Origin of the sequence: Paenibacillus thiaminolyticus (assembly GCF_007066085.1) — a bacterium.
Taxonomy (GTDB): Bacteria; Bacillota; Bacilli; order Paenibacillales; family Paenibacillaceae; genus Paenibacillus_B; species Paenibacillus_B thiaminolyticus.
Genome location: NZ_CP041405.1, coordinates 4158015 through 4273357 on the forward strand (window position 1 = coordinate 4158015; position 115343 = coordinate 4273357).

Annotated in this window: 97 protein-coding genes, 1 tRNA gene, 1 pseudogene and 2 riboswitches; of the genes and pseudogenes, 59 read left to right on the plus strand and 40 right to left on the minus strand. The window is 53.7% G+C overall.

Translation table 11 applies throughout. The features are described from left to right. Window positions 1-83 precede the first annotated feature (83 nt). The 3 genes from FLT43_RS18605 to FLT43_RS18615 are packed head-to-tail and all read left to right on the plus strand — an operon-like array spanning window position 84 to window position 2037. Complete coding sequence (locus tag FLT43_RS18605; protein WP_087444165.1) at window positions 84-455, plus strand: GntR family transcriptional regulator; 372 nt, start codon at window positions 84-86, stop codon at window positions 453-455. Further along, window positions 452-1351, plus strand: a complete 900-nt coding sequence (locus tag FLT43_RS18610; RefSeq protein WP_087444164.1) for an ABC transporter ATP-binding protein — start codon at window positions 452-454, stop codon at window positions 1349-1351. The genes FLT43_RS18605 and FLT43_RS18610 overlap by 4 nt, the downstream gene beginning before the upstream one ends. Beyond that, window positions 1348-2037 (plus strand): hypothetical protein, encoded by a 690-nt coding sequence (locus tag FLT43_RS18615; protein WP_087444163.1) that lies wholly within the window; start codon window positions 1348-1350, stop codon window positions 2035-2037. Before FLT43_RS18610 ends, FLT43_RS18615 begins: the two co-directional genes overlap by 4 nt. A 114-nt stretch (window positions 2038-2151) precedes the next feature. Here the strand turns inward: FLT43_RS18615 and FLT43_RS18620 are convergent, their stop codons facing one another. Both FLT43_RS18620 and FLT43_RS30550 read right to left on the minus strand, forming a co-directional pair. Beyond that, the gene (locus FLT43_RS18620; RefSeq protein ID WP_087444162.1) at window positions 2152-2937 is read right to left on the minus strand and encodes an ABC transporter ATP-binding protein; all 786 of its coding nucleotides are present in this window, start codon (window positions 2935-2937) and stop codon (window positions 2152-2154) included. A gap of 31 nt (window positions 2938-2968) precedes the next feature. Next, window positions 2969-3094: a hypothetical protein gene (locus FLT43_RS30550; protein ID WP_255321640.1), complete on the minus strand. Its 126-nt coding sequence runs from the start codon at window positions 3092-3094 to the stop codon at window positions 2969-2971. 238 nt (window positions 3095-3332) lie between these two features. On the opposite strand from FLT43_RS30550, the gene FLT43_RS18630 reads away from it, so the two are divergent. Together FLT43_RS18630 and FLT43_RS18635 are read left to right on the plus strand one after the other, a co-directional pair. Next, window positions 3333-4325: a WXG100 family type VII secretion target gene (locus tag FLT43_RS18630; protein ID WP_087444161.1), complete on the plus strand. Its 993-nt coding sequence runs from the start codon at window positions 3333-3335 to the stop codon at window positions 4323-4325. Continuing rightward, window positions 4325-4558, plus strand: a complete 234-nt coding sequence (locus FLT43_RS18635; RefSeq protein WP_087444160.1) for a hypothetical protein — start codon at window positions 4325-4327, stop codon at window positions 4556-4558. The genes FLT43_RS18630 and FLT43_RS18635 overlap by 1 nt, the downstream gene beginning before the upstream one ends. Before the next feature lies 1 nt (window position 4559). On the opposite strand, the gene FLT43_RS18640 is transcribed toward FLT43_RS18635, so the two are convergent. The 3 genes from FLT43_RS18640 to FLT43_RS18650 form a co-directional block, all read right to left on the minus strand. Then, window positions 4560-5717: a phosphotransferase family protein gene (locus FLT43_RS18640; protein WP_307719730.1), complete on the minus strand. Its 1158-nt coding sequence runs from the start codon at window positions 5715-5717 to the stop codon at window positions 4560-4562. Between the two features lie 235 nt (window positions 5718-5952). Beyond that, window positions 5953-7239 (minus strand): 2-oxoglutarate dehydrogenase complex dihydrolipoyllysine-residue succinyltransferase, encoded by a 1287-nt coding sequence (gene odhB, locus FLT43_RS18645; RefSeq protein WP_087444159.1) that lies wholly within the window; start codon window positions 7237-7239, stop codon window positions 5953-5955. 17 nt (window positions 7240-7256) lie between these two features. Continuing rightward, complete coding sequence (locus FLT43_RS18650) at window positions 7257-10103, minus strand: 2-oxoglutarate dehydrogenase E1 component (RefSeq protein ID WP_087444158.1); 2847 nt, start codon at window positions 10101-10103, stop codon at window positions 7257-7259. A gap of 701 nt (window positions 10104-10804) precedes the next feature. Here FLT43_RS18650 and FLT43_RS18655 point away from each other — a divergent pair. Continuing rightward, on the plus strand, window positions 10805-10984 hold the full coding sequence (locus tag FLT43_RS18655; protein WP_115057750.1) for a hypothetical protein: 180 nt from the start codon (window positions 10805-10807) through the stop codon (window positions 10982-10984). 527 nt (window positions 10985-11511) lie between these two features. Beyond that, window positions 11512-12417, plus strand: a complete 906-nt coding sequence (gene hprK, locus FLT43_RS18660; protein ID WP_087444157.1) for an HPr(Ser) kinase/phosphatase — start codon at window positions 11512-11514, stop codon at window positions 12415-12417. A 1193-nt stretch (window positions 12418-13610) separates the two neighbouring features. Here hprK and FLT43_RS18665 read toward each other — a convergent pair. The 4 genes from FLT43_RS18665 to FLT43_RS18675 form a co-directional block, all read right to left on the minus strand. Then, a complete protein-coding gene (locus tag FLT43_RS18665) occupies window positions 13611-14294 on the minus strand; it encodes a M50 family metallopeptidase (RefSeq protein ID WP_087444155.1) in 684 nt (227 codons plus the stop codon). A 210-nt stretch (window positions 14295-14504) separates the two neighbouring features. Continuing rightward, window positions 14505-14909 carry a C40 family peptidase gene (locus FLT43_RS30225; RefSeq protein ID WP_244194325.1) on the minus strand — a complete coding sequence of 135 codons (405 nt, stop codon included), beginning with the start codon at window positions 14907-14909 and terminating at the stop codon, window positions 14505-14507. Further along, entirely contained in the window at window positions 14906-15385 is a 480-nt protein-coding gene (locus FLT43_RS30230) for a copper amine oxidase N-terminal domain-containing protein (RefSeq protein WP_244194324.1), read from the minus strand. The genes FLT43_RS30225 and FLT43_RS30230 overlap by 4 nt, the downstream gene beginning before the upstream one ends. A gap of 169 nt (window positions 15386-15554) precedes the next feature. Beyond that, a complete protein-coding gene (locus FLT43_RS18675; protein ID WP_087444154.1) occupies window positions 15555-16403 on the minus strand; it encodes an alpha/beta hydrolase family protein in 849 nt (282 codons plus the stop codon). Between the two features lie 237 nt (window positions 16404-16640). Between FLT43_RS18675 and FLT43_RS18680 the strand changes: the two genes are divergently transcribed. From FLT43_RS18680 to FLT43_RS18685, 3 genes are all read left to right on the plus strand, one after another. Beyond that, a complete protein-coding gene (locus FLT43_RS18680; RefSeq protein ID WP_087444153.1) occupies window positions 16641-17150 on the plus strand; it encodes a mismatch-specific DNA-glycosylase in 510 nt (169 codons plus the stop codon). 223 nt (window positions 17151-17373) lie between these two features. After that, window positions 17374-17553: a hypothetical protein gene (locus FLT43_RS29410; protein ID WP_390942480.1), complete on the plus strand. Its 180-nt coding sequence runs from the start codon at window positions 17374-17376 to the stop codon at window positions 17551-17553. Window positions 17554-17708: 155 nt separating this feature from the next. Then, window positions 17709-19940 (plus strand): ATP-dependent helicase, encoded by a 2232-nt coding sequence (locus FLT43_RS18685; protein ID WP_087444152.1) that lies wholly within the window; start codon window positions 17709-17711, stop codon window positions 19938-19940. Window positions 19941-20065: 125 nt separating this feature from the next. On the opposite strand, the gene FLT43_RS18690 is transcribed toward FLT43_RS18685, so the two are convergent. From FLT43_RS18690 to FLT43_RS18700, 3 genes are all read right to left on the minus strand, one after another. Beyond that, window positions 20066-20833: an ABC transporter permease gene (locus FLT43_RS18690; protein WP_087444151.1), complete on the minus strand. Its 768-nt coding sequence runs from the start codon at window positions 20831-20833 to the stop codon at window positions 20066-20068. Between the two features lie 41 nt (window positions 20834-20874). Continuing rightward, window positions 20875-21585, minus strand: a complete 711-nt coding sequence (locus FLT43_RS18695; protein ID WP_087444150.1) for an ABC transporter ATP-binding protein — start codon at window positions 21583-21585, stop codon at window positions 20875-20877. A 129-nt stretch (window positions 21586-21714) separates the two neighbouring features. Continuing rightward, window positions 21715-22239, minus strand: a complete 525-nt coding sequence (locus FLT43_RS18700; RefSeq protein WP_087444149.1) for a PadR family transcriptional regulator — start codon at window positions 22237-22239, stop codon at window positions 21715-21717. 693 nt (window positions 22240-22932) lie between these two features. On the opposite strand from FLT43_RS18700, the gene FLT43_RS18705 reads away from it, so the two are divergent. From FLT43_RS18705 to FLT43_RS18715, 3 genes are all read left to right on the plus strand, one after another. Continuing rightward, window positions 22933-24375: an aldehyde dehydrogenase family protein gene (locus tag FLT43_RS18705; protein ID WP_087444198.1), complete on the plus strand. Its 1443-nt coding sequence runs from the start codon at window positions 22933-22935 to the stop codon at window positions 24373-24375. Between the two features lie 88 nt (window positions 24376-24463). Then, window positions 24464-26104, plus strand: coding sequence for a formate--tetrahydrofolate ligase (locus FLT43_RS18710; protein WP_174818159.1), 1641 nt, complete (start codon window positions 24464-24466; stop codon window positions 26102-26104). Between the two features lie 63 nt (window positions 26105-26167). Beyond that, window positions 26168-26473: an MTH1187 family thiamine-binding protein gene (locus FLT43_RS18715; RefSeq protein ID WP_087444147.1), complete on the plus strand. Its 306-nt coding sequence runs from the start codon at window positions 26168-26170 to the stop codon at window positions 26471-26473. A gap of 98 nt (window positions 26474-26571) precedes the next feature. On the opposite strand, the gene FLT43_RS18720 is transcribed toward FLT43_RS18715, so the two are convergent. Together FLT43_RS18720 and FLT43_RS18725 are read right to left on the minus strand one after the other, a co-directional pair. Continuing rightward, complete coding sequence (locus tag FLT43_RS18720; RefSeq protein WP_087444146.1) at window positions 26572-28383, minus strand: glycerophosphodiester phosphodiesterase; 1812 nt, start codon at window positions 28381-28383, stop codon at window positions 26572-26574. 260 nt (window positions 28384-28643) lie between these two features. Further along, complete coding sequence (locus tag FLT43_RS18725; RefSeq protein WP_087444145.1) at window positions 28644-29903, minus strand: Glu/Leu/Phe/Val family dehydrogenase; 1260 nt, start codon at window positions 29901-29903, stop codon at window positions 28644-28646. Between the two features lie 800 nt (window positions 29904-30703). Between FLT43_RS18725 and FLT43_RS18730 the strand changes: the two genes are divergently transcribed. From FLT43_RS18730 to FLT43_RS18745, 4 genes are all read left to right on the plus strand, one after another. After that, entirely contained in the window at window positions 30704-30979 is a 276-nt protein-coding gene (locus tag FLT43_RS18730; RefSeq protein WP_087444143.1) for a hypothetical protein, read from the plus strand. Then, entirely contained in the window at window positions 30976-31629 is a 654-nt protein-coding gene (locus FLT43_RS18735) for an SGNH/GDSL hydrolase family protein (RefSeq protein ID WP_087444142.1), read from the plus strand. The genes FLT43_RS18730 and FLT43_RS18735 overlap by 4 nt, the downstream gene beginning before the upstream one ends. Window positions 31630-31853: 224 nt before the next feature. Beyond that, a complete protein-coding gene (locus FLT43_RS18740; RefSeq protein ID WP_087444141.1) occupies window positions 31854-32555 on the plus strand; it encodes a response regulator transcription factor in 702 nt (233 codons plus the stop codon). 73 nt (window positions 32556-32628) lie between these two features. Further along, on the plus strand, window positions 32629-33699 hold the full coding sequence (locus FLT43_RS18745) for a sensor histidine kinase (RefSeq protein ID WP_244194323.1): 1071 nt from the start codon (window positions 32629-32631) through the stop codon (window positions 33697-33699). Window positions 33700-34250: 551 nt separating this feature from the next. Here the strand turns inward: FLT43_RS18745 and FLT43_RS18750 are convergent. Further along, the gene (locus FLT43_RS18750) at window positions 34251-35171 is read right to left on the minus strand and encodes a transposase (protein ID WP_087444139.1); all 921 of its coding nucleotides are present in this window, start codon (window positions 35169-35171) and stop codon (window positions 34251-34253) included. A gap of 879 nt (window positions 35172-36050) precedes the next feature. On the opposite strand from FLT43_RS18750, the gene FLT43_RS18755 reads away from it, so the two are divergent. Continuing rightward, window positions 36051-37013 carry a D-alanyl-D-alanine carboxypeptidase family protein gene (locus FLT43_RS18755; protein WP_244194322.1) on the plus strand — a complete coding sequence of 321 codons (963 nt, stop codon included), beginning with the start codon at window positions 36051-36053 and terminating at the stop codon, window positions 37011-37013. A gap of 131 nt (window positions 37014-37144) precedes the next feature. On the opposite strand, the gene FLT43_RS18760 is transcribed toward FLT43_RS18755, so the two are convergent. Together FLT43_RS18760 and FLT43_RS18765 are read right to left on the minus strand one after the other, a co-directional pair. Further along, window positions 37145-38134, minus strand: coding sequence for a glycoside hydrolase family 130 protein (locus tag FLT43_RS18760; protein WP_087444137.1), 990 nt, complete (start codon window positions 38132-38134; stop codon window positions 37145-37147). Between the two features lie 358 nt (window positions 38135-38492). Beyond that, on the minus strand, window positions 38493-39542 hold the full coding sequence (locus FLT43_RS18765; RefSeq protein WP_087444136.1) for a LacI family DNA-binding transcriptional regulator: 1050 nt from the start codon (window positions 39540-39542) through the stop codon (window positions 38493-38495). 290 nt (window positions 39543-39832) lie between these two features. Between FLT43_RS18765 and FLT43_RS18770 the strand changes: the two genes are divergently transcribed. The 6 genes from FLT43_RS18770 to FLT43_RS18795 all read left to right on the plus strand — a co-directional run bounded on the left by FLT43_RS18770 (window position 39833) and on the right by FLT43_RS18795 (window position 48731). Continuing rightward, window positions 39833-41488: an extracellular solute-binding protein gene (locus FLT43_RS18770; protein WP_087444135.1), complete on the plus strand. Its 1656-nt coding sequence runs from the start codon at window positions 39833-39835 to the stop codon at window positions 41486-41488. Next, window positions 41433-43286 (plus strand): cache domain-containing sensor histidine kinase, encoded by a 1854-nt coding sequence (locus FLT43_RS18775; protein ID WP_244194321.1) that lies wholly within the window; start codon window positions 41433-41435, stop codon window positions 43284-43286. The genes FLT43_RS18770 and FLT43_RS18775 overlap by 56 nt, the downstream gene beginning before the upstream one ends. A gap of 83 nt (window positions 43287-43369) precedes the next feature. Next, on the plus strand, window positions 43370-44995 hold the full coding sequence (locus FLT43_RS18780; RefSeq protein WP_087444133.1) for a response regulator: 1626 nt from the start codon (window positions 43370-43372) through the stop codon (window positions 44993-44995). Window positions 44996-45210: 215 nt separating this feature from the next. Beyond that, on the plus strand, window positions 45211-46173 hold the full coding sequence (locus FLT43_RS18785) for an ABC transporter permease (protein WP_087444132.1): 963 nt from the start codon (window positions 45211-45213) through the stop codon (window positions 46171-46173). Window positions 46174-46266: 93 nt separating this feature from the next. After that, complete coding sequence (locus FLT43_RS18790; RefSeq protein WP_087444131.1) at window positions 46267-47187, plus strand: carbohydrate ABC transporter permease; 921 nt, start codon at window positions 46267-46269, stop codon at window positions 47185-47187. Between the two features lie 65 nt (window positions 47188-47252). Then, window positions 47253-48731, plus strand: coding sequence for an extracellular solute-binding protein (locus FLT43_RS18795; protein WP_087444197.1), 1479 nt, complete (start codon window positions 47253-47255; stop codon window positions 48729-48731). A 654-nt stretch (window positions 48732-49385) separates the two neighbouring features. On the opposite strand, the gene FLT43_RS18800 is transcribed toward FLT43_RS18795, so the two are convergent. After that, a complete protein-coding gene (locus FLT43_RS18800; RefSeq protein WP_087444130.1) occupies window positions 49386-50972 on the minus strand; it encodes an FAD-dependent oxidoreductase in 1587 nt (528 codons plus the stop codon). A gap of 256 nt (window positions 50973-51228) precedes the next feature. Here FLT43_RS18800 and FLT43_RS18805 point away from each other — a divergent pair, with 256 nt between their 5' ends. The 12 genes from FLT43_RS18805 (at window position 51229) to FLT43_RS18860 (ending at window position 64536) form a co-directional block, all read left to right on the plus strand. Further along, window positions 51229-53361, plus strand: a complete 2133-nt coding sequence (locus tag FLT43_RS18805) for a right-handed parallel beta-helix repeat-containing protein (protein WP_087444129.1) — start codon at window positions 51229-51231, stop codon at window positions 53359-53361. A 166-nt stretch (window positions 53362-53527) separates the two neighbouring features. Then, window positions 53528-54268, plus strand: a complete 741-nt coding sequence (locus FLT43_RS18810) for a YveK family protein (RefSeq protein WP_115057749.1) — start codon at window positions 53528-53530, stop codon at window positions 54266-54268. After that, window positions 54258-54911, plus strand: coding sequence for a CpsD/CapB family tyrosine-protein kinase (locus FLT43_RS18815; RefSeq protein WP_164776290.1), 654 nt, complete (start codon window positions 54258-54260; stop codon window positions 54909-54911). Before FLT43_RS18810 ends, FLT43_RS18815 begins: the two co-directional genes overlap by 11 nt. 97 nt (window positions 54912-55008) lie before the next feature. Beyond that, the gene (locus FLT43_RS18820) at window positions 55009-56841 is read left to right on the plus strand and encodes a polysaccharide biosynthesis protein (RefSeq protein WP_087444126.1); all 1833 of its coding nucleotides are present in this window, start codon (window positions 55009-55011) and stop codon (window positions 56839-56841) included. A gap of 20 nt (window positions 56842-56861) precedes the next feature. Beyond that, window positions 56862-57749 carry a UTP--glucose-1-phosphate uridylyltransferase GalU gene (galU, locus tag FLT43_RS18825; protein WP_087444125.1) on the plus strand — a complete coding sequence of 296 codons (888 nt, stop codon included), beginning with the start codon at window positions 56862-56864 and terminating at the stop codon, window positions 57747-57749. Next, complete coding sequence (locus FLT43_RS18830; RefSeq protein ID WP_087444124.1) at window positions 57739-58899, plus strand: glycosyltransferase family 4 protein; 1161 nt, start codon at window positions 57739-57741, stop codon at window positions 58897-58899. Before galU ends, FLT43_RS18830 begins: the two co-directional genes overlap by 11 nt. After that, window positions 58884-59993, plus strand: coding sequence for a glycosyltransferase family 1 protein (locus tag FLT43_RS18835; protein WP_087444123.1), 1110 nt, complete (start codon window positions 58884-58886; stop codon window positions 59991-59993). The genes FLT43_RS18830 and FLT43_RS18835 overlap by 16 nt, the downstream gene beginning before the upstream one ends. Window position 59994: 1 nt before the next feature. Further along, a complete protein-coding gene (locus tag FLT43_RS18840) occupies window positions 59995-60870 on the plus strand; it encodes a glycosyltransferase family 2 protein (RefSeq protein WP_087444122.1) in 876 nt (291 codons plus the stop codon). A 30-nt stretch (window positions 60871-60900) separates the two neighbouring features. Next, the gene (locus FLT43_RS18845; RefSeq protein ID WP_087444121.1) at window positions 60901-61974 is read left to right on the plus strand and encodes an EpsG family protein; all 1074 of its coding nucleotides are present in this window, start codon (window positions 60901-60903) and stop codon (window positions 61972-61974) included. A gap of 13 nt (window positions 61975-61987) precedes the next feature. Beyond that, a complete protein-coding gene (locus tag FLT43_RS18850; RefSeq protein ID WP_087444120.1) occupies window positions 61988-62743 on the plus strand; it encodes a glycosyltransferase family 32 protein in 756 nt (251 codons plus the stop codon). After that, entirely contained in the window at window positions 62740-63348 is a 609-nt protein-coding gene (locus FLT43_RS18855; RefSeq protein WP_087444119.1) for a sugar transferase, read from the plus strand. The genes FLT43_RS18850 and FLT43_RS18855 overlap by 4 nt, the downstream gene beginning before the upstream one ends. Window positions 63349-63360: 12 nt before the next feature. Next, on the plus strand, window positions 63361-64536 hold the full coding sequence (locus FLT43_RS18860; protein WP_087444118.1) for an aminotransferase class I/II-fold pyridoxal phosphate-dependent enzyme: 1176 nt from the start codon (window positions 63361-63363) through the stop codon (window positions 64534-64536). Here the strand turns inward: FLT43_RS18860 and FLT43_RS18865 are convergent. Next, window positions 64527-65183, minus strand: a complete 657-nt coding sequence (locus FLT43_RS18865) for an acetyltransferase (protein ID WP_087444117.1) — start codon at window positions 65181-65183, stop codon at window positions 64527-64529. The genes FLT43_RS18860 and FLT43_RS18865 overlap by 10 nt on opposite strands. Before the next feature lie 130 nt (window positions 65184-65313). On the opposite strand from FLT43_RS18865, the gene FLT43_RS18870 reads away from it, so the two are divergent. From FLT43_RS18870 to FLT43_RS18900, 7 genes are all read left to right on the plus strand, one after another. Next, on the plus strand, window positions 65314-66498 hold the full coding sequence (locus FLT43_RS18870; RefSeq protein WP_087444116.1) for a nucleotidyltransferase domain-containing protein: 1185 nt from the start codon (window positions 65314-65316) through the stop codon (window positions 66496-66498). Further along, window positions 66495-67697: a glycosyltransferase gene (locus FLT43_RS18875; RefSeq protein WP_087444115.1), complete on the plus strand. Its 1203-nt coding sequence runs from the start codon at window positions 66495-66497 to the stop codon at window positions 67695-67697. Before FLT43_RS18870 ends, FLT43_RS18875 begins: the two co-directional genes overlap by 4 nt. Before the next feature lie 11 nt (window positions 67698-67708). Continuing rightward, on the plus strand, window positions 67709-68680 hold the full coding sequence (locus tag FLT43_RS18880) for a polysaccharide pyruvyl transferase family protein (RefSeq protein ID WP_087444114.1): 972 nt from the start codon (window positions 67709-67711) through the stop codon (window positions 68678-68680). 24 nt (window positions 68681-68704) lie between these two features. Further along, the gene (locus FLT43_RS18885; protein WP_087444113.1) at window positions 68705-69970 is read left to right on the plus strand and encodes a peptidase; all 1266 of its coding nucleotides are present in this window, start codon (window positions 68705-68707) and stop codon (window positions 69968-69970) included. 16 nt (window positions 69971-69986) lie between these two features. Next, window positions 69987-71549 (plus strand): lipopolysaccharide biosynthesis protein, encoded by a 1563-nt coding sequence (locus tag FLT43_RS18890; RefSeq protein ID WP_115057748.1) that lies wholly within the window; start codon window positions 69987-69989, stop codon window positions 71547-71549. Beyond that, a complete protein-coding gene (gene galE / locus FLT43_RS18895; protein WP_087444112.1) occupies window positions 71549-72577 on the plus strand; it encodes a UDP-glucose 4-epimerase GalE in 1029 nt (342 codons plus the stop codon). Before FLT43_RS18890 ends, galE begins: the two co-directional genes overlap by 1 nt. Before the next feature lie 89 nt (window positions 72578-72666). Beyond that, window positions 72667-72752: riboswitch (cyclic di-GMP riboswitch) on the plus strand. A gap of 17 nt (window positions 72753-72769) precedes the next feature. Beyond that, window positions 72770-72940 (plus strand): anti-repressor SinI family protein, encoded by a 171-nt coding sequence (locus FLT43_RS18900; protein ID WP_115057747.1) that lies wholly within the window; start codon window positions 72770-72772, stop codon window positions 72938-72940. A 122-nt stretch (window positions 72941-73062) separates the two neighbouring features. Here the strand turns inward: FLT43_RS18900 and FLT43_RS18905 are convergent, their stop codons facing one another. The 12 genes and pseudogenes from FLT43_RS18905 to FLT43_RS18960 form a co-directional block, all read right to left on the minus strand. Beyond that, on the minus strand, window positions 73063-73398 hold the full coding sequence (locus FLT43_RS18905) for a helix-turn-helix domain-containing protein (RefSeq protein ID WP_087444111.1): 336 nt from the start codon (window positions 73396-73398) through the stop codon (window positions 73063-73065). 67 nt (window positions 73399-73465) lie between these two features. Continuing rightward, window positions 73466-75289, minus strand: a complete 1824-nt coding sequence (locus tag FLT43_RS18910; RefSeq protein ID WP_087444110.1) for an ABC transporter ATP-binding protein — start codon at window positions 75287-75289, stop codon at window positions 73466-73468. Further along, window positions 75286-75747, minus strand: coding sequence for a lasso peptide biosynthesis B2 protein (locus FLT43_RS18915; protein WP_087444109.1), 462 nt, complete (start codon window positions 75745-75747; stop codon window positions 75286-75288). The genes FLT43_RS18910 and FLT43_RS18915 overlap by 4 nt, the downstream gene beginning before the upstream one ends. Continuing rightward, a complete protein-coding gene (locus tag FLT43_RS18920) occupies window positions 75744-76043 on the minus strand; it encodes a lasso peptide biosynthesis PqqD family chaperone (RefSeq protein WP_087444108.1) in 300 nt (99 codons plus the stop codon). The genes FLT43_RS18915 and FLT43_RS18920 overlap by 4 nt, the downstream gene beginning before the upstream one ends. Continuing rightward, entirely contained in the window at window positions 76040-77074 is a 1035-nt protein-coding gene (locus tag FLT43_RS18925; RefSeq protein WP_181823464.1) for an aldolase, read from the minus strand. The genes FLT43_RS18920 and FLT43_RS18925 overlap by 4 nt, the downstream gene beginning before the upstream one ends. A 12-nt stretch (window positions 77075-77086) precedes the next feature. Beyond that, window positions 77087-77224: a paeninodin family lasso peptide gene (locus FLT43_RS18930; RefSeq protein WP_115057746.1), complete on the minus strand. Its 138-nt coding sequence runs from the start codon at window positions 77222-77224 to the stop codon at window positions 77087-77089. 14 nt (window positions 77225-77238) lie between these two features. Beyond that, a complete protein-coding gene (locus FLT43_RS18935) occupies window positions 77239-79176 on the minus strand; it encodes an asparagine synthase-related protein (protein WP_087444106.1) in 1938 nt (645 codons plus the stop codon). A 404-nt stretch (window positions 79177-79580) separates the two neighbouring features. After that, window positions 79581-80040 (minus strand): annotated as a pseudogene (locus tag FLT43_RS18940) (5'-nucleotidase C-terminal domain-containing protein); the annotation flags it as partial. 72 nt (window positions 80041-80112) lie between these two features. After that, window positions 80113-81144, minus strand: a complete 1032-nt coding sequence (locus FLT43_RS18945; RefSeq protein ID WP_174818158.1) for a ribonucleotide-diphosphate reductase subunit beta — start codon at window positions 81142-81144, stop codon at window positions 80113-80115. Window positions 81145-81244: 100 nt separating this feature from the next. After that, the gene (locus FLT43_RS18950; RefSeq protein ID WP_087444105.1) at window positions 81245-83590 is read right to left on the minus strand and encodes a ribonucleoside-diphosphate reductase subunit alpha; all 2346 of its coding nucleotides are present in this window, start codon (window positions 83588-83590) and stop codon (window positions 81245-81247) included. 229 nt (window positions 83591-83819) lie between these two features. Further along, window positions 83820-84093, minus strand: a riboswitch (cobalamin riboswitch). A gap of 260 nt (window positions 84094-84353) precedes the next feature. Beyond that, window positions 84354-85364, minus strand: a complete 1011-nt coding sequence (gene namA, locus FLT43_RS18955; RefSeq protein WP_087444104.1) for an NADPH dehydrogenase NamA — start codon at window positions 85362-85364, stop codon at window positions 84354-84356. A 119-nt stretch (window positions 85365-85483) separates the two neighbouring features. Then, a complete protein-coding gene (locus tag FLT43_RS18960; RefSeq protein WP_087444103.1) occupies window positions 85484-86413 on the minus strand; it encodes an alpha/beta hydrolase in 930 nt (309 codons plus the stop codon). A gap of 845 nt (window positions 86414-87258) precedes the next feature. Here FLT43_RS18960 and FLT43_RS18965 point away from each other — a divergent pair. The 4 genes from FLT43_RS18965 to FLT43_RS18980 all read left to right on the plus strand — a co-directional run bounded on the left by FLT43_RS18965 (window position 87259) and on the right by FLT43_RS18980 (window position 91401). After that, entirely contained in the window at window positions 87259-87750 is a 492-nt protein-coding gene (locus FLT43_RS18965; RefSeq protein WP_087444102.1) for a GAF domain-containing protein, read from the plus strand. 193 nt (window positions 87751-87943) lie between these two features. Then, on the plus strand, window positions 87944-89236 hold the full coding sequence (gene hcp / locus FLT43_RS18970; RefSeq protein ID WP_087444101.1) for a hydroxylamine reductase: 1293 nt from the start codon (window positions 87944-87946) through the stop codon (window positions 89234-89236). A 242-nt stretch (window positions 89237-89478) separates the two neighbouring features. Further along, window positions 89479-91272, plus strand: a complete 1794-nt coding sequence (locus FLT43_RS18975) for a B12-binding domain-containing radical SAM protein (RefSeq protein WP_087444100.1) — start codon at window positions 89479-89481, stop codon at window positions 91270-91272. A 54-nt stretch (window positions 91273-91326) separates the two neighbouring features. After that, a tRNA-Thr gene (locus FLT43_RS18980) sits at window positions 91327-91401 on the plus strand. An 882-nt stretch (window positions 91402-92283) separates the two neighbouring features. On the opposite strand, the gene FLT43_RS18985 is transcribed toward FLT43_RS18980, so the two are convergent. From FLT43_RS18985 to FLT43_RS19005, 5 genes are all read right to left on the minus strand, one after another. After that, the gene (locus FLT43_RS18985; RefSeq protein ID WP_127510903.1) at window positions 92284-92601 is read right to left on the minus strand and encodes a BLB8/JUQZ-1 family protein; all 318 of its coding nucleotides are present in this window, start codon (window positions 92599-92601) and stop codon (window positions 92284-92286) included. Window positions 92602-92871: 270 nt separating this feature from the next. Beyond that, a complete protein-coding gene (locus FLT43_RS18990; protein ID WP_164776288.1) occupies window positions 92872-93744 on the minus strand; it encodes a barstar family protein in 873 nt (290 codons plus the stop codon). Between the two features lie 677 nt (window positions 93745-94421). After that, window positions 94422-94751: a BLB8/JUQZ-1 family protein gene (locus tag FLT43_RS18995; RefSeq protein ID WP_087444098.1), complete on the minus strand. Its 330-nt coding sequence runs from the start codon at window positions 94749-94751 to the stop codon at window positions 94422-94424. Between the two features lie 132 nt (window positions 94752-94883). Beyond that, window positions 94884-95099, minus strand: a complete 216-nt coding sequence (locus FLT43_RS19000) for a DUF3006 domain-containing protein (protein ID WP_087444097.1) — start codon at window positions 95097-95099, stop codon at window positions 94884-94886. Between the two features lie 5 nt (window positions 95100-95104). Then, window positions 95105-96121 (minus strand): MBL fold metallo-hydrolase, encoded by a 1017-nt coding sequence (locus tag FLT43_RS19005; protein WP_087444096.1) that lies wholly within the window; start codon window positions 96119-96121, stop codon window positions 95105-95107. A 349-nt stretch (window positions 96122-96470) separates the two neighbouring features. Between FLT43_RS19005 and FLT43_RS19010 the strand changes: the two genes are divergently transcribed. The 9 genes from FLT43_RS19010 (at window position 96471) to araD (ending at window position 106483) form a co-directional block, all read left to right on the plus strand. After that, on the plus strand, window positions 96471-97229 hold the full coding sequence (locus FLT43_RS19010; RefSeq protein WP_164776286.1) for a DeoR/GlpR family DNA-binding transcription regulator: 759 nt from the start codon (window positions 96471-96473) through the stop codon (window positions 97227-97229). Window positions 97230-97397: 168 nt separating this feature from the next. Beyond that, window positions 97398-98339, plus strand: coding sequence for a ribokinase (locus FLT43_RS19015; protein WP_087444094.1), 942 nt, complete (start codon window positions 97398-97400; stop codon window positions 98337-98339). Between the two features lie 45 nt (window positions 98340-98384). Further along, window positions 98385-99938, plus strand: coding sequence for a sugar ABC transporter ATP-binding protein (locus FLT43_RS19020; RefSeq protein ID WP_174818157.1), 1554 nt, complete (start codon window positions 98385-98387; stop codon window positions 99936-99938). Beyond that, window positions 99935-100918 carry an ABC transporter permease gene (locus FLT43_RS19025; RefSeq protein ID WP_087444092.1) on the plus strand — a complete coding sequence of 328 codons (984 nt, stop codon included), beginning with the start codon at window positions 99935-99937 and terminating at the stop codon, window positions 100916-100918. Before FLT43_RS19020 ends, FLT43_RS19025 begins: the two co-directional genes overlap by 4 nt. A gap of 17 nt (window positions 100919-100935) precedes the next feature. Beyond that, window positions 100936-101883 (plus strand): ABC transporter permease, encoded by a 948-nt coding sequence (locus FLT43_RS19030; RefSeq protein WP_087444091.1) that lies wholly within the window; start codon window positions 100936-100938, stop codon window positions 101881-101883. 105 nt (window positions 101884-101988) lie between these two features. Then, the gene (locus FLT43_RS19035; RefSeq protein WP_087444090.1) at window positions 101989-103038 is read left to right on the plus strand and encodes an autoinducer 2 ABC transporter substrate-binding protein; all 1050 of its coding nucleotides are present in this window, start codon (window positions 101989-101991) and stop codon (window positions 103036-103038) included. 47 nt (window positions 103039-103085) lie between these two features. Then, the gene (locus tag FLT43_RS19040) at window positions 103086-104045 is read left to right on the plus strand and encodes a sugar phosphate isomerase/epimerase family protein (protein ID WP_087444194.1); all 960 of its coding nucleotides are present in this window, start codon (window positions 103086-103088) and stop codon (window positions 104043-104045) included. Between the two features lie 23 nt (window positions 104046-104068). Beyond that, window positions 104069-105751, plus strand: a complete 1683-nt coding sequence (gene araB, locus FLT43_RS19045; RefSeq protein WP_087444089.1) for a ribulokinase — start codon at window positions 104069-104071, stop codon at window positions 105749-105751. A 42-nt stretch (window positions 105752-105793) separates the two neighbouring features. Next, complete coding sequence (gene araD / locus FLT43_RS19050) at window positions 105794-106483, plus strand: L-ribulose-5-phosphate 4-epimerase (protein WP_087444088.1); 690 nt, start codon at window positions 105794-105796, stop codon at window positions 106481-106483. An 84-nt stretch (window positions 106484-106567) separates the two neighbouring features. Here araD and FLT43_RS19055 read toward each other — a convergent pair whose 3' ends face one another. Continuing rightward, window positions 106568-107203 carry a GyrI-like domain-containing protein gene (locus tag FLT43_RS19055; protein ID WP_244194319.1) on the minus strand — a complete coding sequence of 212 codons (636 nt, stop codon included), beginning with the start codon at window positions 107201-107203 and terminating at the stop codon, window positions 106568-106570. 506 nt (window positions 107204-107709) lie between these two features. Between FLT43_RS19055 and FLT43_RS19060 the strand changes: the two genes are divergently transcribed. Genes FLT43_RS19060 through FLT43_RS19070 form a run of 3 tightly spaced genes read left to right on the plus strand, consistent with a single transcriptional unit; the run spans window position 107710 to window position 111721 of the window. Continuing rightward, window positions 107710-108234: a sigma-70 family RNA polymerase sigma factor gene (locus FLT43_RS19060; protein WP_087444087.1), complete on the plus strand. Its 525-nt coding sequence runs from the start codon at window positions 107710-107712 to the stop codon at window positions 108232-108234. Further along, window positions 108231-110627, plus strand: a complete 2397-nt coding sequence (locus tag FLT43_RS19065; protein WP_087444086.1) for a DUF4179 domain-containing protein — start codon at window positions 108231-108233, stop codon at window positions 110625-110627. Before FLT43_RS19060 ends, FLT43_RS19065 begins: the two co-directional genes overlap by 4 nt. Window positions 110628-110659: 32 nt before the next feature. Continuing rightward, window positions 110660-111721, plus strand: a complete 1062-nt coding sequence (locus FLT43_RS19070) for a hypothetical protein (RefSeq protein ID WP_087444085.1) — start codon at window positions 110660-110662, stop codon at window positions 111719-111721. A 296-nt stretch (window positions 111722-112017) separates the two neighbouring features. Here the strand turns inward: FLT43_RS19070 and FLT43_RS19080 are convergent, their stop codons facing one another. From FLT43_RS19080 to FLT43_RS19090, 3 genes are all read right to left on the minus strand, one after another. Next, window positions 112018-113217: a hypothetical protein gene (locus FLT43_RS19080; protein WP_087444084.1), complete on the minus strand. Its 1200-nt coding sequence runs from the start codon at window positions 113215-113217 to the stop codon at window positions 112018-112020. Window positions 113218-113233: 16 nt separating this feature from the next. Then, window positions 113234-113950 (minus strand): YiiX/YebB-like N1pC/P60 family cysteine hydrolase, encoded by a 717-nt coding sequence (locus FLT43_RS19085; RefSeq protein WP_087444083.1) that lies wholly within the window; start codon window positions 113948-113950, stop codon window positions 113234-113236. A gap of 102 nt (window positions 113951-114052) precedes the next feature. Beyond that, window positions 114053-115321 (minus strand): esterase/lipase family protein, encoded by a 1269-nt coding sequence (locus tag FLT43_RS19090; protein WP_087444193.1) that lies wholly within the window; start codon window positions 115319-115321, stop codon window positions 114053-114055. Between the last annotated feature and the right edge of the window lie 22 nt (window positions 115322-115343).

Genomic DNA, 115343 nt, shown 5'->3' on the forward strand with positions numbered 1-115343 from the left:
TGATAAATGCCATTATTGACAGAGAGGAAATTAAGATGTATAGTTGGTTACGCGAGTAATTAACCAGTTAGGTGGTGGGAAGGATGAGTTCGCTCATTGATGACGAGCGTCCGATATTCGTCCAGATTGCGGAGCGAATTGAGGACGATATCATCGAGGGAAGGCTGCCGGAAGAATCGCCGGTCCCTTCCAAAAATCAGTTTGCTTCCTTCTACCAGATCAATCCGGCGACAGCGGCTAAGGGTGTGAATCTGTTAGTGGATGAAGGAATTTTATACAAGAAGAGAGGGATTGGGATGTTCGTGGCGGCGGGAGCACGCGCCCTATTGTTGGCGAAGCGCAAGGAGAAGTTCTACGAACAATATGTTGTCACGATGATCCGGGAGGCAGAGAAGCTTGGCATGACGACAGACCAATTGATCGAGATGATTCGCAGAGGGGAGGGTACGCGATGAGTCATGTAGCAGAAGTGCGGGAGTTGACCAAATCGTACGGAGATGTAAATGCGGTTCAAAATGTCAGCTTTGTGATGGAGGAAGATAAAATATATGGGCTGCTGGGCAGAAATGGGGCCGGGAAGACAACGATTATGCATTTGATGACGGCCCAGCTGTTCCCGACGAGCGGTTCCGTCCGTTTGTTCGGGGAGGCACCCTTTGAGAATAACCGGGTGCTTAGCCAAGTATGCTTCATCAAGGAGAGCCAGAAGTACCCGGATACGTTCCGCATCCACGATGTGCTGTCAGTATCGGCTTCCTTCTTCCCTCGATGGGACTCGGAGCTGGCCGCAAGATTGATTGAAGATTTCCGGCTTCCGCCGCGGCGGATCGTGAAGAAGCTCTCCAGAGGAATGCTGTCTGCGCTTGGCGTGGTTGTTGGCTTGGCGAGCCGCGCTCCGCTTACGCTGTTCGACGAGCCTTATCTGGGCCTGGATGCGGTCGCGAGAAGCATTTTCTATGATCGCTTAATTGAGGATTACACGAAGCACCCGCGCACGATTGTTCTCTCGACCCATCTGATTGACGAGGTGAGCCGGTTATTGGAGCATATTATCGTCATCGATAATGGGAAATTGCTGATCGATGAGGATGCCGATTCGCTGCGCGAACGCGCCTTCACGGCAGTCGGCACCGGATCCAAAGTCGAGCGCTTCATCGAGGGACGGAAGGTGATCCACCGCGATACGTTCGGCGCCCTGGCCACGGTAACGATAATGGGGCCGTTGAGCCCCGAGGGGCGAAAGCAGGCGGCTGCTCTTGATATCGAGCTTGCTTCGGTGTCGCTGCAGCAGCTGATTGTTCATTTGACGGGCAACCGCCCATCCGGCAGAGAAGGGGGAGATGAACGATGAACCGCACAGCTGGCGTATTGAAGATGCATCTCCGGGATAAATGGACCTGGATATGCATACCGTGGGGCATTATGCTTTTCAGCTTTATCATCAATCTTGTGATCGGTCTTAGCATTGAACAAGGGAACAAGCCTTTTTATACCGCGGGAATTGCAAGCATTTATGTCTTTATGTTCATCGCCGGCACCTTCACCTTGGCCCACACCTTTCCCTATGCGCTCGGCATGAATATTAGAAGGCAAGATTATATGCTCGGCACGATCGCGATGTCCGCGATCATCAGTGCAGGGACGTCCCTGCTGCTAGCCATGCTGACGTTCATGGAAAGCCTGTCTGGGGGATGGGGCGTTCGGCTTCACTTCTTCCAATTGCCCTATTGGAGTGACGGGCCTGTCATTCAGCAGATAGGAATGGCATTCCTGCTGCTGATGCATCTGTATTACTTCGGCTTCGCAATCTCCAGCGTACACCGGCGGTACCGAGCCGCAGGAATGTATGTGTTGATCATCGTATCCTTCGCCGTCCTGAGTGTCTTGTCCCTGGCTCTGTCCTACTATGAGGGCTGGAAGGCGCTATGGGACTTCTTCCTCCGCTACTCCGCTTGGGAACTGGTGTTGATGACTGTCCCCTTTACTGTGGTATACGCCTTGATATCGTTCGTTCTTGTTCGAAGATCGACCATCTGACCAAGCCGGAATTGCCTTCGGCGGCAATGAGAGGGTGGAAGCAGCAAAAGCCGACGCAGGTCGGCTTTTGTACATGAAAGCAATGTCGTAGTGATGTGAAGAGGCAGGACAGTATCATTCCGTGTCCAGCAGCTGAAGGGAGTAGCGCTGCCCCAACTCTTGCCGCACTTCGATGCGCGCATGGAAAAATTCGCTTAAATGGGCCGAAGTCAGCTGATCGGCTGTATTGCCGGATGAGAACACGATTCCTTGCTTAATGAGCAGGGCTTTGTTGAAGCAGGGCATAATCTCTTCGACATGATGCGTCACATAGATAAGAGTCGGGGCATCCGGCTCGCGTGCGATCGATTGGATCATATGGAGCAGCTGATCGCGGGCGAAAATATCGAGTCCTGTACATGGCTCGTCCAGGATGAGAAGCTTCGGCGACGCCATCAGCGCCCGGCCGATAAGCACTCGCTGCCGCTCGCCCTGCGATAAAGTATCGTAGGTTCGGTTGAGCAGCCGTTCGCAGCCGAGCAGCCGGATCAAGGACAGTGCCTTCTCCTCGTCAGTCTCCTCGATGTCATCGTACAAGCCGATCGTGGCGAATTTCCCGCTGAGTACGATCTTCTCCACCGTCTCGTGTCCGTATAGCTTCTGCTGCAGGGAGGTACTTACCCAGCCGATGTGCTTGCGCAGCTCGCGCAGGTCGAAGGTGCCGAACCGCTTGCCCAGGACAGAGACGCTTCCTGAGGTTGGCCAGATATAGCCGTTGATCATATTCAATAAGGTCGTTTTCCCCGAGCCGTTCAGCCCGAGCAGGCACCAATGCTCCCCCGGCTTAACTTCCCAGGATACTCGATCCAGAATCGTCTTGTTATCTCTCTTCCAGGTTACCTCCCGAACATCAATGACCATGACGTCTCTCCTCTCCTCTGTGTTGGCAACGTTATTCGCTGCCCCGGCGGCATTGCGGCGCCAGATTGGCCAGCGACAAGCGCGCGGCGGTATCGGCATCCCGCGCCGCAATCGCCTGATACAGCTGAACATGCAATTCCGGTGTATTCAAATTCATATTATTGAGAAGTATATTCCTTTTTTTTCAATTGTCAAACCCAAAATGTCTCGAACTGATAAGCCGTAAGTCCCGATTCACAGGTCCGGGCTGCAGAGAGACTGAATGGTCCATTATGAGGAGGAGTCCCGGGAGCCGCTTCGGAATGGCAGTAAAAAATTAGGAAATTCCTCGCTGGGAATGAGGGCGGTGATTCGCTATAATCATATCAAATTCAAGATAAGGGAATGGATGCACGATGCGCATTACGATCAAACCAGAGCAAATCGATAATGTGGCAAATATGTTCCATTTGGCGTACGGACTATCCAAAACGCAAATGGAGGGACTTCAGAAGGCCATCAAGTCGCTGGAATCGCAGTGGATGGGCATGGAGAAGAACCGCTTCTACAGCGAGTTCCAGTCATCTCAGCAGGTATTTTCTTCCTTCTTGGCTAAGCTTCAGGAGATAGAGCTGGAATTGAAGGATATCGCGCGCCGGTTCCGGGAAGCGGACGGGACGCCTGCCGGGGGGATCCCGGCCATCATCAACGCGGTTGTCCAGGCGGCCGCCGGAGCGGCGTTCGTAGGCAGCGTGCTGGGGGCCGGAGCCGAGCCTGGCGCCGATTCCGCGGCAGACCAATTCAAGGATTGGGACGATGACGACGTGGAGGAATACCGGAAATATGAGGACATCCTGAAGCAGGCGAAGGAGCTGGGCGATAAAAACCTGATGCAGGAAGCTCATGACAAGATGAATATTATTAGCCTGAAATATTCTGATGAGGTGGAGAGAACAGATTACCTCGGGGGAGGAGGGACGACGAAGATGACGCGCGATTCCGTCGTCGTGAATTACCCGCTGCAGGAGGGCAAGGACAAGACGATGATCTCGGTGGACCGCAAGGGCAATGTGGTCAGCTATGAACAGGACGAATCGAAATATACCTATTGGGAGCAAAAACATACAACAGGCGCATTCGAGAATTTTATGGGATCCGCGGCGAAAACGGCGACCAGCTATGGCGTCGGCCTTTTACTGACCCGGGGAAGCAAGCCGTGGGTTCAGCATGCCTCGGGCGTAGGGGGTGCTTTCTTCCTGGACAAATATATTCCGCCGGTTCCTGATGCCGGAGAGACGAGGACGATGATCTACCGCACTAATATCGAGACAGGCAAAATCGAAAACATGGTCATCGTTACGAACGGGCAGAAGGATATTCAGTACCGGTATTGGAAGGAGTACAACTAGTGCGGATCAAATGGATGTTCTATGCCGCGGTCGCCGCTTTTGTCGGATTTTTTCTGCTGGCCACGCCGAAGTACGATGCCGTTCGCTGGATGATTCTCGTTTTTTTTGCCGGTTACTTCGCTATTAAGAAATGGTGCTCCGCCAAATATCAGGGACCGTCGATTCTCGTTCTGATGGCGGCGGTCATCATCATCACGGAAGTGCTGGTGGCTTATTCGGGCGGGACGCCGTAAATCAATTCATGGGCTGACTCGGGCGGGCCTCCCGATCCTGGTTCACTCTAAGCAATCTTGCCGCCGCTTCGGTATACGGCTCGGCCCACGCGGAGAAGGAGAGCGCCGGATCCCAGGGGATCTGCTTCATCGCATGAGCGCAGCCCCAGCGCAGCAGCCGCTGATGCAGCATATGGATGCGGAACCGTTCCACAAAGTCGTCCAAGCCATGTTCCTGCAGCAGACCGCGATCCCCGGCAAAGGAGCTCCCCTGAACATAGGCGGACAGGAAGCTGGCGGCTTCCTCTTCTTCTCCCCGTTCCAGATACAGTGCCGTCAACTTCGGCAAGTCTGCGGCGGCATCTCCGAAATAAGACGTAGTAAAATCGATTACGCCGCTGACTTCCCAGCCTCGATCGGTTTGCTGCACGAGCACGTTTTCCGGCTTGAAGTCGCCCATGACGAAGCTGGGGGAGTCCAACCTGTCCATCGTCGCCTGCGCGTTCTCCAATAGCTGTTCGACCCAATTCTTGTCCTGGTCCGTCATAACGGAGTAGTTCGCGGCGTCGTCGAGCCAATAGCGAATCGTTCCGTACAGCCACGTTGTGTAGGAACCGGCGAACGGGCGAATATGGCCGCTGTCCGGGTCGAATTCCCCGGGATGCTCCGCCTTCCAGCCGTGCAGCGCGAGCAGGGCGCGCCCGAGCGCTGCTGCGATGGCGCATGCATCTTCATGATGAAGCAGCTCAGGATCGTGAATATGCCGTCCGGGCAGCCGGGGCATCAGCGCATAGCTCCAGCCGAAAATATCATCCGACTCGTCAATCAGATAAGGATAAGGCACCTTGAGTCCGGTATTTGCATGCAAATGACGGATAAAATACGCTTCCTCCTCCCACTGTCCGGGATAGAGTGGATTGCCCTTCAGCACGAACTCCCCGGCTGTGGACGTGATGAACAGCGTCTGCTTCATGACTCCGTGCTCCGTAGGCGCGGAGCGAAGCAATCGGCCCAGCCCGAACCGGTCCAGCATCCGCTGCAGTTGGCTGTCTGTCAGGGCGCCTAGCGATTTTGAAGCGAAAAATACGGTTGTCGTCAACCGCTGCACCTCCGTTACACCATGCTGATTCAGGTCGGCCGCATAATACAGAAAAAGCGGCCTGCCTGCAGGCAGCCGCATAGTGGCCAATATCGATGCGTTACTCTACAATACGCTATCTCCAAAATTATCCTATCACGTCGATTCCGGGAAGTCAAAGCAATTCCCCGCAAGGGTTAAGCATGGCCGACAGGCCGTATGAGCACGGCTGCGGAACATGGGCTTCGCGCATCCAACCGGGCCGCGCCGGCGCGCAGAGAACGCAGCACAGCCGGCTCTGCAGAGCCGGCTGACTGTAACGTCTTTTAAAGCCGTATTATCCTTCGAGGAGCAGCGTCTCCGGATCTTCCAGCATCTCCTTGACCTTAACCAGGAATCCGACCGCTTCCGCTCCATCGACGATGCGGTGATCATAGGAAAGGGCGATGTACATCATCGGACGGTTCTCCGAACGCTCTTCATCGATAGCGACCGGACGCAGTTGAATCTTGTGCATGCCGAGGATGCCGACCTGCGGCGCGTTCAAGATTGGCGTCGACAGCAGGGAACCGAAGACGCCGCCGTTCGTAATCGTGAAGGAGCCGCCTTGCAGATCGGACAGCGCCAACGAGTTGGAGCGTGCCTTCGACGCCAGTTCGCCGATAGAACGCTCAATCTCCGCGAAGCCGAGGCGATCCGCGTCGCGAACGACCGGCACGACAAGGCCTTCCTTCGCCGCGACGGCGATGCCGATATCGTAGAACTTCTTCACGAGAATATCTTGTCCGTCGATCTCGGCGTTCAGCAGCGGGTAAGCCTTCAATGCGCCGACGACCGCCTTGGTGAAGAACGACATGAAGCCGAGGCCCACATCATGCTTTTCCTTGAAGGCGTCTTTGCGCCGCTTGCGGATATCGAGAATCGCGGTCATGTCGACTTCGTTGAACGTCGTCAGCATGGCTGCCGTCTGCTGCGCCTCCACCAGGCGGGTCGCGATCGTCTGGCGGCGGCGGGACATGCGCTGGCGCTCGATCGGCTTGGCCGGGTCGGCCGCCGCACCGGAGGCCGGTGCCGCAGGCTTCGCCGGCGCTGTTGAAGCCTCTGCTGGCGCTGCCGCCGGACGGGCTGCGTTCGCCTGCACATCATCATGCTGGATGCGGCCGATCGGGTCGCGCGCAGAGACGCCGTTCAGGTCGATGCCCTTCTCTCTCGCCAGCTTGCGCGCCGCCGGAGAGGCGTAGTATGCGCCGCTGTCCGCAGCAGGCGCAGGCACTGAGGCGGGCGCTGGCGGCGCTGCCGGAGCTGCTGTCGGAGCGCTCTCCTTCTCGGCGGCAATCGCTTCCGCTGCAGCTGCCGGAGCCGCTGGAGCCGCTGGAGCGCTTGCTCCCGCCCCGGAGCCGATGACGGCGATCACTTCGCCGACAGCGACATTCTCGCCTTCCCCTCTCAGGATCGATTCAATGACTCCGCTCTCTTCGGCACTGATTTCCAGATTGACTTTATCGGTTTCCAACTCGGCGAGCAGATCCCCTTGACCTACTGTATCGCCTACTTTGACAAGCCATTTATGCAAGGTTCCTTCCGATATCGATTCTCCAAGATCAGGCACTTTGATTTCAGCCACGACCGTAACCTCCCAGGTTAATTAGTTTTTGTCGAGCGATGCAATGATTCCGTAATGATTTGCCGTTGTTCGAAGCTATGGACATCCGCATACCCGCTCGCCGGGCTGGAATGCTCCGGACGTCCGATATAATGGACAGGCACCTTCTTCGGAGCCACTTCGCGAATCCGCGGCTCCATGTACGTCCAGGCGCCCATATTTTTCGGTTCTTCCTGTACCCAGACGATCTCCTTCAGAGCCGGATAGCGTCCGATAATCGCCGCAATCTCTTCCTGCGGGAATGGATAGAGCTGTTCGACCCGGATCATATGCAGCCAGGAGTGATCCCGATCCGATGTCTCCAGTTCGGTCTGCAGATCGATCGCCATCTTGCCGGTAGCGAGAAGGAGGCGCTCGACCTTCTTCGGCTGCTCGCCTTCCACGGCTTCATCCCATACCGGGTGGAAGTGCCCTTCGCTGAGCTCGCGGCCCGGCGAGGCGCTCCGCTGGTTGCGCAGCAGGCTCTTCGGCGCCATGACGATGAGCGGACGCGCTTCATCGGTTCCGCCGATTGCGGCCTGACGGCGCAGCAGATGGAAGTATTGCGCCGCGCTGGTCAGATTGGCAACCGTCCAGTTATGCTCTGCGGACGATTGCAGGAACCGCTCCAGACGGGCGCTGGAATGCTCCGGCCCTTGGCCTTCGAAGCCATGCGGCAGCAGGACGACGAGATTGGACTTCTGGTTCCATTTCGCCCGGCCGGCAGCGATGAACTGGTCGAAAATGACTTGCGCCGCATTGGCGAAGTCGCCGTATTGCGCTTCCCAGATAACGAGCGTCTCTGGCGCGAATACGTTATACCCGTATTCATATCCGAGTACAGATGCCTCGGACAGCGGGCTGTTATAGATAGCGAAGGAGGCCTTCGCCTGCGGTATCCGGTGGAGCGGCGAGAACGTGTCGCCCGTCTTATAGTCATGCAGCACGAGGTGGCGCTGCGAGAAGGTGCCCCGCTCAGAATCTTGCCCGGTGATGCGGATGGGCTGCCCTTCCGCCAGGATCGTCGCGAACGCCAGCGTCTCGGCGAGCGCCCAGTCGACCTTCTCGCCCTCATCGAGCGCATTGGCCCGGCGCTGCAAAATGCGCTGCAGCTTCGGATAGACCTGGAAGCCCTCCGGGACCTCGAGCAGCTCGCGGTTGATCTCCCGCAGCTGCTCGATCGGCACGGCCGTGCCGTTGCCGGACAAGCGGCTTGGCGGCTCGCCCGTGTTGTGGCGGTACGCCCGGTCGGTCGTCTCCTTCATCTTGTCATACGCTTGCTGCAGGACAGCTTCGGCATCCTTCTTCATCTGGCCGATCTGCGAGTCGTCCACCAAGCCTTCCTGCTTCAACCGCTCGCCGTAAATGACATACGCGGTCGGATGCTGGTTGACCTTGCTGTACACGAACGGCGACGTGCCTTCCGGATCGTCCATCTCGTTGTGGCCGTGGCGGCGGTAGCCGATCAGATCGATCAGGAAATCCTTCTTGAACACGCTCCGGTATTCGACCGCCATGCGAACGGCCGCGATGCAAGCATCCGGATCGTCTGCATTCACGTGCACGATCGGAATCTCGAAGCCTTTGGCCAGGTCGCTCGCATAATGTGTCGAGCGGGAGTCTTCGCTCTTCGTCGTGAACCCGATGCGGTTATTGACGATAATGTGCAGCGTGCCTCCGTTCTGGAAGCCGCGCAGCTTGTTGAAGTTCAGCGTCTCGGAGACGATGCCTTCCCCGGGGAAGGCGGCGTCGCCGTGCATGAGCACCGCCGCGGCATTTCCGGTATCCTGGAGCGGATAGCCCGGCTGGCTGCGGTCATCCTGAGCGGCGCGGGAGAAGCCCTCCACGACCGGATTGACGTATTCCAGATGGCTCGGGTTGTTCGCGAGCGTAACCTTGGTCCGCACGGAATTGCCTTCGGTTACGGAGCGGTCGGCGCCCAGATGATACTTCACGTCGCCGGTCCAGCCGTAGTTGATGCCCATCGAGCCTTCCGACGGGAACAGATCCTTGTTCGGAGAGTGATGGAACTCCGAGAAAATCTTGCCGTACGGCTTCCCAAGCACGTGTGCGAGCACGTTTAACCGGCCTCTATGGGCCATGCCCATGAGGATATGCTGAGTGCCGTTGGCCGCGGAGGTGCGGACGAGTTCGTCTAGCATCGGCACGAGAACATCAGTGCCTTCAATCGAGAAGCGCTTCTGCCCGACGAAAGTGCGGTGCAGGAACGTCTCGAACTGTTCCACCTCGATCAGTCGTTTTAAGAGAGCGACGCGTTCGGCTGAAGTAAGCGGCTCTGGTGAGTTGAGGCATTCCGTATGTCTGCGCAGCCACTTCAATTCTTCCTCGTCATGCACATGTCTGAATTCGTACGCGATGGATCGGGTGTACACCGCCCGCAAATGCTCAATCGCATCCCAGCAGGTATGGACGCCGGCAGGCGCCTCCTTCAACACGATCGAGGCAGGCAGAACTTCCAGATCCGCACGGGTCAGGCCGTAGGCCTCCGGCTCGAAGCGGCGGGTATCCACGGGCGGATTAATGCCCAATGGATCGATATCGGCCGCCAGATGGCCGAAGGTGCGGATAATGCCGGCCAGCTTGACGGCGGAGACGACTTTATTTAACCCGTCTCCGTCCAGCGAGACCGGAGCAGCTGCTCCATCTGCTAGGGAACCGATTGAAGCAGGCGGCGGCCCGAAGCGGGCGAACAGGTCCCGGTAATTCGCTTCGACGGATTCGGGATCGTTAACGTATTGCTCGTACTGTTCCTGGATGTACCCGAGATTGGGTCCATAGTAATCCTTCCATACCCTTTCCTTCTCAGTAACTTCTGCAGCCGACATGAATGCTAGACCTCCTTACGGATTATGCCAAATCTATGAGTATATCCAAAATGACATACCCAATGTTTGCGTTTACACTTAGTGTACCACTTGTTCGCCAGAAATTAAAATAAAATGGACGTTTTTAAGAGAAGAAAATGTGGAATTTATCATGGTAAATGTTCGTAACCTGTTTTCTCAGTCCATTCTCATAGAAACGATTGTTCGTCGTACATTATTATACAATTTCATGCAGAAAATAGAAATCTAAAAGAGAGATTCAATTCCCTCTGCCGATCTCTTCGACTATAATAGTGATATCGGTAATATCACAACAGATTTCCAGACAACCTGGCATGCGGCGGGAATGGTTTCCCGGTATCCGAAGCATCACCCAATCTATGAGAAGACAGGGGACGAAGAGGATGAAGCTGGAGGCGGGAAGTTAGGTACGGAAGATGGAAGGTGCAGGTGAGATCCTGCGTTAATGAGGCGGTTAGAAAACCCCTGTTTTTTACGAATGGGTGGAGATTGTCCATTCCCCTACTCAAAACTTGGCACTCAGAATATTTTCTACTGAGAGACGAGCTCCACAAAATGAAGTGGTGAAAATTCCCATAGGCTTTTCAACGGCCTGATTTTACGGGATCCAAGAGTCCGCGTCGGATCCGGGGGGCATCATCGCCTTCAGGAGGCATCATTGCCTCCTGGGGCTAGAACGTGTGGAGGGAATTGCTGCTATTTTACAGGAATTTCGGCTCAATGAGTCACATCCCGAGGAATTGCTGCAAATCTACATCATTTTAGGCCCTTTTGCTTCAAGCCGAAGCGGAACGGGTGAAATTCCTGCAGTTTTGCAGGATTCCCCTTCTGGGAAAGTTGTCCATATCGAATTGCTGTAATTGCGCAGGATTTTGCTTACCGAATAGGCGTGTCTGTAGAAATCGTGCAGTTTTGCAAATTTTGCTTACCGAATAGGTGTGTCCAGGGAAATGGTACAGTTTTCAGGCCGTTGGAAATCCCCTGTTTTTACGAATGGGTGGAGATTTTCCATTCTCCTACTCAAAACTTGGCACCCATAGCGTTTTAAATCGATTTTTTCTACGGAGAGACGAGATCCACCACACAAAAAATGAAGTGCCACAAAATCCCTCGGACTTTCTCAACAGCCTATTTATGCAGGAATTCCTGTATCGAAGTAAGCGTCATAAGGGAATACTGCATTCCTGCAGTTTTTCGGCCACTGAAGCTTTAAGAATAAGGGGGTCCTCGTTGTAGCGAAAAACTACGGTTGGGTCTCCTTTTTTCCTTCTTGGTCCAACGAGTCATTTTTTTCTAAATAAATTAGTGAAAAATTTCACGATGGATGGGTTTTTCGCTCTCCTTTTTGTTAGAATATAAGGAACATTGGATCCGATGAGGTGATGAGATGAAAACGGTCATGATTCAACAGCTTGTGGAGAAGTTCAAGCTTGAAGTGCTGACGGGCGAGAACCGCCTGAACCGCACCATTTCCAATACACGCGTGCACCGTCCGGGACTTGAATTCGCCGGGTACTATGAATTTTTCCCGCAGGAACGCATTCAAGTGCTTGGACTGAAGGAGATCGGGTACCTTCATACATTGACCGAGGAAGAGCGCGACGCCCGGATCAAAAACGTCGTGAAATACCATCCCCCTTGCTTTGTCGTTACTCGGGATCAGGAAGGGCTCACGTACTTGATCGATCATTGCCGGCGGGAAGACATTCCGCTGCTGCGCACCTCCATGACGACATCGAAGTTCATCGGACTGGTTGATTCTTATGTGACGAAAATGCTGGCGCCCGAGATTCAGGTGCACGGCGTATGCATGAACGTGGCGGGCATCGGCATCCTGCTGCGCGGCAAGTCGGGCATCGGCAAGAGCGAGACGGCGCTGACGCTTATCCGCCGGGGGCATCGCCTCGTCTCGGATGACGCGGTCGTCCTGCGCAAGATGAACCCGGAGACGCTGATCGGCTCCCATGACGGCAAGACGCGTGAATTTCTCGCTTTGCGCAGCATCGGACTTATTAACGTGGCCCGCATCTACGGACGCAGCGCCTTTCAGGAAGAGACCCGCATCGTGCTTGATATCGAGCTGACGAAATGGAAGGACAACGAGCTGAACAACGAACTGGAGCTGGAGCCCCGGTTCACGGAATATATGGACGTCAAGGTTCCGACGGTCCAGATTCAGCTTCAGCCCGGACGGGATGTCGCCAGCCTCGTCGAGGCGGCGGCCAACAACTATTATTTGCAGCAGCAGGGATATAGCGCCGCGGAGGAATTCATCTCGAGGCTGAATATGTAAGTGGGATACGAAGAGGGGGCTGTCCCATAAGTAGTTTTTACCTACATTGAGACGGCCCCCATGACCCTACCCTGCTTCTCATAACTCGACTTGCCGACAAAACTGCGAAAATACAGTTTTCCCTTGTGACGTATACTCCGTTAACGAAATTCCTGCAAAACAACATGAATTTCAGTCCTGTCATTGGAGTGGAAGCGAAAATCGGCAAAAAGGATGCACTTTTCAGGCCGTTGGAAAACCCCTGTTTTTTACGAATGGGCGGAGATGTCCATTTACACAATCAAAACTTGGTACTCAGAATATTTTCTACTGAGAGACGATCTCCACTATATAAAAAATGAAGTGGCGAAAACTCCCATATACTTCTCAACGGCCTGATTTTACGGGATCCAAGAGACCGCGTCGGAGCCTTGGGGGGCATCATCGCCTTCAAGATGCATCATCGCCTTCTGGAGGCATCGTTGCCTCCTGGGGCTTGAACGTGTGGTGGGAATTACTGCTATTTTACAGGAATTTCGGCTCAATGAGTTCCACATCCCGAGGAATTGCTGCAAATCTACATCATTTTAGGCCCTTTTGCTTCAAGCCGAAGCGAAACGGCTGAAATTCCTGCCGTTTTGCAGGATTCCCTTTCTGGTCAAGTCGTCCATATCGAATTGCTGTATTGACGCAGGATTTTGCTTACCGAATAGGCGCGTCTGGAGAAATCGTGCAGTTTTTGCGGATTTCGCCTACCGGATAGAAGTGTCTAGGGAAATGGTGCAGTTTCCAGGCCGTTGGAAAACCCCTGTTTTTTACGAATGGGTGGAGATTGTCCATTTTCCTACTCACAACTTGGACCCATAGCGTTTTAAATCGATTTTTTCTACTGAGAAACGAGATCCACCACATAAAAAATGAAGTGTCACAAAATCCCTTGGGCTTTCTCAACAGCCTGGCTTTTGCAGGAACTGCCTTAGGTAGCGGCTGAAATAGCATAAATTCCTGTACAAATGCAGGATTCGCCGCTAGTCCCGCCACCGCCATTCCCCCTCTACATGCTCTGTTGTCCATTCTTGCCCGGCATCATGCTTCAATCCCTATGGGACAGTCCCTTCCTTCTATGCAGTTCACGGCAGCAATGCGCTTCACCCGCAACGCTTAGCCGTTCATATGCGGCGAATCTAGGCAGAGCTGCATCGGCCCGGACGCCGTTAGCGGGAGCGGGGGCTCTTCCTCGGATGAAGGAAGAGCCGCAGGCATTCCCTCGCTCCGAGGAGGGCGACCGCCGTGAACAGGAGCGCCCACAAGGCGGCCGGAACCGGGGTCAGCCGCGCCAGATTGGCGGCATCCCCGGCCTGGCCCGGATTCTGCACGGCCAGGATGAGCAAGAATACGGGGCCCAGGACCGATTCCACCAGGGCGATGAAGGCGACCAGCAAGTAATAGCCTTGCCGCAGCCATGGCCATGGGCAGAAGCAGATCGCGGCGGTCAAGAGCAGGAAGCCGATGCACCACATGACGCCGTAGCCGTTACGCACGAAGAAGAGCAGGCTAATGGCCGTGAGGATAAGAACAGCCATTAATCCGGTCTGCTGCTTCCCGCGGGAATGTCCGTAGAACAGCAGGACAGCGAACACCGTAGAGACGATATAGCCGGCGAGCGCGATAAGAATGAAGCGCCACGAATGGGCTGCCGCGGAAGAGTACGTGACTCCGCTATGATCGGCGAATAAATGAATATACAATACTTTGCCGGACACGAGCAGGGTGACGATCGCGTGACCGAACTCATGCACGAGCGTATCTACATTGCGAAAGAAAGAAGAAAACGGAATGACCCGCGTCAAGACGGCGGCCACCACCAGAAATACGACGGTTTTTCCCCAATGCTTCATCGTCGCTCCCCCATTTGGCTTCAGGTCAACCCGGGGTGCGGGAAGCGCGGCGGTTGTAGTGCCGCTTCTCCTCCATATCACCGGATTATCTTATCCATTATATCGTGATCCGGCCGGAGATTCCCATCCTATTCTTCACTCGCTTCCTGCAATCTTGAATTCCTAGCGACTGCCCCTTGTCCGGCCAGACCGTGCGAACAGGCCCTCCGGTTAGATGACCCGGCGCATCGACAGGCGCACGGAGCCCCAATGTCCACCGTCCATATCACTGATTTGGACGCCCGGGTCGCCCCATGTATGAATGAACTTTCCATCGCCGATATAGATGCCGACATGTCCCGGAATCCGGTCATTCTCGAACCGTCCGGGAACGGTGAAGAAGACCAGATCTCCCGGCATGAGCTTATCCCGGGTGACGGCGGAGCCCTGCTTGGCCTGATCCTGAGCCACGCGCGGAAGCTTGATTCCGTAATGCCCGAACACATGCTGGGTGAAGGAGGAGCAGTCGAACTTCTTCGATTCTTCATAAGGAGCGGTACCGAATTGGTACGGGACCCCCAGGAACGATTTCGCGTATTGAATCAAGGCCTGGGCATCCACCCCCGTGCCGGTCATGCGGAGCCCGCGCGCCGAGATGCCGCCGTCGGGCGGCGTCTGCCCTGCATCCGGATCGCCCCGATATCAATGGTCTGCCGTTCCGGATTCCATTGCACCGGAGCCTGGAGCAGCAGGGACAGGGATTCGACGGTGGCGAACGGCGCTCCCTTGAGCCGGACGGGGGCTTGCGGCAGCGTGATCGGCTGGCCGGAAGCAAGCGCTTCGGGGCGTCCCGGATACAGCTCATAGATCACGTCGGTATAGCCGATGCGCACGACCTGGTCGCGATCCTCCATTCGCAATCCGAGCGCATGCGCGGCTTCGCGCAGCGGAATCAGCCGGCTGCCTCTCGCATCGATATGCGATCCGTCCAGCAGCGCCGTGCTTGTCGGACTGGGCGGTTCAATCGGATTCGGCTTGGCGCAGGATGCCGTGATCCCTAGCAATGATGCGGCGCAGCACAGCAGCCAAAAACGAACGCCGGAGTAACCCATGGCGAATTCACCTCATTCGTTTTGATAAAATATAAGAAGCACCCGATTCGGTCTATACTTGGCTTATATTTCTCGCAGCAGCGCTTGCCCCTCTTCGAAAGAGGCGAAGACGCTTCTACTTGCAGTGTGCGCCGGGAGCGGGCTGGTTATGTATGACAGCGCGCCGAAGTCAGCGTCCCGTCGCTTCGATCCAGCGGAACATTCGCTGCACGGCTGCGCAGTGCTTCTCGGGCGGGAATAAATGACCTTCCCCGGCATAAGTATGCAGTTCCGTCTCCTTGCCGAGCGATGCCAGCCTGTCCCGCATCCGGACAGCATGGGCATAAGGAACCTGCTCATCCTCCGTCCCGTGGATAAGCAGGACGGGACAGCTGATCTGCTCCGCCAGATGGATCGGAGAGCGAAGGCGGAACGCCGCTTCCTGCCGGGCAGGCGTTCCTCCGATAACGCGCTTGAGCATGCGCCGCAGGTCGATGCGTTCCTCGTACGTCTGGGCCAGATCCGATACGCCGCTCCAGAGGATGAGGCGATGGATGCCGGGGGCGCCTGCCGCCGTTCTAGCCGCGTTGATGGCCCCGCGGGAGAAGCCCATGACGGAGATTCGCCGCGCATCGACGAACGGCAGTTGGACGAGCATGCGCCAGGCGGCGCGTACATCCTCCGTGTCGGAGCCGCCGAATTCATCCCGGCCTTCGCCCCCTTCATTGCCGCGGTAGCACGGGGCGAAGACGATATATCCATGGCTGGAGAACTGCTCCAGCCAATGCGTCCGCACGCGGCCGAACTTGCCCATTCCGCCGCGGCAATAGAGAAGGACTGGCCAACTGCCCGCCGACATGTCCCGGCGTTCCGGCGGCCAGCCGCAGGCCGCTTCCGCCGGGCGCGGAAGCTCCGGGCACGCATAGTGGCCGCGAAGCCAGAGCCCCAGCCGCTCCGGATCCAAGCGGTATCCGGGCGGCAGGCTCAAATATCCGGTGACCTTGTGCTCCCCGGAGAGGTAGGTAAGATGGAGCAGCATGGGCGAATCCTCCGGTTCTTGTCCTTGGACATGTATTTTCTATATAGTGTGTCTATCGTCTCATATATTTCTTGCATCATGCAGCCGGATTGGCCGCGTTTTATTTAATGCCATTCATAGGTATTATAATCATAGGATTGACCTGGGAACCAGCAATCGGTCGTTGCTGTCATTTACTATTAATCCCATTAATTTTTTTAATTTCCATATTCGGATCAAGAACAGGAGGCGGTATTTATGAATCCGATACCCGATCATCTCGCCTGGGGGCTGGATGTGCTGTTCGTCGGCTTCAATCCAAGCCCGCGCTCGGGGGAGACGGGCCATCATTACGCCAATCCGCGCAACCGCTTCTGGACGATCCTGCACCGGGCCGGCTTGACCCCGAGGTTGTACCGGGCCGAGGAGGACGGAGAACTGCTTAAGCTGGGCTACGGCTTCACCAACATTGTCGCCCGGCCGACTCCGACGGCAGCGGACATCACGGCGGCCGAATATGCAGAGGGGCGCAACCTGCTTCGCCGCAAAATCGAGACGTACCGTCCGCAGACCGTATGCTTCGTCGGCAAGGGCGTCTATGAAGCTTACAGCGGACGGAGAGGCGTGGAATGGGGATTCCAGGACGAGCCGGTCGTAGAAGGCGTGCGCGATTTCGTGGCGCCGTCATCCAGCGGTCTTGTGCGGATGAAGCTGGAGGAGATCGTTAGCATCTATGCGCAGTTGGCCCGGCAGCAAGATGGGGAGTGAATCGCCGCAGGAGCTCTGGGCGGAATGCCCAGAGGGCTGAATTTTCGAGCATGACGGAGGATAACTGTAAGCGGAAGCGCTCAGGCTCCAAGCAGCGCACTCCGGTCGTGAGAGGCGTGCTGAGGCGTTTTCAGGACGTTTTCAACGACAGGCCCTTATCCGTTATACTTACAGAAGCTGTTTACGCATCGATTAGGAATGCGTAAATCCATTCAAGCAGGGAGTGACGATTTTGAGTAACGAGCATATGTTGGAACGCAAAAATGAATTGCTGCGCCGCAATATTCAACAGTATCTTCTTCTAGAGAATCAGCACGGATTAAGCCAGCAGGAGCAGCATTTTTTGCAGCATCTCATTAAGGAAATGCACCAGAACAATTATGAGATGAACCGTCAATCGTAACCCCCTCCCGCTTATTTGCGGCCCTCGGGCGTGCCATATAGCGAAGAGTCCGGATGCCCGGGCTCTTTTTTTCATGGGAGGATAACATGTACAATAGAGAACATCGGGCTTGAACCGAGTGCAGCAACAGGCAACAACGAAAGGATAGTATGGTCATGCAGGAGAAGGAAGGGTTCTTGGCAAGCAAGCGGCGGGAGGGCATCGTTCTCAATACGGTACAGACAGAGGCGGTCCTTCATACCGACGGGCCAATGCTGCTGCTGGCCTCTCCCGGATCGGGGAAGACGACGACAATCGTGATGAAGATCGGGTACCTGATCGTGGAAAAAAAGGCGGATCCGTCACGCATTAAGGCGATCACCTTCAGCAGAGCGTCTGCGGCAGACATGAGGGAACGGTTCGCGCGGCTCTGTCCTGAGCTGCCGGTCCGCAGGGTCGATTTCTCGACGATTCACAGTCTGGCGTTCGCGGTCACCCGCGAGCATCTCCGGAATGCGCGCACTGATTTCCAGATCATCGAAGGGGATGTCGATCTGGGGAGCCGGGAAGAAGCCCCGATGGGAATGCCGGCTCTTCACAAAAAGCTCATCCTGCGCGAGCTATACAAGTCGATTGCAGGAGAACATATCGCCGATGATCAGATGGATGAATTAACGACCTATATCAGCTTTGTCAAAAATAAATTGCTTCCTTCGGATCAATGGGAGCGCGTCCCTTGCAGCGTGCCGAAGGCGGCGCATATCGCCCGGCAGTACGAGCAATTCAAGCGAACGGGAACGGACAAGCTTCTGCTTGATTACGACGATATGCTGACGGTAGCCTATAAGGCGTTCAGCCGTGACCGGAAGCTGCTGCAGCGGTACCAGTCCCGCTATGATTATATTTTGACCGATGAGAGCCAGGATACGTCGCTCGTGCAGCATGAGATTATCGGCCAGCTTGCCCAGCCGCACCGGAATCTGTGCGTTGTGGCTGACGATGATCAGAGCATTTATACGTGGCGGGCTGCGGAGCCGGATTATTTGCTTCAATTCAAGCAAGTATACCCTGATGCGAAGCTGCTGAAAATGGAGCAGAATTACCGCTCTTCCCGTAATATCGTCGAAGTCGCCAACCGCTTCATCATGCAGAACAAGCAGCGCTATGACAAGCAGATGTTCACGGCCAACCCGCCGCAGCGGCCGATTGCCCTCACGGAGGTCGCCGAATACGAGGATCAGGCCAAAAAAGTGGCGGAGCGCGTGTCCGCCATAGCCAATTTGCGCGATACGGCTGTCCTGTACCGGAACAATTCTTCTTCGATTGCGCTGATGAATGAGTTCGATCGCGCCGGCATCCCGTTTTTTATCCGTGACGGGGACAGCCGATTCTTCTCGCATTGGGTGGTCGAGGATGTGCTGAACTTCATGCGGATGGCGTTTACCGACCGGCGGCCTGATCTTTTGGAAAAAATCCATCTCAAGTTCAATGGCTACATCTCGAAGCAGCAAATGGCGGCATTGAAGGACATTCACAACGGCGAATCGGTCTTCGACAATTTGCTTCGCCATGTGCCGCTGCAGGACTACCAGATCAGTCTGCTGCAGGACGGCAAGGAGACCTTCGCCGGGCTGAAGGAGATGACCCCGCAAGCGGCTATCCGCGTTATCCGCACGAAGCTGGGCTATGACAAGGCCGTCGAGAAAACATGCGAGCGGCTCGGCTTCCGCAAAGAGTATATCGTCGGCATATTGAACACGCTGGACAATATCGCCGATGGCCTCGCCACACTGCCAGACTTCGCGGCACGTTTGAAGCGGCTGGAGGCGATCATGGACTCCGCCAAGCGGAACCGGGACGCTAACGCGGTCACGTTCGCTACGCTTCACAGCGCGAAGGGTCTGGAGTTCGAGCATGTGTTCATGATCGACCTGGTGGAAGGCATCATTCCTTCGCAGGAGGACATCCGCAGCTACGACAAAGGCGAGACCGCGGAGATGGAGGAAGCGGTCCGGCTATTCTATGTCGGCATGACGCGGGCAAAATCCCAGCTTGAACTGCTGTCCTACCGGGAGCGGGGCGGGGAGAAGGCGAAGCGTTCCCGGTTCGTGTCTTATGTGGAGAAGCTTCAGCCTGCGCCTGCGGCGAGCTCGGCGCAGGCGGTGACTGTGTCCGTACCGCAGGCAGGAGCGGCTTCTATCATCCCGAATGCGGTTCGGACATGGAGCGGGATCGGGGCCGGAACGAAGGTGAAGCATTCCACCTTCGGCCCGGGCGAGATTATCAGCCTGGACGAAGAGGCTGTCGAGATTCAATTCGCGGGCGAGCGGAAGCGGCTGTCCGCTTCCACTTGCTTGAGCCGCGGGCTATTGGCGTTGGCGGAAGAAGCCGTCCCTCCGCGCGGATAATGGGCGAGGCGGCCCGGCGTATCCAGTGCATGCTGAAGGCGGCCCGTGCGCCTCACGTATACTGGAGGGCCGAGCCATTCGTCGGCACAAGCCGAGGGCGCCTTTTCCTCTACGGAAGACATGGTCTAGCTGGACACTGCGTGCGTGCGCCGCTTCCGCCTTACCCCGGCCTGCTCGGCATCCCAGCGGAAGGTCAGTATCGCAATGGTCATGCAGAGCACGGTGAATCCGGCCAGGATGGCGAGCGGCTCCCAGACCAAGGCGGACGCTGTGTCGGCATGAATGGCAGCGCCCATCGCCTTGACGAAGTAGTGGAAGGGCTGGAGCGAGGCGATGATGCGTACCCATTCTGGGGCGCCATCCAGACGAAAGAATGCTTCGCTCGTGAACAGCATCGGGAAGCTCATCAAGTTCGAGATCATGTTGACATTGCCCTCGTCGCGCGACAGATTCGCCGCGATATAACCGATGGCCGTGAAGCACACCGTCCCGACGAGCAGCACGAGGAACATCAGTCCGACACTCGCAACATGCAGCGTAACTCCCAGCATGAGGACGGCCATCGTGATGATGCAGCAGCTGACGACCAGCGTCAGCGCAGTCCGCGCGCCGGTCATGGCCCCGATGAACGCCGCGGTAGAGAACGGGGTGGCGCGCAGCAGCTTATAGATCCCCCGATTGCGGTGGGCCATCACATAGAAGGCCGTGACCATCGTCGCGCCGAACAGCACATTCATCGTGAGTACGCCTGCCAGCAGCCGCCCGGAATAGGCCGCGTCATCGAAATAAATTCCAAGACCCGCCAACAACGCCAGCGGAAAAGCAATGGTCCAAAACAGCGTATGAATATCGCGAAAAATCCCGAAGACCAGTGTCCGGAAAATCGTAATCATCGCTAAAATTTCCTCCTTGAGAGTGGATTCGGGCGGACGGCTCAGTTTTCCGCCAGCCGCAGGTACAGCTCCTCCAGACTGTCCGCCTCGTATGCCGTGAGCAGTTCCTCCGGCGTCCCGGCGGCCTGAATGACGCCCCGGTTCATCATGATGATGCGCGACGCGAGCTTATACACCTCTTCCATATCGTGCGAGGTGAAGACGATAGAGGTACCGCCCTCCGCGAGGGAATGAATTAATTCCCGAATGTCGCGCCGTGCGCGCGGGTCGAGCGCCGCCGTCGGCTCATCGAGGAACAGGAGCGCCGGATGGTGCACAAGCGCCATGGCGATGGCGAGCCGCTTCTGTTGGCCGCCGGACAGACGTGCCGCATCGGTTCGGGCGGCCTCGCCAAGTCCGCAGCGCCGCAGATGCTCCATCAGAATGCGGTCGGGCATCCGGCAGCCATAAAAAGCGGCGAACATACGCAAATTTTCCAAAGCGTTAAAACCGGGAAAGAACGGAGTCGACTGCAGCTGCAGCCCAATATGGCGATAGGGATCTGCGGTCCAATAGCTGATCTGTCCCTGATCCGGCCGCCGCAGGCCAAGCAGCAAATCAAGCGTTGTCGATTTCCCGGCTCCATTCGCTCCAATGATGGCAAGCACCTCCCCCTGCCGAATCGTCACGTCCACGCCGTTCACTACAGTACGGCGTCCGAACGCTTTGACGAGCCCCGCCGCTTCGATTAAGACGTTTGCTTGCATGGTCATGAACTGCTCATCTCCTTTTTTATTTAGCCAATGTTTTATATCCAATATTGGATATATTCGTGAAAGGAAAGCCGCTCGTTCCGGAATACGGATGATACGGCAAGGCTATGGCAAGAAGATTTCTCCCTGTTACTGCTGCATCAGTGCGATGACTTTGCGGAGATAGGCGATATCCAGCTCCAGCAGTGCGATCGCATTGTCGAACGAAGCTTCCGCGATAGGGGGGAGCCCGTATTGACGCTTAATCTCCTTCCCTAGCTTCCACTGCTCCAGCGTTGCCTCCAGTTCCTTCACATTCTGCTCCAGCAGCGGCTTCGCTTCTTCCCGGGGAATCTCGTCAATCCAGGTCAGTCCGAGCACGAAATCAGACTTAACCGAATGGGGCGCAAGAGTCAGCGATTCCCGCACCTTCTCTTTGAAGTACCGCTCGCCCTGTTCCGTGATGGCATAAATTTTGCGCAGGCGGGCTCCGGTCCGTTCCTCCGCCTCCGTCCGAATCAGCCCTTCTTTCTCCATCTTGTTCAAGGAGTAATAGATCGAGCCGGACAACACATTTGTCCACACATCGACGCGACTGGTCTGGATCGTCTGTTGAATTTCATAACCGTGCATCGGCCGCTGGCGCAGTAAGGAGAGAATAATCAAGTCGGTCACAATGCGTGAGCTCCCTTCCAATTGTGCAATAAATAATGATTGGTTTGATACAACATTGGATACCCAACATTGGCTATTTGGTCGATACCTGAATTATAGGGCGCGGGATGACTGTTGTCAATCCGCTTTCTGTTGTCCAATATCCCAACCGCTCAGGGATGCGTTCCCGGAAGAGCATTTTTCGTGTCGATAACCCCCATTAATTTCCCCCCCTCTCGCAAAACGCAGATTACGTCACTTAGGTATCGCATGAGTGTGATAAGCAGCCTCTCGTCTCATCTATCTGTAACATTATATTCCTGTCTGCGCTCCCTGCTCCATTTTTCTAATATAGTGTGCCATCTCATTTCGGGCTGCTGTCAGTACCGAGCGGTATTTTATAACGTTAATCTTGTGCATCATTAATGAAAATTGATCTACGATGTAATCATTTCGAGGCTGAGGTATGGAGATAGGTGGCCCGAGACTGATTAGCTTATGGAGAGCCTGAATCGATGGGAGAGTGCAGATACAGGCTGCGACAGACCGACAGATGCATCAGAATTTTTCACTTTAATCGACCATGCAGGTCCGCAGCATATTAGCAGGTTCTGCCAACTTCCGAACATAGAGGCATGAGGCTGAACCATCTGCCGCTTACACAGTAATGTATAATGAGAAATAGATTTGATGTTCATGGAAAGAGGGATAGCAATGTCACAGGTTGAGACCTACGGATTGTTCATTAACGGCGAGTGGAGGGTGACGGAGCAGACCACACCGCTGTTCGCCCCCTATGATGGGGCGCTGCTGGCCCGAATCAGCCAGGCCGGCGAGGCCGAGCTGGAGGAGGCGATCGCCGGGGCGCAGCGGGCGGCGGTCAAGATGAGGGCGATGCCCGCCCATGCCCGGGCCGATATTTTGCTGAAGGCGGTCGAGCAGATGACCGAACGCAAGGAGGAACTGGCCCGGCAGTTGGCCCAGGAAGCGGGTAAGCCGATTCGGGCTGCGCGAGCCGAGATGGAGCGGACGATTACAACGTACCGGTTCGCGGCGGAAGAGGCGAAGCGTCTCTACGGCGAGACGATCCCGATGGATGCGGCGCCGGGCGGGGAAGGCCGGTTCGGCTTCGCAATGCGCGAACCGCTCGGTGTCGTCGCCGCGATTACGCCGTTCAATTTCCCGGCGAACCTGGTGGCGCATAAGCTCGGCCCGGCCCTGGCTGCCGGCAATGCCGTCGTGTTGAAGCCGGCCTCCCAGACGCCGCTTAGCGCGCTCGTATTGGGCGATATTTTCCGCCAGGCCGGCCTGCCCGGCGGGGCGCTGCAGATCGTGACGGGCAGCGGCCGCGTGATCGGCGACCGTGTCGTCGCGGACGAGCGCGTGCGCAAGATTACGTTCACGGGCAGCGAGGAGGTCGGGGCCCGCTTGAAGGCGAAGGCCGGGCTGCGCAAGACGACGCTGGAGCTCGGCTCGAATTCGGCGCTGATCGTCGAGCCCGGGGTGCCGCTGGAGTCGATTATTCCACGCTGCGTGGAGGGGGCCTTCGCCTACGCCGGACAAGTGTGCATCTCTATTCAGCGCATCTATGTGCACGAGTCGATCTGCCACGAGTTCACCGCGCGGTTCGTGGCGCGGACACAGCAGCTTCGTGCCGGCGATCCGCTGGATGAGGCCACCGACATCAGCGCTATGATTTCCGAGGGCGAAGCGGAGCGCATCGAGGCGTGGGTGAACGCGGCCGTGGCGCAGGGGGCTGAGATCGCCTGCGGCGGCCGCCGCGAGGGAGGCTATTTCATGCCGACGGTGCTGCTCGGCGTGACGCCGAATATGGACGTCTCGTGCCGCGAGACATTCGCGCCCGTCGTGTCCATTGTCCCTTACGCCTCGCTCGATGAGGCGATTGCGCTGGCGAACCGCTCTGACTTCGGCCTGAACGCCGGAATTTATACGGCAAATCTGGCGGATGCGATGAGAGCGGCCCAGCAGCTTGAGGCAGGCGGCGTTATCATCAACGACATCCCGACCTTCCGCACCGATCATATGCCGTATGGCGGCGTCAAGAATAGCGGCTACGGCCGGGAAGGCGTCAAGTACGCGATTCAGGACATGACGGAATTGAAATTCGTGTGCGTAAACACTTTTCCGTCGGTTTGACGCTTGTCACGGATTTGTGAATATCTTGGTCCGGGACGGAAATGTATAATGAAGGTATCGACAGGAGTCAGGGGGGCTTATTCGAATGATGAGAACAATAGTTGACGTTGCAGCCCGTATCGGCGTGCCGGCAGAGCAGCTTGAGCTCTACGGCAAGTATAAGGCGAAGCTGGGCCAGGAAGTATGGGAGGCGAATGCGCATCGGCCTGACGGCAAGCTGATTCTCGTCTCGGCGATGAATCCGACGCCGGCGGGAGAAGGGAAGACGCTGACGACGATCGGGCTGACGCAGGGGCTGAACCGCATCGGCCGGCAGGCGGTGGCAGCGCTGCGCGAGCCGTCGCTAGGGCCTTGCATGGGAATGAAGGGCGGCGCGACCGGCAGCGGACGCGCGCAGATTGTGCCGGCGGAGGACATCAATCTTCATTTTACCGGAGATATTCACGCGATTACGTCGGCGCATAATCTTTTGGCCGCCATGATCGACAATCATCTGTATCAGGGCAACGCGCTCGGCATCCAGCCGGAACGCATCGTCTGGAAGCGGGCTGTCGATATGAACGACCGCGCGCTGCGGCATATCGTCGTCGGGCTGGGCGACGGCAACGGCGCCGTGCGGGAAGACGGCTTCATGATTACGACGGCTTCGGAGATTATGGCCGCGCTCTGTCTGTCCGAGGATATGGACGACCTGCGGACGCGGCTCGGCCGGATGGTGGTCGCCTATACCTATGAGGGCGAGCCGGTAACCGCATCGCAACTGCAAGCTGTCGAGGCGATGTGCGTGCTGCTGAAGGACGCCATCTACCCGAACCTGGTCCAGACCGTGGAAGGGGATCCGGTATTGGTGCATGGCGGTCCGTTCGCGAACATTGCGCACGGCTGCAGCAGCGTGCGGGCGACGCGCTATGCGCTGAAGCTGGCCGACTATGTCGTGACCGAGGCCGGGTTCGGCGCCGATCTGGGCGCGGAGAAGTTCATGGATATCAAATGCCGCCAGAGCGGACTGGCGCCGTCGGTTGTCGTCCTGGTTGCGACTGTGCGCGCCCTGAAGTATAATGGCGGCTTGGCGAAGGATCAGTTGGAGCAGGAGTCTCCGGAGGCGCTCGCGGCCGGATTTGCTAATCTCCGCCGCCACGTGGAGAATATGCGGAGCTTCGGCGTGCCGGTTGTCGTCGCGGTGAACCGGTTCGCGGCCGATACGGAGAAGGAGCTGGAGGCCGTTCAGCGGATGTGCAGCGAGATTGGAACGGAGGCGATTCTGTCCGAAGCATGGGCGAAGGGCGGAGAAGGCGCAGCGGCGCTGGCGGAAGCCGTCGTGCGGCTGGCCGACGCGCAGGAAGAGGGCCGGTTCCGGCTGCTGTACGAGGATGAGCTGCCGATCGAAGAGAAGATCGAAGCGATCGTCACCCGCATTTACCGTGGAGCGGAGATAGCCTACAGCCCCGCCGCCAAGCGGGCGCTGCGAGAGCTGAAGCGGTTCGATACGGCAAAGCTCCCGGTCTGCATGGCGAAGACGCCGTATTCGTTCAGCGATCGGCCGGGTCTCCTCGGCGCCCCGGAAGGGTTCACGCTGGAGGTGCGCGATATCCGCTGGTCCGCGGGTGCAGGCTTCATCGTCGTGCATACCGGCCAGGTGCTGACGATGCCGGGCTTGCCGAAGCATCCGGCTGCGGAGAGGATCCGCCTCGATGAGGAGCAGGGCGTCGTCGGACTGAGCGGACAATAGATTGGCAAGTCATCGCAAAAAGGATACAGAATGAAGGCAGGAGCACGAAGGGAGGATGGCGCTATGGCGCTGGCAGAGATTACGGTCATCCCTATCGGGACAGAGTCGACGAGTTTGAGCTCGTACGTCGCCGATATGCAGCGTGCCCTCGAGCAGGTCGACGGAATCGTCTACGAACTGACGGCGATGGGGACGATTATTGAAGGGCCGCTGGATCGATTATTCGAGGCGGTACGCGCATTGCATGAGAGCCCATTCCAGGGCGGGGCTTCCCGGGTGTCGACCGTCGTGAAAATCGACGATCGCCGCGACAAGGCTGGATCAATCGGGCAGAAGCTGGCTTCCGTTCGGGAAAAGCTGGAGCATTAAAAAAGTATCCCTATCCTCTAGCTGCTCCGGCAGCGGCAAGATATGAATCGCCTCCCCGGTCAGTGCGACCGAAGGGAGGCGATTGTGCATTATGTCAGCTATTCAAGATTAAGCAAAAAGACCGGTTCCCCGCCAAGCTCCTTGATGGCTTCCCTCGCTTCCTTCGGAATGTCGGTAATAATGCCGTCTACCCCGAGCGAGTAGAAGTGGGCCGCTCGTTCCGGGTCGTTAATTGTCCACACATAGAGCGGCTTGCCGATCAGCTTGGCGGAGGCGACCAGGCGGGCGGTGACGAAGGCCTCCTCCACGACGAAGAAATCGGCATCGAACCGGTTCAGCGGCGCGAAGGTGGCGTAAATTATATAGCCGGCCTTCAACTCGGGAGCCTTTTCCTTCAACTCTTGAAGCAGATTATACTCGAGACTGGACACGACAACCTCATTCTCGGCCTGATGCCGGCGAATCGTATCGATGAAGCTGGAGACATAGTCCGGCGTCTCATAACCATGTGTCTTCAGCTCGAGGTTGAGGCGGATCCGGCCCTTCATCGCATCCAGCACTTCATCCAGCGAAGGAACACGTCCGGCATATCCGTTCTGGAAGAGCGGAATGTCCTGCAGCTCAGCCAGAGTCAGATCATAGACATTGACATTGTGCCGCGCCAGGCGCTTCAGATTGTGGTCGTGAATGACGGCCAGCTTCCGATCCTGCGTCTGCAAAATGTCCAGTTCAATATAATCGGCCCCGGCCTCGACCGCTCCTTCGAACGCGTCCATCGTATTCTCGACCCCCGTGTTCACATTCCCGCGGTGGGCGATGATGACGAACTTATCTTTCGCTTCGCCCCAGTCGGTCAGCAGCGCCGTGACGCCCCAGCCGATCGCAATGAGCATGAGCAGGCCGAACAGGGCCAGCTTCGGGCGATGCTGTGAGGCGAAGAGACGTCTTCCCGCCCGGGTCGGGCCTCCGGCAATATCCGGCTCGTCCGAATGCAGGGAGATGTGTTTCTTGCCTGCGTACCGGACATAGAGCCGGGTGACGACGGTGATGAACAGGGGCGTCATGACGAGCGTCATCACGTAGACCCCGAAGCTGATGACGCCCCCGACCGTGACGATGGCTGTCTCGGGGAGACTTTCCGGCAGCATGGCAATCGCCGCCGCGATCAGGGCGATGTAGACGGCGATGATCAGCACGAACACGAGCACCCATTCGCCGACAGCCCGGAGAATCGACCATTTGCTCTTCCAGAACAGACGGGCACTCTTCGCGAAGGCACGCCAGAACTGGTTCGAATCCTCCAACACAAGGATGGGCAGCGCATAGATGCAGAGCAAGTTCAGAATGGCGACGATTGTGAAGAACAGGATAAATGCTGCCGTTCCAGTGCTGGTCTTCATCAGTTCTCCCGTAATGAAGTTCGGAATCGAGACGTTCGGCAGCAGCGAGGAGCCGAAGCCCGTATTCAGCAGCGGGAAAAGCAGAAGCAGGTATAGCGCCAGGCCAAATATCCCGATGCGCCACAGCCCAGGAAGGCGGGATAATGCTTTGAGCACGACGGCGCGCAGCCGGACCGTTTTGCCTTGCATCCCATAATAAGCGATATAAATAAGAACGGCGAATTCGGTATAAATCAGCATCATCGCCACCGGAGCGAGCAGGACGAGACTGAGCAATCCGTACCGGCTCAGGACGAAGCGCAGCAGATCATGATTGGCTGCGGCCCCGAAGCCGCCGATCTCCAATATTTTGTTGAAGACGATCGACATGAACGGGATGAATAACCCGATTGTCATTAGCTTATAGAACAGCTCGAAAAGAAGAAAGGGCCGGTAAGCATATTTCCAGACCTGCAGCACCCCGCGAATCATTTGGAACGGACGCCGCGTCCGTAGGTTCAAGGTGTTCATGATGAATATGTTTCCTTTAGATGAGAATTTATCAGAATTCGACGCTATCTGAGGCGCGTCATCCTTCATGCTGTATAACCTATTATAGGAAAATAGCGCCCATGATCCAAATGAATCGGAGAAGCGGAAAATTGGAGCCCCGCATGATGGAAGCGTTAGCCGCTGGATCGCAGCCTCGACTGCAGCAAAAAAGCTACCCTGCGGCAGATGGATTCTGCTGCAAGATAGCTCTTTTCATTCGCTGTTCACTGTGCGATGTATTACACCCAGCCGCGAGCGCGCATAGCTTCAGTAACGCGTTGAAGCGAGATCATGTATGCGGCCGTACGCAGGTCCGTATTGTATTCATTGGCCATGTCGCGTACCGCTTCGTACGACTTGACCATATTCGTCTGCAGCTTGTCGAGGACTTCCTCTTCGCTCCAGTAGTAGTTCATCAAGTTCTGTACCCATTCGAAGTAGGATACGGTTACGCCGCCGGCATTTGCCAAAATATCGGGAATGACGATGCAGCCTTTTTGATTCAGGATGGCGTCCGCCTCCGGTGTCGTCGGGCCGTTCGCTGCTTCCGCGACGATGCGGGCTTTGATACGAGGGGCATTTTCCTTCGTGATGACATTTTCCAATGCTGCCGGAATGAGGATGTCGACGTCTAGTTCAAGGAGTTGCTCGTTCGAAACGTGGAAATCTTGACCGTATTCCAAAATCGTCGCTTCGTCCTTCAACTGCTCGACGCGGTCGAGATCGAGTCCGTTCGGAGCGTAGATTCCACCGCGGGAGTCGCTTACGGCTACGATAGTCGCGCCGAGGTCGGCCAGCAGGCGAGCCGCAATGCGTCCGGCGTTGCCGAAGCCTTGAATGGCGACTGTGGCCTTCTCCATCGGCCGGCCGATGTCTTGAAGCGCCGATTGAATCGTATATACGCAGCCTTGGGCCGTCGCTGCATTCCGTCCTTGGGAGCCTCCGATAATAATCGGTTTGCCTGTAATGACGCCCGGCGTATAATGTCCGCGCAGCTTGCTGTAGGTGTCCATCATCCAGCCCATGATCTGCGGTGTCGTGTATACGTCTGGAGCCGGAATGTCCCGTTCAGGTCCTACAATATCTGAGATGGCTTCCATGAACGCGCGGCTGACCCGTTCAATTTCCCCTTTGCTCATTTGGCGTGGGTCGCAAATGACGCCGCCCTTGCCCCCGCCGTAAGGCAGGCCAACGACGCCGCATTTGAATGTCATCCACATCGATAATGCTTTGACCTCGTCCAGTGTCACGTCCGGATGGAATCGGATGCCGCCTTTTGTTGGTCCAATAGCATCGTTGTGCTGGGAACGATACCCATCAAAAATCCGTACCGTACCATCGTCCATCCGTACAGGGAAGCTCACCGATAAGACCCGTTTCGGTTTTTTCAAAAGTTCAGTAACATGCTCGGGTAACTGTAATTTTGCCGCAGCCGTATCGATTTGCTTTTGTACGATTTCGTACGGGTTTAGCACTTCTGCTTGTTCACGTTGTAACATTTCCAAGGCTCATCACCCATCCTTTCAAGCGTTATAGGAACACTTTTCAAACATTATACTGAGAATGTGCGGATTTTGAAATAGCAAACATTACGAAATTCACAAAATAGTTAAAGATTATATGACGTTTAGTGTAAATTTTCATTACATTAATTTATTCTTTTATGGCTATAAAACCTTTTAATAGAAAATATCTGTCAATTATACGCATGTTTTTCGTCTTCGTGATGTGGACATTTGGGCGATGGCAGAAGTAAGGAAGGGAAAGCTGACGTGGCATAATCCTAATGCCAGCATGTGTTCTCGTTTATTGGGATTTGTCTTTCTCAGGAGGACGTTCGTGTTTTTTGGAAAATGGACGAGAGCCCTCTCTTCACCCGGAGAACCGGCATAACGGAATGCGGAGTGCTGTTCTTCTATCCTAAAATGTGCCCTATTATAATGGAAATGATTTTTTTTATTGTGGTGATTATTTTTTGTTATTCCCCGTCCAAATTATACATCGCTTCTATTATACAGCATGGAATTTCCCCATTATCCCCCCTTTTGTTGCGATCTGGCACAATGCATCTTAAAAAACTCCATTGCTTTGCTCTGATGCAGTATTTAAGCTTGAAAATATAGTATGCAGGATGCGCAAGATTCGATGCCATCCAAGCTGCAGGTGAGGAATCGGGATGCAGCATCTTCGGTTGCCTGCCCGATCGGAAGGGGCTTCAGCATGAGCGGCTATAAACGGATCGGTTCCGCTGATGTAGAAGCCGAGGGCGTATTTGCACGGAACGCATGAGTACTGATGGATGTCGCTCGGCGTCGCCTCCTTTCCGTATCTGGACGCCGCGCCCGCGTACCGTTCGGAGGCGATTTTTCTCGAATCCGGACATTTGCAGGATCCGTTTGTATGGACAGACGGTAAAGGAGGAGATATGATGATTGCCAAGGACATGGACGGGTGGGTATGCAGCGAGAAATACAACGGAATCCGCGCCACGTCCCGGGATGGCCGCAGTTGGTTGCTGGATTGTGCGAAGCATACGTGGAATATGGTCATACCAATCGATGGAGGGATTCGATGAACAGCTCAGTACCGAAGCGAACGATGCAAGACGGAGATGTAGTTCTTTTTCAGGGCGACAGCATCACAGATGCGGGCCGTCAGCGGGAGCTGCCCTCTCATCTGGGCACAGGCTATGCCTTCATGGCGGCCGGTCTGTTCCAGAGCATGTACCCGCAGCTCGATGTCATGTTCCTGAACCGGGGCATTAGCGGGGACCGGGTATGCGATCTGCAGGCACGATGGGAGGAAGACTGCCTGAAGCTGAAGCCGACATGGGTCAGCATTTACATCGGGATTAACGATTGCTGGCGGCGCTATAGCCGTCAGGATGAGACGACGGCCGAGCAATTCGAGTCAGGGTACCGTGATATTATTGAACGGACCTTGAAGGAGCTGGAAGCGCAGCTCGTGCTCATCGAGCCGTTCGTGCTGCCGGTGCCAGCTGATCGGACACAATGGCGGGAGGATCTGGATCCGAAGATTCACATTGTGCGCCGGTTAGCCCGTGAATACGGCGCCTATTATGTGCCGCTGGACGGTCTGTTCGCGCAGGCGGCCGCCCGCCGCGAACCGCAATTCTGGGCACCGGATGGCGTGCATCCGACACCGGCGGGCCACGCGCTGATCGCGAAGGCTTGGCTGGAAGCGGTGGGCGCTCCGGCATTCTAATCGAATGCGTTGCCTAAGGGCTTGTAGGGCCATCCTGTGTCGCCTTTGCGCGGCGCAGGATTTTTTGCGATCCGGGGAGCGGCATAGCACGGCATACTTGTCATTAGATTGGACTTGCGGGGCCGGCTTGGCTTGTGGCAATTGCCGGGTATGCTTGAATTCAGCCCTGTGATGTTGTTATGCTAAAGCCGAAAGGTTCACGAACATAGCGAGGAGGTTCGAATGTGACCCGCATTTTAATTGTGGATGACGATAAGGAGATTGCCGATTTAATTGAAATATATTTAAGGAACGAAGGCTACCAACTGCTCAAGGCGCATGACGGGGTTGAAGCTTTGTCGGTGCTGGAACGGGATCCGGTGGACCTGGTCATTCTGGATATCATGATGCCGAAGCTGGACGGGATGTCCGTCTGTCTGAAGATTCGGGAAAAGCAGGCGACACCGGTTCTCATGCTGAGCGCCAAAGCAGAGGACATGGACAAAATTATGGGACTGATGACCGGCGCGGATGATTATATGGTGAAGCCGTTCAACCCGTTGGAGCTGGTGGCCCGCGTCAAGTCGCTCCTTCGCCGCACGTATCAGTTGAACGCTCATATCCAGGCCGGTTCCGAGCCTGCCGGAGTCATCCGCATTCAGGATCTTGAGATCAACAAGGCGACACATTCCGTTCGGGTGAACGGGCAGCCGATCCATTTGACCTCGATGGAATTCGAAATTCTCTATGTGATGGCTAGCCATCCTGGAAGAGTCTACAGCGCCGAGGAGTTGTACGAACGGGTGTGGCAGGAGAACTTCAACGGTTCCCACAATACAGTAGCGGTTCATATCAGCAAGCTGCGGGATAAGCTGGAGGCCCATGGCGACAAGTATATTCAGACCGTATGGGGAGTAGGGTATAAGATTGAACAAGCATTGGGCTAAAAGTATCCGTTGGAAGCTGCTCTTTAGGTTCGTGCTTACCCTGCTGCTTACCCTTATGAGTCTAGTTTTGCTCATGTTTGCGGCTGGTGTGATTCGGGAGCTGAAGGAGCCTGTTACGTACCGAATCATCAACTTCCTGGCGTTTGAGCTGGGTGTTGTGCCTACGATGGTGATTACGGGCATAATCCTGTTCATCCTCTTCTATGTGCTGCTGAACCGCCAACTTATTGCCAGTCTTGAGCGGATTACAGAGACGGTGCAGCATATTGCCGATGGGGATTTCGATCAGCGGTGCAATATTACGACCGATGACGAGATCGGGCGTCTGGCCAAAAACATTGATAACATGGTCTACCAATTGAAGAACTCTATCGAGGAAGAACGGCTGGCGGAACGGACGAAGAATGAGCTGATTACGAGCGTTTCGCATGATCTGCGGACGCCGCTCACCTCGATTCTCGGCTATTTGGGGCTGGTTGAGCAGGATCGTTATCGCGATGAAGTGGAGCTGCGGCATTATATTCATATTGCATATGAAAAGGCCGAGCGGCTGAATGTCATGATTAACGATCTGTTCGAATATACGCGGATGAACGGCGGCATGACCTTGCGCACCAAGCCGATGAACGTGTCAGAGATGGCCGGCCAGCTGTGCGTGCATTACCGGTACCCGATGGAACAGGCTGGATTAACGCTGCAAATGAGCAGCAATACAGACAAATGCTGGGTTAATGCCGATCCGGACAAACTGGTGCGCGTGTTCGACAATCTGTTGTCCAATGCGACGCATTATGCGTACAGCGGTAGCGTCGTGGAGCTTCATCTCCGTCAAGAGAAAGACAAGGTGGAAATTGTCGTCAAAAATGCGGGTGACCCCATCCCGAGCCACGATCTGCCTCATATCTTCGATCGCTTCTATCGCGTCGAAAAATCACGTTCCGAGAAAACCGGCGGCTCCGGACTCGGCCTTGCGATCGCCAAGACGATTATCGAGCTTCACGGCGGAACCATCCGTGCCGAGAGCTCATCCCAGGCGACGCTGTTCATTATCGAGCTTCCGCGAATCGATCCGCCTGATCCTGCTTATAAGAGTCAAGCAGACGGCGCATCCGGGCAGGGCGCCTCAGCCACTGCGCCCGAATAAGTCGAATAAGATGGTCAAAGCAGTGCCAGGGGCGCTGCTTTTTTGTTGACTTGGCGGCGTTGGTTTGTGGGGTGTGGAGGCGAGGTCTTTGATTCATTGCTGCTGCGCTCTATTGCTTGTACGGCTCTATTGCTTCTACGATTCTATTATTTCTAAGCTTCTATCGCTTCTACGATTCTATTGCTTCTATGGCTCTTTTGATCGGTATCCCCGTCGTTCAGGAAAAGTCGCTTAGGAAAAGCGGAATGATAATAGCACACTAGTATGTCTACGTGCCAAACAGAGAAACAAGGATGCGATACGATTATGATGATGGAAGATAAATAGGAAAAGGGTACACGCCGAATTTGAGCAGGGTAATAGCTTCATTATACGAGAATCCGCATCATGTCAAAATCCCAATACGAAATAAGTTCCGATACTACATCCCATAAATTATTTCCCACCTAAAATATCGACTTCAAATTAGTTACGGCTCATGAGGAACGGTAACTTTAATGATTTATTGGATTCACGAGTGATAAGCAGTATCCGCTTCCCTGCGAATAGATTCACGCAGCCGCCGTATATCGAGAGCGGCCTCGTAATGAGCTTGCCCGCCTCAAATAACGCTCCCGAGCCCCATTTCTGGCACAGCATATCTCAGCCAAATGCCCCCATTCGGCTGCGTGTCGGGCAATTGCATTTTCCCGGTAACAAAATTCATCTAAATAATGCTGCAGGTACTTGCCGCTTATCCCGCGGAACGTATCGCATAGCCAACGCTTTGCTCGCCGGAACACAGTATATAGGGGACTATTGTGCTTGACTCGAAACCGCTGGCGGATAATTGAGATTGCAGCGGTCAGCGCCGATACATGTTGTTCAATAAAGTCATCGCATCCCGAAGGAAGCAGCAGCTTACCGGACATATGCTGCCGGTTGACCAGCTTCATCTTATATTCCTGCTCCTGGCCATCTGGGGCCAGCGAGGCTGCCACGATAAGCGGATGTTCCTGTGCCGTCAGCTCGAAACAGGAATATTGGCGGCTGCTGCCGTAATAGGCGATAAAGCCATGAACGTTATGCTCGAGCTGTTCTTGCTCGTCAACACAACTAATCGCAGTGCGAATCTTATGGAGCATCGCCCATGCCGTCTTGTAGGTAACCTCAATAATAGAGCTCAGCTTGACCGCATTAATACCTTCATCCCGACGAGAGACAAGCCATATCGCGGCTATCCACTTCCGGAGGGAGGTTCTGCTGCCCTCCATGATCGTGCCAGCGGTTAGGGATGTCTGGTGCTGGCAAGCGCTGCATTCGTACAAAGGAAGGCGCCGGGTCCGGATGACATAGGCACGGGTATGCCGGCAGTTCGGGCAGCGGTAGCCATGAGGCCATTTCAGCGCAAACAGGGCAGGAATACATGAGTCTTCTGTAGGGAACCGACCCGCCAACTCCTCCAACGTACCGGCGTTCGTCCAACCAATCATCCGAGCACCCCTCCTATATTACAGATTAAAAACAAACATATGTTCTTATGTCAATCCTACCAAACATATGTTTCCATGTCAAGTGGAGTTTTGGTATGAAAAAATAAAACAAGAACGAGCCTCGTTACATGAAGACCATTGTTTTGAACCTTAATTGCCTGAGTAGTTGGGAGGTTCATCAAAAGCGTGCAAAGAACTTCTGGGACAGTGGGAGTTCATCATAAGGCGTGTAAAAGCCTCCTTGTGTAATTGAGAGAAGCAAAAGGCATTGCAAATCCATTCCTGAATGATCGGGAGACTCTCCGTAAGGCGCTGCCCAAATGCACTCCTGAGCGATTGGGAGAATCGCTGCAAGGCGTTGCCCAATACCTACCTGAATGATTGGGAGGCTCACCGTAAGGCGTTGTTATGCGCTCCTGAGCGATCGGGAAGGCTCACCGTAAGGCGTTGTAATGCGCTCCTGAGTGATCGGGAGATTCACCGTAAGGCGTTGTAAGTGCACTGCTTAGCGTCGGGGAGATTCGGCATAGGGCGTGTGCAAGGGCAACCTGAGTGATTGGGAGACTTGCTGTAAGGGTGCAGAGGTACTCTGCATAGCTAGGAGTAGGAGATTGATTGCCGCGACGGCAAGTGAATGTGAGAAGCGACCCTGAGCCGATGGGAGGGCGAGCAGGAGGGACACAAACACAAAAAGGGGATTGTGCTGTATCGGGAAAAGGGGAACAGGTACAGGTACAGGAACAGGAACAGGTTCCGAGGGGCTTCATATTTTCTTCATAGTTTCTTATGTTTTGTTCATTATTGCTTACAACTATGTTAAGCGAGGTTCTATAGAATGAGGATCATTCTAAGAACGATAATGAGTTGAAGGTGAGATAAATGATGAAACCAGTCGAGAAGAAGCGGTGGGTGTTGTTAGGAGCGGTTTTGGTTGTGGGGGTATGGTTTTGGGCGCAGCCGTCGGCTTTGGGGGTTAAGCAGTTTTTGAAGAGTGCTCTGGCTGAATTGCAGCCGGAAAGGGATAACCGGTTGTTCGCACATTATGACTTGGAAGCAGAGGCGGCGATCGTCATTGATCCGGATACGGGGAAGGTGCTCTTTTTCAAAGATGATCAGGAACGGAAGGCGCCTGCCAGCACGACAAAAATGATGACGGCGCTGCTTGGTCTGGAGCGGAAGCAGGGTAATGAGACGGTGGAAGTGGGTGCGGAGGTCCTTCTTAAAGAACCGGGGGAGAGCACGGCGGGGTTGCAGCCGGGTCAGGAAATTTCCTGGTACCAGCTGATTGAAGCGCTGATGCTGCCATCCGGCAATGATGCGGCGCGCACGATCGCGGTCCAGATTGGACGCCAGGAAAGCGGCGATCCGGATATGAACATTGATGAGGCGATGAAGGTGTTCGTTCGTTTAATGAATGACCGGGCTGAGGAGTTGGGGCTGCGCAATACTCATTTCAACAATCCGCACGGTCTGAATGATCCCGATCATTACAGTTCGGCTTATGATTTGGCAATTATTGCCCAAGAGGCGATGAAGAACAAGCATTTCCGCGCGATTGTTCGCATGACGTATGCGGAGGTGACCCCGGCCTCGGTTGGAGCGCAGGGTGAAGTGTCCGGATTGGTCAACCGCAATCAGCTGCTGCAAAAAGGGAGCGAATATTATTATGAAGGAGCGACTGGGATAAAGACCGGCTTTACGGATGAGGCGGGGTATTGTCTCGTGTCGTCGGCGGTGCGGGATGGCCGCCATCTGATTGCCGTCGTGCTCCATTCGACAAGCGATAAGGTGTGGAAGGACTCGCATAAGCTGCTTGATTTCGGATTCGGTCAACTGGATTGAGGAAAATAATAGACGCCCCCTGCATGACGATTACCGTCGCGCAGGGGGCGTGTTATAGGGGTTACAAAGAAAGCGGCAGAACCATAGGTTCAATTGCATCTTTGCGGTTGCAGTTGGTTATGACTTCGTGATTACTCCACGCGGGAGTTGTTTTTCACGAAATCGATGATTTCGTCTACATAACCGAAGGCAAGTGCGGTTACTGTATCGGCTGCGCCGTAGTAAATCGCAATGCGGCCGGTAGCGGCATCCACGAGCGAAGCGCATGGGAATGCAACGTTCGGAACGTCCCCGACGCATTCGTACAGGGTGGATGGTTGCAGCAGGTATGGCTCGCTGCGGTACAGGACTTTCCAAGGCTGCTCCAAGTCAAGCAGCGCGGCGCCGAATGCGTACACAAAGCCGTTGCAGGAGTTGAGCACGCCGTGGTAGATCATCAGCCAGCCTTCGCTTGTCTCGATTGGGATTGGGCCTGCGCCAATCTTCTTGCTCTGCCATCCGCCCATAGGCGCCATGACATGGCGGTGATGTCCCCAGTGCTCCAGATCCGGGCTCTCGCTGTAAAAAATATCGCCGAATGGAGTATGGCCCGTGTCGGATGGACGGCTCACCATTGCATATTTGCCGTTAATTTTGCGCGGGAACATAACCCCGTTGCGGTTGTAAGGCAAGAATGCATTTTCAAGCTGATGGAATGTCTTGAAATCGTATGTGTAAGCGATACCGATTGTCGGCCCGTGGTAAATGTTGCACCAGGTAACATAGAAGCGGTCTTCGATCCAGCATACGCGCGGATCGTAGCCTTCGATGAAGTTGCCGATCTCTGGATCGTCGCATTGGAACTTGATTGGTTCCGGGTTGATGTCCCAGTTCATACCGTCTTTGCTGAAGCCGGCATGAAGCCGCATGTAACGGCATTTGTCATCGCAGCGGAAGACGCCTGCGAATCCGCCTTCGTAAGGAACGACGGCGCTGTTGAAAATACTATTGGAATTAGGCAGCAAATCACGCGGGATGACCGGGTTGTTGCTATAGCGCCACAATACCTCTTTATGGCCTGCTGGCCGCTCTTCCCACGGCATGTTCGGGATATCCGGACCGAGAATCTTCAATTGGCTCATGATGTGACTCCTCACTTTGCAAATAATGTCATGATGAAATATGGTACAGCGTGGATAGACATGCACCTTCAGGCCGGCGAAGCTCTCCAGCCCCTCCCTTACAGTCTGGGCAGGAAGGACTCATCATAGACCTGGGCGGTCACCACCTGCTGCCGGCGAATGCCGCCGCGCCACAAAAATGGCACAGGACAAGGCGCCTTTTTCCTACATTCAGAGTAATGCAGACTTGGCATAATGTCAAGTTGATGATGTGCATTTTGCATCTAAAATCCTACAAAACCATCCGATTTAACTTACATTTTAAAATGAATGTAAGTTTACATTTTGCTAGACATGCAGCGTGAGGCCCGCGAGCCGATTACTGGAAAGGGCGGACTAACGATTCCCGCCACATCATCTCGACATCGAGCCGGATCATCTCGTTAGGCCGCTTCGGATGGCCCATTCTCCATACGATCTGGTCGCCTGCCCGCATGCCCATTTCCTCCTTAGGAACATGCACGGTCGTCAGAGACGGCTGCACCAGTATCGATTCCGCGATATTGTCGAAGCCGGTCAACGCGATATCTCCCGGGATGCTGAGCCCCGATTCGCGTATGATATTCATCAACTCAATCGCGATCGCGTCGTTCACGCAGACGAAGGCAGTCGGCTTCCGCTTCAGGGCGTGGAAGGCTTCCCGCAGCTCCGCTTCCGTGTAGTAATGGCGCTGCATGCGGTTGATGATGCAGCAGTCCTCATCTGCGTCCATTCCGCGCTCTCTCAAGGCGAGCTGGAAGCCTTCCCAGCGCTCGCGGTAGCTCAGGCATGATCCAATATCCCCCACGAAGCCGATATTCCGATGGCCCTGATCAATAAGCTTGCTTGCCAGCATATGGACGCTGTGCTTGTTGTCAGCCAGCAAAATGTCGCATTTCAAATCGCCGGGCTTATAATCGGCATGGGTGTCGATGAACAGGGATGCCGTTCCCGTAGATGCGATCATCTCATAATATTCGCGGAGGAACGGCCCGATCGTGATGACTCCCGCCGGCTTCTGCTGGTGAAAAAGTCCCGGAAGGAGAAGCTGGCGTTCTTCCTCCATATCGACGATGGTCATCGTCAACGTGCAGCCTGCTTCCTTCAGCGTCGCATTCAGCCCCTTCAGAAAGGACATCCAATAAGGATTGCCCATATAGTCCGAATGGGTCAGCAGTGCAACAAGCCGGTTCTCTGCGGCATAAGCCTCGGAGGTGGTCAGTTCATGATGAATCTTCATATAACCGAGCTCGACTGCCTTCTGCAGGACGCGCCGCTTCGTGTCTTCACGCAGACCGGGGTCGTTGTTCAGCGCCTTGGATACGGTGTTCCGGGACAGGCCCAGGGCGTCGGCGATATGCTGCTGAGTAACTTTTGTTTTATGTGACATGGGTTCATCGCTCCGATTTCGTGGTGGTTGATCCTAGATTCGTGCTGTACAGTGTTTAGTATTAGTATAATTTAACTTTACTTTTTTGACAAATGTAAAGTTGCAAATGATGGGCTATTATCGAAAATGGATCGTCCCGATCGGATAGGCCGAGCGCTTGAAACGGGCAGCGGAAGAAGAGTAAAATAAGCTTTGGACAAGGGTCTATCAGAACATGCATACTGATAGGCCCTTTTTGTATATATTGCGGCATGGAGCCGAACTTCAGCATCAGGAAAGGAGAGAGAGGAGTGCAAGAGTATAAGGGGAGAATGACGAGGGCAAGAAAATTTTTGAATACGCTTTCAGTGCCGGTGAGGCCGTTATTCGTCGGAGGGAAGCTCGCCGTGGCAGCCGGGATATGTTGTTCGTTGGCGCTGTCGCTCGCCGGTTGTCATGCGGCCAACGTGGACTGGATGAAGGCCGAGCGGGATCGAATAGATCCCTCGATCACCATCGTGATGAATAGTCTCGGGATCAGGTTCCCCGAGCCGTGGACAGAGAATGATAACCCGTATTTGTCGTATATTGAGGACGAGACGGGGCTCGAGGTGGAGGTCATTATCCCTCCGTGGCACCGGTACGAGGAGCGGGTCGGCGTCATGATGATGTCTAGCCATACGCCTGATCTGATTGGCATTTCCGATCCGAATTGGGTCTCGCATTACGCGCGCAAGCAGATGCTGGCTCCGCTCGATCATTTGATTGAGCGTTATGCTCCGCAGCTGAAGAAGCGGATTCCCGCCGAAGTGTGGGAGCAGGTATCCTTCAATGGCCAAGTGTATGCCATTCCGAGCCTGAATGAAGCGAAAGGATTGGAAATGATGTACATTCGCAAAGATTGGTTGGACCGGCTTGGCCTTGCGCCGCCCGAGACGATTGAGGAGACCGTCGAAGTAATGCGGGCTTTTGCCGCATTCGATCCGGATGGCAACGGCATCCGGAATACATACGGCACCAGCTTTATTGAGGATTTCGGGCGTTCCTCCCCGTGGTTCGGCGCATTTGGCGTACAGCTGAATCAGTGGGCGGAGCGTGACGGCAAGCTGGTCTATTCGAATATTTTGCCGGAAATGAAAGATGCCCTTGCCTTCATGCGCGGACTGGTGGCGGAAGGGCTTATCGACCCGCTGTTCCCGATTCAGACGCAGCGGGGGCTGGAGCGGCAAGTGATTGACGGGCGGATCGGGTTGTTCACCGGCACATGGTATGACACCCGCGGGGTGCTGGAGAAAAGCGCTGCACGCGACCCGCAAGCGGACTGGATCACGCTTCCGTATCCGCAAGGACCCGGCGGAACCGGCACGTATGGACTGCCAACGGTGCGTTCCTATCAAGTTATTCCGGCCACGAGCCCGCACGCGGTTGAAGTGCTGCAGTTGTTGAATTTTATTTCCGGCGAGGGGAGGGACACGCTGAAGTTCGGCTTCGAAGGAGAGGTATGGGAATGGAAGGACGGCCAGCGGGTGACGGACATGGGCATGCATAACCGGGATCAATACCGGGGCCTGTACGCCAATCTGGCCGATATTCCCGAGAGCGGCTACGTCCGCAGCCGCCTGGATTCGCTTGGTTCGCACTATCACTTGTACGATAATCTCCGGCATATTTCTCCTTATGCGATGCCGGACGCTTTTCAGTCGCTCCCGACTCCTGCGATGACTCGCTATGCGCCGCTTCTGGCGAAGAAGAACGACAGGCTGATTGAGATTGTGCTCGGGGAGCGGCCGCTGGACGATTTCGATACGTATGCGGCCGAGTGGCTGGCCGAAGGCGGAGAAGAGATGACGCGCGAAGCGAATGCATGGTTCCAGTACAGCCGTAACCAGGCAAGGCGCGAGGCGGATCGCGATGTTCCGGCTCATTCAACGGAAGGAAGTGACCGTCATGCTCCGGGAGCTTTCTAATCGGTTCCGCCAGCGTATTCAGTGGCGCCTGACCGCTTATTTCGTACTCATTCTCGTTCCTTTGACGCTAACCGGCTGGTTCTCGAATGAACGCTCGCAGCAATTGCTGCTGTCCGAGACGACGGCGCGGACGGAGAGCGCAATGCACGCGCTGATGGACAATGTCGAGCTCGTGCTGCAAAACGTGGAAGAACTATCGGCCATGCTGTCGACCGATCCGGAGATTGTCGCGACGCTGAATCAAGCGAATCGCGAGCTGGGAGCGCGGGAGGTGATGGCATTCGCCCGCATGAAGCGCCAGTTCTCCGACTTCCTGTCCATTCATCCGATGTTCTCCCAGATTGCCGTCTATCATGATCATTCCAATGCCGTCATCTCTACGGCACATGGCGTACTTCCTGTCGACCGCGCGAACGAGCGTATCTGGCTGCGGCAGACGCTAAACGGGATGGGGACGGGCATTGTGTTCATGCAGCCGGACGAACCCATCGGCGGAGGCAAGCCGTTCGGGCAAGTCTTCGGCGTCGACAGTCTGGCCGTGGTGCGCTCGATGGATATCTATAATCCGGACAGGGAACGGCATGCGCTTATTATTAGCCTGAATACGGCGCGTTTGCAGCAATATATCCGCTCCCTTCTGCCCTCAGCCCAGTCCGAGCTGCATCTGTATACGGCCGATGGGAAGTGGGTAGCGGGAACAGGCCGGCAGCCCGTATCGTATGACAGCTACGCTACGCATGCCGAGGCGCGCGATCAAGTGCTAATCCGCGCAGTATCGCCTTATTACGGCTGGACTCTGACGCTGGCCCAGCCCAGGGGCGAAATTTTCGCGCAATCCTACAAGCTGGAGCATTATGCCGTGTTCATGATCGCGCTTAGCATTGTGCTTGCTCTACTTATGGCCTTCAGCATCTATACCGGTATCGCCGCGCCGCTGCGGAAGCTTGCCCGCGGCATGCGGGCGATAACTGGCGGCAATCTGGACGTGCGGCTTGAATCGGATCGGCGGGACGAATTCGGCATCGTGACGGATTTGTTCAATCAGATGGCCTCGAAGCAGCATCATCTCATTCGGGACCACTATGAGCAGAGCCTGAGACTGGCCAATACGGAATTGAAGCTGCTCCAATCGCAGATTCATCCTCATTTCCTGTACAACACATTGGATTCTATCTATTGGATGGCGCAGCAGTCCGAGGCGGAGGACATCGCGGAGATGGTCCTGAATTTGTCCCGCTTTTTCCGGCTCAGCCTCAGCAAGGGCAAGGATGTGCTCACCGTCAAGGAAAGCCTGGAGCACCTGCATGTGTACATCCGCATTCAACAGCTGAGGTTCATGGATCAATTTCGGGTCGTGTACGACATCGACCCGCAGACGGAGCAGCTGCCCATCGTCAAGCTGCTCGTCCAGCCGATCGTCGAGAACGCGATTATCCACGGCGTGGAGAAAGCGGGGCGGGAGGCGGTGCTGCGCATTGCGACGCGGTTGGAGGAGAACGGAGCGCGGCCGGTGCTCGTCATCGCGATAACCGACTCGGGCGCGGGGATGGCGGATGCGGCGCGGGAGCGGCTGCAGCGGGAGCTGGCGGCGGTGCTGCAGCAGCCCGATCAGCATCAAGTGCAGCAGGATGAGTACGCGGGCGCAGGCTTCGGGTTAAGAAACGTGGCGGCGCGCATACGCCTGAATTACGGTCCGGAAGCCGATATCCGCATTGACAGCGCTCCTGGAGAAGGCACGGCCGTCACGCTTGTTCTGCCGCTGGTAGCGCTGAACGAGACGGCGCTGCTCACGGGATAAGGTTTGCTGCAGGACGATAGGGAGCAGAAAATTTACGTTTACGATTTATAGATTTTAGGAAGAAGACTGGAGGGAGGAGCAGCATGAATTTGTTGATCATTGAGGACGAACCGCGGCTTCGTCACAGCTTGACCGAGTTGATGCCATGGGAGAAGGCCGGCATCACCGGGGTGACGGCGGCTGCGACGGCGGAAGAAGGGAAGCGATGGCTGCAGGTGAAGCGTCCGGACATTTTGCTCGTCGATATTCAGCTGCCGGACGGGAACGGCCTTGAGCTGGCGCGGCAGGCGATGGCCTGGAATGCCGAGGTGAAGGCCATCATTTTGAGCGGCCATGATCACTTCCCGTACGCTCAGGAAGCGCTCGCCCTGGGCGTCAAGCAATATTTGCTCAAGCCGGCGGGCCAGGATGCGATTGTGCGGGTGGTCGCGGAAGCGGTCGCGGAACGCCGCTCGGAGATTCAGCGCAAGCATGACTATGCCTCGCTGCGCCGGCAATGGCAGGCCCATCTGCCGGCGCTGCAGCAGCGTACGCTGCGCCTGGGCCTGGAGGGCGGCCTGCCTGCCGAAGCCTTCCGCCTGCGGATGGCGGAGCTGGGCATCACGCTCTCCGCGGCCGAGCGCTGTGCGGTGATGGTGATGGAGCCCGATCCTGTCTCCCCTGAGCGGGCGGAGGCATTCGGGGAAGATACCGCGTTGATTCACTTTGCCGTCGGTCAGGTGGCCGAGGAGACGCTCCGATCGATGGGAGCCCGTTCGGCCTTGATCTGTCGCGATGTCGATAAGCCGATCGCCATTCTGTTCCGGCATGATCCAGGCGGCGGCGGTACGGCGGACGGGGACGCGGTCATCGCCATCCATGCCATGGCAGGCGCCATGCTGGAGCATATCAAGACATCGCTCAAGCTGACGGCCAGCGCTGGCATCAGCTCGGCGCATGGGGGGCTGGAGAATGTGCCCCGCTTATACAAGGAGGCGATGTTCGCGCTGGGCCAGCGGCTCGTGCATGGGGGCGACCTCGTTATCCCGTATCGCGAAGGCGGGATCGCTCCGCCGCCGGAGGCGGCGGCAGTCCAGAGCGAGCGCTGGATGCGGGAGCTGGATATCGCCTGGAGTACCGGAGACGAGCGGCAGGCGTCTGCGGCGGCGGAGGCCTGGGTCGGCGAGGTATGCGCCATCGAGCAAGCTGAGGCGCTCAAGGAGCAGATGCTGCTGCTGCAATCGTGGGTCGTCACGTGGATCCACAAGCAGGGGTGGTCGCTGCATGAGGTGATGCAGGAGGACGCGGAATCGTTCCACCATGCGTCGGAGCTGCGCACGAAGCAGGAATGGAGCGGCTGGATGCGGAGCGTGATTCGGTGCATCGGCGCACAATCCTGCCTGGTAAGGCGGCGCGGCGGCAACCGGCTCGTGGCGGAAGTGAAGGAGCTGATCGAGCGGGAGCTTCACGGCGAGCTGTCGCTGCAAGGAGTGGCGGATCGGCTGTTCATTAACGCCTCTTACTTGAGCAGGCTGTTCAAGCAGGAGATGGAGCAGCCGTTCTCGGCTTATGTGCTGGAGCGCCGCATGGAGCGGGCCAAGGAGGCGCTCTTTCAAGGGAAGCGGGTGTATGATGCCGCTCAAGCCGCAGGCTTCCGCGATGTCAGTTATTTTACGAAGGTGTTCCGCAAATATTGGGGAGTCACGCCTAGCGAATGGAAGCGGGGCTAACGGAGGGTGCTATCGGAGGGTGCTATCGGAGGTGCTATCGGAGTGGGCTATCAGAGGTGCTATCGGGCAGCGGGCAAGGCGCTCCTGGCTCATAGCCATCAATTTACCAGAAGAAGTCATGGCTTTCCCGTTTTCCTGATGGCGGCCGTCCCTTACGCTAATAATACATCACAGCCGATACAGGGTATGCGGCCGCAAGGAAGGAGGGAGGCCCAATGGAGATAAGAAATACGGACATTGCCGCCGCTCCGCGTCCACGGCGGAAGCGTTACTGGCGCAAGCTGGGGAGCGACGTGCGCAAAGACTGGGACTTGTATATCGCGCTTTTGCCGGGCATCGCCTTTTTGCTCTTGTTCAAGTACACTCCGATGTACGGCGTCGTCATCGCCTTTCAAGACTTCAATATTTTCAGCGGCATCACGGACAGCCCGTGGGCCGGCCTGCAGCATTTCGAGCGGCTGTTCCAGTCGCCGAAGTTCGCGCAAGTGTTCTGGAATACGCTCATCATCTCGGTGATGAAAATCGTGCTCCTGTTTCCGCTTCCGATTGTGTTGGCCATCCTGCTGAATGAACTAACCAAAATGTGGTTCAAACGGCCGATCCAGACGATTATTTACATGCCTCACTTCCTGTCCTGGGTTATCGTCAGCGGCATGTTCATGGATCTGCTGTCCATCAACGGAGGGCTTGTCAACCGGATGATTGAATGGCTCGGCGGAGAGCCGATCAGATTTTTCCTCGACAACAGCGTCTTTCGCTGGCTGCTCGTCGGCACGGCCGGCTGGAAGGAGGCGGGCTGGGGCACGATCGTCTATTTGGCGGCGCTGAGCTCCATCGATCCGCAGCTGTACGAGGCAGCCAAAATCGACGGGGCGAACAAGTTCCGTCAAATCTGGCATATTACGCTTCCCGGTCTGGTCCCGGTCATTTTGCTTATGTTCATCCTGCGGCTCGGCCATATGCTGGAGGCCGGCACCGAGCAGATTCTCGTCATGTACAATCCAGTCGTCTATAATGTCTCGGATGTTATCGGAACGTATGTGTACCGCACCGGGCTGGGCGAACAAAATTACAGCTTCTCGGCCGCGGTAGGACTGTTCGATTCGATTGTCGGCTTCATTCTGATCATCAGCGGGAATTACCTTAGCCGGCGCCTGCTGAACCGGGGCATCTGGTAGAGCGCCGCGCTGGCGGATGGTGCGGCTGATTGCCCGAGCGGCAAAGCGGAAGGCAGCCGCAGCGGGACGACTGACGAAGAAAGGAGGCCCGGGATGAAAACCGAGCGCAAGACGAAAGGGGTGCGGACTGCGATCCGCATGTCGCCGGGAGAGCGCATCTTCCAGGCGCTGAACTATTTCTTTTTTGCCATCGTGTCCTGGACGACGCTGTTCCCGTTCCTCAACCTGCTCGCCAAATCGCTAAGCGGCGAAGAGGCCGTGCTGTCCGGACGGGTGTCCTTGTTCCCGGTCGATATTCAATTCGGCACGTATGCGTATGTATTAAGCGACGCCAAATTCATGAACGCCTTCATGGTATCCGTCATCATCACAGTGGCGGGAACCGCCCTGGGGCTCGTCATGACGGCGATCGCCGCTTATCCTCTGTCCAAGCCGCGGCTGCGCGGGCGGAAATTTTTCATTCTCATGTACGTATTCACGATGTTGTTCAGCGGCGGTCTCATTCCGACGTATCTGCTTATGCACCGGCTTAACCTTATCGATACGCTATGGGTTCTCTTCCTGCCGAGCATGATCAGCGTGTTCAATATGTTAATCATTAAAAATTACTTCGAATCGCTTCCCGACGAACTGGAGGAATCGGCCAAGATGGACGGGGCATCCAATCTGACGATACTGTTCCGCATTACCGTTCCGTTATCTTTGCCGGTGTTCGCCACGATTGCGCTCTTCTATGCGGTCGGCTTCTGGAACGATTATTTCGCTTCCATGATTTACATCAACTCTCCGGATTTGAAACCGCTTCAGCTGTATTTGAAGGAACTGCTGATTCACTCCAATATCACCTATCAGGATGGGGGACATGTGCCGAACATCGATGCCGTCATGAACTCGACGCCACAGGCGATCCAAGCCGCTTCGATTCTGGTCGCGACCTTGCCGATTCTGCTCGTCTATCCATTTCTGCAGAAATACTTCGTGAAAGGGGTGTTAATTGGTTCCGTTAAAGGTTAAGCGCGTTAATGAACGTCTGCGCACGTATGCGTGCGCAAGAGAACAAAAGAAACGGGGGAATGTTCATGCGGCGTCAACGGATATGGATCTCGGTGGTGGCGATCATGACCGTATTGTCGCTTATCGCCTGCAGCAGCACCAAGACGGGCCAGGGCGCAGAAGGCGGGGAAGGGGACAGCAAGCAGCTGCGCCAGCTGATGCCGTTCGATCGGTTCGAGCCGAACGGAGACGCGGTAGCCCAGTATTTGAAGGAGAAGACCGGCTATACGGTAAAATATGAGATGCTGCCGGCGGAAAACGCCGACGAGAAGCTGAACCTGCTCATGGCGAACAAGGAGTCGTACGACGTCTTGAAGCTGGCGCCTGCTCAATACTACCAGCTCGTGTCCGCTGGAGCGCTGGAGCCGCTCGACGATCTGATCGAGAAGTACGGCACGAATATGAAGCAGGTGATCGGGCCGGATTCCTGGGTAAGCGCCCGCTATGAAGGCAAAACGTATGCCATTCCGGAGACCGGCGGCGGCAATGGTACGGCCTCGTATGCGCTCGTCGTGCGCAAGGATTGGCTCGATGAATTGAATCTGAATGTGCCGACGAGTCTTGACGAGCTCGTCACGGTGTTGAAGGCATTCAAGGAGAAGAAGAATGTTATCCCGCTGACAGGCGGCAAGGCCCCCGTGCATCCGGACATCGCCAGCGTGTTCGGCTTGACGACGGCTTGGCTGGAGCGGGACGGCAAAATCATTCATTCCGTCGAAGCGCCGGAGATGAAGGAGTATCTGGCCTTCATGAGCCAGTTGTATCAAGAGGGGCTGATCGACTCGGAATGGGGCATCAACACGGCGGACAAATCCATCGAGAAGATGGCCAGCGGGAAGGCGGGCATGTACAGCCCGGGATGGTGGGTCGCCCCGAATCTCGTGAACGCCTTGGCCAAGAACTTCCCGGATGCGAAGCTGGAGATCGTCCCCGTCTTGAAGGATAAAGCGGGTCTGGCCCGGGTAGGATCGGTCGGCAATACGACCAACTATTACATCGCGGTGCCAAAATTTTCGAAGCATAAGGAAGAAGCCGTCAAGTGGCTCGATCTGAAGTTCGATAAGGATATCTTCAAAGGGATTGCCATCGGCGAAGAAGGGGTTCATCACACCTTCGAGAACGGGGTGTACACGCCGATCATGCCGAAGTTCGCAGACGAACGCAGCAATGCGAGCGCTTTCTTGACGGGTGTGGACGAGAAAAATTATCCGACATACTGGCAGGCCCGCCTCAAGAAAAATCCGGTCGTGGAAAATTATTTTGTCACCTTCCAGGAAAATGCGGAAGGCCTGATCATTGTCGATCCGATGAGCTCGGCGCCGCCAATTCCGGACATCTCGAAAAACCTGCAGCGGTTGAATAAATTTCAGGAAGATACATTCATCAACTTCGTAAGCGGGGCGGAGCCGCTGGACAACTATGAACAATTCCTCGCGGAATGGCACGCCCAGGGCGGCGAGGCTATGGTGAAGGCCGCCAACGAATGGTATGCTTCCAAGCGTTGAATGATGCATTGCGAATAATCCGCATTATCGAGACTGCACCGCTTGGCGGCTGCAGTCTTTTTGTAATAGAGGCATGCAGTGGTGATTGTACATGTCGTGTGCAGCCCTTATCCCAGTCTCCCAATCGCTCAGGGTTGATTCGGGGGAGAGAAAGTAAAAACGGCAGCCGGCAAAATGCCTGAGGATGGTTGCAACAGCTAGAATGCTTCAGGAGAGCTAGAGCAACAGCCAGACTGCTTGAGGGGATTAGAGCAACAGCTAAAATGGTTGAGGATAATTGGGAGAAGCCAAAATGCATCTCTAGGCATGTACGAGAAGGACTAAAAAGAGTGGGAACATTGGTGAAGGCCGGGATTAGGGGGAATAGCCGCCCTGAGCGGAGGGGAGAGCAAACAAAAGGGGGAAGAGGGATAGGTAGAGCATCAAAACGACAGAACGATTGAACCGAACTGAACGGAAGTGGATGGACTTGAATAGAGTTGAATGGAACTGAATGCTGCTGAATGCTGGTGAATGGAGTTAAATGGAGCTGAACGTAAAATGGGCGAATAGATAAAAACTCTGACGACCGAACGATGGAAATCAGCATGAACAGTATCCCGGAAAGTCTCCCCGCCTGACCCGATTGCAAGCGGGGAGATAAATTATGACGGCTTATACGGGGTAAATGGACGGCCACTGCAGCTCCACCCCGAGCTGCTGCAGCTGGCGCTGGTATGCCGCCAGATGATCCGGGCCGCTTCGCACCGCGCGCGGCGCGATCCCGTGGTCGAGGGCGTATGCTGCCAGCGCGCCGGCCGCTTCGCCGATGTTCCATTCCACCGGGTGCAAGCGGTAGCAGCCGTTGGTGATATGGGTGGTGCCGATATTCTTGCACGCCGGCAGCAGATTGTCCATCCGCACAGGCAGGAGGCTGCCCAGCGGAATCTGGAACGGCAAGGATGATATGTCGATATAGTTGTTCCCGCCTGTCGAAGGATGAAGATCGATGCGGTAGCAGCCGAGTCCGACCGAGTCCGCGAACGGTTCGGCCGGTTGGCCCGCGCGGTATTCGGTGGAGACATGCTGCTCCAGGACGGTGAACTCGGCCCGGATGCGTCTCGATTCCCGGATATAAGGATACATTGCCATGCCGTCTACGGTGCCGGCAATATCGTACCGGAGCCGCAAGCCCGGATAACCGGAGCTGCCGTCGCTTCGCGGCGCTTCCGTCTGCAGCCAGTACAGCAGCGACAGGCTGAGCTGCTTCGCGTCCTGAAGATGGCGTTCGCGTTCCGCCTCGCTTACATCGATCACGGAGCCGAGCCAATAGTCGTTCTCCGGCCAGTTCACGATCGTGACGGGGTTCGGAACGGCCCCGGATGCCGGATCATACAGGGCCGGCTCGGTGATCTGGCGGTAATGGAACAGCGGGAAGGCTCCGGGCTCGCGAAAGAGCGAATATTGCACCGGCTTCAAGGTGGCCGGTTGGACGCCGGTCCAGCTCAGCAGGCGATCGGGCCAGAAGGATGGCTGATACTGGCGCCAGAAATCGTAGCGTTCCGGCTTCTCGATCGTATGGTCTTCTCCTTCGGCATACTCGGCGGCGAAGCAGTACGTAATGCCTTGCATATTTTGCGGCTCGGCCGGTCCGGGAACGGCATGCGGCTCGCCGGTCTCGCGCTGCGATTCCGCGCCGGTAACGTATTCGGCCCCGGATAGGGCAAGCAGATCGCCGCATTCGGTCGCATCGAGAAAATAGGCCCCCGTGCAAACATATTCGTCTCCCTGCGCATCCCGTACCGTAACGGCGCGAATGCGGTCGCCCTCGACCTCGGCGCCGATCGGGCGGCAGCCTGTGCGGATGACAAGACGCCCGCTGTGCACATATGGGAACAGCATCGATTCCAGCACATGCAGCGCGACGCGCGGATCGTGACAGAGGCGGCTCACAATGCCGTTCCCGGGATTCAGCCGTTCGTCGGAGCGCGCCTTCGCATTCAGCGGCAAATGCTCCCGGTAGTACCGTCTCACCGCATGGCGGAACTGGCGGTATGTATCCGTGCATCCGAATTGCTCAATCCATGGATGCTCGTCCGGCGGGACGAGCTGGCTGGTCAACTGGCCGCCGATGCGGGCGGTCTCTTCCGTAAGCAGCACCGTCTTGCCCAAGCGGCAGGCGGCCAGCGCCGCGGCGCATCCTCCCATGCTGCCGCCGATGATGACGAGATCGGCTTCCCATTCAAGCTGTCGCTGTGTCATTTGATGTCCTCCCTCGTGTCTTGATTTCCATACATTGCCTATCCCCAGTATAGATAGTTCCATGGCGGAGGAATATAGACTTTCGTTGCTATTTATGGTAAATGGAATACGTTTTTGTTGATACCCTCTATTGATATCCATCACCCTCCGCATGGTCAGCGGTTGACTTCCTGAATGAATGCAGGTTGGATGAAACTGTTTCTTTGCAGGAAAATATGGTAATCTTGGGTTGACTATGCTGTAGAAGGAGGACGTTATGTACAAACCCGGAACGATAGCACTTCTGTTGTTGTTATGCTCTGCTATGCTCCATGAACAGCCGGTGTCCGCCAAAGCGGAAGAGGCTCGGAAGAGTACGGTGCAGCCGGTGCATAGCATTGATCTGGCAAGATGGGGAATTCGCAATGACGGGACGCAACCGGCACAGACGACAAAGGGGATTAACGATGCGCTGGCATGGGCGGGTAAAGCGGGCATAACGGCCGTGTCGCTGCCTCCAGGAAAGTACACTATCGATAAAAACAGCCGGATTAACATGGTCAGCAACATGACTTTTCAACTTACGCCTGATGTTATTTTGCAGAAGGAGCCCAATGATAAAGAAAGATATGATCTGATGTATATCGGGTACGGTGTTCACGATGTGACGCTGCTCGGCGGGACATATCAGGGCGACAAAGACATGCATGATTACTCCAAAAAGGATCATCCGGATAGTAAAGGGACACATGAAGGGGGATATGGCATCCTGCTTGAAGGGGCCGAGCGCGTAACGATCGATGGGGTGAAAGCGGTTAACTTCACGGGAGACGGGCTTATGCTGAGTGCCCATGGAACCAACACCGGGGTGCTGGACGCCAAATCCTTTGTTAGGGGCGGGATCGACAGCAAAGGCAAGCCGATCAGAGATTTGAAAAAAATCAGAACCAAGTCGATGCAACCCCTCTCCCATGAGATATTTCAGAAGGAAGGTTATTTTGAACTGGCCAATTTCCAAGGATTACCCCCAAACTTTGACATCTATTTCTATGAGTCCAACGGGGCCTTTGTGGAAAAGCGCTCGGCAAAGATGAGAGAGAACATGGTCATTCCCCAAGGAGCCGCCTTTTATCATGTGGTGTTTCATCAACCATCCGCGGCCGGCGCTTATGTCCAGGTGTGGAACCGGGTTCCCACGTCGGATTCCGTTGTCAAAAACTCCGAATTTGCCTTCAATCGAAGACAGGGCATTACGGTGGGCGGAACCCGCAACGTAACCATTATGGATAATATTCTGCATGACATGAAAGGAACGGCTCCTCAATCAGGGATTGATGTGGAGGGGGGCTTTTTCGAGAATGGAAACTGGAACTCGGACGTTACGATCAAGCGAAACCGTTTCTACAACAACGCAGCTTATGATCTTATTTTGTACGATGGGCAAGGGGCCCATGTCGAGGAGAATTACTTTGGTTCCACCAACAAGTTCGGTCTTGCCGTCTCTGCTCCTTTTGCGGACGCGGTCATTGTCAACAATCATTTTGACGGTTCCAAGATTGTAGCGGAGAATGACGCCGTATTCACAGGGAACAAGATGAATGATTCCATTGCCAGTTTTCTGGGACCGAACATTCAGGTGAACGGCATGACGCTGACGGATGCCGTATTCCGAGTGGACGGCAAGGAGAAATTCGGGGTGAAGGTGTCCGAACTTACGATTTACAATAACAAGAAGAGGGAGTCCGGGTTGATCGTTAACGGCATGCCCAGTGAGTTCAGGAACGTGAAAATTATCGGGGAGTCCACCCTCCGGGTGATAACAGGCAACGCCCCGGGAGGCAGTGTGTTTCATAATCTGGAGGTGCTTGAATATAATTCCACGTACGGCTTGAGTCTGCCCCCTGGAACGTATACCGATTGCCGGTTCGAGACTGCCGATACCGGAACGTTCGGAGCGGTCTTCATCAATACGGCCGGGAAATACGCGTTTAACAACTGCACCTTTGTCTCCGCTTCTATGGCAACGAATAATGTGATAGCGAACCATACAGAGCTCGATTTGTCTATTAAAAATTCAATCTTCGAGGTTCAGGGAACTGCCCCGGCGATCCGTGTCCAGGCCGTCAAAAAATTTGTGTTCGAAAATAACCTGGTCAACGCCTTTTATCTGGATAACAGCGATATTGAATTGATCAAGATCAATGATTATAGTAAACGCCAATTAAAAGCGACTGTGCGGAGCGCGGCGATTCGGGGGAACATGATTCGGAGCAATATGCCGGCCGCGGGAATATCGACCATCAACGCAGGGATCGGAGCGCCCGTGTATACGGTGGAGAACAATATTCTTCATACCGCGAAACTGGCTTTAAAACCGAACGATAAGTCCCAGAACAATCAGGTTGAATAAAGCGGCACGCTGTGCTTCAACCGCATAAGGATCGGATTTTGTCACGCTCACGGAATTGTCACAATCAAGGAATTGTTTATTATTGACACGTTCTCTATTAAGAACTAAACTAGGTAATATCGTTCTTAATAAAGTTAAATCCGTGATTAGGCAGGTGAACTTCGTGATGAACGATGAATCATTCACATCCGACGGCAAGATGGCGGTCAGAGAAATTAACTTGAAGGAAACATACGGTGTCCTTCAACGGCGTTGGTGGATCATTCTCGTATCTATCATCATTTGTGGCGTGTTGGGCGGTCTTTATGTTTCCAGGCCGAAGCCGGACGTGTATGCATCTTCAGCACGTATTATCCTGTCTTCCAGTGAAATAAACATGAGAGGGACTATGCTGGTCATGATCCGCGAACCGATCGTGATGGAGCGCGTGATCAAGGAATTGGGGTTGAGGCAGTCGCCCGAAAGTTTGCGAAAACAGATCTCCGTAACCAGCGTCGATAACTCATTCGTTACTTTGGTGACGGCTTTCCATGAACATCCCGGGCTGGCGGCTCACATCTCGAATGCGGTTGTCGAGGCTTTTAAGCAGGTGGCAGCCGAACGTTTAAAGTTTCATGGCGTAATCCTGCTAAGCGGAGCCAAAGAGGATCCCAACCCCGTTCCCGTGAATAAGCCGAGCTATGCAGGGCTGTATATTGCCCTGCTTGCAGGGGCCATTGCAGGCGTGGGCCTTATCTATGTGATGGATTCGCTGGACGGCTCCATACGTTCGGCGCGCGAATTGGAGAGATTGCTGGGATTGCCGGTACTGGGGCAAATGGACTGTGTGCGCAAAAGGGAGATCCTTCGCACGATGAAGAGCGAGACCATAGGTCATGGGGGAAGTGGTGAATCCCTTGGCACATGAGCAGAATCGTTCCAACCCTATACTCGTGGATTACAGCACGATAACTTATCATCATGCCTCTTCAGCCCAAGCGGACCAATTTCGCGTTCTGCGCAACAATATTCTGTTTGCGGTTACGGACGCCCCGTGTGCTTCGTTGGCGGTTACCTCGCCCCGGCCGGGAAACGGGACGACGACGGTGGCCGTCAATCTCTCCATTGCTTTCGCCCAGCGCGGCGATCGGGTGTTGTTGATTGATGCCAATGTTCGGCGTCCGGCCATCCACCGGATTCTGAACGTGAAGGCTGGCCCGGGGCTGGCAGAGGCTGTGGGACAGCGAGCGGTTATTGAGGAAGTAATCCAAGAGACTCCGATTGAGAACCTGTGTGTGATATCCAGTGGCTCATCGGTTACGGAGCTGCTGGATTTATGCGATTCATCGTTCATGGACCGGCTTGAGCTGACACAGGATTTTGATATCGTTCTGGTGGATTGCCCGTCCGTGCTGTCGGCCAGTGAAGCCAGTGTGCTGGCCAGCGGATGCAGGGCGACCTTGCTCGTGATTGAGAACGGCAGGACGTCTGCCGAGGATGCGCTTGAGGCCAAGAGGCTGCTGGAGTTCGGGCATGTCCGAATTGCGGGCACGTTTTTCAATAAAAAGTGATCAGATACATGGTAAGTGCGGGTTCTGCATATCGTTTTGTTCGTTATTACGAACGAATTGGCCACACAAGAACAATGGGGAAGGGGGAGTGAGCGTATTGACTTACAAGCAAAGGCTTTCGCTGCTCGCCATGCTGGATTCGCTTATCGTCCTGTTATCGATTTACATCAGTTATTTTCTCGTGTCCGCGAACGTCATGGTATTCGCGGACCCGTTGATCGTAACTTCTTCCGTCGCGCTGCTGCTTGGATATCATCTGTTTGCTTTTGTGTACACCTTGTATAAGAAGGCGTGGGAATACGCCAGCATAGGTGAATTGATCGGCATCGTCAAAGCGGTCACGCTGTCTATTGTCACGGGTGTGGCGGTTCAATACATAGCTGTTCAGGAATTTCATGTACGGTTAATGGCTGTGACCTGGATGATCATGATGATCCTGATTGGGGGTTCGCGGTTTTGCTGGCGCTTAATGCGCAATGTTACCCCCAAGCAGGAGCAGCGAAGCCTGTACAAACGCACCTTGATCGTGGGCGCCGGCTCGGCGGGAACCATGGTGGCAAGGCAATTGCTTCATTCCCCGGATCAGGATATGAGGCCGGTGGCTTTTGTAGACGATAATCGGCACAAACATGGCTTGGACGTGTTGGGGGTTCCCGTCGTCGGCGGCACGCGTGCCATCGAACAGATTGCCAGGGACTATCAGATTGAACTTATTGTCATCGCCATCCCCTCTCTCGACAAACCCGGGCTGAAGGCTATTTTCGATGAGTGTGCGAAAACCAAGGCCAAAACCCAAATTATTCCCATGATTGAGGATATCGCCAGCGGCAAGGTGTCCGTCAGCCAGTTCAGGGATGTGCAGGTGGAAGATCTGTTGGGAAGGGAACCTGTGGAGCTTGATCTGGCAAGCATCAGCGATTGTGCAACAGGCAAAGTAATCCTGGTGACGGGAGCCGGCGGCTCTGTCGGCTCGGAAATATGCAGGCAAATATCGAATTTCAATCCTCGCAAGCTGATCCTTCTCGGGCACGGGGAGAACAGCATTTATTCCATTGAGATGGAACTCCAAAACCTTTTCAAGGATAAAAGCATTCAATTCTATACGGAGATTGCGGATTTGCAGGACGAGAGCAAAATTGTCCGCGTATTGAACAAGCACAGACCGGATGTCGTCTATCATGCCGCAGCCCATAAGCATGTTCCGCTGATGCAGCGGCACCCGGAGGAAGCGGTGAAAAACAATGTTATCGGCACTTTGAATGCGGCCAAGGCCTCCAGTCAGGCAGGCGTTTCGACGTTTGTTATGATCTCTACCGACAAAGCCGTCAATCCGACTAACGTCATGGGCGCAACGAAGCGGATCGCGGAGATGATCATTCAATACATGGACGAAATAAGCCCCACCACATTTGTAGCTGTGCGCTTCGGAAATGTTCTGGGAAGCCGGGGGAGCGTCATTCCGCTGTTCAAAAAGCAAGTCGAACGCGGGGGACCGGTCACGGTCACCCATCCGGATATGGTGCGTTATTTTATGACGATTCCGGAAGCCTCGCGTCTCGTTATTCAGGCCGGGGCTTTGGCCCGGGGCGGCGAGATTTTCGTGCTGGACATGGGCGATCCGGTGAAAATCGTGGATTTGGCCAAAAATGTGATTCGCCTGTCGGGATATTCCGTTGAGGAAATCGGAATCGAATTTACGGGGATCCGCCCGGGCGAGAAGCTGTATGAGGAGCTTTTGACAGAAGGCGAAATACATGAGCAGCGGGCATATCCCAAAATTTATATCGGGAAGTCTTCGCAGGTCAACTTCAAGGAAATCGAGTATCTGTTGCAAGTATACGACAAGCTGCCTGCTGATGAATTGAAACAGATGCTCCTTGATCTGGCCAACAAAAAAGTGAAGCCGAGGGAGCTAGTAAAGACGAGTTAGACCGGGAGGTGAGCATGGTAATGAGCAAGGTGAAAAAAGCTATCATACCGGCGGCCGGACTTGGTACGCGTTTTCTGCCGGCTACGAAGGCAATGCCTAAGGAAATGCTTCCTGTCGTGGATAAACCAACGATTCAATATATCGTAGAGGAGGCCGTCGAATCCGGAATCGAGGATATTATTATCGTGACGGGCAAAGGGAAGCGCGCCATTGAAGATCACTTTGATAATTTCCTGGAGCTGGAGCAGGTGCTGTTCCAAAAACAAAAGCTGGATTTATTGAGCGAAGTACAGAAGCCGGCTCAGATGGTGGACATTCACTACATCCGGCAGAAAGAACCGAAAGGACTTGGGCATGCGATATGGTGCGCGCGCAAGTTCATAGGTAATGAGCCGTTCGCTGTCCTGCTTGGTGACGATATCATTACCGCGGAGAAGCCTTGCCTCCAACAGATGATGGAAAAGTACGACAGGTATCATTCATCGATTATCGGAGTCCAGCGCGTAAGAGATGAAGAGGTGTCACGCTATGGAATCGTGGACGGCATCAAAGTGGAGGAAGCGCTGTATCAAGTGAAGCATCTGGTGGAAAAGCCGCAGCAAGGCACGACGCTGTCCAATCTGGCCATTATGGGAAGATACATACTGACACCGGAGATTTTCCGTATTTTGGCCCGGCAGGCCCCCGGCGCCGGCGGCGAGATTCAGTTGACGGACGCATTAGACACCCTGAATCAGGCGGAAGCGGTGTATGCTTACCAATTTGCCGGAACCCGCTATGACGTGGGCGAGAAAATGGGATTTATTCAGACAACGATTGAATTTGCCTTACAACGCGACGATCTCCGCGGTGATCTGCTGAACTATATGTCCCATGTCCTGGCGAGGGAGACCGTGAATGTCGAATAAAATACTGTTCTGTGCCACGGTCGATTATCATATAAGCTCGTTCCATATGCCCGTGCTTCATTGGTTCAAACAACGGGGATGGGAGATTCATATCGCGGCGAAAGGCGAACTGGAGCTTCCGGCTGCAGACCGGAAGTTCGACATCCCCTTTGAACGTTCTCCCTTTCGCTGGCGGAATCTTGAAGCCTACCGGCAGGTAAAGCGGCTGATCGAGCATCATGGTTATCAGATTGTGCATTGCCATACCCCGGTGGGCGGTGTTCTGGCGCGTCTGGCCTCAAGACGTGCCCGGAGACAGGGGGCGCAGGTCATTTATACGGCGCACGGGTTTCATTTCTGCAGAGGTGCGCCGCTAATCAATTGGATGCTTTATTACCCGGTGGAGAAGCTCTTGGCCCGTTCGACCGATTGTCTCATTACGATCAATCAGGAGGACTACCGGTTGGCCGTTCGCCGGCGCTTCAAGGCGGGGCGTATTGAGCATGTGCATGGGGTTGGCGTGAGCGGCGAACGTTTTTATCCGGCACTTCCGGAAGACAAGGCAAGCCTGAGAGAGCGGATGTCATTCGATCGGAATGATATTTTATTATTTTATGCGGCCGAGTTCAACCGCAACAAGAATCATCAGCTGCTTATCCATGCCTTGGCCCGAATACGGGAGCGGGCCCCGCAAGTAAGACTGCTCTTGGCGGGAGAGGGCGCGTTGCTGGAAGCCTGCAAAAGTGTATCCGTGAAATTGGGCGTGGATCGGCATGTTCACTTTCTCGGGTATCGGAACGATATTCCCAATCTGCTGCATATGAGTGACATTGCCGTCTCCGGCAGCTTGAGGGAAGGACTGCCGGTTCAGATGATGGAGGCGATGGCCTGCGGGCTTCCGGTCATCGCCACCCGGAACCGAGGGCATCTGGAGCTGGTATGCGACGGACGGAACGGTTATATTGTTCCTCCTCAGGCTGCTGAGCAATTGGCGGAACGCATCGCAACCCTTGCGGCTTCCGCTGACCTGCGGGAGAACATGGGGAGGGAAAGTCTTCAGATGTTCCGGAAGTATGAGCAGAAGGCGGTTCTCCATGAGCTGGGGCTGATCTATGAATCCCATATGCACAACTTGACGGAAGGGGAGGAAAAAGCATGTCAGGTCCTGTAAGAGTGCTCCATGCGGTCGTCAATATGAACCGGGGCGGGGCGGAGACCCTGATCATGAATTTGTACCGCAACCTGGATCGAAGCAAGATTCAGTTCGATTTCCTCACCTGCAAGCCGGGGGTATACGACCGTCAAATTGAACGGATGGGCGGCAAGATATACCGGATTCCGTATATTTCAGGCGTTGGCGTCATAGGGTATTGGCAGGCATTGAGCAGCTTCTTCAAGGATCATGCCGGCTACAGACTCATTCACGCTCATATGGACAAGATGAGCGGTTGGGTTCTGAAGGCGGCGCGTCAGGCAGGCATTCCCTGCCGCATTGCGCACAGCCATAATACGAGGAGCGAAGGAGGCTTGGCCGCCAAGGCATTCAAATGGTACGCGGGCCAAAGCATATCTTCATCGGCAACTCATCTCTTGGCCTGTTCGCAAGCCGCTGCCTGTTGGCTCTTCAAGCACAGTTCAGACACGGCAGGCATCGTGAAGAATGGAATAGAACAAGAGCGTTTTTGCTTCCGTTCCGAAGTAAGGGATGCCGTGAGAAAGGAGTTGGGGATTGGCGAGAGCGCCTTTGTTCTGGGGCATGTCGGTCGCTTCCAGCATCAGAAGAATCATGCGTATCTGATTGATGTGTATGCCAAGGCGAGGCCCATGCTGAACGACTCCGTGCTTCTTCTGGCAGGTGATGGTCCGCTGCGCGATGAATTGCAGCGCCAGACGGAACGTTTGAAGCTGGAGAACAGCGTGCGTTTTCTGGGCGTGCGAAGCGATATCGACAGATTGCTTCAGGCATTGGATCTGTTTGTTTTTCCCTCGCGCCATGAGGGCCTGCCGTTGACGTTGGTCGAAGCTCAAGGGGCAGGACTTCCCTGCATTATTTCGGATAACGTCACGCGGGAAGTTGATCTGGGGCTGGGGCTAATTCAGTCTCTATCCTTAAAAGATCAGCAGGCTTGGGTGGAACGGGTGTTTGAAGCTGCCCGCGCCGGCGCCGGCAGGGAGATTCCAGCGGATGCCCTGCGGATGCAAGGGTATGATATCCGCGACACCGCACGCTGGCTTGAGAATTATTATTTATCGATGGTGAGGTAGAATGCGAACATTAACGGTATTTACCCCGGCATATAACCGTGCTTATTGCTTGACGCGCTTGTATGACAGCCTCGTCAGACAGAACAGCGGCGATTTTGAGTGGCTTGTGATTGATGACGGATCTACCGATGAGACACCGGAACTGGTCCGGGCCTGGATTGCGGACAACCGGATTCCTATACGTTATGTCCGTCAGGAGAATCAAGGCATGCATGGAGCGCATAACACGGCTTATGACCAGATTGAGACCGAGCTGAATGTGTGTATCGACTCCGATGATTATATGCCTGACGGCGCGGTGGAGAAAATTATAGATTTCTGGCGCAGATACGGCAGTGATCAGGTAGCCGGCATCGTTGGCCTGGATTGCGCACTGGACGGAACCGTGATTGGGACGCGGCTTCCGGAAGACAAGGCAAGATCCACGCTGTTCGATCTGTACAACAAGCACGGCGTTACGGGCGATAAAAAGCTGGTGTACCGCACGAAGCTTACGAAAATGTACCGCTATCCCCTGTTTGAAGGAGAAAAGTATGTTGGATTGGCCTATAAGTATTACATGATTGACCGCGAGTATGAGCTGCTGCTGATGAATGAAGTCTTGTGCTATGTAGAGTACATGCCGGATGGGGCTTCCCGGAATATGCTGCGCCATTATCGCAATAATCCGAGGGGATTCGCCTTCTATCGCGTTCAGCTTATGAAGCTCCCTTTCGCGGGACTTTTCTTCAAATTCAGACAAGCGGTGCATCATGTCTCAAGCTGCTGCCTGGCCCGCAGTCCGGCCATGCTCCTGGAGTCGCCCGCAAAGCTGCTTACCTTGTTGGCGCTGCTGCCCGGATTTGCGCTTTATGTATTTATCGTAGCAAAGACGTAGCGTGTGATTGGATGGGAGAGGAACCCTGCGATGACGATCATATGGCTTACGCTTCTGATGGTTTTCATTTTTTCATATACAGCCAGGTATTTTGCGGTATCCCTTCCCCATAGCCCAATACCTATCCGGCCGAACCGGCTGCTCGTTGCCGCGGTATGCTTCGTCATCGTCATGGTTGCGGGGCTGAGGAAGAATATCGGTGATACGTTTTTCTACATGCATGCTTATGCGCTCAAAAATTTCACATGGGCGACGATCGCAACAGAGAAGGATGTTGGCTTCAATCTGTTCCAAATGCTTCTGAAACAAATTTCAGAAGACCCGCAAATCCTCATATTTGTGACGGCGCTGATAACGAATGTATTGATTGTGGTTATGATGCACCGCTATGCGAGATTGTTTGAACTGGCGATGTACGTATACATCACGTCCGGCGCATTCATTGTCTCCATGAACGGCATCCGGCAATATATGGCGGCCGCTTTACTCTTTGCCGCGACAGCTTACTTGCTGAACGGCAGTTGGAAGAAATACATGGTTGTAGTGGCGCTGGCCTCTGTTTTCCATATGAGTGCGCTTATCCTTATTCCTTTATATTTTATCGTCCGCAGGGAAGCTTGGACCGGCATGACTTTTGGCTTGCTGGCTGCCGGTGTTCTCATCGTCGGTCTTTTCAACCAATTTTCCGATTTGCTATTCTCGGCACTCAGCGAGACGCAGTATGGGGAATATAAAGAGTTCAAGGAAGGAGGGGCTAACATCATTCGGGTCGGCTTCTATATGATGCCGCTGCTGGTTGCCTATTGGGGAAGGGATAAGCTCCGAATGTTGTTTGCTGACATTGATATTATCGTCAATTTGTCGTTGATCGGGTCATTTTTTATGCTGATTTCTACGCAAAACTGGATTTTCGCCAGACTGGCCATTTATTTTAACTTGTATCAGATTGTTCTGACAACATGGATCGTCATGGCTTTCCGCAAGAAGGATCAGAAGCTGATTTATTTGTGCATTCTGGTTATTTACGGCATCTACTTTACTTATGAAAATATGTTTGTTCTCGGCATTAAATATCGCAGTGATTTCTTAATCTGGTTTCAATAAGGGGGCAAAGGGCTTGGACGGAGCGGAGAAAATTCCCCGGGTTGTGCATTACTGCTGGTTCGGGCGCGGCGAAAAACCGAAGCTGATCAAAAAGTGTATTCAAAGCTGGCAGAAGCATCTCCCGGATTACGAGCTGGTCGAATGGAATGAAGATAATTTTGACGTCAAAGCCAATCTTTATGCAAGGGAAGCCTATGAGGCGCGTAAATTTGCGTTCGTTAGCGATTATGTCAGACTCCATGCCTTGTATCATGAAGGCGGGGTGTACATGGATACGGATGTGGAAGTGATCAAGCCGCTGCATCGCTTCCTGGTGCATGAAGCCTTCTCGGGATTTGAGGACCATCAATATTTGCAGTCAGGAACGATGGGGGCCGTTAAGCGTCATCCCTGGATCGAAGAGCTGCTTCAATATTATGCCGACAGGCCTTTTCTGCTTCAGGGCGGGGATGTGTTCGATCTGACGACGAATACGGCCATAATGAGCCGGATCAGCCAGAAGCATGGATTGAAGCTTAACGGAGAGCACCAGACACTCCCGAGCGGGGTTGTCTTTTATCCCAGATGGTTCTTCAGTCCTTACGATTATATCAATGGAGGCAATTATATCAACGACGATAGTTACACGATCCACCATTTTGCCCAATCGTGGCTTCCTGCCCATGTCCGCGTAAAGAGCTACATCAAGCGCAAAGCAAGCCGCTTGATCGGTGCGGAGAACATTGCAAGGCTTAGAAGGATATTATCGCAAAAAGGTGCGCAGTCATGAAACGCATATTTGATTTTGTTATTGCGATTGTGCTGCTGATGTTATTGCTGCCGCTGCTGGCCGTCATTGCGTTCTTGGTACGAATGCGAATCGGTTCACCCGTTATGTTCCGCCAGATTCGGCCGGGGAAACATGGGGTCCCGTTTTATTTGTTGAAGTTCAGAACGATGACGGACAAGACGGACAGCTCGGGCCAGCCGCTTCCGGATCATGACAGGTTGGTTCCGTTCGGCCAGTTCCTCCGGAAATATAGTCTTGACGAGCTTCCCCAGATATGGAATGTAGCCAAAGGGGATATTAGCCTGGTGGGGCCAAGACCCCTTCTTATGGAATATCTGCCGCTATATACCGAAGAGCAGGCCAAGAGACATTGCGTGAAGCCGGGCATCACGGGCTGGGCCCAAGTGAACGGACGCAATGCGATCTCCTGGGAGGAGAAGTTCAAGTACGATGTCTGGTATGTTGAACACCAAAGTTTCTGGCTGGATTTGAAAATTTTATGGATGACGTTCTTCCACGTATTGAAGCCCGGAAACATTCAACATAGCAACCATGTTACGATGCCGGTATTTAAGGGTACCGTGAACTATGAACAGGAAAGGTAGAGGAGTCGGCAGATGACAGCGAACCGGAGAATATGGCTATCGCCCCCACATACGAGTGGAAGGGAACAAGACTTGATTAACGAAGCCTTCACTACGAATTGGATTGCTCCGCTCGGGCCCCATGTCGATGCGTTCGAGGCGGAAATCGCGGCTTATGCCCAAGTGAAGGGCGCGGCTGCTGTCAGTTCGGGCACCGCAGCGATTCATTTGGCTTTGACCTTGCTTGGCGCAGGGAAGGGCGACCTTGTATTTTGTTCCAGTCTGACGTTTGTAGCCAGTGCGAATCCAATATCATATACAGGCGCGAAGCCGGTGTTTATTGATTCGGAACCGGATACCTGGAACATGTCTCCCTCGGCCCTGGAGAGGGCGCTGGGCGAAGCGGCGCGGGCCGGAAGCCTCCCCAAAGCGGTCATCGTCGTTCATTTATATGGCCAGAGCGCCAAGATGAATGAAATTATGGAGGCGTGCGAGCGTTATGAGGTTCCGGTTATTGAGGATGCGGCAGAATCGCTCGGTTCTCTCTATTATGGCAAAGCCAGCGGGTCTATGGGACGCTTTGGCATTTATTCATTCAACGGAAATAAAATCATTACTACCTCAGGCGGCGGAATGCTTATCTCCAATCATCCGGACGAATTGCGCCGGGCGCGCTTTCTTGCCACGCAGGCAAGGGAACCGGCGCTGCATTACCAGCATCAAGTGACGGGCTTCAACTACCGAATGAGCAATGTGTTAGCGGGTATAGGGCGTGCGCAGCTTCAGGTGCTCAATGAACGGATTGAGGCGAGGCGGAGCATTTTTGAAAAGTACCGGAAGGCGCTGGGAGGAATAGACGGAATTCATTTCATGCCTGAACTGGAAAACACCCGATCGAACCGATGGTTAACCGCCTTAACTATGGATGACCGGATAACCGGCGTGGCTCCTGCCGAGTTGATCCATGCGCTTGAAGCCGTCAACATCGAGAGTCGCCCGGTATGGAAGCCGCTGCATCTGCAGCCGCTGTTCCACGATTGCCTGTTCTATGCTCATGGCGAAGGGAAGCCGGTATCAGAGCAGCTGTTCGAGACCGGGATCTGTCTGCCTTCCGGTTCGGGAATGAGCGAGGCGGACCAGCAAAGAGTCATTGACTGCGTCCAAGAGTTCTTGTCCCTTCGGTCCGCGAATGCCCAAGTCTACAGATAACGCTCCCCGGGCTGCCGGGTTCTCGCGATTGTGGCGGGTATGCCGTAAGCGATGGAGCAACCGGGAATATCATGAAGAACGGCGGCACCGGCACCGATGACGCAATGCTCGCCAATGATCACGCCGTGGATCACGCTTGCGCCGATAGAGATCATGCTGTAGTCGCCAATCCGGACTTGTCCACCGGTCGCGGCATTGGGGGCGAGCGTCGCGTAATGTCCGAGCCGCGAGTCATGATCGAGCGAGGATCGGGTGTACATCACGCAATGGTCTCCGACGATGGCATCGCTGCCGATTACGGCGCCGGCCATGATAACGGAACCTTCGCCGATTCGGGCTCCTCTCGCGACAGAAGAGTGCGGGTGTACGGCCCGAATGAAGCGAAAGTCAGGCATGACCTGTCTTATGCTTTGCGTGATGCGGTAGCGGGTCCAGTTGTCTCCAATGGCCACGATTCCTCCCTGAATTTGTTGCCGATGCGCGGACAGGTAATCCAGATCTCCAACAATTTCGTATCCATAGCACTCGGTACCAGGCGGTTTATGGCTGTCGAGGATACCAAGGATTCGGTATTCCCCAGCCTTCTCAATCACGTCAATGACGGCTTTGGCATGCCCGCCGGCGCCAAAAACAATAATATCGATCATTAACTTAGGTCCCTCCTCTAGTTAAGGTGAATCGGGGAAGAATGGCAGTAGGATATTGTTCTTTAATAAGAACAATTATAGATTGTTTTGTTCGTTAAAGCGAGCGATATCTGACTGAAGGAGTAAGTTCATGGAGAAGTCCCTTATCTTGGACACAGACATGCTGACGAACGAAATGAAGTTGATTCTGGAGATTATTACAAGTGATCGTCCCGAGGATTTGCGCAAGGACAAAGCCGGGCTCTTCAAGGACTGCAAGTGGGATGCATTTTTACGCCTTGCGATGCATCACCGAGTCTATTCCGTGCTGTATATGCAGATGAAGGATATGGGCGATGATATGGTGCCTCCGGCGGTCATTCAACGTCTGTACCGCCAATATTGCGCCAATACGCTCCGAATGCTTCATCTGAGCAGCGAGATCGAACATATCGGCAAGGAATTGACCGGAAGAGGTCTGCGTTGTTTATTTTTGAAGGGACCTGTGCTTGGCCAGGATTTATATGGAAGTGTCTCGCTTCGCACCTGCTCGGATCTGGATCTCCTCGTTCCCTTGGCCGAATTAGTTCGGGCGGAAACGATACTTATCACGCTAGGGTACGAGAAAGATGACTACATTGAGTCCGTACTGGGGGACTGGAAATGGCGGCACCACCATCTGACCTTTTTTCACCCGGTCAAGGGCATCAAGGTTGAGCTTCATTGGCGGCTGAACCCGTTCCCGTCCAAGGAACCGAAATTTAACGAGTTGTGGCTCAGGAAGCGAAGAAGCACGCTGTTCGGCAGCCCGATCTATTATTTGGGAAGAGAGGATTTGTTCGTCTTTCTCGTGACCCACGGAGCCCGCCACGGCTGGTCGCGACTGCGCTGGCTGCTCGATATCAAGCAGCTTCTTAACCAACAGCCGGATCACGGCCAGATCATGAATAGATTGAGGCGTCGCCGGTGTGTGCGTGCCGGGGGACAATCTGTCGTCCTGGCATCGTCGCTGCTTCAAGCGCCGTTAGCGCCGGAACTGCAGCAGCTTGCAAGCAGGCGTAGATCGGTGCGGCTGGCCCAGGGCGCCATGTTCTATCTGTCGCAGATGGTTCATCTCCATAAGGAGCCGATACCTGAAGAAGTCGGAGCCTACCATAAGCGCCATCTGTTCGCGTTAATGCCGCTGCGGCATAAATGCTTGTTCATTCTAAGCTTCATGATGCCTTATCCCGAGGATGTCAAGGTCATTCGATTGCCGAGAATGCTTCATTATATCTATATTCCCTTAAGGCCCTTCTTGTGGGCGTGGAGGAAAAGCGTGGGTGTACAGAAATGAAAAGAGTACTGTTCGCATCCTTCGATATGGAGGTTGGAGGAGTTGAGAGAAGCCTGGCTGGTTTGCTGGAGCATTTTGATTATGAACGCTATCAGGCGGAGCTGATGCTGTATCGCCATCAAGGCGATTTTATGCCTTTGCTCCCCGAACAAGTCCGGTTGCTGGAGGAGCAACGAGCCTATGCCACCTTCCGCAAGTCCATCGGCGACATTATCAAGAGCCGGCAGCTGCTGATCGGCCTCGGAAGGCTGACCGCAAAAGTGCATGCCGATATGGCCGGGAAAGCGAGAGGGTGTGCAGAAACGGGATATCATCAGATGCAGCTGATGTGGAGATATACCCTTCCCTTCCTGCCCCGGAACAAACAGCTCTACGATGCGGCTGTAAGCTTCTTATGGCCCCATTACTACGTTGCCGAGAAAGTCGATGCCCGCACGAAAATAGCCTGGATTCATACGGATTATTCGACCGTGGCTACGAATGTGCACTCGGATTTGAAGCTGTGGAGCAAGTTCGATCATATCATCGCCGTATCTCCTTCATGCAGGGAAGCCTTCTTGGCAAAGTACGGAACCCTGAGAGACAAGGTGACGGTCATCGAAAACATTATCTCTCCGGACTACATCAAGATGATGTCCGAGGTGTCTGTTGATTCACCGATGGCAGCGGATCCGCGCTTCAAATTGGTCACCGTCGCCCGTTTGTCGCACGCCAAGGGAATCGACCAGGCTGTCATGGCCTTGAAGAAGCTGAGAGAGAAGGGGCTTGAGGACATTGCCTGGTATGTTGTGGGTTATGGCGGGGACGAGGAGATGATTCGCGGTCTCATTGCGAAGAATCGGCTGCAGGAGGATTTCATTTTGCTGGGCAAGCAGTACAATCCCTATCCTTTCATCAAGCAAGCCGATCTCTATGTACAGCCTTCCCGTTACGAGGGGAAAGCCGTGACCGTAACCGAAGCCCAGATTTTGAGCAAGCCTGTTCTGATTACCCGCTATCCTACGGCACAGAGTCAGGTTGCCGACGGCAAGGACGGATATATTACGGACTTATCGGTCGAGGGCTTAGCGGAAGGGATTGAGCATTTATATCGAGATCGGCAGCTAAGAGGCCGGCTCGCGGACATGTGCAGCAGGACTCAGTATGGCAATGCGGGCGAACTCAATAAACTATACGCATTGTTGGATGACAATGGATAGGAGGCGAGGCTATGGATAACATCCTGCTGCTCGACACCTCAGTCGGTTCCTTGAATAAAGGGGATGAAATCATCATGAAATGCGTGAGGCGCCAATTGTCTGGTATTACGAGCCAGGCCAATGTGTTTACCGTGCCCACACATCTTTCCCCCTTCGGCTGGTTCCAGGTGATGCGAGATTCATTACGTGTTCAATTCTATACAAGAGCCAAATACAAGTTTGTCGGCGGAACGAATCTATTGACCATGGACATGTTCACCCATTTCCCGCAATGGAATATTAATGTGTTTAATTATCGTCCGTTACAAGGCAGCATTCTCCTGGGGGTGGGGGCGGGCAAAGGAGAAAAAATAAAACGGTACACGAAAATGCTGTACCGCAAGGTGTTGTCCCATGAATATGTGCATAGCGTTCGAGATGAACGAACCTGGAGATTCGTCACGGATTTGGGGCTCAAGGCGTTAAATACGGGATGTCCGACGATGTGGGCGTTAACGCCCGAGCATTGCCAGGATATTCCCAAGGGGAAATCGGATGCCGTCGTGTTTACGTTGACAGATTACGCAAGAGCGCCCCGTCAAGATCAGCTACTGATCGATCTTCTGATTAGAAGCTACAGGAAAGTATATTTCTGGGTTCAGGGAGCCGATGATTATGCGTATTTTCATACGTTATCGAATACCGCAAGCATTCACGTCATTCCTCCTTCGCTGGAAGAATATGAAGCTGTGCTCAGCACGGATGTCGACTTTGTAGGCACGCGCCTGCACGCCGGAATTTATGCGATGCGTCACAAGAAACGTTCCATCATTATTGCGGTTGACGAACGGGCCAGAGGAATGAGTGAGACATACGCCCTGAATACCGTTGACCGTACGGATCTCGCCGGCCTTGAAGCCATGATCCATTCGGAATTCGCGACGAATGTCCGGATGAACCTGGAGGCCATCCAAGCGTGGTTGGATCAGTTCAAGCAGCGGTAATATCGGTCTTGAAGGAGGAAGCCCATGATACAACTGACGCGGGAACAAATCAAAGTAAATCATAACCGTGTGGACTATTTTTTTCAGGTGGACCCCAGGCTTCAAAAATACTTCAGAGCAAGCAATCATTTATTCATGAAATATAACTATGATATCTCGGGTCTTCCAGCAAGCATATTGTCGATTCCGTTTGCGGCGAACATGATGCCGCTCGCGTGGCTTACGGATGCGACGCTGTACGTCGACGAACTGGATCGTTCCTTCTATGACTGTCTTGCGGAACTGAAGCAGGCATATCAGGAGATGTTCCCCCATTTCCCGCTCAAGGGGCAAATCAAGGTCGGGCAGGTTTCTTCCTATCATTATCAACCGGAGCATGAAGCTGCCGTGCTATTTAGCGGGGGATTGGACGCATTGACGACCTATATCCGTCACCGGGATAAGAAGCCTTTGCTCATTACGGAGTACGGATGGCATGAAGGGGACTGTACAGACAGCGAGGTATGGACGGCAGACCGTGAGCATGCGGAAGCTTTTGCCCGCAAGGAAGGGCTCTCCAATATCCTGGTGGAGTCCAACTACGGCACCTTCGTCTATCCTCAGCGAATCGACCGGGATTTCCGGCGCCCGCTGGGGGACACCTGGTGGCATGGACTGCATCACGGTCTGGCGATTATATCGGCTGCGGTTCCTGCAGCCTGCTTGTTACAGGTGAAAACGGTTTACATTGCGAGCTCGCATACGATCGGCAACACGTATTCATGTGCTTCCGACCCATCGACGGACAATCTGATTCGTTACGGAGCGGGCGATGTGTTCCATGACGGATACGAGCTGTCCCGGCAGGATAAAGTCAAAGTGGTTGTGGATCACTATGCCGCTGCCAATGACAAGACCGCCGTCCGGGTATGCTATCGCAACACAGAAAACTGCTGCCAATGCGAGAAGTGCGTAAGAACGATCATGGGGATTGCGGCAGAGGGCCATGACCCGAATGACTACGGTTTTCCGGTGCCTGATGAGCTCTCCGGTTTTCTGAAGCGGTTTTTGAAGCGGGAGGTCAAGTTTTTCACGAATATCCAAATCGAACGGTTATGGAAGCCGATCCAGGAGCGCATGCGGGAGAACCCTGACAACGTGAAGGATCAGGATCTGCTGTCTTGGTTTCCGGAGTACGATTTTGTGGCCCAGCGAAGAAAAGAACGGTTCCGCTACCGTGTAACGCAATTTTTCCCAATCATTAGAAGGAAAGTGAGAACGGGTTTGCAGCAAATCCGTGAAACCAGGTAAAAGAGCAGGTACAGGGATGAGAATTCGAAATTCGCTTTATAACATTTTTTTTGGTCTGCTGGGGCAAGCCATTAGCACCATAATGGGTTTTGTCGTTAGAACGGTTTTTATATGGACACTTGGCGTTGAGTATCTGGGAGTGAGCGGCTTGTTTTCCGATGTGCTCATGCTCCTGTCTCTAGCCAATCTCGGTTTTGAGACGGCCATCATTTACAGCTTGTATCAACCTCTTGCCGATCGGGACGAGGCCAGGATAAAAGCTTTTATGCATTTATTTCGAAAAGCCTATCTGTTCATAGGTATGCTTGTGCTCGTGCTGGGGCTTTCCCTGATTCCTTTTCTTGATGTTTTCATTCAGGGGGAAACGACGGTTTCTCATATCGAAGTCATCTATGTGTTATTTCTGCTCAATTCCGTGTCTACCTACTTCTTCGCTTACAAACAGGCCATCATTGTGGCCGACCAGCAGCAGCATGTGATATCGCGAATCCATAGTGTGTATGTGATTGCCATGAACACGATCCAGATCATCGTGCTTCTCTGTTCGAAAAACTACATTCTATTCCTTGTGATCCAAATTGGAATGAGCGTTCTTAGAAACAAGTATATTTCCCGTGTGGCAGACCGAAAGTACGAATTCCTGAGGGAGCCGGTCAGCACTCCTTTGGACAAAGGAGAGAAGAAGACCTTTTTTCAGAACCTGCGCTCCCTGCTTATGTACAAAGTGAGCGGCGTTGTCATCAATGGGACGGATAATCTGATTATTGCCAACCTATTTGGCGTCATATGGGTCGGATTGTATTCCAATTATTATTTGATTCTGACAACCTTAACTACATTTGTGAGCTATTTCTTCTATTCTCTAACGGCCAGCGTGGGGAATTTGAACGCTACGGAGGATAAGGAGAAGAAGTTTTTCTTCTATCGTGTGTTACGCTTGGCCAATTTTTGGGTGTTCGGGCTTAGTGCCGTATGTTTGTGGAATTTGCTTGATCCCGTGATTATTTTATGGCTCGGAGGTTCTTTTGTCCTCGGCAAGGAGACCTTGCTTGCGATCCTGCTCAATTTTTATACGACGGGGATGCAAAATGCTTCGACCATGTTCCGGGATACGACGGGCATGTTCCGAAGGGGAAGGTACAGCCCGTTGATCGCAGCGGCAATGAACATCGGATTATCGATTACGCTTGCACGCTTCATCGGGATGCCGGGAGTATTCCTCGGAACAGTCATTAGCCGATTGCTAACCTATTTTTGGGTTGATCCTTATTTGCTTCATAAGCACGTATTCTTGCAACCGCTGCGCCCTTATTTTACCCGTTACGCACTGCATGCCGTGTTAGTTCTTCTGGCGGCATCCTTATGCGGCTGGCTTGCAGGATTACTCACGCTGCCGCTGTTATGGGATATCGCCGTCAGGGTCCTGCTGTGCCTGTCCGTAACGAACCTGATCTTCTATGTGTGCTTTCGCAAATCGAGCGAGTTTATCTACTTAACGAACATAGCCAAGGCGAATATGGGAAAGCTGCCGATCCTTACTAAATTCAATCCGGTCATACGGAGAGAGGAGACAAGGTAATGGCCATTTTGATCACGGGTGGCGCCGGTTATATCGGAAGCCATACTTGCGTAGAAATGCTGGAGGCGGGATATGATATCGTCGTTCTTGATAATTTCTCCAACAGCCATCCGGAAGCGATTCGTCGGATTTCGGATATTACGGGCAAAGGATTTGCTTTTTATGAAGCGGATCTTCTCGACGAGCAACGCTTGAATCGGATATTCGAGGGACATCGCATCGATGCCGTGATCCATTTTGCCGGCCTGAAAGCGGTTGGGGAGTCGGTTCAGGTGCCGCTTGAATACTACCATACGAATCTTACCAGCACGCTGGTTCTGTGCAGGGCGATGGCCAAGCATGGCGTGTACAGCCTGGTATTCAGCTCATCCGCCTCGGTGTATGGGGTACCGGAATGTGTTCCCATTTCGGAGGAAGCCAGCCTTGGGGCGGTGAGTCCCTATGGAAGAACCAAACAAATGATTGAGCAAGTACTGCAGGATCTGGCTTCTTCTGACCCGAGATGGGGAATTTCCATTCTCAGATATTTCAATCCCGTCGGTGCACATAAAAGCGGAAAGATCGGAGAGAGCCCTAATGGGACGCCTAACAATTTAATGCCGTTTATTACGCAAGTAGCTGTGGGGAGATTGCCGTCGCTTAAAGTATACGGCTCCGATTACCCTACAAAAGACGGTACGGGAATCCGAGATTATATTCATGTCGTGGATTTGGCGCAAGGCCATCTGAAAGCATTGGAGCATTTGGATCATATAAATGGGGTCGAATTTTACAATCTGGGTACAGGCCGGGGGTTTACGGTGCTGGAGATGATCCATTCCTTCGAGAAGGTGTCGGGGATTCAGATTCCCTATGAAATCGTGGGGCGAAGACCAGGGGATATCGGGATATGCTATGCTGATCCGACAAAGTCCCATATAAGCCTGGGGTGGTTCCCGAAATACGGCATTACCGACATGTGTGAAGATAGCTGGAATTGGCAGGTTCATAATCCGCAAGGTTATTGCGAGAGGATCACGGCCGGGTAATCATCGAATTCGACAAAACTAGTGCTCCAGAGACGACATACTATGACACCATGGAACGTCAAATGTCGTGTATAATACTACTTAATAAGTATATATTAGGAAACGATGAAATGCGCCTTTTTTGTCTGGGCACTTTAGGCGTGTGGAGTTAGTGGTGCAACCGGCCGAGTAAATTCGGGAGGCAATGCAATCATGGTTGAAGCGGTTACAGGTAACAATGAACAATTGGACAAGGATTGGGTAGCTATTATTTTAACTGCACGACAAATGGGCCTTTCCATTGCGGACATTCGTAAACTTCTTCGCGATTTTCAGGCACAGTCTGATCCTGAATGGCCGCTCCATGTCAATTCAGAAGCATAACTCACGATTGTTGACATTATCGAAAAGAAATCTCCTTCGTTGAGGCATGTTTACAGATAACGCGCGGTGAACTCAACAATCGGAGATTTCTTTATTTTGGGCTGCGTCAACGCTAGGGAGCATCATGACTCTTCGCGTGTTAGCTTCCACTTATTATATTCCAGAAATTCTTTGAATTGCTCTTTACTTACGCCAGAAGCCATCGCTTCTTTTACGAGATTAGTCCATTCTTCGTCCAACACCTCAGCTTCATTCGAAGCTTCCTTGTCTTGCAGCAGCTCCTCAACTGAGACCCCGAGAATAACACTAATCTTCTCCAGAAATTGAATGGAAGGATTCTGCTGAATTCCTCTTTCAATTGAGCTTAAATAGGATTTTGCGACACCTGCTCTTTCGGAGAGTTCTGACAGTGAGTAATTTTTCTTCCTTCGAAGGATTTGAATCCGTTCTCCGATCATGATTTAACCTCCGTGTATACATCTGCTTGTCCCTATTATATCCGATTTCCCCCACCTCCGAAAGCGGCTACAGCGTATAGACGTTAACAGGCTGCGCCTCCTGATTTTGTAAAAGATTTGCAAATATGCTCTTTTTTTCTGAGGATAATGACAAAAAGGTTCCCTGTTCAGCCAATTTCCCGTCATGTATGACTAAAATTTGTTCCGCGTTTTGGATGGTGGACAGCCTATGGGCAACCACAATGACCGTAATGCGATCCTTCAACCGATGTAAAGCGGTCAGAATCTTTTTTTCATTCTCCGTATCCAGTGCGCTTGTCGCCTCATCCAGAACAAGGATAGAAGGCTGCCGGATGATGGCTCTTGCCAGGACCAGGCGCTGCCGTTCTCCTCCTGACAAACGAATGCCTCGATCTCCAATGAGCGTCTCCAATTGGTGAGGAAGCTTGCGTACAAATTCAGCTGCCGAGGAAAAATCGAGGGCTTCCCACAGTTCGTTCTCCGTGGCACTCGGTTTCACCATCAACAGGTTTTCTCTTATGGTCGCATTATAAAGAAACGGATCCTGCGCCACATACCCGATGGAGCGTCTGTACGCGAGCAGGTTGTCATTCGTGATCGCTATGCCATCCACGAGGATTTGACCGGATTCAGGCTGCATCAGGCCCATAAGGATATCGATAAACGTGCTCTTGCCGGCCCCTGATTTGCCAACGATAGCGGTCATCCCTTGGGCTGGAATATGAACGCTGATATTTTGCAAAGCATACACAGGCAGTTGCGGCTGATAGCGAAACGAAAGATTTCTGACTTCGATTCCTTGCATAACGAACCAATGGCCAGGTCCCGGAGCGGGCGATTCGGTAAGCGTAATCGCCTGATCTGCGGCCAATTTGCAGTCACGCTGCAATTGCTGAAGAGCCTTGAAGGCCGGGATGGTCGAGGCTAATTGTTCCAGCTTGGACTGGAGGCTGGTAAATCTCGGCCACAACCTGGCAAAGAGCAGGATAACGATCAATAAAGACGGCCCCTCACTCGGAAAAAAACGAAATGACGTAAAGATAAATCCGGCAATAAGCAGTGAGGACGCTATTTTATACAACAGCTGGGAATTCAGCCGTAGCCGCACATAATCCAGCTGCTCTTGCATGGTTCCTTCGGTAAGCTGCTGGTGCCACTCCAAGCGGGAGGGTTCCAGGTTATTGCTCTTTATATCTTTCATTCCTTGAAGCTGGTCCGTGATTCCTGCCAAATAAGCTTGGGCGAGCTTGGACGTCTGGCTGCCGAGCTGCTTGGATTTGCGAATAAATCCGCGGGAAAGAAAAGCAAGCATGGCTCCGCAGGCAATAACGAACAGCGTTATCTTCGGTGAGATCCAGAAGGCGAAAATAATCTGAAGGAGGGTAAACAAGGCAGATGTAATGAATTGGAGAAGCAGACTGATTCCCCCCAAGACTCTGGCGGTTTCGATCGTAAGGGCATTCACCAGATCGGAAGTTCTGCGATTTATAAAAAAAGGCCATTGCGCTCTTAGAAGAGCACTGTAATTCTCGTAACGCAGTTGTCGGCTGAAATGTTGCTCTATCTCGGCATTGCGGACCGTAACGGCTCGATGAATGAGGTTCTGAGTGACGACAATCAGCAGGTATACGGTTAGAATGATGGCCAGGGAAGAGGCCTGCGGCAAGCTGTGCAGGATGTTCAAAAACCGCAGCCTGTTCTCCCAAGCCGGCTCTGACAACAGAACACCGCCAACCGTAAGCATGGGGATGAGCAGAAGAAATGTCATGCCCTCCAGGAGACTGCTGATCACCATGCCGATAATGTTGATGCTTAATTGTAACCCTGCCGTTTGATGAAGCCGCTTCATGTACAGAATAATCGAATTCATGGGTCTGTCCCTGCGCTCTTCGCGAATTTCTCCACCACGACGAACTGCTTCATCATCTCGGCGCCGGTAATGTATATCGAGCCGCTGCGGAGCCAGGCGTGTGCGATCAGTTCACCGTTTTTATTTTTCCCGGTCCCCAAATATAACGTGCTGTGCAGGTTTCTTTTTTCAAGCATCTTCATACCTGCCATCGCCCTTACCAAGCATTTGCTCTCCCAGAAAGTATGCCGGCTCACGATCTGGATCGCGCTCCGAATATGCTTCATGGTTTTCGTGTGCGACGGATCATGGACTTCTGGCGTTTCCATGGATCGTCTCCCCAGCAGAGGCGAGATCTTCGCGAACGGGAAATACAAAAGAATGCGCGCCCACCCCAAATAAAGAAAAGCTTCCGCGAATAAAAGGAATGTCTTCCGATCTGATAGGCATAACCATATCCATCTTCGCAACCGGTTCATAGCCGCTTCACATGCCGTATTAAGCCCTCATGCTCCAAATCCGAGAGGAACAGGAGAATGTCTTCCTCGCATTCCGACGACTCTACCTCATATGCGGATAAAATGGATCGGATAATATGTTCCGCCTTCACGGGCGTGATAAGCATGTCCCAGATCTCGCCTCCAAGCGTACCGAGATTATAGTATTTTCCCTTCTGGACGCTTAACATCACTTTCTCGCCGGCCATATCGCTAACGATATGGCCCTCGCATTGAACAAGCGTATCGACAGGGGTGATCGAATGAAGTTTGCTCATTGGTCATTCTCTCCTTGCCGGATAATGTTTAAGATATGCGATGTCAGATCAAGCGTGCTGAATCCAACCATGGGACGGTGCAGACGGTACATCCCGACCTGGCGAATGAAGGATGACAGGGTCTTGAAGTGCCATTCCATCAATCCCAGCGGCTGTACCAACAAATTACGGTACGTATGGTGAAAGAGGACGCGAAAGCGCTCCATCCCCTGGATCGGCGCAATATGAGTGGCTGCATCCCAGGGAACCAGCTCAAAGATACTTGCCAACGGAAGTGGTTTTTCATGAAAGTTGGACCCCGCGGGCACGGCAAATTTCGTATTACGCTCATAAAGCGGGGTGTAATTGGCATTGTCCATTCCCATGTGCTTCAATGTGTCCACCCATAATTTTTGCTGCGGGTAAGATGGAACAACCCAAGGAGAGCCTCGAGTCATCACGACGGGAATAACATCATCGCTAAGCAGCGGATATCCCTCGGACATCAGGTGCAAGGCCAAGGTGGATTTGCCCGCCCCGGATTCGCCGATAATGGCATAGGCTTTCCCGTCAATAGCTACGGCGCTGCCGTGCAAAGGCATAATTTTGCGCTGCAGCAATAGAATGCCCATACAAGTCCCCAGAATAAAAAGCCGAACCCAATTCTCTTCCGCCTGATCGAACGGAGAGACCAGGATGGAGGAGGCATCCTGTACCGCATATATGGCAGCCCCAGGTACCCGAAACATAACCGTACGGCCGTGATCCAGAATAGCGAAGTTTCCATAGAAATGAATGGAGCTGTTCCAGAGAGGCTGCAAGTCTGTCCGCCGTACCGTAATGTTGTCCAGAGGCTCGCGCTCGCCAGCCAGAGGCAGTTCCGGTAATACAAAGTCGCTCTCAATACGGAAGCCAAAAGCTTTATAATGGTCAGTCCTTACCGCTGCTCGTTCGGTCATGCTCATCTCTCCAAGAGTTTGTAAATTTGAGAACAGGGGAACCCTTATACCCGTTGAGAAGTATAAGGGTACCGCACCAGTAACCGCATTCATTAAGCCAATTGTCTAGCTATCCATCGGATCGTAATGCACATCTTCATCCGGGTCCGGCTGGAAAGCATCCGGCGTAGAGAGACCCGGTCCAGCCATGGTCTGATGAACATCCAACACTTCAAGGGATGGCTTGCTGTACTGCTTTTTCATGGTTACACCTCCTTTCAAGAGATTCTTGACAGGAATTTATGAAAGATGAACCCGCGCATCAGCACGCGGAACTTGAGATCGAACGCAAGCTCCGGCCGCGGGCGATGGCGGATCTCGTTCAGCAGTTCACGAAGCAGGGGGGCATTCAGATAATAACAAGTTCGCGGATCGCCAATCATCTGTTCAAGCTCACGGATCAATCCACTCCAGTCAGGCATGAGCCTGAACACGCCGTCAGCGCCCTGGACGCCGCGTCTTTTGCGATTCAATCTCACCTTGTCGGGGAGGTAGCGGGCGGTTGCCCTGCGTATGAGTGAACGGTCGACGCCTTGCTGAACGAACTGTTCATCAGGCACCGACAGACAGAAGCGGACGACCCGCAGATCATTAGTGGGATCCCTGTCCCAGATTTTATGCTTAAGGGAAAGCTTTGTGCCGATCGTTCCGTTAATATTCCAAAAGTACAGCTGATTAAAATGATCCTTGCGGATGTCATACGCGTTCTGAGTCGATGATCCCCAGACGTCCATGCCGCAGGCCTTCATGTGGTCGGTTACATTGGTTTTGCTGGCGAAGTCCGGGTTAATCAAGACCGGCAGCGCAGGATCGTCTCCCGGAGCAATCAGCGGGGCGAGCCAAGGAAAGCTCTTTTTGCCGACGATTTGAAGCACTTTCCAGGGATTCGCCCCAAGCGATTGGCAATAACGTCTGTGCTCCCAGAAGAACGACACGAGACGCCCCTTCCTTAGCAGACTGGCTTGGTAATCCATGGCGGGCCCCCAGGAAATGGTCCAGTTCCCCCTCTGTCCGGTCAGCATAACCCCGATGTCCCGGGCAGAGGCTTGTTCATAGATTCCTTTAAGCCAAAAAGAGTTCTCGAAAAATTTATATGGCATCTCCAGCGTATCAAGCCATTCGTCTATGACGGAGTAAGGGTTGCTTGACGGATAACTGGATACATTCATCTCGATATTGCCTACATGCTCCGCCGTGGACCGTATGTATTCTCTTTCATCCGCAAAACGGCTGCATGAAGTGAAATCGGAAAAGCCTTCGATCGGATAATAGCTGAAGGTATAGAGAGACTTGTTGTTGGCTTTCAACATCGGTGCGGCAAAGCTTACAACCGAACCGGAATCAAGTCCGCCGCTTAGATGTGCTCCAACCTGGCGGAACGTTCTTAACCGAGCCTGAACCGCAGTCTGGAAAACATCCCGGAGCGCTTCCTCGTATTCCTCGTTGCTTGTAAGCACAAGCTTCTCAGTATGCTGCAGACGGCAATATTGTTGAAAGATTACTTTCCCATTGGCAACGAAAATGGAATGCGAAGGGGGGATCTGCTTGATGGATTGATACACGGTAGAAAAAGAATCTACGGCGTCTGTCGTGATGGGGATAGCAAGGAATTGGGAAATCCAGTGTTCGTTCAAGTCTCTTTTCACATGTGGCAGCGTAAGCAGTGGTTCCATGATTGTACAGAATGAGAACAGTTCCGGGGATTGATGAAAGTAAAGGGTCCGTGTTCCGGAAAAATCCCTTGCGCCAAACATCGTGCGATCCCTGCCATCCCAAATGATGAAAGCGAAATCCCCGACGAGATGTTTGGGCATATCATGGCCCCATTTCATATACGCTTGGAGAATAAGCTGGCTGTCCGTTATGGTCTGTCGAGCCTGCTTGGATAGTTGCAGCTGGTCTGCTAATTCGTCCCGGTTATCAATAATCGCATCCGAAGTAATGGCGAGCGATGTAACCGGATCATAGCAGGGCAGGACCTCGTTGATGGATTGCGGGGTAATGCACTGCTGGAGGCTCCCCAGAAATAAGGAACCGTTACTCCAGCTGCTTACATAATCAGCGGGAAAGCGCCGCAACGCATCGATCATTTGTCTGCCAAGTCCGGGTTCCAGCTTATCGTGTTGAAGGTGATAAATGCCTGCTACTGCACCCATCATCGTTCTCCTCCGAATACACGTTTTTTGTTCTTATTAAAGAACGAGATAAACTTAATATGTTCCCAATAAAGAACACAAATAAAGAGTAACATCCCTCTTTAAGGATTGTCAACCATGGTTGAAAGAATGAGAAGGGACGGGAACTGCACATGTAGAAATAGATGTGAACATCAGCCTCGTCTCGGCCAGTGCATCCCGTGTGAGTCTTCCCATTCGAGGTGGCGCAATATGTCGCCTTAACCCCTCTTAGGATGCGGATGCCCTCTATCTTCTCTGGGAAGATGGGGGCTTTTTTTCATCAAAAAAAGAGCCGCGCAGGCACGGGGAAATACGTGCGGCGTACGCGGCCCTTTGAAGAGGGGCTTGATTATAATAGCTTCTATACGGAATGGGCAAGACAGTTACTGGCGAATGCGCTGCTCGGTCCTGCTTGTAATCTCTTTCTTCGCCTTCATGTACTGTTCGACTACTTCATAGAGCGTGACGCCCGTATCAAGCGATTTTTTGTTCATGAACATGGAGTATCCGTCACCGCCCGCGATCAGGAAGTCGTTCGTCGCGACACGATACGTTGTGTCTTTTTCCAGCGCCTTGCCGCCTGCCTTGACATCGGTCACGCCGCTTTAGCAAGCCGCCGGAGAAATGAACCAGATCTTCGCCATGATAGTACAGGTCTACCCGGCCCAGCGACTTGGCGTATTCCCAATCCTGCACAATGTATGTGCCATTGACCAGCTCCGGCTCATCGACCCGAGTATGGGTGTGGCCGCCAACGATGATATCGATGCCCGGCACCTGCTTCGCCATCTCGCGATCATACTTCAGGCCGGTATGGCAGAGCACGATGACATGATGGGCCTTGCCTCATACCGTTCATATTATGCGCTGGCAATAGGGATACATGCGCGGGCGGGTGCCCGGCAACATGCCTGCTTACAGCTCGTCGAAGCCGTTGTCATCGCCGACTTTGCCGTAGTTGCGCGATTTGGCTTCGAAGAAGTCGGTCTTCGTCGAATTGAGCGCCTCGTCGGAGAAGGGCTTAATCCAAGGCATGCAGTTCACGTCGACGCCTTCATAGGCCTTCTCCAGGCCCATCATAGCGAGGCGGCGGTTCGCGATATATTTAATGTAATCACTCAACTCGCGCAGATCGATGCCGCGAATATTGCTGAGCGTATAATGCGCCCAGTTCGTCTCCAACTGCACGGCCCGGTCAATTGTATCGTAGACGAACCGGCGGTTCGCGTCGGTATTCAATTCCGGGAAATCGCGCAGCAACTGCTTGAACACTTCGCCGAAGAAGTAGCAGTGCTGGTTCTCGTCGCGCTGGATGTACGAGATCATCTGGCTCGTCGCCATCATCTTCTGGTCGCGCGCCAGATTGTAGAAGAAGGCGAACGTGCTGTAGAAAAATACGCCTTCGAGAATCAGATCGGCGACGAGCGCTTCGAAGAACGTCTGCGGCGTCGGATTGTCCCGGAATGTCTGGTAAATGTCCGCGATGAAGCGGTTGCGCTCGAGCAGCACGGCATCATGCTTCCAATATTCGAAAATATCCTTCTGCTCCTGCTCCGACACGAGCGAGGACAGCACATAAGAATAAGATTGATTGTGAACGACTTCCTGCTGGGCGATAATGGCCGCGATGGCCTCCAGGGAGGAATCAGTGAAAAACCGCTTCACATCGCCTACGAACATCGTCTGCATCGAATCGAGCACCGCCAGCAGCGAGATATTGATCTTAAAGGCGCGCTGCTCATCTGGCGTCAGGTTCGGAAATTGCTGGGCGTCTTTGGACATCGGAATCTCATCGGCAATCCAATGGTTCAGCAGAAGCACCTTGTACAGCTTGTACATGTGCGGCATCCGGATATCGTCCCAGTTCAAGATGCCGGAGCATTCGCCCAAAATAATGCGGGTCGATTGGTTCGGCGCCTCGGTATTGAATATTTTTTGCAGTTTCAGCTCGCGATCGAGTAAAGTCATCATTTTCTTCCTTTCCTCACATTATCATCATTCTATCTGCCGCCCGGCGAGAGCTCCATGCGGCGCTGCTTCACTTCATTTAAGAGCTGCACGCTTCGCATTCCTCTACGGTCAGCGCCTGGCTGCGCACGTAGTAGGTCGATTTCAAGCCGGCCTTCCATGCATGCAGATGCAGGTTAAGGAAATCGACGGCCCGGATATCCGGACGGACGTACAGGTTGAAGCTCTGGCCTTGGTCGATATGGCGCTGGCGGGCTCCCGTCATACGGATCGACCAGTTCTGATCGAGGCGGAATGCCGTCTTGTAATACCACATCGTCTTGTCGGACAAGTCCGGCGCCGGATTGGCGATTTTGTACGTGGTCTTCTCCTCATAGCTGAGCAGCTCGTATACCGGATCGATGCTCGCCGTCGAGCCGGCAATGATCGAGGTGGAGCCGTTCGGCGCGACCGCCATTAGCCAGGCGTTGCGCATCCCGTTCGCCTTGACCTCGGCAGCGAGCTCGTTCCACTGCTCGGTCGTCACGAAGCGGCCGGGGCGCGTTCCGGTCGTATATTCGCGCTGTTCGAAGTAGCGGCCGTTCTCCCATTCGGACTGAGCGAACAGCGGGTAAGCGCCTTTTTCCTTCGCCAGTTCCATGCTTGCCCGCACCGCCAAATAATGAATCTGCTCATAGAGGTAGTCGTTGTATTCCACGGCCTCATCCGATTCCCAGGCGATGCCTTCCAGCGCAAGCAGATGATGCAGCCCGAAGGTGCCGAGCCCGATCGCGCGATAGCGCCGGTTCGTATGCTGGGCTTGCAGCACTTCGATATTGTTAATGTCGATGACGTTGTCGAGCATCCGCACTTGGATCGGCACGAGGCGTTCGAGCACCCGCACGGCGCGTGCCAGATGAATGGAGTTCAGGTTGCAGACGACGAAGTCGCCTGGAAGCTTGCTGATGATGATGCGGGCCCCGCCGTCCTCCAGCACCAGCTCTTCCTGCTCGATCGTCGTCGGCGACATATTCTGCATTATCTCGGTGCACAGATTGGAGCAGAAGATCATGCCATGCGCCTTGTTCGGATTGGCCCGGTTGGCGGTATCCTTGTAGAACATATAAGGCGTTCCGGTCTCGAGCTGGGATTTGAGAATACGCTTCATGATGTCGATGGCCGGCAGCGTAATGCGCGAGAGATGGGGGGTCGCCACCGCCTCTGCATACTTCTCGCGGAACTGCCCCTGGCCTGCCTGCTCGTCATAGAAATCTTCCAGTCCTAGCGGACGGCCGTTCCCGTCGGTCCAGCCCAGTGTCTTCTTCACTTCATGCGGACAGAATAGATGCCAGTCTTCGCGCTTTTCGACCGCTTCCATGAACAGATCCGGAATACAGACGCCATGGAAAATATCATGGGCGCGCATGCGCTCGTCGCCGTTATTTAATTTGAGATCGAGGAAGGACAGAATGTCCTTGTGGAACACGTCCAGATAGACGGCAATGGCGCCCTTGCGCGTGCCGAGCTGGTCGACGCTCACCGCGGTGTTGTTCAGCTGGCGGATCCAAGGAATGACGCCGGAGCTCGTATTTTTGTGGCCGCGAATATCGGAGCCGCGCGCCCGCACTTTCCCGAGATAGACGCCGATGCCGCCGCCCATCTTGCTCAGCCGGGCCACGTCGGTATTCGAATCGAAGATACCTTCCAGCGAGTCATCCACCGTGTCGATGAAGCAGCTCGACAATTGGCCGGCGACCTTCTTGCCCGCGTTCGCCATTGTCGGCGTCGCGGCAGTCATATAGAGATTGCTCATCGCCCAATATGCTTCCTTGGCCAGCTCAACCCGGCGCTCCTCCGGTTCCTGATGCATCAGGTACATGGCGATGATCATATAGCGCTCCTGCGGCAGCTCCATCGTGCGCCCTTCGAAATCAACGGCCAAATACCGCTCCGCGAGAGTAAGCAGCCCGATATAGTCGAACAGCTCGTCGCAGGCCGGATCGATCGCCTGGCCCAGCTCGCGAATCTGATCGGGCGTATAGGCCTCCAGCAGCTCCTGACGGTAGATGCCGATATCGGCCAGCTGCTTAATCAGCTTGTAGAAGTCGCCATACGGGCGATCGGCGTACGCCTTGTAGCTGCGGTGCAAAGCCGCTTCCTTATACAGCTTCGTCAACAGGGCGCGCGCCGCGACAAACTTCCACTTCGGCTCCTCGACGGAGACCAGCTCCAATGCGGTCATGATGCAAGCCTGCGTGATGTCGGATGCCTGAACATGGCTGTGACGAAGCTTGGCCAGGACGCCCCGGTGCCAGCGTTCCCGGTCCAGCTCCGGGTAAGCGCCCATGATGCGCTCGCCATAACGCATGATGCGCTCCGCGTCGAACGCGAGCGAGCGATTATTCGGTTTGTGTACGGTCTGAACAGTATGATTGGTGGTTAGCATCCGTATTCCTCCTCGAAAAAGAGCAATAAAAATAGCCGTCCCTTCGCGAGAACAGCTCAGGACGGCATGGCAAAGCCGTATGTATCCGGGGGCTTCTTATCATGGCGGCTGTGCATCACTAGGACAAGGCGCAGCTCCCCCCTCTAACCACGCAGCTGCAATCGCCCGCCGAAGGCGGTAACAGCGCAGCGCGCGGCCTGAACACGTTCCCTATTCCGCGTAGGGTAATGAATGTGCGGCGATACAGGCAGGTCTCCTGGCTCGAAGCCGAATACCTCGGCAGCCTTCCCGGGACATTCGTCCCAGTGGACATAGAAAAGGCCGCTCTCTACAGAGCGCCTGTTCTGTCGGGTACTTGCTGCCGGAACGGAGAGGACCGATGTTCCGGCAGCGCTTCTTACAGTGGCGGGACCGCGACGGATTCGCACCGTCTTCCCTATTAAGCCGGGGCCCGACGCGCATCGCTTTTGTCGAACCGCAGCACCTGTATCGTTCAATATGTTGTTATACTCATGATAATATACTACAACATATTGGGTAAGTAAATAGGTTTCAGGTGATATTCCTCATAAGAAAATGACAGGATTTGAGACAATTCCGAGGGCTGTCCGGACCTTAAAAATGTTCGGGATCGGAGAGGTCCGCTCCCGCACTTGAACGGCAGCGGCGGATTGGGGCGAAGATAATGCAAGCAGGCGAGGCCGCTGGTGCGGCCCCGCCTGGAATAAGTGAGATTCAAGATGCAATGATTATTATAAATGGATTACCAGCCGCGATCGTATTGCTTCGGCGGAGCGAGTTCCTGGCGCAATTGCTTCGCAGCCTGGCGCGGCCAGTACGGATCCCGCAGCAGCTCGCGGCCGAGGAAGATGAGATCGGCCCGGCCATTGCGGACAATCTCTTCCGCCAAGGACGGTTCGGTAATCAGCCCGACGGCACCGGTCGCGATGCCGGCTGATTGGCGGATCGCATGCGCATATTGGACCTGATAACCCGGGTACGCTTCGACCCGATGAGGGACGACCCCGCCCGAGCTGCAGTCGATCAGGTCGACGCCCTGGTCCTTCATTCGCCGCGCATAGTCAATGTATGCCTCGATCACGTTGCCGCCTTCGGCATATTCATTGGCCGAGATGCGTACGAACAGCGGCTTCGACCACGTGATGCGCACCGCTTCAATCACTTCGCTCAAGAAGCGGTAGCGGGCGTCGGCGCTGCCGCCGTAGCTGTCGGTCCGCTGGTTCGTGAGCGGGGACAGGAACTGGTTGATCAAATACCCGTGCGCGCCGTGAATCTCGATGACGTCGAATCCGGCTTCCTCCGCCCGCCGCGCGGCGTCGGCGAATGCTTTGATCGTCTTGCGGATGTCCTCCAGCGTCATCTCCTCCGGCGTCTCATAGGCTTCGCTGAAGCGAAGCGCCGAAGGGGCGATGATCCCGGGGACGGTTGCTTTGCGCCCGGCGTGGGCGAGCTGAATCCCGATCTTGCCGCCGTGCGCGTGGACCATGTCGGTCAGGCGGCGGAGTCCGTCTACATGCTCGTCGCTCCAAATGCCCAGATCCTGCGCGCTGATGCGTCCGCCAGGGGTGACGGCGGTGGCCTCGATCATGATCAGGCCGACTTGTCCGACGGCACGGGACGTATAGTGGACCAGATGCCAATCGTTGACCATCCCGTCCTCATTGTGGCAAGAGTACATGCACATCGGCGACATCACGATACGATTCGGTATCGTCACCCCGCGTAACGTTAGCGGTTCAAATAATTGGGGCATGGCTATCCCTCCAAAGAATCATGTTCGAGATTGTATTTCCCAATTCCATTATACCCCTCCAAGTATGCAGGAACAAATCGACCGTTCACGTCGAAGGATATTCCTTGATGCAGCAATGATTACGGCGTGTGATTCCGCAGCCAAGAGAGGCAGTCAGATGTAACCTCATCCCGGTTCTTCTCATTCAGGAGCTCATGCCGCGCCTCCGGGTACAAAATGCACTCAACCTCGCGGATCCCGAGCTCGCGATACATCTCAGCCAGCCGCCGTATGCCCTTGCCGTATTGGCCGACCGGATCGCGATCGCCAGCAATGAGCATCACCGGCAGCTCCTTCGGTATGGCCTGCATCGTCTCGGGGCGATGAATGTCCTGCAGCAGCCTGAATAAGTCCCGGTAAAAGCCAATTGTGCTCAAAAATCCGCATTCCGGGTCGGCCACGTACTTATCGACTTCCTGTTCATCCCGGCTCAACCAGTCGAAGGAGGTTCGGCTCGGCCGGAACGTACGGTTGAAGCCGCCGAATGCCATGTTGTCAATCATTTTGCTGCGGTGGCGGGAGCCGCGAGCGGAGGCAATCAGCTTCGTCAGCGCGACTCCGGCGTACAATTCGCGTCCCCGCGGCCCGTTGGTGCCGCACAGAATGACGCCGTTTATTTTATCGCCGTGCTCCGCAATATATTTCTGGGCCAGAAAGGAGCCCATGCTGTGCGCGAACAGAAATACCGGCAGCCCGGCCTGCTCAGACTGAATGATCTCGGTCAATTGCGCCATATTGCGGACCATCCATGTAAAGCCGTCTTCGCCGACATAGCCGAGGTCTTCGGGCCGTTCCGCGGTCCGGCCATGCCCGCGGTGGTCGTTGGCGTAGACAACGTAGCCCGCCTCCGTCAGCGCTTCAGCGAAGCGGCTGTAGCGTCGGGCCGTCTCGGTCATGCCGTGGGCAATCTGAATGACCCCGCGCACGGGCTGCCCTTCTTCCGGATCCCAGCGGTACACATGGACGCGAACGCCCTCCGGGTCGGTGAACGTGAACGTATTGGATAACATATAGAACGCCTCCCGTAATGGATCGGCGATAAGCTGCGGCGGCAGGGGAGCAGCCAGCAGCCTATTGCCGGTTCGTCAGGTCCGCTTCTCTCGTTGCGCTCAAGGGACCTTATATCATTATCTTCCATTATATCTTCGGACAGGGAAGGAAATCCATGATTCTGATTCGTGCGCATTCTCTGATTGCGGTTTTTTGGAGCACTTCTGATACTTGTCGGATGTCTTTCTCACTCCTTTTGCCCAATATCCCATCCGCTCAGTCTTGTTTTCATTTGTTGTAGCATTACGTATTCTTTTGTGTAGTCTCCCAGTCGTTCAGGTAACATATATTCCTCGAAACAATACCCTACGCTCAATCTCCCACTCGGTCAGGATGAAACTATCCGCTCGGTCTGAGCCCGTCTGGTTCGGAACCGCTTGGTCTGAACCTGCTTGGTCTGAACCTGCATAGCCTGAACCTGCTTATTCTGAAACTGCTTAGTCTAAAATCATTCGTTTCTGAGCTATGGGGATATCCGTTATAAGAGGGCTAGAGAGGGGTGCTGAGTTTCCTGATCACCGTGAATATATTTTGATAAGAGATATGTGCGGGATCGAGAGGGTTTCGGGCCTTTCTGAATAACAGTAGGATCGTTCATAGAGGCCTGTATGGTCTATAAAAGGTTACTGGCTCTCCTGAGCGACGGGAATATTGGTCATAAGAAGCAAATGAAGATGGAGAGGTAATGGAAAAGAGTGGTGATACAGGCGTTGCGGCGCTGAGCGCCTCTTCGCGGCAGCCCCCAGATGTGATACGATGGTACATAATCGTAACAAGAAATACTGTGCAATCAGGAGGCCTGCCGATGTTCACACCGAGCCAATATTCCGGTCAGCCGGATCAGGATTATCCGCTGCTTCATAAGCAGCTTCTCGCCTTAATCGAGGGCGAGCCGAATCTTATCGCCAACCTGGCCAATGCATCGGCCTTGCTCTGGCAAGGCTTGAAGGATATTAACTGGGCCGGATTCTACTTAATGGACGAGTCCAAGGAAGAACTGGTGCTCGGCCCGTTCCAGGGCTTGCCGGCCTGCATCCGCATTCCGTTGGGACGGGGCGTGTGCGGAACCGCCGCCCAGGAGCGGCGAACGCTCGTCGTCCCGGACGTTCACGCCTTCCCGGGCCATATCGCCTGCGACGCGGCATCCCGTTCCGAGATCGTCGTCCCTATGATGAAGGACGGACGGCTTGTCGGCGTGCTGGATATCGACAGTCCGCTTACGGACCGGTTCCAGGAGCCGGATCGGGAGGCATTGGAGAAGATGGTCGAAGCCTTGATGAAGGAAGCGGTTCTGTAATCTCATATTGTAATCGCATATGGGCAGCGTGATCCGGAATGGACGCGCTGTTTTTTTGTGACATGAGGCGAGATTGTGAAGTCGATGCGATATTCATGATTTTGAAATATTTGTTGTGATCGTACGCACTCGGCGGCGCTTTCCCATTTAGTATGTTGGAAATAGAAATCCATTTTGACAGGGGGAAGCGCGAATGTTCTGTCATCAATGCGAGCAGACGCCGACGGGCGGCTGCCAGGTTGTCGGAGTGTGCGGCAAGGACGAGACGATTGCCAGTCTACAGGATACAATCGTGTTTGCGTTGAAAGGCATCGCAGCGTATGCGACGCATGCGCGGCAGTTGGGCTATGTCGATGAAGAAGTTGACGCGATTACGCATGAAGCGCTCTATATGACGTTGACTAACTCCAATTTCAACTTACAGGAGCATCTGGACATGGCGATGAAGGTCGGGGGCGCGGCGATCCGCATTATGGATGTGCTGGATCGGGCCCATACGGAGCATTTCGGCGTTCCTGTGCCGGTTACCGTCCCGCAGAACAAGATAGAGGGCAAGTCTATCGTCGTGACAGGGCACAACTTGTATGCGCTGGAGGAATTGCTGAAGCAGACGGAGGGCAAGGGCATCAATATTTACACCCATTCCGAGATGCTTCCGGCGCACGGCTACCCGGCATTGAAGAAATATCCGCATTTGAAAGGCAATATCGGCAAAGCCTGGTATGACCAGCGCCGTCTGTTCGAGCAATATCCTGGCGCCATCCTTGCGACGACGAACTGTGTCATGCCGATTAAGGGGACCTATGCCGATCGGTTCTTCTCCTATGACGTGGCCGGACTCGAGGGCGTGACCAAGATCGTGAACGACGATTTCTCGCCGTTGATCGAGCGTGCGCTGGCGCTGCCTGCGGCGGATGTGGAGAGCGAGCAGACATTGACGACGGGATACCACCACGAGACGGTGCTCGGGCTGGCGCCGGAAATTATTCAGGCCGTTAAGGATGGCAAGATCAAGCGGTTCTTCGTCATCGCGGGCTGCGATGCGCCAGGCAAGGGCGGCGAGTATTACCGCGAGCTCGCGACATCGCTGCCGAACGATACCGTTATTTTGACGACCTCTTGCGGGAAGTTCCGGTTCAATGACGTCGATTACGGTACGGTGGCGGATACGGGCATTCCTCGTTATATCGATCTGGGGCAGTGCAATAATTCCGGCTCCACGGTCAAGATCGCGGCTGCGCTTGCGGACGCCTTCGGTTGCAGTGTCAACGAACTGCCGGTGTCGATCGTGCTATCGTGGTTCGAGCAGAAGGCGGTTGCGATTTTGCTTGGCTTGTTCAAGCTGGGCATCCGTGATATTCGCATCGGGCCGAAGCCGCCGGAATTCATCTCGGAAGGCGTGATGAACGTGCTGACCGATCTGTTCGGTCTGAAGCTTATCGGCGATGCGCAGGAAGATATGAAGGCGATGCTCCGTCTTGCCTAGATGGTGAATGGGGTAAAGTATTTATGGAGTTAATCGATTGCGGCGCGGTCCCTGAAGGGGCCGCGTTTTGTTGTTCCGCACGCTTTGCCGCGGCTTCGAAATGCGACGCCATGCCGAAGCTTCTTTTTGAGCCAAATGTGATATCCGCTATAGACTCCCGAGGAGCCTTCCGCTACGGTAAGCAGTGGCATGCCGGGCCGATGACCGGCAAGCACATGCAATCAGCAGAAGGAGCTGCAAGGATGAAGACGATTGTCGCTGCGATCAATGCAAAATATATACACACCGCGCTGTCGCTGCGCCTGTTGAAGGCATATGCAGAGGATGAATTCGAGATAGTTATGGCGGAGTACACGATTAAGGACCCGGTGCTCCATATTGCGGCCGACTTGTATAACCGGAAGCCGGATGTGGTTGGCTTCTCTTGTTATATATGGAATATCGAAGCGACGCTGGCTGTAGCCCGGATCTTGAAGCAGGTGCTGCCCGATGTCCGCATCGTGCTCGGGGGACCGGAGGTATCCTTCGACCCGGGCTATTTTCTTGGGCGGGAGCCGGCCGTCGATATTGTCGTGATGGGCGAAGGCGAGGCAGTATTCAAAGCGCTGCTCAACTGCTTCGCCGATGGCCTGCCGGTCGACACAGTGGCAGGGATCGCTTGGCGGGAGGGCAAAGAAATCCGCGTCAATCCGCCACAGGCCAAGCTGGACCTGGAGCACCATGTGCCGTCTCCATACCGATTTGAAGCCGATCGGGCCGAGCTCGGGAAGCGCATCGTTTATTTCGAGACGAGCCGCGGCTGTCCGTTCAACTGCCAGTTCTGCCTGTCCAGTACAGAAACGGGAGTCCGTTTTTTCGACAAGGAGCGGGTGAAGGCCGATTTGAAGTATTTGATCCAGGCAGGAGCGCGCACCATCAAGTTCCTCGATCGCACGTTCAATATTAACCGCGATTATGCGCTCGATATTTTCCAGTTTTTGATCAATCATCACGACGGTTGCGTGTTCCAATTCGAGATTACCGCCGACATTATGCGGCCGGAGGTGCTGGAGTTCCTTAACAAGGAGGCTCCGCCCGGCATCTTTCGCTTCGAGATCGGCATCCAGTCGACGAATGAGGAGACGAACCGGCTCGTCAAGCGCCGTCAAAATTGGGATAAGCTGTGCCGCACCGTGCGCCTTATTAAGGAGGGAAGCAAAATCGATCAGCATCTCGATTTAATCGCCGGGCTTCCGGGAGAGGACTATGCGTCCTTCAAGAAGACGTTCAATGATGTCTTCGCGCTCCGGCCCGAGGAGCTGCAGCTCGGCTTCCTGAAGCTGCTGCGCGGTACAGGCTTGCGGGCGGATGCCGCCCAGTATGGCTATAAATATATGGAGCACGCCCCCTATGAAATGCTGAAGAACGATGTCCTCCCGTTCTCGGATGTCCTGCGCATTAAGCGGGTAGAGGATATTTTAGAAAAGTATTGGAATTCGCATCGAGCTGATTATACCGTCAATTATTTGACACAGCGTTCGTTTGCGACGCCGTATGATTTTTTTCAACAGTTCGGAGATGACTGGGCGGGGCAGGGCTGGGAGCGCATCGGCCATCAGCTGCATGATCTGTTCCTTCGCCTGGAGCAATTTCTGGAGCGGACGCAGGTGCCGGATCTGGACGTTATTCGCAGTCTGATGCGGTTGGATTATATGCTGCAGCATCGCCATAAGCCACGCACCCTCTGGTGGACATCCCCGTCGAAGGCGGAGGTTGGGGCTTGGATGAAGCGGTTGGCGGATGCGCCTGAGCAGCTCCATGCCGGCTTCGGCAGCCTGGAGTTGACCGAGCAGGCGCTGCACAAGCATGCCATGGTAGACCTGTGGCCATGTGATGCTGTCCGCCTGGTGGAGACGGGAGAAGTGGATCGTTCCGTCCCGAGCGCCGTGATCGTCCTCTTTGGAGAGGCGGCGGCTGCAGCGGAACGGGGCCAATTGCCCCGTTGGTATGCTTGCCCTGCGGCTCTCAATGGACAAGCAATTTATGGAAATAAATAAAAGAGTATTGCAACTTTTCGTTGATTTCTTTATAATAATATTCGTTGTTAAACTGCTGGTGTAGCTCAGGGGTAGAGCAACGCACTCGTAATGCGTAGGTCGGGGGTTCAATTCCCTTCACCAGCACCACTTACATGTCGATAACGGCGCGGCTTCCGGGGGTTCCGGGGGCCGCGCTATTTTTTGTTTTGCGGGCTCATCTACCGCTCATCTACCCTTTATCCAGATAATTTTGGGAAGTCGGGGATGTCACTTGAATCTTCTTTATGATTTTATATTAGTTCCGCATTAGATTCCTTTGATTAACTGGAGTCCCCTTTGCAGTCTGAATAACGAGCCCATGATCAGCGTATAGGTGTTTCAGGACGTTTTGCCCGGCTTGTTGCTTTTTAGGTGTTGTTCCAACAACTCAACCGTTTTTGGGAAAAGTGTTATGGATCGGACGCTGCTGTCATTCTTTGTATCTTCTAGGTCATACCCGTCCTCGGCTAATGTGTAAGCTCAATTGATAGCCGACCGAAGCATCAAATGCCCGCCGCGGGCAGACAGCTACTTAGTGCAGGACTGGACCCGTCAAGCAAAGACAGTGATCCGAAGCGCCGACATTCATGCAACTGTGTCCGCGGATCCGCGCATTCCGTCCGATAACCAGCGGAGAGTATGGATGATTATCGCCCAAGATGGGACATGGCACCGACCGCTAACAACCTACGAGTCGGTAATGCTGCGGAGCTTCCCGACGCACTTGCCGGACGGCAGGCCGTTCCAACTCGAAGAGATAAGTAGGCCCGAGAGTACATGGGCAGCGCAGTTCCACGGGATGCAGCCGAATATAGGGGGATGCAATCTTGCTGGCTGCAGCGTAAGCCGAAACCGGAATCACATTCGAAATGAGCTGGGATTCTGTGCGGATAGCTCCCGAAGAAACGCATGAGCCAACGGTTATACATTGATGACTTATCATAAAATAGAGAGCAGTAAAAAATATGCTCTCTATTGAATCTTATTAAATTAATCAATTACACGTATATAATGTTTCCAATAAAGACTGCCATTTTTATACGCGTAGATAATTGCGTCCCCTGGACTTCGGCCGGTGACCAGCCCATTAGGACTAAGAGATACTACATCGGCTCCAGAAACAAGCTTAAACGATGTTCCTAATAGCATTACCGAATGAGAGACTTTGAGATCTCTGTAAGTAACGCCAGCCATTACGGAAATGTCATTCGAAACAGATTTTTGTTTAAGGGATTCTGCAGAAACAGAACCTGCGAGTAGTCCAAATACTGCGATGGAACAGAGTAAGGCTTTACTTAGGTTTTTCATAAAGACTACCTCCATCCAAAATTATTTGTTACGACTACACCATATCAGGTAAACAATGGAAGATCAAGTGAATGATTAGAAAGAATAACGCGGGGATTATGAACTGCCGTAACACTGGATTCGAACGAGCCGAGTTCGCGAGCTGAGGTGGCCGTGGTGACAGATCGGATAATGATGCAGATAGGGAAATAAGAGCTTGGGCTGAGATTGCTCCCTATTACACGATAAGAGCCGTGGGATCATTCCTACGGCTCTGAAAAAGAGAAATTATTAGCGAGTGTATTCATATCTCTTAAGAAAGAAGCCTTGAGAGGTTTGAAGCCAATCAAGGTTGAAAGTGGTATCCTGCATGAAACTGGGAGCAAGCAAAAAATCGACAAAAAAAGGCTCTTCTCCCGAATATTCATTGCTTCTATATTTGATTTCTTTTTCCCAAGCCTGAACATCCAAACAATGTTCTGCTACTTTGTAATTTGTCCATATTAGAGTAAATGGTGATACTGCCCCAAAACCACCATGTAGACAATCAATTAAGGAATTAAAATCAAAACCAAAATAACCCCCTGGACCATTAATGGATTCTCCTAAAGCACAAAAAAATGAAGCATAGTCACGAATATGTGCACCATCTAAATAAAATGTCTCTTCTTTTGTTTCTTTGCTATCTAAAAATACCTTATTTAGGTTAGACTTAGTTACAACTTTTAACCAGGCTCTCCTCCCATTTTCATTCAGTTTTGCCCATTCGTTAATTTTCGATGGAGGGGAGTTTCGCCACAACTCCCAGATTCCAAGTTCTTCATTCGACACAATACTTTCTAATGACCCAATCAAACTAAGATCAGTTGGCGAGCTAGGAAAGCCCTCCTTGTGATAGTATATATTGTCATCAATTGCAAAAGAGAAGTTTGCGAGAATATCCTTATTTCTATCAACTATGCATATATACACCAGCCTGCAAAAAGACTCTTTTCTTCGTACAATATATTCTTTAAACTCATTACAAAAAATAAATTGTTTTAATAAAATTCGATGCTTTGAACTCTCATTTATATACCCAGAACCATCTAGTCCTGCGATATCGTTACAATATCCAATTATTAGTTCACTGTCATCATCTAGAAGTGAGAACTTAAAATCCAATGTACACTCCTCCTCAGTATCTATTATTTACCTCCTCCATCTGGAAACCAAGGAGAGGGGAATAGCTTTGGTTTGCTATAATCATGATTGGTCACATATCCTAACTTACCGCTAGGTTGTTCTAAAATTCTATGTTTTGATCCGGGAACATCCCATTCCTTAGAACCTTCCTACACGTTCTTTTTCCCGGTTTTATTTTTTAACTCGTTTGCACTGAATATCTTTTGATTCGGGGATGGATGACAGATGGATTTTGCCAAAAAATGACGTTTTTGAGTATAACAAAAATGGTGTTTTATGTATTTAAAATATTGTAATAATTACCTAATTGGTGGGATTGTATTTACTGGAGAATCGAAGTTTGAAGAAAATGAAGAAATACAACCTATCCGGTCAGTTCATAGTCATCATTGGTCTGTTAAAGCAACTAGCAAGGTTGTAGCTTATATTGATAGAGCGGGCGGAGAAATAGGTGACTACAAAAATCAGCCCAGGAGCAATTAGCGGCTGGGTGGGGTTCGGCTCGACAGTTGGAGGGGGGTGCACCTGCCTATTTTGACCGTCGTTTTGTATATCTACTATAATACATATCGAAATAGAAAGAAGTAAGAATTCGATGCGGGCAAAATAAAAAGAGAGCAGGAGAAACCTCTGCTCTCTGTTTGATTCGAACAACTTTAATATGTAACCTCAATATGGTTGATGAACAGGGTGCCGTTAGCGGCATAGTTATAGACCGTGGCCTTTCCCGGTTGTAAACCGACCACTCTCCCGCTTGGTTCCAGCCTGACGACCCCTTCTCCGCTAACTAATACGACTCTTGAGCCTTCCATGCCAATCCAGGTGGACCAACCAACTTTGAGCTTGATAAGCGGATTAACGATGGTATTCTGTAAGGCGAAATTAGTCGAAACTGGCTGGGGGGTCAGCGGTTGTGCAGAGACAGAACCTGCGATAAGACCGAATGCCGCGATGGAACAGATAAGTGCTTTGGTTACGTACTTCATTAGGAAAACCTCCATCCCAATAAATGGTTACTCCTACACCTTAACAGGAAAACAATGGGATTACAAGGTATTTTTTAGGGGGATAGCATAAATTAGTGATTTAAACATTTGCCGTCTCAGGCAGCTTGCGCTTTAATCCTCGAACAGGTCATTCATCAGCTCATCGATTTCTTGTTTTCGTTTCTTCGTTTCTTCTTTATCGAGGGTGAACTGATTGCCGTTAATGATTACGACGTCCCCTGCCTCGGCTTCTGCCGGCAGCAAATATTTCGGATACTCAACGGTATGGCCCTCAACTTCAATCACGGCCAGATCGCATTCGAAGCGGTCGATTATCCCTTTGATCATATCGATTACCTCACTGTCTCGAACTTTATTTTTTTGCCATCGCTGATAGCGGTAATTGTTCCTTGCGTGTCTGTGCGGAATGTCTTCACGCTTGCTTTCTTGAGCCTGTCCATCGTTGCTTTTTTGGGATGGCCATACTTATTGTCCGTTCCCGCGCTAATTACCGCGTAGGTTGGCTGTACGGCGGACAGAAACTTCTGGGACGTCGATGTCTCCGAGCCGTGATGGCCCACCTTCAGCACATCGGCGCGCAGCTTGTCCGGATGCTCCAGCATATCTGCCTCGCTTTTGGCTTCGGCATCGCCGGTAAATAGGAATGAAGTCTCTTTGTACTTCAAGTGTAACACGGCGCTCCATTCGTTTAAATCCTTGCCATATTCCTTAACGGGAGCGACAAATTCAGCCGTTACGCCTTTCAGCGGAATGGCGACTCCGCTTTTGGCCGTCTTAATCCCCAGTTTTTGCTTTTTGACGGCTTTCAAAAAGTCCTCGAAGGTTTGCGTTGTATGGGACACTTTCGGGGCGTAGACGGCTCCGACCTTGAAAGAGTTAAGCACGTCGTCCAGACCGCCGATATGATCGGCATCCGGATGTGTCGCAATGACCACGTCAAGCTGCTTGACGCCAAGATGCTTGAGGTATGCCACGACATCCTGCCCTTTATCATTGTCCCCGCCGTCGATCAGGATATGCTGTCCTTGCGGCGTTCTTATGTATGTGGAATCTCCCTGTCCGACATCCAAATAGTAGACTTGCAGCGTGCCGGCCTTTTGCTTTTGAGGGAGAATCAGTGCCGTGCCGGCTTCTTTGGAAGCCGGTTTAGAATTATTGGCCTTTCTTATGCTTCCATCCTTGTTATGATAATGGTACTCCCCGTCTTTCAAGCCCCATTGTGCGCAGTTCGTACGGCAGGTGTGGCCGCCGTTCGCATCGGTCTTGCCGGGATGTGCCAGCAGGGCAGGGGAAAAAAGTGCGCAAAGCAGTGAAAACACAAGCGCTATCGATACGTATGCTCTTCTCATGGTGCCTCCTCATTCCGATCCTTTGCTCAGCGAAGGATTAAGATATATCTATCATATCATCCCTGCGGGAGCAAGATGGGGCGAGATAAAGCCATTCTACTGCCTATCTCTTATACTATATTTTTCCCGGGATCTTCCATGAGTGATAATAAAGCGCAGTTTCCGGCCGACGGGGCTGCGTTTTTTGTTAGCCCATAAAACAAAAAAACAAAAGTACTTAACGGTAATTTTGTTTTGTTTATCGCCGTGAATTGGTTCTTTTTATTTTGGATAGCCAAGTCTATAATGGGGGTATTAACGTACAAACAAAAAGGAAAACAAAAAAAAGGGGTAAAGGATGACAACCGTTATGAAGAAGAGCCGGTTAGCGGTAGAGCGGCAGAAGGAGATTTATAACACGATCAGCCAGGTCGGGACGGTCTACGTCGCCAACTTGAGCAAGAAGTTCAATGTGACGAAAGAGACGATCCGCAAAGATCTGGAGGCGCTGGAGAAGGAAGGGCTCGTGCAGCGCACGCATGGCGGAGCGGTGTTGAATCATAAGATGCCGGTCCAGCGCCATATGACGAATGTGGACGTGAAGAGCTCCATCGCCAGAGAAGCGGCGCAGCTCGTGGAGAAGGGCGATATCATCGCCTTGGATAGCAGCGATTTTTCTTTGCAGCTGGCCAAGCAATTGCGGGACCGCGAGATTACCGTCATTACGAATTCGATTCCGATTACGCTGGAGCTTCTGAATCAGGACCATATTCGCTTAATTACGATCGGCGGATATGTGAATCAGCAGTTCTCCTCTTTTGTGGGCGCGATTGCGGAGAATGCAATCGATACGTACCATGTGGGCAAATACTTTTTATCCTGCAGCGGCTTTGATTTGGATCATGGCATTTTTGAAAACCATGAGATGGAAGCTCAAGTCAAACGCAAGTTTTTAAAGGTGACCGATGAAGTCATCCTGATGGCGGATCATGCGCAATTCGGCCGTAAATCATTGACCAGTCTGGCGGGATTGGGGCAGGTGGACAAGCTGATCGTCGATCACGGACTGCCGATTCACAATCTTACCGCGCTGCGAAGCGCAGGAGTTAATATCGTTTTAGCGAATTGACTTGTGATTCACAAATATAATGCAAGAAAACAAAGACGAAACCAAGCTCGAATGAGTTTGGTTTTTCTTTGTTATATTTGCTTTCAAAGCCTTGTCCAAATGTGAAGAAAGCGCTTAATATGACCTCAAGGACGCCGCCAAGGTGAGTAGGGAGGCAAGCACTCGAATATGAAAAAGATTTGTATTGTCGGAAGTTTGAACACGGACATTATTATGCAGACGCAGAAGTACCCGACGCGGGGAGAGAATACCGTGGGCCAACATGCGGTCGTGCTCTCCGGGGGAAAAGGCGGGAACGCCGCGACGGCCGTCTGCAGGCTCGGCAAGGAAGCGGTCCTGATCAGCTCCGTCGGCCAGGATTATTATGGCGATACGATGTTAACCGACTTGACTGAGAGCGGTATTAATATTTCCTATATCAAGCGCACGCCCCTGAGCCATACGGGGCTTACGACGATTATTATCGACGAGTCAGCCGAGCGGACGATGGTAGTGGCGCCGGGAGCGAACATGCAGCTGACGGCTCAGGACATTATCGATCACGGCCAGGAAATTCAGCAATGCAGCGTGCTTCTCGTACAGCTGGAGGTTGCTGAAGAAGCTGTGGTTCAAGCAATGAAAATAGCCAAAGAAGCGGGATTGCTGGTGATCATCGATCCGGCGCCGGCGGACGGGATTACGATGCAGGCGATTCGCTACGCCGATATTCTGATTCCGAACGAGCAAGAGACGAAGCATATGACAGGGATTGAAGTGAACAGCGTGGATGATGCGCTTCAGGCAGCGAAATATTTTCAACTGTTAGGCATTGAGAAGAGCATTATCAAAATGGGCCATCGGGGCGCGCTTGTCTATACGCCGAGCCAATGGCAATTCATCGAAGCGATTCCCGTCGATGCGGTAGATACGGTCGTCGGAGACACCTTCTCAGGCGCATTGGCTTGTTCCCTGTCGGAAGGTAACGACTTGTTCCAGGCAGCATGGTTCGCAACCGTGGTCAGTGCCTTGAAGGTGACGAGACTTGGACCGCGGGATGGCATACCTACCATGGCCGAAGTCGAAGCCTTCATGACAGCGCGCAATCTGCAGCAGCCATACTTGCCTTCATAACATAGGCCTGGCAATCGACACACAACAAGGTTAGGGGGGATCAAGGTGAGCCAGACACTACTGGAGATCAAAGACATGAGCAAGACATTCCCTGGCGTGAAGGCGCTGAGTCAAGTGCAGTTGGAAGTCAGACCAGGTGAAGTGCACGCCCTGATTGGCGAGAATGGGGCCGGGAAATCGACGCTGATCAAAATTTTGGCGGGGGTGGAACAGCCCGACGCCGGCAGCACCTTCCTGTTCGAAGGGAAGCCGGCCAATATTTCGAAGCCGATCGATGCGACGTTGAAAGGCATCTCGATTATTTATCAGGATCTGAGCTTATTTCCGAATCTGAGCGTTGCAGAAAATATTTGCGCCGGCCGCGAGGCGGAGAAAGGCGGGTTCCATTTCATCAGATGGGGGGAGATGCGGCGAATTGCCAAAGAGACGCTGCAAGGCTTAGGCTTCGACATTGATGTCAATGTGACGCTGGAGAAGCTGAGCATCGCCAAGCAGCAGCTTGTCGCGATTGCCAGGGCGATTGCCTTCGATGCGAAGCTGATTATTATGGACGAGCCTACCTCATCGCTCTCCGCCGGGGAAGTGGAGCTGCTCTACAACGTCATTGCCGATCTGAAACGCAAGGGGATCGCCATCCTATTCGTCAGCCATAAGATGGAGGAACTGTTCAAGGTATCCGATCGGTTCACGGTCTTGCGTGACGGTAAATTCGTTGGCACATACGATAAAGAGGAGTTGAACGAGGAGAAGTTAATTCACCTGATGGTCGGCCGCAAGCTGGAAAGCATGGAGAGAGAAGAACATGCCTGCGGCGAGGCGCTATTACATGTAAGCGGTTTATCGAAAAAAGGGAACTTCAAGAATATATCATTTACGCTGCACCGGGGCGAGATTGTGGCGATGACAGGCCTTGTCGGATCGGGACGGACGGAAGTGGCGCATGCGCTCTTCGGTCTGCAGAGCGTTGATAGCGGTACCATCATGTTGGGTGGACAGCCCGTGCACATGACCTCGACGGTGAAAGCGGTGAAGCACGGCATTGCTTATGTGCCGGAGAGCAGGCAGAAGGAAGGGCTTGTGCTTCAGCAATCGATTGTGCGCAACACCTCGCTTACGATATTGAAAAGCTTGACGAACGCCTTCGGAAGCATTCAGGAGAAGCGCGAGCTGGAATTGGCGCAGCAATACATTGAATCGCTTGATATCAGACCGAATCTGCCGTTCCTTGATACCGGGAACATGTCTGGGGGCAACCAGCAGAAGGTCGTCATCGCGAAGTGGCTGGCGTCGAATCCGAAAATATTGATCGTTGACGAACCGACGAATGGCATCGATATCGGGGCGAAGCGCGAAATTCATAAATTGCTGCGCCAGCTTGCCCGGGAAGGCATGGCGATTCTCGTCATATCCTCTGACCTGTCCGAAGTGCTGGCCGTCAGCGATCGCATTCTCGTGATGCGCAAAGGGACGATCGCCGGAGAGTTACCGCATCGGGAAGCAACCCAAGAGAAAATTATGAACCTTGCGTTGTTGGGAACGCACATCCACGAGCCCGCAGACCCCAATGAAATGAAGCAAGGAGATGAGATATTCATATGACACGGCTATTTCAGAAAAAAGAGTTCGGCATCGGTCTTATCGTCATTCTTCTGGCGCTGGTTCTATCGATTGTGAATCCGGTTTTTTTAACGGGTGAAAATCTTCTTGATATTTTGAAAGCGAATTCAGTTCTTGGCATTCTGGCGGTGGGGATGACGCTCATCATTATTACCGGCGGAATCGACGTCTCGGTCGCAGCCGTAACGGCGGCAGTGACGGTGGTCATCGGCAAGCTGGCGGTGGCGATGCAGGCCAGCTCGTGGAGCATCTTGGCGATCTTTATCGTGGCTCCTCTCGTCGGCGCGTGCTTCGGGTTCGTCAACGGGATATTAGTCGCCAAGACGAAAATTCCGCCGATTGTTACCTCACTGGGGACGATGAGCATTCTGTCCGGAATTACGCTGTACGTCACGAACGGCGAATATATGAACAGCAGCATGCTGCCGGCAAGCTTCATCCATTTCTCGAATCTAAAAATAGCGGGCGTGTCGATCCTGATTATTATTTTCCTGCTGACCGTGCTGATTACGTGGTTCGTGATGAAATATTTGGCTATCGGCAGGTCGATTCTTTCCTTCGGCGGTAATCCGGTGTCTGCGATGCGTGTCGGAATTAACTTGACGAAGGTGCAAATTTTCGTCTACACGTATATGGGCTTTCTTGCGGGGATTGCGGCCATTGTCCAGACCGCCTACACCAAAGGGGTGGACCCGAACGGATTCGCCGGCTTCGAATTGACTGTCATTGCCGCGGTCGTGCTGGGCGGAGCGAATATACTCGGCGGTTCGGGCTCGATGCTCGGTTCGTTCTTGGGCGTCCTGCTGCTTGGGATTATGCAAAATGGCCTTATCTTGGCCAAAATCAACACATTCTGGCAAGAGATCATCGTTGGGGCCATCATTTTGCTCGCCGTATCCTACGACATGATCAAGCGGAAGCGGGAAGAGCGGAATCTGTCCAAAGTTGAAGTCGAGGGATAGAAAGGAGGGATGAAATCGTGAAGCTTTCAAAGGAATGGATGTTAGGGCTCTTTTTTCTCGGATTATTCATCATTATGGCCATTTTCGTACCGGGCTTTATCGATCCTTACAATTTAACCAGCATGCTCTATCAGCTTCCCGAGTTGGGTATTTTGTCCCTGGGCATGATGGTTGTCGTCCTGACGGCGGGGATCGATCTTTCTATCACGTATTTGGCCGCACTATCGGGCGTCGTGATGGCTTATGCACTGACTGCGGGATTGCCGGTTCCTGTCGCCATGATTGCGGGTGTCATTGCGGCGCTTATCGGCGGCTTGCTCAATGGATTCTTCGTTGCCGTTATCGGGGTATCGCCGATTCTGGTTACGCTCGGCACGATGACCTTATTCAAGGGCATTATTCTGCTTATCACCAAAGGGAACAGCGTCTCTGGATTCCCCGATAGCTATTCGTTCATTGGCAACGGCGATGTGCTGGGCATTCCGTTCCCGATGATTCTATTCGCCATCGTGGCGCTGCTGGCGTGGTACCTGCTCAATAAAACCGTATGGGGACGCACCGTCTACATGGCCGGCAACAATCCGATCGCGACGCTATTCTCCGGGGTGAACACCAAGAAAGTCATCATGTACGTGTACCTGTTCTCCGCCTTGATGGCCGCCATCGCCGCCATTATTATGACGAGCCGCTACAACTCGGCCAAAGTCGATCTGGGAAGCTCTTATCAGCTGCAAAGCATTGCGGTTGCCGTGCTCGGCGGAACGAGCATCTCCGGCGGCTATGGCAAAGTAATTGGCGTTATTTTCGGAACGGCGACGTTCCAGGTGCTGTCCAGCGGCCTGAATTTGCTGGGCGTGCCGGGGATGGTCATCAACATCCTGATCGGCGTTGTCTTGCTTGCCGTGCTGCTGATTAACTTTTTTACGGCGAAGTACAAGCACAACCAGTTAAAGAAAGCAGCCTAACGTTGGCAACACCTTCTTCGTCTAAATGCGCGCGTTGCGAGCTTGCATGACGCATCACGAAGGAGTTCATGCTTATGCTTCATACCACATTGAGGAGGTCTTACCATGAAAAAAGGAAAATTGTCCATGTTGCTCTCGATTGTGTTAGTCGTCGGCATGCTAGCGGGTTGTGGCGCGGCAAAAACAGAGAACGCCGGATCAACCGACGCATCAGGCTCAGGAAATGAAACGGCCGCTTCCGGAAAATTGAAAATCGCGATCGTGCCGAAGCTTATCGGCATCCCTTACTTCAACGCATCGGAGCAAGGCGCGAAGCAAGCAGGCGAAGATCTGGGCGTAGAGGTCATCTATACCGGCCCGACGCAAGCGGATGCCGCACAGCAAGTCAAAGTGATCGAAGATTTGATCTCCAAGAAAGTGGATGTTATAGCAGTCGCTCCCAATGATCCGGCTGCGCTGACTCCTGTGTTGAAAAAAGCAAAGGCACAAGGCATTAAGGTGATGGATTGGGATACGAAGGCGGACCCATCGGTCGTGGATCTCTCGATTCAGCAGGTGGATGATGAAGTCTACGGACGCCATATGGCCGATCTGCTGGTGAAGGCCATGGGGAAAGAGCAAGGGAACGTAGCGATTGTTACCGGCGGCCTGTCCGCGCAGAACTTGAATACGTGGATTGATTGGTCGCTGAAGCAAATTCAAGAGAAATATCCGAACCTCAACATTATTGGCGAGAAAATCGGCACCGATGAAAAGCAGCAGGTCGCTTATCAGAAAACATTGGACTTGCTCAAAGCGAACCCGGATCTTGACGGCATTCTTGCTTACTCGACGGTAGCCCCGCTCGGTGCGGCGCAGGCGATTCAGGAGAAAGGCCTGCAGGATAAAGTGTCCTTGATCGGCGTCGCGCTGCCGACCGATTCCAAGCCATTCCTGGAAGACGGCTCACTCGATACGGCGACGCTGTGGAATCCGGTCAATCTGGGCTACTTGACGGTCGCGGCTGGGAAGGAGCTGGCAGAAGGCAAGACGATTACGAACGGTCAAGATATTCCGAATATCGGCACAGTGGAAGTCAAAGAAGACGGCAAGACGATTATTCTTGGACCTCCTGCCGATTTCACGAAGGAAAATGCGGGAGACTACAATTTCTAAGACAGCAGATTCGGCGATAGGTTATGAAGCGGAAGGATGAACAGGAGATGAAGCTGCAACATTATCAAGTGAAGAACGCACGCATTAAGCAGGCCTTCTGCGAGCTGAAGCGCAAGCATCCTGAACGTCTGAAGCAGCGATTGAATCTATCTTGGAGCAACTGGGGATTCGGCATGGAATCCCTGGTTGACTCGGTCAAGCGCTTAAGCTGCAACGGCGTCCAATATATTGAGCTCCACGGCAATCATTATGGTCCGGATCTAGGCTATGAACCAGAGACCACGATGCAAATTTTGCGAGATTATGGCATGAAGGTATCCGGTGTGTGCGGCATGTTCTCACAGCATAACGATCTGGCGAGCAATGTGGCGCACCATCGCCAGGCGGCGATCGATTATATTCGCAGAGAAGTTGAATTTACTTCTGCGGTGGGGGGACAGTATTTGCTCGTTGTGCCCGCCGCGGTCGGGCGTTCCGCCGCATACGACGAGATGGAGCTCGAACGAAGCATCGAATCGCTGCGAATCGTCGCGGATGAATTCGTGAAGCACAGCGTTCGGGCGGCGATCGAGCCGATTCGCTCCGCAGAGACGACGATCGTCCATACGGTCGCTGAGGCGAAGTCGTATATCCAGGCCGTCAATCATCTTGGTGTCCGCCATATTAACGGCGATATTTACCATATGCAGTCGGAAGAGGAGCACATCGGAGAAGCCATTCTGCAAGCAGGGGATCAACTCGTGAATCTGCATCTGGCGGATAGCAACCGCTGCGCATTGGGCGACGGTTCCATGGACCTCGATACGATCATTATGGCGCTCTATCTGATCGGCTTCAATCAAGAAGGCCGATTCGTTACGCCGGAACCGCTCGGGCCGGGCGGAGATCCGTATCCGGCCATGTACGGCAAGCCGGACGGCGCGGCGCTCGATACGCTCGTGCTGCGAACGGTCTCTTATTTCAGAGAGAGAGAAGACATCTTATTAGAGGGTAATATGGGGCAATAACAACAAGATTGTAGGTGGACCTTATGAAATATTGTATTGGGGTGGATTACGGGACGCAGTCCGGGAGAGCCTTGCTGGTGGAGATAGAGACGGGGCGGGAAGTGGCAACGGCGGTGAAGCCGTATACGCACGGCGTCATGGATGAATTTCTCCCTGACGGAATTACGAGGCTGGAGCCCGATTGGGCGCTTCAACATCCGGCGGATTATTTGGAAGTATTGCAGGTGACGATTCCGGAGGTGCTGGCGAAGTCCGGCGTGAGTGCGGATGATGTCGTCGGTATCGGCATTGACTTTACGTCCTGTACCATTTTGCCGGTTCGGGCCGATGGTACGCCGCTCTGCTTCCTGGAGGAGTTCAAGGGCCAGCCGCACAGCTATGTGAAGCTGTGGAAGCATCACGCGGCCCAAGACGAGGCGAATCGGCTGAACCATTTGGCGGCACAGCGGCAGGAGCCATTTCTCCCTCTGTATGGAGGCAAAATTTCTTCGGAATGGATGTTCCCGAAGGTGTGGCAAATCTTGAACGAAGCGCCGGAAGTATATGAAGCCGCCGACTCGATTCTGGAAGCGACGGATTGGGTCGTCTCCCAGCTTGTCGGGAAGCAGATGCGTAACAGCTGTACGGCTGGCTACAAGGCGATCTGGCATAAGCACAACGGATATCCGTCCAAGCAATTCCTGGCCTCGTTGGACCCTAGATTAGAAAATATCGTGGATGAGAAGTTGAGCAGAGAAATCTATCCGATCGGAACAAAAGCGGGAGAAATTACGGAACGCGCGGCCAAGTTAACGGGGCTGAACGCGGGCACGGCGGTGGCGGTCGGTAATGTGGACGCGCATGTGTCGATACCGGCTGTAGGGATTACGGAGCCGGGCAAAATGTTGATGATTATGGGGACATCCACTTGTCATATTTTATTGGGGGAGACGGAAGAGATCGTCCCCGGAATGTGCGGTGTCGTCGAAGATGGCGTTATGCCCGGATATATGGGCTATGAAGCGGGGCAATCTTGCGTGGGCGATCATTTCGAATGGTTTATTGAGAACTGTGTCTCCCAAGCGCTGCAGGAAGAGGCACGGCAAGCCGGCATTGACATTCATGAACTGTTGACCGGCAAGGCATCCCGGCTTGCAGTTGGAGAAAGCGGCTTGCTGGCGCTGGATTGGTGGAACGGCAACCGTTCGACGCTGGTCGATGCGGATCTGACCGGATTGATCATCGGGGCAACGTTATTAACGAAGAGTGAAGAGATCTATCGCGCGTTGATTGAAGCTACCGCGTATGGAACGCGCATGATTATTGAAGCGTTCCGGGAGAACGGAGTTCCGGTTACTGAACTGTACGCCGCAGGCGGCATTGCGGAGAAAAATGCGCTCATGATGCAGATTTATGCGGACGTCTGCAATATGGAGATTCGGATCGCGGCCTCCCCCCAGACGCCGGCCTTCGGCTCCGCGATGTTCGGAGCTGTCGCCGCTGGCACAGAACGAGGAGGATACGGCTCGATTCGCGAAGCGGCGCGAGCGATTGGCAAGGTCAAACCGCATTACTACAAGCCGATTCCTGCGAACGCAGCGGCCTATGACCGGCTCTATGCGGAATATAAGCAGCTGTACCATTATTTTGGCCGCGGCGGCAACGATGTGATGAAGCGGCTGAAGCAGATCAAGAAAGATGCACTGACCATGGCCTATCAAGCATAATCCAACGGAGGATTGTTCAACTATAGTTAGGGTGTGATGAAGATGTTAAGGCAACTCAGACAACAAGTGCTTGAAGCGAACCTGCTGCTGCCGAAGTACGGACTTGTCACGTTTACATGGGGAAATGTCAGCGGCATCGACCGCGAGCGGGGGCTGGTCGTCATTAAGCCGAGCGGCGTTCCATACGAGGCGTTGACCATCGACGATCTAGTCGTCGTCGACCTGCAGGGGAACAAGGTGGAGGGGCGGCTGAATCCGTCCTCCGATACACCGACGCATGTGGCGTTATATAACGCGTTCCCCCGTATTGGGGGCGTCGTGCACACGCATTCCACTTGGGCAACCAGTTGGGCGCAGTCGGGGCAGAGCATACCGGCGCTTGGCACGACGCATGGAGATTATTTCTACGGAGATATTCCTTGTACCCGCAAAATGACAACGGCCGAAATTGAGTCCAACTACGAGCTGGAAACCGGGAATGTCATTATTGAGACCTTCGCAGGCCGGGATGAAACCGAGATGCCCGGCGTGCTCGTACACAGCCATGCCCCGTTCTGCTGGGGCAAGGACGCGATCGAGGCGGTGCATCATGCCGTTGTGCTTGAGGAAGTCGCGGAGATCGCTCACCACACGGTGGCGCTGAGCCGAACCGCATCATCGATGGACCAAGCGCTCCTCGACAAGCATTTTCTCCGCAAGCATGGCGCGCAAGCGTATTATGGGCAGCGTTAGCGGATACCCCCAGGATATTTGACGACGAACAGGGGCTGGATTGTCCAGCCCCGTCTCCTGTTTATTCTTTCGTGCGGCTTCTTCCTATTTGGCCGCATGCTCCGTCTTTCTTCTTACCGGAATCCACACTTCACAGATCGATTCGGTCATTTGTTCGTTCACCCAGTAATATTTTTCGATGCACGGACCTTCCGCTTGCTCGAAGTTCGTCGAAGGGAACCATTCGGAATAGATACGCCGCCAGACATTCTGAATTTCGAGGCCGCTGTCGGGCTCTTCGGTCAGCGTCTCCCGGCTCTCGAATACCGCGTACGTGTGTCCAGGGACATGAAGAAGGTCGAAGTCAGAAGGAACCATTCCTCTTTCCGGGAGATCGAATCCCATTAGATAGCGTTTGGTTCCATCCTCCTGGAAATCATACAGATAGCCGTAGAGCAGGGTGCGGGCCGGTCGGCCAACAATCTCGTTAATCCGGTCGTGAGTGCCGTCATTCCAGATGTGATCCCCGAACGGGGGGATTTCCTTGTAGGCATCCGCATGAATGACAATGCTTTTGCCGATGACGGTGGTTTCCAGCTCTTCCACTAGACGATAGTTCAATTCGCATTCAGTTGTAGCGGAGAGGAAGCGGTTCTTCCTGTCCTTGCGTGCGCCGATTTGTCCGATGAAGAATATATCGGCAATTATATCGATAATCCGCTGATTTCTGGGCTTGAACATGTGGAGGGAATTGCTGCTATTCTACAGGAATTTCGGCTCAATGAGTCCACATCCCGAGGAATTGCTGCAAATCTACATCATTTTAGGCCCTTTTGCTTCAAAGTGGAAGAGATACGGGTGAAATTCCTGCAGTTTTGCAGGATTCCCTTTGTGGTAAAGTCGTCCATATCGAATTGCTGTACTTGCGCAGGATTTCGTTTACTGTATAGGTGTAGAATTCGTGCAGTGTTGCAGATTTCGCTTACCGAATAGGCGTGTCTGGATAAATTGTCCAGTTTTGCGGATTTCGCATCATAGCGTTTTACATCAATTTTTCTACTGAGAGACGAGATCCGCCACATAAAAAATGAAGTGCCAAAAAACCCCTTGGACTTTCTCAACAGCCTGAAATCTCCGGGTTTTTCGTGTTTTCTTCGCAATTTTTTTGCCGTTTTCCAAAAAAGGAAAGCTAAATCCTCTTCTATATGCTCTATATAGGTGAGAGGGAAGGGAGATAAGGATGCCGCATGGATATAGAGAAACTGGTGAGGACAGCCCAAAAGGGCAACGATAAAGCATTCCTGATGCTGTATCAGCAGCATGAGGCAGAGATTTACCGGACCGCCTATATGTACTTGAAGAACAAGCAGGACGCGCTCGATGTCGTTCAAGAGACGGCCTATCAGTCCTTCAAATCGATAGGGAGCTTGCGAGAGCCGCAATATTTCAAAACATGGATCCTCAAAATTGCGATCCATCGCGCCATATACATGCTCAAGCAGCGCAATAAAGTGATTCCGTTCCCCCCGGAATTCGCCGAACAAATCGACAGCTCCAGCGAGGATGATATTCCCCTCTCCTTAACGCTGCAGGATCTGCTCGATGAGCTGGATACCCATGAGAAAAGCGTCATTATGCTGAAGTACTACCAGGGGTATACGTTCAATGCGATCGCTGAAATATTGGAGCTGCCGCTAGGCTCGGCCAAGACGATATTGTACCGGGGCTTAAGCAAGCTGCGAAAAAGCTTAAAGAGAGGTGAAATCTCGTGAGTCGTCATCAACGCATTGTCGAGGAAATAGAGAAGATCGAGCTGCCTGAAGAACTGCATCAATACAGCAAGCTGGGAATCGACCGGGCGAAGCGGGAGCTTGCTCCTTCGAGCCGGACGCGCAAAGCGGCGAAAGCGGCGGCAGCCACTGCGGCAGGCCTCCTGTTAGCGGCCGCAATCGGCGCGGCGATATCCCCTACATTTGCAGAGGTGATGAAGTCCTGGTTCTCGCTCCAGAAGGCGGACGGAGGCTTGAAGCAAGCGGCGGACGACGGCTATGCCGAATCGGTGAATAAGCAAGTCACCGATCAAGGGATTACGCTCCGGGTGAAGGAGGCGATTCACGATGTATTTCGCATCTCGATTCTGTTCGGGCTAGAACAGGACGGCAGGCCGCTGAATTCCGATCTGCTGTTCGAGACGTTCATTCCGGAAGGAACGGATGATGATCCGTACGTGAACCGGTATGAGATTATCGATGACGAGGGGAAGGTGCTGCCGCTGTCTCCGCAGCTGGTTAAATCCGAGAATGACCGGATATTGACGCTAGGGCTGGATGACCTCGTTCCCGGACATGAGGTTCAGTCTCTGTCCGATCTGCCGGATCGGATTACGGTCCGCTTCGATATCAATCAGATCGGCAAGACCCGCGGAAAATGGCATCTCGAGGTGCCGATCGATCTGTCCGCGGCGAAGGCATCGTCCAATCTCGTTCCGCTCAGCCAACGCTACATCTCGCCGCTTGGCTTCAGCATCGATTTCAAACAGTTGCGGCACAGTCCGAGCAAGTCGGAATTGCTGCTGCAGGTTGACGAGACGCAGGCCTGGAGAAGCGAGAAGAAGATCGAGCCGATGTTCCGGTATGAGATTAAGGATGGAGAAGGGAATATCGTCGCGGCCATGGACGGCCTGCGGCGCGGGGAGGTGAGCATCGGAAGCAGGAATGTGCTCAAGCGTTTCCTGAACGGCCAGGGCAGCATCGGACATATGAAATACCGGCATGCCTTCCTGCCTTTCCCGGATGCGAAGGAGCTGACGCTGGAATTGACGGCGATCTATACGGAGGAACGGGCGGATAAAGAGCTGGCTGTCGCGATCGAGCCGGAGGCGCTGCGGAAGAAGCCGCTTCTGAAGGAGGTGAATGGGAAGAGCGTTACATTCAAGATGCGGGTGAAAGAGGACGAAGCTCCGGAACAGATGAAGGATGGCCGCAGTGTCTTGGCAGGCAAGGGATGGATATTGGAGGCCGATCAACAGCTTGGTTCGGATACGCTTGATCTGCAATGGCGCATGGAGGACGGACAAGGGAAGCCGGTACAGGCACAAAGCGTGACCGAACTGGAGCAAGACGAGCAGGGGAATTACCGCAATCGCACATTGTTCTTCTTCGAGGGGCAGACTCCGGTGTATGACCGCCTCACCATGTACGTGGACAGCTGGACGAAGAAGATACCTGTGAACTGGAGCATTCCGCTCGTTCCATCGTCAGAGGAGCTTACGCCGCTGGACGAGGTTCCAATATACGAGATGACCGTGGACGAACTGAAGCCCGGCATGGTGCGCCAAGCGGAGCAGGCGCTGCGAGAGCTCGCTCCGGGCATGGAGGCAGAGCTCTACGGCGCCGCGGAGTATTCGGATCGTTGGTTCCTCTATGCGAAGGATAACAGCAGAAGCATCGTGATTGTGGAGAAGGCGACGATGAAGCCGATCGCCGTACAACGTTCCATTTCCTATGGCGAACTGGACGAGAAGCTGCGGAAGACCGTGGAAGACATCTTGCGCCAGCTCAGCCCCGATCAGCCGGTTGTGTTCGAGGAAGCGGTGCGAGAGAAGTCCGAGGTGAATAACCGTTGGGTGCTTCACAACGAGCACGCCGACATCATCATCAATGCGCTAACGGGCAAATTGATGGAAGCTTCGCTAAGCTATGAGCCAGGGCGATTCGATGCCGAGGCGAAGGCCGTTGCGGACACAGCGTACTCTTCTTTTGCGCAAGGCAGAGCATTGGAAATGACGCGCATGGTGCAGAGAGTGACGCCGACGCGCCATGTATGGGAATTCTACCGGGATATGAGCCTATTGGCGGCCGTCGACGTGAAGACGAACCAGGTCCGGTCGGTCGAACAAAGCTTCAAGAATGACCATCCTGGCGATGACATAGGAGCCAGCAAAAAGTATGCCGAACCGCGCTATACTGCAGAGCAGGCCATAGCGAAGGCGAGTCCGGCCGTAAAGGAAGTGTTCGGCATCAACCTGGAAGGCTATGAAGTGAGCATCCGGTTGAACGAATATACGTTCACTCGCCAAGGCGCCGCGACAGTGAGAGGGACCGTGAATGCCAAGGGCGAGTTCTGGAAGCTGGAGCAGATGCCGGCAGAGGACAGCCGGCAATAACAATCGTTATGAGATGAAGGAGGAGTTTTTCCATGAAAATGAATAAACTACTGGCGGTAACACTGGCATGCAGTCTGTTCGCCGCCACCCCTGTTATCGCTGCGCAAGCCGCTATGAACAATGAAGGACCGCAGACGGTTCAGTTCGCGGATATGGATCGCCAGCTTGCCGACGCGGCGGAACAAGCCATTGCGCAATACGGCAACGGAAAAGCATTTCAACTGGAAGAAGCGCTAAAAGGTGAATATTTTGTAGACGAGAAAACAAAAAGAGGGATCTGGTATATCTCGGCCAAGGATCGGAGCGCTGTGGTATCGCTTGATGCGGTGTCCGGCGAAGTGCTGAGCGTGTCGCTTACTTATGATATGGACGAATTATCCGGAGAGTACGAGGCGAAGCTGAAGTCGGCGCAGGCGGCTGTTAAGGAATTGAACGGCAAGGGAGAGCTGTCCTTTGTGCGCGCACATTTTTTTAAAGACAATAACAAAGGGCATGAAAGTGAGACGCTATCCTTCCAAACGGAAGACGGGCAGTTCGTTGCTATCGACATGAAGACGGGTAAGCCGAATAGTTATATTTTGAAATCGAAGGCGGCGGATGTGGATCGCAGCATCGTCGCGGCGGCCGAACAGGCGGTCAAGAGCATGGGAGTGGCCAAGGTACAGCCATTTACCGAGATTGAGCACCGCCAAGTAGACGGCGAAGCGGCCGGCGAAGTCTGGGTGCTGAAGCGGACCGTCGACGTGAACGGCGATAAGAGCAACAAGAAATCATTCATGACCGATGGGCAAGGCAGAGCGTTCGTCGTGAAGGAGTCGGTCATTATCGAAGCAAAGACAGGCAAGCCGGTGTCCGTAACGATCCCGTCGAACGAAGCTGGCAAGAAGACGAAGACGCTGACCAAGGAGGACAGCATCAAGCTGGTGAAGCCGATTGCGCAAAAGTTGTTCGACGCAGACTTGTCCTCCTATACATTGAAAATCGATAAAGACTGGGGAGACTATAAATTCAGCAGCAAGGGCAAAGAGACGATCGTTGCCAAAATTAATCAAGCCGGCGAACTCGTTCGCATCGAGCGCAAAGTAAAAAAATAAGAGAGATATTCGGAACGCGAACAAAGCAAGGGTTCCGGTCAACGACATAAGATTGGCCGAAGGGGGCGCCGTAGAGGCGCCCTTCTGCTATTGCTCGCAGGATGAAGATAGGTGGGGGAGTACAGAGTGGACCCAAGATATCAATTGGCCAATCGCGCAGGGGATTATCGACATTTTGCTGCCACTGGACAAGTTGCTAGTGCCGGCTGTGAAAGAAGTAGCGCATTCCATACCATGTTAAATGTTAAGAAATCTGCCTTCAGGCCCAATTGGACCAAGAAGGCAGCTGTTTGCATTTAGAGGTCGGATAACATCTGAAAATCATATAAATACACTTCCGGCGAGATGGCATCCTTCACCTTCGGAATGCGCAGCTCCTGCTGCAAGGAACCGTCCGCCAAGCGGTATTGCTCCACCTTGTGTGCTTGAAGAGCGGCATCATAGCGGAACAGGTAGAAATGAGTCCCCCGCGCATACCCCATCTCCTGGTTCCGATCAAAAGTCGGTTTGAAGCCGGAGAGGGAATACGTCTGTCCGGCCGTGCGCGTGTCAAGCGCGAAGGGGAAGACGGTTCCATAGCCATCCACGTAGTACAGCTTTCCCCCTGCCGTGCCGAGGCTATTCGCGCTGAGCGAGAAATAGCGATTATCCAACTCTTCTCCATACGTATGCAGCAGATAGACGTTAGCCGTATGCGAATCGGTGTCGATCTCCATCAGCTGCAGCTTGACGCGATTGTCCGGGTTGCGCATGGAAAAGACGGCATACAGCCTCTCTTGAACAGATACGATGTCCGTCTGTACGATCAGAGACCCGGTATCTATATCCAACAGCGGGTATTTGGCAGATATCAGCTGGTCGTCCCGGGGCTCCATGGCGATTAGGCTCAGCCCTTGAAGCGATGCGTGCTCGGAGGTTAAAGCGTATACCGTGTGTCCGTCGCTGCCCTGGGCTTCGACGAATTCGCGGATTTCCCGGCAGTAGTGATGATTGTTGTCTCCCCAGCGCAGGATGGAGATGTAATCGTCATTCGAAGCGACGCCTTGATTGAACATGGAATAATACTGCCTGCTTCCGGTCAGATAGCCTGACATTTGCCGATATCCGGCGCTTACTGGACAAGGGGAGGTGTAAGAAGCGGGCTTCGCCTCGTCCGTTTGCACCTCGATTTCGTGTTTGCGCTGGATGACCAGACTGTCCTGATCGGGAAGCTTGACCGGAGAGCCCCATTCCAAGCCTTCTCCAAGGAGGGTCTGAATGGCTCCTTCCCGATTCATGCGAACAAGATAGGATGTCCCTTTATTGTAGTACTCCTTCGGCAGTGAGGTGGAATAATAGACAAGGGCGACGGTATCGTCGAGCCGCATATCGATCTGAGATGAAGGAAGAGAATCTGGGTGGCTGCATGAGAGCAACGTACTGGAGAGGATAAGCAGGCAGAGCAGCAGAGACATCCGCTTAACGACTCCGGGCGGCTTCGTATCGTAGGATATCATAGTGGAGCGAGCTTACTTAATAACTCTTCAAGGTGAGGAACATAGGAGAATCCCGGATATCGACGGGATAGACGCCCAGGCCGCCATCCTTATCGATATCGATTTTCGCTTTTTCTTTGAAGGCGCACCATACAAGCTTGGAGCAGTTCTTATCCCCGATGCACGAAGTCGTGCGATTCGTGGCGAAGTTGTAGGAGTAGCTCTCACCGATGCGGCCGTGCGCCCAGTCGGCGGCTTGCTCTCTTGCGGAAGCGCTTGCATATTGTGACTTCGGAGTCAAGATTTTGGAGCCTGAATCTACGCGTTTGTCGATGAGCTTCACCTTGCGCACGCCTGAGCCGGGTACAGATTCCACGATGTAGTCGGTGGTGTAGTAGATGCCGACATGTCCGTGCGGGATCCCGGCTGTGGAGGCCGTCTCGAAGAAGACATTGCCTTTGCTGCTGGACGCCAGCTGATAGGCGCCGTCGCCTTTGCCCCCATGCACCGTTATTTTGTTCTGCAGTGCGGGCTTTTTCGCGAGAAGCTCGTCGTACATTTGGCTGGCAATGACATCATGCGGGAGCTTGGTGACTTGGGAAGCGTATTCAATGTCGGATACGAGCTGCTCCTTGGTGACATGCGGATACACATCCAAGATACGCTCCAGGATATCACCGTCCTGACCGCGGGCGCTAACCGTTGCAGGAACGATCAGCAGAAGCACAAGAATGGCAAGCACAACCTTTTTCATCATATTCCCTCCTAGCATGTAAAGTATACTTTCAAGGATAGTATATAGGCGGTGTGGAAAAATATTCAAAAAAATTACTTATTTATATGGCATATGCCGGCTTTACTGCTTCAGCCACTGATCGATCTGGCTCTGAGCTTGACCTGCCCATGATAGTTCCAAGTGATTGAGCGGCAGCGTGACATTGCCCGCGACGCGGCCAATCCCTTGCACGGCTGCCGCGCTTTGCACGAAGACGACGCCATCGCTCGGGCCCGTATGCTCGTTATGCATGTTCGGGATGTCGTTCTGATTGCCGGATAACAGATACGTTGAGATGCTGGCTGGAATGCCGGCCGCCAAGATGGCGTCTACCAACGATCCTTGCTGCATGGCGGAGTCGATCCCGTCGCCTGCGGTGAAGAAGCCTTGCCCGCCGTTGTAGGTCGTATACCAGTCCTGTTCATTGACGGGCAGCGGGTGGACATTGACCCATTTGGCCAGCATTTGCTTCTGTCCGGGGAAGAAATCGCCCGCCGCTGTTCGGTAAATGGAGAGCTCGGGGTAATTGCGCCATACGCCGTAGCACATCATGCGCGTATGAGGCGAAGGGGCGTTCATGCTGCCGCCGCATTCGGGGATAATGCCGTAATTGAATGTCCAGCCGTGCCGGAATATAAGATCCGTGCCCTTATTCGGATTGGCGATCAGAATCAGCTTGCGGATATCTCCCGCATAGGCCGTGCCGCCCGGCTTGCGAACGGACGACGCGTACATGCGGGAAGCGAATGCGCCTTTGCTCCAGCCGATGACATCAACCTTGCCCTCGCCGGTCACCTTTTTGATGATCTGAATGGCATCATGGATAAGCTCTGCGGCATAATAGTTGTCCCCGTGCTTATGTCCGAAATTAATGGCGAATACTTTATATCCTTGGCTAACCAGGAACTGCATCAGTCCCGTGTCCGGGCAGGAGGAAGCCCCGCATGTATTCGGACCGAACTCGTTCGGATTGGCCCATGCCCGATCCGCATTATCATTGGCTCCATGAACAAGAAGGACCGGGGTTGGGTTAGGATTGGTCTGATACTGCGGCGCATAGTAGAGGAGCCAACGGCTGGAGTGCGGCTGCTTCGCGCCGCCGAAGAACTGAGCACGCTGGCCGATCTGATCTCCCCGTCCATCCTCAGGATAATGTTCTGGCGCGAACATCGGATTGTTGTCTTTCCAGCGTTCCACTTTGCTCCATCCATTGGCGATCTCGGTGTACGTGTATTCCAGCATGAGCGTAGATCCTGATGCTTCACCCGCCTGTGCGGATACGGCGTTTGCCAGGATGGTGCAGAGTAACAGCGCCATGATGATCATGGCAGACATCCATCGCTTCGTCATGACATCCTCCCTTTCGTCAGCT

Coding starts and splice junctions, on each gene's coding strand:
- FLT43_RS19010 (WP_164776286.1), top strand. CDS start 96,471: ATGAAGAAGAGCCGGTTAGCGGTAGAGCGGCAGAAGGAGATTTATAAC.
- FLT43_RS18960 (WP_087444103.1), bottom strand. CDS start 86,413: ATGTTATCCAATACGTTCACGTTCACCGACCCGGAGGGCGTTCGCGTC.
- FLT43_RS18675 (WP_087444154.1), bottom strand. CDS start 16,403: ATGCTGCTCCATCTTACCTACCTCTCCGGGGAGCACAAGGTCACCGGA.
- FLT43_RS18835 (WP_087444123.1), top strand. CDS start 58,884: ATGTCAGGTCCTGTAAGAGTGCTCCATGCGGTCGTCAATATGAACCGG.
- FLT43_RS18875 (WP_087444115.1), top strand. CDS start 66,495: ATGAAAAGAGTACTGTTCGCATCCTTCGATATGGAGGTTGGAGGAGTT.
- FLT43_RS18755 (WP_244194322.1), top strand. CDS start 36,051: ATGATGAAACCAGTCGAGAAGAAGCGGTGGGTGTTGTTAGGAGCGGTT.
- FLT43_RS18615 (WP_087444163.1), top strand. CDS start 1,348: ATGAACCGCACAGCTGGCGTATTGAAGATGCATCTCCGGGATAAATGG.
- FLT43_RS18905 (WP_087444111.1), bottom strand. CDS start 73,398: ATGATCGGAGAACGGATTCAAATCCTTCGAAGGAAGAAAAATTACTCA.
- araB (WP_087444089.1), top strand. CDS start 104,069: ATGAAATATTGTATTGGGGTGGATTACGGGACGCAGTCCGGGAGAGCC.
- FLT43_RS18715 (WP_087444147.1), top strand. CDS start 26,168: ATGGCGCTGGCAGAGATTACGGTCATCCCTATCGGGACAGAGTCGACG.
- FLT43_RS19060 (WP_087444087.1), top strand. CDS start 107,710: ATGGATATAGAGAAACTGGTGAGGACAGCCCAAAAGGGCAACGATAAA.
- FLT43_RS18900 (WP_115057747.1), top strand. CDS start 72,770: ATGGTTGAAGCGGTTACAGGTAACAATGAACAATTGGACAAGGATTGG.
- FLT43_RS18925 (WP_181823464.1), bottom strand. CDS start 77,074: ATGAATGCGGTTACTGGTGCGGTACCCTTATACTTCTCAACGGGTATA.
- FLT43_RS18965 (WP_087444102.1), top strand. CDS start 87,259: ATGTTCACACCGAGCCAATATTCCGGTCAGCCGGATCAGGATTATCCG.
- FLT43_RS30225 (WP_244194325.1), bottom strand. CDS start 14,909: ATGACCGGCACGGGGGTGGATGCCCAGGCCTTGATTCAATACGCGAAA.
- FLT43_RS18935 (WP_087444106.1), bottom strand. CDS start 79,176: ATGGGTGCAGTAGCAGGCATTTATCACCTTCAACACGATAAGCTGGAA.
- FLT43_RS19070 (WP_087444085.1), top strand. CDS start 110,660: ATGAAAATGAATAAACTACTGGCGGTAACACTGGCATGCAGTCTGTTC.
- FLT43_RS18860 (WP_087444118.1), top strand. CDS start 63,361: ATGACAGCGAACCGGAGAATATGGCTATCGCCCCCACATACGAGTGGA.
- FLT43_RS18780 (WP_087444133.1), top strand. CDS start 43,370: ATGAATTTGTTGATCATTGAGGACGAACCGCGGCTTCGTCACAGCTTG.
- FLT43_RS18950 (WP_087444105.1), bottom strand. CDS start 83,590: ATGCTAACCACCAATCATACTGTTCAGACCGTACACAAACCGAATAAT.
- FLT43_RS18760 (WP_087444137.1), bottom strand. CDS start 38,134: ATGAGCCAATTGAAGATTCTCGGTCCGGATATCCCGAACATGCCGTGG.
- galE (WP_087444112.1), top strand. CDS start 71,549: ATGGCCATTTTGATCACGGGTGGCGCCGGTTATATCGGAAGCCATACT.
- FLT43_RS19090 (WP_087444193.1), bottom strand. CDS start 115,321: ATGACGAAGCGATGGATGTCTGCCATGATCATCATGGCGCTGTTACTC.
- araD (WP_087444088.1), top strand. CDS start 105,794: ATGTTAAGGCAACTCAGACAACAAGTGCTTGAAGCGAACCTGCTGCTG.
- FLT43_RS18785 (WP_087444132.1), top strand. CDS start 45,211: ATGGAGATAAGAAATACGGACATTGCCGCCGCTCCGCGTCCACGGCGG.
- FLT43_RS18985 (WP_127510903.1), bottom strand. CDS start 92,601: ATGAAAAACCTAAGTAAAGCCTTACTCTGTTCCATCGCAGTATTTGGA.
- FLT43_RS18610 (WP_087444164.1), top strand. CDS start 452: ATGAGTCATGTAGCAGAAGTGCGGGAGTTGACCAAATCGTACGGAGAT.
- FLT43_RS18725 (WP_087444145.1), bottom strand. CDS start 29,903: ATGTTACAACGTGAACAAGCAGAAGTGCTAAACCCGTACGAAATCGTA.
- FLT43_RS18705 (WP_087444198.1), top strand. CDS start 22,933: ATGTCACAGGTTGAGACCTACGGATTGTTCATTAACGGCGAGTGGAGG.
- FLT43_RS19000 (WP_087444097.1), bottom strand. CDS start 95,099: ATGATCAAAGGGATAATCGACCGCTTCGAATGCGATCTGGCCGTGATT.
- FLT43_RS18915 (WP_087444109.1), bottom strand. CDS start 75,747: ATGAACCGGTTGCGAAGATGGATATGGTTATGCCTATCAGATCGGAAG.
- FLT43_RS18790 (WP_087444131.1), top strand. CDS start 46,267: ATGAAAACCGAGCGCAAGACGAAAGGGGTGCGGACTGCGATCCGCATG.
- FLT43_RS18745 (WP_244194323.1), top strand. CDS start 32,629: ATGTTTGCGGCTGGTGTGATTCGGGAGCTGAAGGAGCCTGTTACGTAC.
- FLT43_RS18765 (WP_087444136.1), bottom strand. CDS start 39,542: ATGTCACATAAAACAAAAGTTACTCAGCAGCATATCGCCGACGCCCTG.
- FLT43_RS18775 (WP_244194321.1), top strand. CDS start 41,433: ATGTTCCGGCTCATTCAACGGAAGGAAGTGACCGTCATGCTCCGGGAG.
- hcp (WP_087444101.1), top strand. CDS start 87,944: ATGTTCTGTCATCAATGCGAGCAGACGCCGACGGGCGGCTGCCAGGTT.
- FLT43_RS18605 (WP_087444165.1), top strand. CDS start 84: ATGAGTTCGCTCATTGATGACGAGCGTCCGATATTCGTCCAGATTGCG.
- FLT43_RS18995 (WP_087444098.1), bottom strand. CDS start 94,751: ATGAAGTACGTAACCAAAGCACTTATCTGTTCCATCGCGGCATTCGGT.
- FLT43_RS19015 (WP_087444094.1), top strand. CDS start 97,398: ATGAAAAAGATTTGTATTGTCGGAAGTTTGAACACGGACATTATTATG.
- FLT43_RS18865 (WP_087444117.1), bottom strand. CDS start 65,183: ATGATCGATATTATTGTTTTTGGCGCCGGCGGGCATGCCAAAGCCGTC.
- FLT43_RS18920 (WP_087444108.1), bottom strand. CDS start 76,043: ATGAGCAAACTTCATTCGATCACCCCTGTCGATACGCTTGTTCAATGC.
- FLT43_RS18890 (WP_115057748.1), top strand. CDS start 69,987: ATGAGAATTCGAAATTCGCTTTATAACATTTTTTTTGGTCTGCTGGGG.
- FLT43_RS18910 (WP_087444110.1), bottom strand. CDS start 75,289: ATGAATTCGATTATTCTGTACATGAAGCGGCTTCATCAAACGGCAGGG.
- FLT43_RS18750 (WP_087444139.1), bottom strand. CDS start 35,171: ATGATTGGTTGGACGAACGCCGGTACGTTGGAGGAGTTGGCGGGTCGG.
- FLT43_RS18840 (WP_087444122.1), top strand. CDS start 59,995: ATGCGAACATTAACGGTATTTACCCCGGCATATAACCGTGCTTATTGC.
- FLT43_RS18620 (WP_087444162.1), bottom strand. CDS start 2,937: ATGGTCATTGATGTTCGGGAGGTAACCTGGAAGAGAGATAACAAGACG.
- FLT43_RS30550 (WP_255321640.1), bottom strand. CDS start 3,094: ATGAATTTGAATACACCGGAATTGCATGTTCAGCTGTATCAGGCGATT.
- FLT43_RS18805 (WP_087444129.1), top strand. CDS start 51,229: ATGTACAAACCCGGAACGATAGCACTTCTGTTGTTGTTATGCTCTGCT.
- FLT43_RS18685 (WP_087444152.1), top strand. CDS start 17,709: ATGCAGGAGAAGGAAGGGTTCTTGGCAAGCAAGCGGCGGGAGGGCATC.
- FLT43_RS19080 (WP_087444084.1), bottom strand. CDS start 113,217: ATGATATCCTACGATACGAAGCCGCCCGGAGTCGTTAAGCGGATGTCT.
- FLT43_RS19055 (WP_244194319.1), bottom strand. CDS start 107,203: ATGTTCAAGCCCAGAAATCAGCGGATTATCGATATAATTGCCGATATA.
- FLT43_RS18800 (WP_087444130.1), bottom strand. CDS start 50,972: ATGACACAGCGACAGCTTGAATGGGAAGCCGATCTCGTCATCATCGGC.
- FLT43_RS18880 (WP_087444114.1), top strand. CDS start 67,709: ATGGATAACATCCTGCTGCTCGACACCTCAGTCGGTTCCTTGAATAAA.
- FLT43_RS19025 (WP_087444092.1), top strand. CDS start 99,935: ATGACACGGCTATTTCAGAAAAAAGAGTTCGGCATCGGTCTTATCGTC.
- FLT43_RS18730 (WP_087444143.1), top strand. CDS start 30,704: ATGTCGCTCGGCGTCGCCTCCTTTCCGTATCTGGACGCCGCGCCCGCG.
- FLT43_RS30230 (WP_244194324.1), bottom strand. CDS start 15,385: ATGGGTTACTCCGGCGTTCGTTTTTGGCTGCTGTGCTGCGCCGCATCA.
- FLT43_RS18830 (WP_087444124.1), top strand. CDS start 57,739: ATGTCGAATAAAATACTGTTCTGTGCCACGGTCGATTATCATATAAGC.
- FLT43_RS18640 (WP_307719730.1), bottom strand. CDS start 5,717: ATGCGGCTGCCTGCAGGCAGGCCGCTTTTTCTGTATTATGCGGCCGAC.
- FLT43_RS18710 (WP_174818159.1), top strand. CDS start 24,464: ATGAGAACAATAGTTGACGTTGCAGCCCGTATCGGCGTGCCGGCAGAG.
- FLT43_RS18870 (WP_087444116.1), top strand. CDS start 65,314: ATGGAGAAGTCCCTTATCTTGGACACAGACATGCTGACGAACGAAATG.
- FLT43_RS18885 (WP_087444113.1), top strand. CDS start 68,705: ATGATACAACTGACGCGGGAACAAATCAAAGTAAATCATAACCGTGTG.
- FLT43_RS18650 (WP_087444158.1), bottom strand. CDS start 10,103: ATGTCGGCTGCAGAAGTTACTGAGAAGGAAAGGGTATGGAAGGATTAC.
- FLT43_RS18665 (WP_087444155.1), bottom strand. CDS start 14,294: ATGAAGCATTGGGGAAAAACCGTCGTATTTCTGGTGGTGGCCGCCGTC.
- FLT43_RS18695 (WP_087444150.1), bottom strand. CDS start 21,585: ATGACCATGCAAGCAAACGTCTTAATCGAAGCGGCGGGGCTCGTCAAA.
- FLT43_RS18810 (WP_115057749.1), top strand. CDS start 53,528: ATGAACGATGAATCATTCACATCCGACGGCAAGATGGCGGTCAGAGAA.
- FLT43_RS18720 (WP_087444146.1), bottom strand. CDS start 28,383: ATGAACACCTTGAACCTACGGACGCGGCGTCCGTTCCAAATGATTCGC.
- FLT43_RS18735 (WP_087444142.1), top strand. CDS start 30,976: ATGAACAGCTCAGTACCGAAGCGAACGATGCAAGACGGAGATGTAGTT.
- FLT43_RS19040 (WP_087444194.1), top strand. CDS start 103,086: ATGAAGCTGCAACATTATCAAGTGAAGAACGCACGCATTAAGCAGGCC.
- FLT43_RS18795 (WP_087444197.1), top strand. CDS start 47,253: ATGCGGCGTCAACGGATATGGATCTCGGTGGTGGCGATCATGACCGTA.
- namA (WP_087444104.1), bottom strand. CDS start 85,364: ATGCCCCAATTATTTGAACCGCTAACGTTACGCGGGGTGACGATACCG.
- FLT43_RS18845 (WP_087444121.1), top strand. CDS start 60,901: ATGACGATCATATGGCTTACGCTTCTGATGGTTTTCATTTTTTCATAT.
- FLT43_RS19085 (WP_087444083.1), bottom strand. CDS start 113,950: ATGAAAAAGGTTGTGCTTGCCATTCTTGTGCTTCTGCTGATCGTTCCT.
- hprK (WP_087444157.1), top strand. CDS start 11,512: ATGAAAACGGTCATGATTCAACAGCTTGTGGAGAAGTTCAAGCTTGAA.
- FLT43_RS18930 (WP_115057746.1), bottom strand. CDS start 77,224: ATGAAAAAGCAGTACAGCAAGCCATCCCTTGAAGTGTTGGATGTTCAT.
- FLT43_RS18630 (WP_087444161.1), top strand. CDS start 3,333: ATGCGCATTACGATCAAACCAGAGCAAATCGATAATGTGGCAAATATG.
- FLT43_RS19005 (WP_087444096.1), bottom strand. CDS start 96,121: ATGAGAAGAGCATACGTATCGATAGCGCTTGTGTTTTCACTGCTTTGC.
- FLT43_RS19035 (WP_087444090.1), top strand. CDS start 101,989: ATGAAAAAAGGAAAATTGTCCATGTTGCTCTCGATTGTGTTAGTCGTC.
- FLT43_RS18680 (WP_087444153.1), top strand. CDS start 16,641: ATGAATCCGATACCCGATCATCTCGCCTGGGGGCTGGATGTGCTGTTC.
- galU (WP_087444125.1), top strand. CDS start 56,862: ATGAGCAAGGTGAAAAAAGCTATCATACCGGCGGCCGGACTTGGTACG.
- FLT43_RS18690 (WP_087444151.1), bottom strand. CDS start 20,833: ATGATTACGATTTTCCGGACACTGGTCTTCGGGATTTTTCGCGATATT.
- FLT43_RS18855 (WP_087444119.1), top strand. CDS start 62,740: ATGAAACGCATATTTGATTTTGTTATTGCGATTGTGCTGCTGATGTTA.
- FLT43_RS18975 (WP_087444100.1), top strand. CDS start 89,479: ATGAAGACGATTGTCGCTGCGATCAATGCAAAATATATACACACCGCG.